Origin of the sequence: Cupriavidus phytohabitans (assembly GCF_017815025.1) — a bacterium.
Taxonomy (GTDB): domain Bacteria; phylum Pseudomonadota; class Gammaproteobacteria; order Burkholderiales; family Burkholderiaceae; genus Cupriavidus.
Genome location: NZ_JAGIQB010000011.1, coordinates 55,021 through 161,892 on the forward strand (window position 1 = coordinate 55,021; position 106,872 = coordinate 161,892).

The window sequence follows — 106,872 nt, forward strand, 5'->3', positions numbered from 1 at the left end:
GGCAAACGCGGTGTGGCCGAGGTCATACACCACATCGCATTCCTGCGACATCGACAGGCCGATGCCGCCGTAGTTTTCGGGAATGGAGATGCCGAACAGGCCCATCTCCTTCATGTCCGCGACGATATCGGCGGGGACGTCGTCGATCTCTTCCAGCGTGTCCTCGGCGGGCTTCAGGCGTTCGTCGATGAAGCGCTGCACCGAGGCGCGCAGCAGGGCAAAGGATTCTTGGTCAAGGGCCATGAGGATTCTCCGGGTCAGGCGGTACTTCTGTCTGGCCGACATGGTACGCCGGCCGTGCGATTTGACAATCCACTGGAGATTGGACAGAAGCGTCAATGGAATTTGACAATCCGCCGCTGTCAGCTCCACGTCACTGCGAGCAGCCCGATCAGGCCGAGGGCCAGTGCCGCCAGCGCGTCGCCGGCGATCAGGCCGCCGCCCAGCAGCGATGCGGTGCTCATGTCCCCGGGCAGCGCCTGCCGGTCATGCCTGGCCCCCGGCTTGCGCCTGGCCATGGCGCCGCCGACACTTGCCGCCACGCCGCCAGCGGCCATCCAGCCGGCTGCTGACAGGTTGACGAAGCCGCCGAAGGACGAGGCATAGGGTGACGGCAGCAGCACCGCATCCAGCAGGAAATCCGCCACCCTGCCCGGCAGGCCAGACTGCGCGAAGCGCTGCCACGCCGGGCCGCCCAGGATGACCCTGCGCAGCACCGCCGTCGCCAGCCCCAGTGCCAGCCCGAGCGCCACCGCGGCATGCTGCGCGGCGCGCGGCTGCGCCAGCCCGTGCAGCACGCCGACGATCTTGTAGGTCATGGCCGAGGTCCAGCGCGCCGGCTGCTGGTCCGCCGGCAGCTGGGTCTGGTCCAGCGCCAGCACCGGATACGCCTGCATGAACAGCCGCGCCATCGCCACGGCAACAAGCGCGCCCACCACGATACCGGCGACCTGATAGCCGAACTGCACCATGCGGTCGCTGCCGAGGCGCCAGCCGGTGGAGCGGTCCTGCTGCATGTCGCTGGCTTCGGCGGTCGCCACCAGCAGCACGGTCGCCGCGATCAGGCCGACATGCGGCGCGCGCAAGCCGGCCGCGGCCATCAGGATCACCGTCAGCACGAAGGCGGACGAGATCGGGTTCTGGTCGACCATGCCGACCGAGATGCCGTTGACCAGCGCGAACACCAGCACCAGCAGCACCGCCATCAGCTGGAAGCCCAGCGGCTGGCCGAACCACGCCACGCCCGCGGCTACGGTGCCCACGCCCCACAGCAGCGCCCACGCGGCCACCCAGGCCATGCCGGGCCCACGCCGCGCCTGCGCCTCCCGCGAGGCCTGGCTGCGCCAGCGTCGCCACGCCTGCGCCAGCAGCAGCGCGACATCGAGCGCCGCCGCGCCCATGATCATGCCCAGCGCCACCAGGAAGGTAGCCTTGCGATACGGTTCGCCAGGCGCGAGCCACCCCACGGACACGAACCACGGCGTCAGCGCCCAGCCGGCAAGGCCACCCACCAGCGCGGCAATACCGATGCGCGCCCCGACGATCATGCCGGCGCCGAAGGTTGCCGCCGACAGGTCCAGCGCCGCCAGCCACGGCACGCGCGCGGCGCCCAGGCCGCTGGCCATCCCCAGCGCCATGCCGCCGCCCAGCCGCGCCACCGAGCGCCGCAGCAGCACCGGGTCGGTCAGCGCGCGCAGGATATTGGCAACCGCCAGTCCCGACGGGAACATCAGCTGCATGCGGTCCACCAGCAATGGCGTGTACAGCATGCCGATGCCAACGCCATACATGCCGATGCACAGCATGTAGAGCACGAGCTGCCACAGCGGCGGTGACGGCATGCCCATCCAGGCCATCGCCTGCAGCACCACGGCCATGCCACCCATTCCCGCCACCGACGCCGCCGCGGTCTGGATGTAGTTGGCACCATGCCGGCCCGGTGCGCCATAGCCCGCCGTCACCACCGAGCCAAGTATGCCGGCCAGCACCTGGCCACCGACAAAGAAGCCCAGCGAGAAATTCATGTAAGCCGCGGCTATGCCGCCGAGCGGCCCGAGCACCAGCATGCCGGCGGCGCCCAGCAGCGCGTGGTAGCGCCAGCTGCCGGCAGCTGGCAGCCAGCTGGCGCGGGGCACGGCGTCGGTGGGCAGGATTGGCATGGCGAAGGCTCGGAGGCAGCAGTAGCGGGGTGCGCTCTGCGAAGCATAGGCCACGGCACGGGGTGGGCGATGCGACTTGCCTCCCTACTTGCCTCCCTACTTGCCTCCCTTTGACGAGCGGAGCCGTTGAGCCAAGCGGGTAAACACTAGTTTCGCGCGCAACTATCTGGGATATAGTTTCGCACACAACCAATTGCACAGAACGAGACCCCGCCATGCCAGACTCCACCGTCCCCCACGCGGCCGTGCCGCCGGCACCGCCTCCCGTTACCGCGCGCCCCTGGCCGCGACACGTACCCGTGCTGATCGCCGGCGGCGGCCCGGTCGGGCTGGCGCTGGCGGCGCTGCTGGCGCGCTACGGCATCGCCACGCTGGTGGTCGAGGCCGACGACGGCTACTGCGCCGGGAGCCGCGCCATCTGCATGTCGCGCCGCTCGCTCGAGATCCTGGGCTGGGTCGGCGCGGACCGGCAAACGGTCGAAACCGGCCTGCCCTGGGTGGGCGGCCGCAGCTACTACCGCGACGCCGAGGTGCTGCACTTCCGCATGCCGAGCGAGCCTGACGAACGCTTTGCGCCGATGGTCAATATCCAGCAGTACTACCTCGAAGCGTTCGCGCACGAGGCCGCGCTGCGGGGGGCCACGCCGGCCGACGTGCGCTTCGGTGCGCGCGTGCGCGCGGTGCGGCCGCATGACGGTGGCGTCGTCGCCGAAATCGAAAGCGCCGACGGCGTGGCGCAGGTCGACGCGCAATGGCTGGTGGCCTGCGACGGCGGCCGCAGCACTGTGCGCGAGCAACTGGGCCTGCGCATGGAAGGCACGCAGTATGAAGGCCGCTACGTGATCGTCGACATCGTGCAGAAGACCCGGCGCGAGGTGGAGCGGCTGGCCTGGTTCGACCCGCCGTCGAATCCGGGCTCGACCATCCTGATGCACCGCCAGCCTGACGACGTCTGGCGCATCGACTACCAGATCCGCGACGACGAGGATCCCGAGGAAGCGGTCAAGCCGGAGAATGTGCTGCCGCGCGTGCAGAGCCACCTCGACATGATCGGCGAGACCGAACCCTGGCAGCCGCAGTGGATCTCGATCTACAACGCCAAGTGCCTGACGCTGCCGGACTATCGCCACGGCCGCGTGCTGTTCGCCGGCGACGCCGCGCACCTGGTGCCGATCTTCGGCGTGCGCGGGCTCAACTCGGGGCTGGACGACGCCGGCAACCTGGCGTGGAAGCTGGCCGCGGTAGTACGCGGCCAGGCGGCGGACAGCCTGCTCGACTCCTATTCGGTCGAGCGCGTCCACGCCACCCGGCAGAACATCGCCTACGGCGCCAAGAGCACCGAATTCATGGCGCCGCCCGACTTTGCCTTCCGCCTGATGCGCGAAGCCACGCTGCGGCTGGCACAGGGCGACAGCCCGGTGCGTTCGCTGATCAACCCGCGCCAGTCGGCACCGATCGCCTATGCCGGTTCGCCGCTGAACGGAGCCAGCGACTTCGGCGCCGACTGCCCCGGCGCCGCGCCCGGGTTGCCCGCTCCGGAGGCGCGCGTCGCCAGCGCGGAAGGCATCGGCCACCTGACGCAATGCTTCGGGCAGCGCTTCACGCTGCTGTACTTCGGCGACTCGCCGACGCTGCCCGCCCCGCTGGCCGCGCTGGCGCAGGCCCATCCGCATACGCTGCAGGCACGCGTGGTCGTCAACGGCACCACCGCCCCCGCAGAGGGCGCGCTCGCCGATGTCGCCGGCCAGGCGCAGTCGCGCTACGGCGCCCGGCCCGGCACGCTCTACGCGATCCGCCCCGACGGATACGTGCTGTCGCGCTGGCGCGCGCCCGCATGGGACGACGTCGGCGCAACCCTCGCCCCGCTGATGCAAACCCCGCAATCCCCGCAACCCCAGCAGTCCGGAGCCCGCCATGCAAGCTGATGACCTTGACCTCGCCTATACCCGCCTGTGCGAAGCCATGGGCCGCGTTGGCGAAGAACGATCCCCGCTGCTGCTGGCGATGATGTGCCTTGGGCTGATGAGCCGGCAGGAATCGCTGGCACCGGTGCTTGCATTGATCGACGAGGCGGAGGCGCGCAGCCAGCCGTAGGCACTACAATGCCGACGCCCGACCGCACATCGCCATGAAACCACTGCCACGCCTGGACCAGTTCCTGACCTACCGCCTGCACCAGGTCAACAAGCTCAGCGACAAGGACAGCGCTGCCGCCTACCTGGAGCAGTGCGGCCTGCTGCTGAGCGAAGGCCGCTGCCTGGCCGCGATCGGCGCGTTCGCGCCGCTGTCGGTCAACGCGCTGGCGCACCGCGCCAACCTGACCAAGGGCCAGGCCAGCCGCTCGGCGCAGGCGCTGGTGGAACGGGGGCTGGTCAGCAAGGAATCCAGCGCCGCCGATGGCCGCGGCGTGGTGCTGTCGCTGACCGCGCAGGGCAAGCCGCTGTACCGGCAGGCGATCGCCATGATTGCGCGGCGCAATGACGAGATCTTCGGCTGCCTGAGCGAGGATGAGCAGGCGCTGCTCGGCAGCCTGCTCGACCGGCTGGTCGCGCACGCCGCCCGGCAGGACGGCGCGGCGGGTATTGACGAAACCTAGGACGAAACCTAGCGACGAAACCTAGCGACGCAGGCCGTCTACGTCTGCGCGCGCACCGTCGCGGCGCGCGGCTTCGGCTACCTCATTGGCGACCACGGTCTGGCCGATCGGCGCCAGCGCGATGCCGGCCAGCTTCAGGTGCTGGATTGCGAACGGGATGCCGATGATGGTGACGAAGTTGGCGACCGCCGCCATCACGTGGCCGAGCGCCAGCCACACGCCGGCAAACACAAACCACAGCACATTGCCCACCAGCCCGAGGGCGCCGGTGCCGACATCGTCGCGCCCGGTCAGCTCGCGCCGGCTGATGGCCTGCTTGCCGAACGGGAAGAAGGTGAAGCTGCCGATCACGAAACAGGCCTTGCCCCACGGGATGCCGACGATCGAGAGAAAGCAGAGCAGCCCGGCCAGCCACCAGGCCAGGCCCATCACCACGCCGCCGAGGATGAACCAGAGGAAGTTGCCGATTGCGCGCATGCCAGCCTTTTGTGTGTGAGCAGGAGAGAACTCCGATGATACGCGCGGCGCCAGAGCGTACCCATTTCTGCGTGCCCGTCTGCGTAACCCCTACTGCCTGCCCGAGCGTCCGATGATGACTGCTGGGCATGGCTCGCGCGCCGCACGTCATTGCGTCGCACCAGCAAAGCGTACCCATTTCTGCGTGACTCTCGCCAGCGCTCACGCGGCCGGAAATGTGACCCTGACGCGCAGCCCCGGCCGCGCGTCCTCCAGCGCCACCCGCGCCCCGTGCGACTGCGCGATCTCCGCCACGATCGCCAGGCCCAGCCCGCTGCCGCCGGTCGGCGCCTCGGGCAGGCGGTAGAAGCGGTCGAACACACGCTCGCGCTCCCCGACCGCAATGCCGGGGCCGTTGTCGCTGACCACCAGTTCGACCGAACGCCCGTCGGCCCCGCGTGCCACCTGCACGTCGATGCGGCTGCCGGCCGGGATATAGGCCAGCGCGTTGTCCAGCAGGTTGGTCAGCAGGATGCGCAAGGCATCGGCATCACCACACACGATCGCCGGCGCCGCGTTGGCGTCGCCATCCACGCCCAGGTCGATATCGCGATCCAGCGCGGCCTGGGCCAGTTCCGCCACCACGCCGGCGGCCAGCGCGCGCAGCTCGACAGGCTCGCGCGGCGGCGTGGCGGCGCCGGGCTCCTGCCGCGCCAGAGTCAGCAGCTGCGTGACGAGGTGGGTCAGCCGCTCCAGCCCCTGGCGCAGCTTCGCCACGGCCTCGTCGCGCGCCGCGCCGTTGTCGGCACGCTCGACCAGCTGGGCCTGCAACTGCAGCGCGGCCAGCGGCGTGCGCAGCGCGTGGGCGGCGTCGGCCACGAAGGCGCGCTGCGTGTCGATGGCGTGCGAGAGCCGAGCCAGCAACTGGTTCAGCGCGACGCTGAGCGGCGCAATCTCGTCCGGCATCTGTCGCACCGCAAGCGGTTCCAGCGTGGTGGCGTCGCGCGCGCGTACTTCGGCGGCGATCTCGCGCAGCGGCCGCAGGCCGCGGCCCACCGCCATCCATACCAGCCAGCCCAGCAGCGGCAGCAGCAACAGCAGCGGCGCCACGGTACGCAGCGCCATGCGCGCGGCCAGCGTGCGGCGCGCGCTCATCGGCTGCGCGATCTGCACCACGGTGGGCCCGAGCTGCATGCTGTACAGCCGCCATTCGCCCTGCTGCGTGGTCACGTTGGAGAAGCCCAGCTCGGCACGCGCGGGCAGCGCCGGGTGCGAATGCGACAGGTACAGGCTGCGCCCGGAGCCGTCCCAGATATGGATGACGACGTCCTCGTCGGCATGCGTCAGGTCGCCGGGCGAGCCGATGAAGGGCGGCGCCACCGGGTCGGCAAAGCGGCTCGGCAGCGCCGCGGCCATCTGCTTCATCTGGTAGTCGAACAGCGCATTGGCTTCCTGGCGCGCCTGGCCGTAGATCAGCACGGTGGCAATGGCAATGCCGGCGAGCAGTCCCGCGGCCAGCCACCACAGCAGGGTTCGCTGGATCGAGCGCATCAGGCGGGCTCTCCCTCGCCATCCAGGCGCGGCACCACATAGCCCACGCCGCGGATATTGCGGATCAGCGCGGCGCCGAACTTCTTGCGCAGCGCGTGGATATAGACCTCTACGGTATTGCTGCCGACCTCGTCGTCCCAGCCGTAGAGGCGCTCCTGCAGCTGCGGCACCGACCACACCTTGCCCGGCCGCGACATCAGCGCCGACAGCAGCGCGAACTCGCGCGCCGACAGCCGTACCGGCTCGCCGCGGTGCGTGACCTCGCGCGTGGACGGGTTGAGCACGATCTCGCCATAGCTCACCAGCGGCTCGGCCCGGCCCGCGGCGCGGCGCGCGAGCGCGTGCATGCGCGCGGCCAGTTCCTGCAGGTCGAAGGGCTTGACCAGGTAGTCGTCGGCGCCGGCATTGAGGCCCGCGACTCGGTCGGCTACCGCGTCGCGCGCGGTCAGGATCAGCACCGGCGTTGGCACGCCGCGCGTGCGCAGCGTGCGCAGCACGTCAAGCCCCGGGCGGCGCGGCAGGCCGAGGTCGAGCAGCACCAGGTCGTAGCACGCTTCGCCTTCCTGCGACGACGTGGCCGCGGCCAGGCCCGCATCGCCATCGCGCACCCAGTCGACGGTGAAGCCCTCCTGCCGCAGCGCCTGCCTGACGCTGTCGCCGATCATGGCGTCGTCTTCCACCAACAGCACGCGCATGGCTAGGCGTTCCCCGCCCTACGGTCCAGGCGTTCGGCCAGCGCCCGCGCCAGCCCGGGCAGCGCCGGGTGGCGCGCGGTGATGACATGGACCGGCACGTCTTCGAGCCACCCGCGCATGCGGCCCTTGGCGACAAAGCGCTCGGTGAAGGCAGAGGCCTGCAGCGCCGGCACGAAGCGCGGCAGGATGCCGCCACCCAGGTAGACGCCGCCGCGCGCGCCCAGCACCAGCGCGATATCGGCCGCGACCGAGCCCAGCAGTCCGAAGAACACCGTCATGGTGCGCTGGCACAGCGGGTCGTTGCGCTGGAAAGCGCCGTCGGTAACCTGCTCCGGCTGCAGCGGCGCGAGCAAAAGCGTACCCGTTTCTGCGGCCAGCGCGGCATGGATCTGCGACAGCCCCGCGCCTGACAAAAGCCGTTCCGCGGACACCCGTCCGACCTGGCGATGGGCCGCGCGCCAAGCCACCCATTCATCGTCGGTAACCGGCATCAGCTCGATATGGCCACCCTCCCCGGCCAGCGCCACCACCTGCCCGCCCGGGGCCGGCACCAGCCCCGACACGCCCAGCCCCGTGCCAGGTCCCACCAGCGCCAGCGGCGCCAGCGGCGGGTTCAGGACCGCGGTGGCGGCGCGCACCCGCGCCAGGCCGTCCGCCGGCAGGTGCGGCAAGGCCAGCGCCAGCGCGGTGAAGTCGTTCAGCGCCACCAGCGTCTGCAGGCCGAGCGCGCGGCGCATGCCGTCGATCGAGAACGACCAGTTGTGGTTGGTCAGCCTGACCTGGTCGCCGGTGACCGGGTTGGCCAGCCCGATCGCAGCATGGCGCGGCAACGGCTGGCCGGTGCCGGCCAGGCCATCCAGGAACTGGCGCAACGCGGCTTCGAGCGAAGGAAAATCGGCGACCTTGAGCGCGGTCACCGGGCCGATCTGCATGGGCACAGTCTCCAGCGCGAAGCGCACGTTGGTGCCGCCGACATCGCCGAGCAGGCGTGGGAAGGTGGCGGTGGCGGTCGAGGGTATGGAGGCGGTGTCAGCCATGGCGTCGGTCACGTCCCCTTCAGTCAGAATTCAGGCCTTGAACACATCGAAACCGTGCCGGTGGCGCGACGCCACCAGGCTCACCGGCAGCGCGGGCGTCGGCCCCTGCAGCGCGCGCTGGAGCACCTGGGCCTTGGCCTCGCCGGTGACGGACAGGAAAGCGCGCTCGGCCGCCAGCAGCGCGGCCAGGTTCAGCGTGATGCGCGCATGCGGCGCGGTGCCCGGATGCGTCAGCAGGTAGGCCGGCTGCGGATCGCTCAGCGCGTCCTGCAGTTCGGGCGCGTCCGGGAACAGCGACGCGGTATGGCCATCCTCACCCATGCCGAGCACCACCACGTCAGGCTGGCGGAACGCCCGATTCGCGCGCGCCACCGCCGCGGCCGGGTCGGCCACGTCCTGTGCATCGGCCACCAGCGGGATAAAGGCGGCACTGCCGGCGGCCTCGCGCAGCAGGTGCGCGCGCACCAGCGCGGCATTGCTGTCGGGATGGTCGGGCGGCACCACGCGTTCGTCGACCAGCGTCACCGTCACCGCTTCCCAGCGCAGCGGGCGGTAGCGCAGCCGCTCGAACATCGGCACCGGCGAGCGTCCGCCGGATACCGCCAGCACCGCCCAGCCGTTGACGCGGATGGCGAGTTCGAGCGCATTGCTGATCGAGATGGCCAGGGCCTCGGCCTGGTCCGTCGGGGTGGGATGTTCGAACAGGCGCATGTCGTTTCCTCTGGTTCAGGCTTCTTCGTGCCACAAGGCGCCGTCGCGCGACATCAGCGCCGACGACGCGGCCGGGCCCCAGGTGCCGGCGGTATAGGGCTTGGGCGGGACCGTACTGGCTTCCCAGGTATCGATGATGGGCTCGACCCAGCGCCACGCCTGCACCTGCTCGTCGCGGCGCACGAACAAACCCAGCCGGCCGCGGATCACGTCCAGCAGCAGCCGCTCGTAGGCGCCGGCGCGGCGCACCTTGAACGAGTTGGCGAAGTCTAGGTCGAGCGAGGTCGGCGTCAGCTCGAGCGTGTCGCCGGGCTGCTTGACCAGGCAATACAGCCGGATGCTTTCCTCGGGCTGCAGCTGGATCACCAGCCGGTTCTGCGGCGACAGCGTCAGCGGGCGCGGGAAGATCGCGTGCGGCACGTCGCGGAAGTGGATCACGATCTCGGCCACGCGCGCCTGCATGCGCTTGCCGGTGCGCAGGTAGAACGGCACGCCCTCCCAGCGCCAGTTGGCGATCTCGGCCTTGATCGCGGCAAAGGTCTCGGTGCGGCTGTCGGGCGCAATGCCGGCCTCATCGGTGTAGCCCGGCACCGGCTTGCCGCCGATGGCGCCCGCGCGGTACTGGCCGCGCACGGTTTTTTCGGCGACGTCCTGCGGCGTGATCGGCTTGAGCGCCTTCAGGATCTTGATCTTCTCGTCGCGGATGGCGTCTTCCGAAAGGCTGGCGGGCGGCTCCATCGCCACCATGCACAGCAGCTGCAGCAGGTGGTTCTGCACCATGTCGCGCAGCGCGCCGGTCTGGTCATAGAAGTCGCCGCGCGTCTCCACGCCGAGCTCTTCGGCGATGGTGATCTGCACGTCCTGCACCCACTCGCGCCGCCACAGCGGCTCGAACAGGGCATTGCCGAAGCGGATCGCCATCAGGTTCTGCACCGACTCCTTGCCGAGGTAATGGTCGATGCGGTAGATCTGCTCTTCGGCGAAGAAATTCGCCACCGCCGAGTTGATCGCCTCGTTCGATTCGAGGTCGTGGCCCAGCGGTTTTTCCAGCACGATCCGTACGTTGGGCACGTTGGGCACGTTGGGCACGTTGGGCGCCGTGCGCGTATTGAGGCCCGTGCGCGCAAGCTGTTCACAGATCGACACGAACAGGTGCGGCGCCGTGGCGAGATAGCACACCACCACTTCCGGCTTGCGCGACAGCACCTTGTCGGCCAGCGCGTCGAAATGCGCGGGCACGCGTGCGTCGGCCTGCACGTAGCTGATGCGCGCGCAGAATTTTTCCCATGACTCCGGCGGCGCATGGGCCAGCGTGGGCCGCACGGTCTGCTCCAGCGATGCGAGGTAGTCGCCGGTCGACAACGGCTGGCTGCCGGTGGCGAGGATGCGCGCGGCGGGATGCAGCAGGCCGGCGTGGTGCGCGTCGAACAGGGAAGGCAGCAGCTTGCGCCGCGCCAGGTCGCCGGTGCCGCCGAACAGCACCATGTCGAAATCAGGCATGCTCACCCTGCGCTCCTTGAGGATTCGAGTTGTCGCGGCCAGCGCCCGATGGCGGGCCGTGTTGCGGCCAGTTTACGTGAGTCGCTACGGCTTGGCGAGGCAAGCGTACCCATTTCTGCGTGGTTCGCGTGGGCCACGGGCAGGCCTCCGGCGTGCAGCGTCCGGCAAAGTGCGCTAGGCTGAAAGCTCCCCCGCAGGAGAACCCCATGCCACGTCATCCAGTGCTCGAGCGGGTCACCGCCCGCATCGTCTCCCGCAGTGCCGCCACGCGCCAGGCCTACCTGGACCGCACCCGCGCCATGGCCGGGCAGAAAGTGGAACGCGCCCAGCTCTCTTGTACCAACCTGGCCCACGCGGTGGCCGCAATGCCTGACGAAGCCAAGATCCGCCTGAAGGCCGACCAGCGGCCCAACCTGGCGATCGTCTCCGCCTACAACGACATGCTGTCGGCGCACCAGCCGCTGGCGGCCTATCCGCAGTGGATCAAGGAGGCGGCGCTGGAGGCCGGTGGCACTGCGCAGTTCGCGGGCGGCACGCCGGCGATGTGCGATGGCGTGACGCAGGGCCAGGACGGCATGGACCTGTCGCTGTTTTCGCGTGACGTGATCGCGCTGGCCTCCGCAGTAGCGCTGTCGCACCAGATGTTCGACGCCGCGCTGTACCTGGGCGTGTGCGACAAGATCGTGCCGGGGCTGGTGATGGGCGCGCTGTCGTTCGGCCACCTGCCGGCGGTGTTCGTGCCGGGCGGGCCGATGACCACCGGCATCAGCAACGACGAGAAGGCGCGCACGCGCCAGCTCTATGCCGAAGGCAAGATCGGGAGGGAAGCACTGCTCGAAGCCGAGACCCGCTCCTACCACGGCCCCGGCACCTGCACCTTCTACGGCACCGCCAATTCCAACCAGATGTTGATGGAAATAATGGGGCTGCACCTGCCGGGCACCGCCTTCGTCAACCCCGGCACGCCGCTGCGCGAGGCGCTGACGCGCGAGGCCGCGCGCCAGGCGCTCAAGCTGGTGCATGGCGGCGAGCGCTACACGCCAGTGGCCGAGGTGCTGGACGAACGCGCCTTCGTCAACGGCATCGTCGGGCTGCTCGCCACTGGCGGCTCGACCAACCACACGCTGCACCTGATTGCGATGGCGCGCGTGGGCGGCATCATGCTGGGGTGGGACGACTTTGACGAACTGTCCGCGGTAGTGCCGCTGCTGGCGCGCGTGTACCCCAACGGCAAGGCCGACGTGAACCAGTTCCAGGCCGCCGGCGGGCTGCCTGTGGTGATCCGCGGCCTGCTGTCGCTGGGGCTGCTGCACGACGATGTGACCACCATCTTCGGCCGCGGGCTGGAGGACTACACACGCGAGCCCGTGCTGCGCGACGGTAAGCTGGGCTGGATCGACGGCCCCGCGGCGCCGCTCGACGACAGCATCGTGCGCAGTGCCGGCCAGCCGTTCTTGCCGGACGGCGGCATCAAGGTGCTGGACGGCAAGCTGGGCCGCGCGGTGATCAAGACCTCGGCGGTCAAGCCGGAGCACCAGGTGGTGCAGGCGCCGGCAATCGTGTTCGAGCATCAGGACGACGTGCTGCATGCGTTCAAGCGTGGCGAGCTGGAACGCGACTTTGTCGCGGTGCTGCCGTGGCAGGGCCCGGCCGCGTGCGGGATGCCCGAGCTGCACAAGCTGACGCCGACGCTGACGGTGCTGCAGGACCGCGGCTTCCATGTGGCGCTGGTGACTGACGGGCGCATGTCGGGGGCTTCGGGCAAGGTGCCGGCCGCGATCCACGTCTGTCCGGAAGCGCTGCGCGGCGGCGCGCTCGCACGCGTGCGCACCGGCGACCTGATGCGCGTGGATGCGCCCGCGGGCGTGCTCGAGGTACTGGTGCCGGACGACGAATGGCGCGCGCGAGAGGCCGCCCACCCCGATCTCAGTGCCAACCGGCACGGCGTCGGCCGCGACCTGTTCGCGGCGTTCCGCAACAATGTGAGCACGGCCGAAAGCGGCGCCTGCACGCTGTTTGCCGACGAAGGCAGCGCCGCCGCCTAGCCGAGCCGCTGCACGGGCTGTCGCGGCGCGGCGCCGGCGGTGCGCGCAGGCGCCGCGCAGTCGGACACCTTCACGGCGCCCGGGACCGAGCCCGCGCCTGGCACGTGCAGTTCCTGGATCGGCACCGCCAGCTTGCTGCCCGCTTGCTCCAGCACCTGCTTGATGCGCTCGTAGAAGGCGAAGCGCACGTTCCAGTAGTCGTCGTTCGAAGCCCAGTAGCGCACGTTCAGCGTGATGCCCTGCTGCGTGTAGTTGACCACCATGGCCTCAGGGCGCGGCTCGGACAGCAGGCGCGGCTCGCTCGCCAGCATCCCGCGCAGCGCTTCGAGGCTGCGCTGCACATCGCTGTCGAAGGTCACGGTGGCCTCGATATCGGCGCGACGCGTGGCATTCTCGCTGTAGTTGGTGATCGCGCTGCCCCACAGCTTGCCGTTGGGCACGCGCAGGCAGACGCCGTCGAACGTGGTGAGCTCGGTCATGAACAGGCCTGTCTCGCGCACCGTTCCCGCCACGCCCTGCGCATCGATGTACTGGCCCACGCGGAATGGCCGCAGCAGCACCAGCATGATGCCAGCGGCGATGTTCTGCAGCGTGCCTTGCAACGCCAGGCCGATGGCCAGGCCCGCGGCACCGAGCATTGCGATGATGCTGGCGGTCTGCACGCCGAACTGCGACAGCACCAGCACGATGGTCAGCACGCGCACCATCCACTGCAGCGCATTGGCCAGCAGCGGCCGCATGGTCTCGTCCACGTGGGTGCGGCCCAGCGCGCGCCGGGCCGCGCTGGCCACGCGTGCGGACAGCCACCAGCCGGCGAGCAGTATCAGGATCGCGGCCAGGCAGTTCATCCCCTGGTTGATGGCGAACTGGACCAGGTAGGCCCAGCCCGCCTCCAGCTTGTTGGCATCGAGGAAGTTCAGGTCCATGAGGGCGACTCCGTTTGGGGTTGTTGATTTGCGGCGGCGCGGGTGGGGCGTACCCGTTTCTGCGTGCGGTCACGGGAATGCGGTGCCTCGTCGATAACCGATGATCCGCCAAAACTTCCCAAGAATTGGCGTCTTTTGATGCAGGATGTCAGACGATCACCGACAAAGACTAGGCACACGCCACAGTACAGGTGACAACCCAGGCGCCAATTGGTTTCCCGCGCAATCTGGAAAGGCCCCCGCGCAGCCGCGCCAACCCGTGCCCGGCAGGGGCCTGCGGCGATTCACACGGAGGACGACAACCCCGCCCGCCAGGTGCCGGGCGTGACCCCGAACGCGGCACGGAAGCGGTGGCTGAGGTGGCTGGCCGAGGCAAACCCCGCCCGCGCGGCCACTTCGTGCAGGCCAGGCCGCGTCTCGGCCAGCAGCTGGCGGGCACGCTCGAGCCGCGCCCGCAGGATCCAGGCATGGGGCGGCATGCCGAACGAAACCCGGAACATGCGCGCGAAGTGGAATTCCGACAGGCCCGCCAGCGCGGCCAGTTCACCCAGGGTCGGGTTGTGCGCGGGATGGCTCTCGATCCAGTCGCGCACCGTGCGCCTCGCCTGCACCGACAGTCCGCCACGCCAGTCCATCGGCGCAGCGCGCCCGGCGTGGTGCAGCACCAGGTGGCTGACGGCCTCATGCGCCAGCGCGTTGCCGGCCATGCGCGCCTCGGGCTGGCGCCAGTCGAGCGCCGCCAGCCGCTGGCTCAATGCGTACAAGAACGGATCGTCGGCAAAGGTCAGGTCGCGCAGCGCCACCGAACGCGGCTCGCGGTCGAGCAGGCGCACGCAGTGCCAGGCCAGCATCTCCGGCCTGAAATACAGGTGAACGAATCGCTGTGGGCCACCCACGTGCCAGCGCGAGTCATGGTCCGCCGGCAACAGGCAGAGCCGTCCGGGCGCGCCTTTGTTGCTGGGCTGGTCGCGCCGGTAGGTGCCAAGGCCGCCTTCGAGGTAGACCGAAATAGTGTGATGGCCGGGACGGGCGTAGGCGGTATCGTCGTCCCGGTTGCGCCACAGCGCCAGGCCCAGCCCATCACCCAGCACGGCCGCGCGCTCGAGCGACGCGCGCGAGCCGGTGAGCGCGGCAAAGACCGCGTGGCGCTGGAGCGGGTCGGACGGGGTGGCCATGTGGCGGGGCGGATCGGCAGTGAGGCGTTTCGGGACGGAGCGTGGCGGCAACTTTCAGCGACGAAAGTTGGCCGGAAGTCCGCGGCGCAACGCTCGACTATACCGCCAGCCGCGCGGCCGGGGTTACGCAGAAATGGGTACGCTTTTCGGGCGGCCGCGACATCGGAGCGGCTGTGGCGGCTGATTTCACGGCGGGCGGCCCGCCGAATTTCAGACGACGTGTTCGTGCAGCCGGTCACGCGAGGCCAGCGCCGGGAACAGCCGCATCCACACTGCCACCACCAGCACCGTGCCGACCCCACCAAGGATCACCGCGCCTACCGGGCCGAACAGCGCCGCGGTCACGCCGGATTCAAACTCGCCCAGCTGGTTGGAGGCGCCGATGAATACTGAGTTGACCGCGCCGACCCGCCCGCGCATGTCGTCGGGCGTATCGAGCTGGACCAGCGTCGAGCGCACCACCACGCTGATCATGTCCGAGGCCCCCAGCACTACCAGCGCCACCATCGACAGCGGCAGCCACGTCGATACCCCGAACACCACCGTGGCGACGCCGAACAGCGCGACCGCGCCGAACATGATGCGCCCGGCGCGTCGGTTCAGCGGGTGGCGCGCCAGCCATAGCGCCATGACCAGCGCACCGACCGCCGGCGACGAACGCAGCAGTCCCAGGCCCCACGGCCCGGTATGCAGGATGTCGCGTGCGTAGATCGGCAGCAGCGCCACCGCGCCGCCCAGCAGCACCGCGAACAGGTCCAGCGAGATCGCACCCAGCAGTACCGGCCGGCTGCGGATATAGGCAAAGCCGGCAAACACCGTGCTGACACTGACCGGCGCGGTCAGCCGCTGAGCGGCCTGGCGCAGAGTCATGCCGCTGACCAGCACCGCGGCGATGATGAACAGCGTCGCGCTCAGCGCATATACCACGCCGGGGCCCGCCACGTAGGCAAAGCCGCCGATGGCCGGGCCAATGATGATCGCGGTCTGCCCCGCGGAGCTGGCCAGCGCCACCGCGCGCGGCAGCTGGCGCGGCGTCACCACGCTGGGCAGCAGCGCCTGCAGCGTGGGGTTCTCGAACGCGCGCGTCGCGCCGATCAGCGCAACGAAGACAAAGATGTGGTGGCTGTCGATCCAGCCGGTGAGGCTGGCCACAGCCATGCCGGCGGCCAGCAGCGCCTCGATCGACTGGCAGGTGCGCACGATGCGGCGCCGGTCGAAGCGGTCGGCAACGTGGCCGGACATCAGGATCAGCACCACCGAGGGCAGGAACTGCACCAGCCCGACCATCCCCAGCATCAGCGGGTCGCGTGTCAGGTCATACATCTGCCAGCCCACCGCCACGGTAAAGATCTGGTAGCCGATGGTGGTGCACAGGCGTGCGAACCAGTAGCGGCGGAACACGGCGTCGCCGAAGACGCTATCCGGCTCGGCGGCCGGGACGGTGGCAGGGGAAGACATGGATGCGGGAGGGCGGGGTCAGACAGCGAGGGGGCGGCCATGGAGGCGCCACAGCGATACCGGCGCGGCAATCGCCGCGGCAAGGCGACGGCACAAAGCCAGGATTTTACGGTGACTGCTGAATTAGTGCATACACATGCATGCGACGTGATTCGCTGGTCATTTTATGTGGCTTTTTTGCCATATTTTGTGCTCCCAATGTATCAACATTGATGCATGGATGCCACAAACGTCCCCGGTTTGATCTGGCTAATCGCATCTGAGAATCACTCGCACTTATAATCCGGCCCCATTCGGCGCATCCGCCAGTGGACTGCGCTGCCCTTTCCAGGATCCTCATCTTGCAGCCCGCTTTCCGTCTCACCGGCGGTGCCATCGGCGCCGCCCTGCTGTTCGCCCTCCCCGTCCACGCCCAGACTGCCGCCACGGCCACCGCCGCCGGCGGCGCCAGCGCGGAAACCACCCTCAATGCCGTCACCGTGGTCGGCAACTGGCTCGAAGACGCCGATGAAGCCAAGGTGCTGGAGCATCCCGGCGCCCGCACCATCGTCGACCGCGAGACCTTCCAGGAAGCCGGCGCCAACAACGTCCGCGAGGTGCTGCGCCGCGTCCCGGGCGTGCAGGTGCAGGAGAACAACGGCACCGGCGGCAGCGATGTGTCGCTCAACGTGGGCGTGCGCGGCCTGACCGCGCGCCTGTCGCCGCGCTCGACCATCCTGATGGACGGCGTGCCGCTGGCGGTGGCGCCCTATGGCCAGCCGCAGCTGTCGATGGCACCGCTGTCGCTGGGCAACCTGGAAAGCATCGACGTGGTGCGCGGCGCGGGTTCGGTGCGCTACGGCCCGCAGAACGTGGGCGGCATCATCAACTTCGCGACGCGGTCGATCCCGAAGACCTTCGCGGCCGATGCCTCGGTCTCGACCGACATCTACAGCCACGGCGGCAGCGTCAAGACCAACCCGACTGCGTTCATCGGCGGCACCAACGACAACGGGCTGGGCGGCGCGCTGCTGTACTCGGGCCTCCATGGCAACGGCTATCGCGAGAGCAACGACCACGTCAATATCGACGACCTGATGCTCAAGGGCAACTACCGGATCTCGAAGACCGACGAACTGAGCGCGGCCTTCCACTACTACGAGGGCCGGGCCGGCATGCCCGGCGGCCTCACGCCAGCACAGTACGCGGCCGATCCTTTCCAGTCGGTTCGGCCCTACGACAATTTCGACGGCCGCCGCAACGACTTCAGCCTGAAGTACAGCCACAACGACAACAACCGCAAGTTCGAGGTGCTGACGTACTACACCGACAGCTTCCGCGGCAGCAATATCGAGCAGCAAGGCACGGGCGCAAATGCCAACCTGCGCCGCCTGACCTCGGCGCCGCGCAACTACCATACGTTTGCGATCGAGCCGCGCTATTCGCAGCTGTTCCGCGGCGAGAACATGAGCCACGAGGTCAGCGTCGGCTACCGCTTCCTGCGCGAAGCCAGCGACGAGAAGGCCTCGCGCACGGTGTTCTACACGCCGGGCACCATCGATCCCACCACGCTGCCGTCGCCGGTGTACCAGTCGCGCACGGGCGGCACCACCGCCAACGCGGTCTATGTCGACGACACCATCAACGTCGGCAGCTGGACCATCACGCCGGGCCTGCGCTACGAATTCATCCGTTCGTACGTGACCGACAACTTCACCGGCGCGCGCAACGATGTCTCGTCCGACGAGCCGTTGCCGTCGCTGGCGGTGATGTACCACGTCAGCGACCAGTGGAAGCTGTTCGCCAACGCCGGCGTCTCGTTCGGGCCGCTGCAGTACTTCCAGATCGCGCAGACCACCAACGGCCTGACGCCCGAGAAGGCGAAGACGTACGAGATCGGCACGCACTTCAACAGCAACGGCTGGGGCGGCGAGCTGACGCTGTTCAATATCGACTTTGACGACGAGCTGCAGCTGCGCGGCGGCACCGGCGGCGCGCCGGATGCGTGGACCAACCTCGGCGCCACCACCCACCGTGGCGTGGAATCGTCGCTGCGCTATGACTTCGGCGCGCTCGACAAGTCGCTGGCCGGCCTGTCGGCGTACGCGACCTACACCTTCACCGAAGCCACCTACAACCAGGGCAACTTCGCCGGGCGCGACCTGCCGTTCTATTCTCGCCATGTGGCCACCGTGGGCATGCGCTATGCGCGCAACCGCTGGGCCTTCAATATCGACGGCTACGCGCAGTCCAAGCAGCATTCGCCGGGCGACCCGAGCACGTCGACCACGTACCAGACCGCGGAGAGCGCCAATGGCGCGCTGGGCGATATTCCGGGCTACGCGCTGCTGAACATGCGGCTGGGCTACCATTTCGGCAAGTCGGCGCAGAACCTGAAGGTGGCCGTGGGCGTGAAGAATTTGTTCGACAAGCGCTATTTCACACGCTCCACCGATAACAATGCGGGCAAGTACGTGGGGATGCCGCGGACGTTCTATATCCAGGCGTCGCTGGCGTACTGAGCAGACTTCCGGACAAGAAAACGGCTCGCCAAGGCGAGCCGTTTTTTTAGCTTCGGTACGCGCTCAGACGATCTCGCGCGTCTCCAGGAACTGCAGCTCCGGGAACCGTTCCTGCGTCAGCCGCAGGTTCACCATGCTCGGCGCCAGGTAAACATGGTCGCCCGCGCCGTCCAGCGCCACGTTATGCCCGGCCTTGGCGATCAGCTTCTCGATCTCCGCCGGCGAACCCTTGAGCCAGCGCGCCGTGGCGCACTCGTGCGACTCGAAGATGGCATCGACGCCGTACTCGTGCTCGAGCCGGTGCGCCACCACGTCGAACTGCAGGATACCCACCGCGCCCAGCACCAGGTCGTTGGAGACGAGCGGACGGAACATCTGCGTCGCGCCCTCTTCCGCCAGCTGCTGCAGGCCCTTCTGCAGCTGCTTGACCTTGAGCGGGTTGTTCAGGCGCGCGCGGCGGAAGAATTCCGGCGCGAACGACGGGATGCCGGTGAACTTGAGCGGCTCGCCTTCGGTGAAGACATCGCCCAGGCGGATGGTGCCGTGGTTGGGCACGCCGATGATGTCGCCGGCGTAGGCCTCTTCCGTCGTGTTGCGGTCCTGCGCCATGAAGGTGATGGCGTTGTTGATCGCCACGGTCTTGCCGGCGGAGACGTGCAGCAGCTTCATGCCGCGCTCGAAGCGGCCCGAGCACACGCGCACGAAGGCAATGCGGTCGCGGTGGCGCGGGTCCATGTTGGCCTGGATCTTGAAGACGAAGCCGGTGAACTTGCCTTCGTTCGGCTCGACCACGCGCGTGTCGGTGTTGCGCGCCAGCGGCGGCGGCGAGAGCTCGCACAGCGCGTCCAGCAGCGACTGCACACCAAAGTTGTTGATCGCCGAGCCGAAGTAGACCGGGGTCTGCTTGCCGGCGAGGAACGCCTCCTTGTCGAAGGTGTGTGACGCGCCGCGCACCAGTTCGATCTCGACGCGCAGCTCGTCGGCCTGGCTGCCGAGGATGCGGTCGAGTTCCGGGTTGTCCAGGCCGTCCAGGATCGCCGCGGTGCCCTTGTCGCCTTTCGGGTCGAACAGCTGCACCTTGTCGTCGATCAGGTGGTACACGCCGCGGAACTGCTTGCCCATGCCGATCGGCCAGGTCATCGGCGCGCACTGGATCTGCAGCACGTCTTCGATTTCATCGAGCAGCTCGATCGGCGAGCGGCCCTCGCGGTCGAGCTTGTTGATGAAAGTGAGGATGGGCGTGTCGCGCAGGCGGCAGACGTTGAGCAGCTTGATGGTCTGCGCTTCCACACCGTTGACCGAGTCGATCACCATCACGGCCGAATCGACCGCCGTCAGCGTGCGGTAGGTGTCTTCCGAGAAGTCCTCGTGGCCCGGCGTGTCGAGCAGGTTGACGATATTCTCCTGCGCGTTGCCGGCCGCGCTGTTGCTGCCATGCCCGCGGCCATACGGAAACTGCATCACCGACGAGGTCACCGAGATGCCGCGCTGCTTTTCCAGCTCCATCCAGTCGGAAGTGGCATGTCGGTCGGCCTTGCGCGCACGCACCTCGCCCGCGACCTGGATGGCGCCGCCGAACCACAAGAGCTTTTCGGTCAGGGTCGTCTTGCCCGCGTCGGGGTGGGAGATGATGGCAAAGGTGCGTCGACGCGCAATTTCGGATACGAGCGAGCTCACGGAATCTGGCTGGGAATAGGTAGAGGGAGTAGAGGATGCGGCATGAGCCGGCACCCCGACCGGCGCCGCCGCAGGCGGCACTGCGCCGGGCCATGCGGGACTTACGGAAGGAATGGGGCGCTATTTTACCGGTTCGCGGGCCAGGCCGGGGTTTTGCCTTCGCGCTTGCCATCCCCCTCCCCTCCCATGCCTGGCACGCCGCGCAGGCTGCCGAACTGCAGCGCGTACTGGCGCGTCAGCTCGGCGCCGAAGAAGAAGATCTGCGCCGAATAGTAGATCCACAGCATCAGCGCCACCACCGAGCCCGCCGCGCCGTATGAGGAGGCCACCGCACTATTTCCCAGATAGAGGCCGATCAGCCGCTTTCCCACCGAGAACAGCAGCGCGGTGATGATGGCGCCCATGGTCACGTCGCGCCAGGCGATGCGCGCGTTGGGCAGCATCTTGAAGATCACGGCGAACAGCGCGGTCACGACCGCAAAGGAAAACGCCGTCGAAATCACGTCTGCCACCGGGGCGAACCAGGATTGCGTCCACAGCTGGCCCCAGATGCGTTCGACCACCGCCAGCGCGGCGTTGACGATCAGCGACACCAGCAGCATGAAGGCCAGAACCAGCACCAGGCTGAACGACAGCAGCCGCGCGCGCAGCAGCGTCTGCCAGCCGGCGGTCTTGGGCACCGGCACATGCCAGATGTCGTCGAGGCTGCTCTTGAGTTCGGCAAAGGCGCTGGTGGCGCCGACAAACAGGATGCCCATGGCGATCAGCGCGGCCATGCCGCTGCCGCCGGCGCGGTGCGTGGCGGCCAGGATCTGCTGGATCGCCGTGGCGCCCTGTTCGCCGACCAGCCCTTCGATCTGGGTGAAGATCTCGCCGCGCGCCGCCTCGGCGCCGAAGAACAGCCCGGCTATCGAGATCACCAGCACCAGGATCGGCGCCAGCGAGAACAGCATGTAGAAGGACAGCGCAGCGCCCTTGCTGGCGGCGCGGTGGTCAAACCACGAGGCGACCGCCGCGGTGACCACGCGCAGCGTGCGCGCGCCGGTGTGGCGGTCCGGCAGCCAGTGCGGTCGATGGAGTCGAGGCTGCGGGGCACCGCTGCCGGGGGACGATGCGGGTCGATGTTCGGTGCGATGTTCGGTGTTGTCGGTCACGGCCTTTGGTATGCCCCGGTTCGGGAGCCCTGGTACGCAGGAACGGGTAACCGGAACGCCTGGCGAGCGGCCGCGGGACGCTCCGGCAGCGAGGGTGCTTGCGTTCATCATACTGCGCATCGCGCGGCTTGCCCAAGCGGCACCCCTGAGGCGACCTGCTACAGTAAGACCAGGCACACCTGCCGGCGCATCCCGTGCCAGCGCGCCGGCGCAAGGAGGCATCCGTGACCCGTTTCCTCTCCGCACGACCGGTGGCCGCCATGCTTGTGGTCGGGATGCTGGGCGTTGCCGGCTGCGAGCGCAGCCAGCCCGGCCCCAAACCCATCTCGGGCACTGCCACGACCTCATCCTCCGCTGACACTCCCACCATGCCGCCGGCACCCACTCCGCCGGGACAGGCTCGCTGACGATCGCGGCAGCCGCTGCCGCCGCTGCGTACCCGTTTCTGCGTGCTGCGCCGTGCGCTGCCCCCGGCGCCGCGCGGGCAGCGCGCTGGCTCGTCGGTGTTCCCCGTGTTACGCGAATGCAAGGCTGATGTAACTCCGGTTTCAAAGATGCAACCCGGTGCAGTGCGGGGAATGCGCCGCTGCCTGGGCGCGCTATCCCGCACCCGGCGTGCGTGTCAGGCGGCCACGCGCGCACATGCGCAGGCGCGGCCAGCGGTGGCGCTCGCCGCACGCGTTGCAGTAGCGAAACCGAATGGCCCGGCGCCGCCGCCGCGGCCGCGTACGGCGCCCCCGGGCGGGCCGCAAACCCGCATGGCACAAGCCTTTGCGGCCATTGGCACACTTGTCGCTCAGCATCCGCAGGGGACGCCGCGCGCGTCCGGATCATCGAGCTACCACTGCGGAGAGAGACCAGCCATGCGTCAACCGCCTTCACGCATGACGGCGCGCCGGCGCTCATACCGGTTGGCGGGCCCGCCGCCTACGGTGACGGACCTGCTTTCGCCGCCACTGCTGCCCTATCCGCGCGCGCGGGTCGAGCCGGCACAACTAGACACGGCCAGCGCACCATGCCCCGGCGGAGCGCGGGGGGCCAGCGGTCCGGCCTGCACGCGCGCGGCCTGCAGGCGCCCGGCCGGAAAGCGGCGCGCCTGACCGGAGCCGGCGCGGAATCAAGAGGGGCAGCCAGCCGGCATGCCCGCGCGGATTTGTGCTCCGTCCCCCGGCGGGCACTTTTTTCCACAAGGAGGAGACGCCATGAAAGCCGCAATTCCTGTCGCAGGCATGCTGGCCGCCTTGGCGGTCTTCCCGGCCCCTGCCATGGCAGCCAGCTATGCCTGGTTCGATCGTCCCGACGACGCCAGCGCCAACAGCCACGCGGCGGTCAGCAATGATGTGTATGTACGCGGCTTCGGCTGGGCCTGGGGCGAACTGCGTATGCAGCAGGACACCTCGCCGGGCACGGCCGCACCTGCGGCGCCGCAAGGCGGCCGGCAGGCGCGCGACTACCCGGATCGGCGCGACGCGCCGCCGTGGCTGCAACGGGATGACAACGGCCCGCCGCGCACGCCGCGCGGCAAGATCAGCATGAATCTCGCGGCCGTCCCGGCGGATGGGGCCGTTGGGGGAGGCGGGGCCGGCCAGCCCCGCGCGCTTGTGCGCTGACGTGCCAGCGGGCACGGGGAAAGGCGGAACCGGCGAGCGGACGTCGGCGGTTCCCCTTTCCTGTGGCGCGCTGCCTGGTGCCCGACAGCGTGGCGCTCCGCTCAAGAGCGGCGCGGCGGCGACCGTCGCTTGCGAAGCGTCGTTGCCGCTTACTCGCCCGCGGCGGGCTGGCTTTCCACGCGGATATTGTGCTTGTGCATCAGCCGGTACAGGGTTACGCGCGACACGTTGAGCTCGCGCGCGGCCGGCACCACGTGGAAGCCATGGCTGGCCATCACGTTGCGGATCGCCTCGCGCTCGGCCTCCTCGCGGATCGCGTCGAGGGTCTTGCGCGGCAGTTCGGCGCCGCCGTGCAGCTGCAGGTCCTCGGCCGTGATCTTGCGGTTGTCGGTCATGACGATGGCGCGGCGCACGCGGTTGATCAGCTCGCGCACGTTGCCCGGCCACGCGTACTGCATCATGGCCTGGGTCGCGCATGCCGAGAAGCCGCGGATGCGCCGGTGCGCCTCGTGCCCGTGCTCGGCCAGCACGGCGTTGGCCAGCTGGAGGATGTCCTCGCCGCGCTCGCGCAGTGGCGGAATGCTCAGTGTCAGCACGCACAGCCGGTGGAACAGGTCGGAGCGGAAGCGCCCGTCGCCCTGCGCCGCCACCAGGTCCACGTGCGTGGCCGAGATGATGCGCAAGTTCAGGGGGATCGACTGGTGCCCGCCCAGGCGCGTAATGGTGCCCTGCTGCAGGAAACGCAGCAGCGCTACCTGGCTTTCCAGCGGCAGGTCGCCGATCTCGTCGAGAAACAGCGTGCCGCCCTGCGCCTGCTCGATCCAGCCGATCTTGCGCTGGTTGGCGCCGGTGAACGCGCCCTTCTCGTAGCCGAACAGTTCCGACTGCACCAGGTGCGAGGGAATGGCACCGCAATTGATGGCGATGAACGGCCCCTTGCGCCGGCTCGAGGCATCGTGGATCGCCTGTGCGGCCAGTTCCTTGCCGGTACCGGATTCGCCGGAGATGAATACCGGCGCCTCGTTGTGCGCCACCTTGGCCAGCGAGCGGAACATGGCTCGCATGGCCGCGCACTCGCCGATCATGGTGCCGCGCGACGCCGTCGTCTCCTGCGGGCGCGCGCCATGCAGCGACGCCATGCCATGCGCGTGCTTGAGCGTGTAGATCAGCTCCTGCACCGAGAACGGCGTGCGCACGTAGTCCACGCAGTAGTCGCGGATCAGCCGGCGCACGCGCTCGTCGGCGAGCATCGCGTCGCAGGTGATGGCCACCCAGGTGACATGCAGATGCTGTAGCGCGAGTTCGAGCTGGCCGAGCTCGGCATCGCTGTATTCGTCCTGCAGGTCGATCACGCCCGCGCTCGGCGGGCTCGCGCGTACCACGCGTTCGACGTCGCGCATCTGCTGCACGCGGCGCAGTTCCCATCCCGGGCCGAAGCTGGACGGGTCAAACCCAAAATCTTCATGACGCGACACGACCACGATCTGCGCAGTGCGTGACGCCTTGCACAGTCGGTCCATCACGATCTCCCGGACGTTTGGCTTGTTCTTGGTTCCGGCACCTGTGGACCGCGCGGGGGCCGGTGGCCGTGGCGCGGACTGGGGCTGGACTGGCTGCGGGTTGGCGCCCGCGAGCAACGTCGGTATCACGAGGTGGACAGACTGCGGGCCGGCTCCTCGGGCGCGGCGAGATAGCTGCCGCACTGGAGCTGTTCGCGGATGCGTCGCCGCACCGCCTCCTTCTCACGCATCAGCTCTACGCGGGGTGCCTCGGGGGTCTGTCCGGAGTACTGGTAGTAGAGCGACTTGTAGGTGAGCTGGCTCAGGATCCATTCCTGCAGCATGGCGCGCTGGCGCGCCAGTTCACCCTCCAGCAGGCGGTGGCGGCGCAGCAGGTTTTCCACCGCGGCACGCGCGCTGTCGCTGAGCGCACTGTCGTCAGCCAGCAGGGCCGCCACGTCGGCAGCGGCGCCGTCACGGCTGGCGCGGTTTGCGGGCGTTTCACCTGCGGCTTCCCCCAGAGCAGCCCAGGCGTGGTGAATGGATCGGCTAGTGGATCGGCTTATTGACTCCCTGACTGGCCCGATTGCGGGTCGCCGGATCTCTCCTGCGGTCATGATTATCCCCGTTGAACAACATCCCCCGGCACTACACGTCTGCGGATACCACTTGTCAGTCTTGGAATTATTAATGTCTGCGTGGCGCACGTGTTTTTCCCGCACGCTCCCTGGTCGTGGCCTTGCCGCCTTGTCTGGCGATCTCATCCGAGCTGCCCCCTTTACTGGCGGACGGCGCCAACGCGCGCTCGGTGTGCTCCGGCAATCCAGCCGCATGCACCGGAGTGAAGAAGGGGCGCCTTGCCGCGCCCCTCTTTGCCACGCCTATAGTTCAGTGCATTTGGGGCGGTTTGTCCAGCCCTGAGTGGGTGAGTTACACCCAATCTCATACTTTGGTATGAGCCGGCCTGCACACCGCCAATCGGCGCGTCGGAAGCCGTTTGCCGGCTTGATTTGTGACAGATTTGGGCCGAATTTCGCGCCAAATTTCGGACCGAATTTCGGACTAAATTTCGAATGGGATTGCGACCCCTCTGTCGTGCCGCCGGCCCGCCGTTTCCTCGCCGGCATGGTACGCAGAAACGGGTACGCTTTCGCACCCCGAACGGGTGATGCCAGCGCTCTCGGCAGCCAGCCTGGCCGGTGCGAGGCGGTATGGTTCGCGCCAAGGCCATCGAATTGCAGCACGCAGAAACAGGTACGCTGCGAACGCTCGTGCGGTTGGGGACCGCCCGCAGAATTGGGTACGCTTTGCGCGCCTTGCGGCATTCCGGCCTTCCTGCGATGGAACAAGGGGCCTGCGCGATAAAGAATGGGCGGCCAGTGCCGCCCACGTCTGCTCTTGCCGCCAGAAATGCTTAGTGGCCGGGCAAGTAATAGAACTTGAACACAAAGACCGCGGCGATGATCCAGACCATCACCGGCACGCTGCGCGCGCGCCCGGTCAGCAGCTTCAGTGCCGCGTAGCTGATGAAACCGAACGCCACCCCGTTCGCGACCGAGTACGTGAAGGGCATGCCCAGCGCGGTCATGACCGCCGGCACGACTTCGGTGACGTCGTTCCAGTCGATCTCCAGCAGTTCGCGCAACATCAGGCAGGACACATACAGCAGCGCCGGCGCGGTGGCATAGGCAGGAACCGTACCCGCCAGCGGCGCGATGAACAGCGCCGCCAGGAACAACACCGCCACTGTCACCGCGGTCAGCCCCGTGCGCCCGCCGGCCTGCACGCCGGAAGCGCTTTCGATGTACGCAGTCGTCGACGACGTACCAAGGAACGAGCCGGCCATGATGGCGGTGCTGTCAGCCATCAACGCCTTGTTCAGCCGGTCCATGCGGCCGGCCTTGAGCAGGCCGGCGCGATTGGCCACGCCCATCAGCGTGCCGGTGGCATCGAACAGCTCGACCAGGAAGAACACCAGCACGACATTGATGATGCCGATCGACAGCGCCGCCGAGATATCGAGCTTCAGCAGCGTCGGGCTCAGCGAAGGAGGTGCCGAAAACACGCCGTGGAAGGTGTTGCCGGCAAAAGCGAAGCTCAGCAACGTGGTCAGCAGGATACCGATCAGGATCGCACCCTTCACGCGCAGGTGGTCCAGCGCGACGATCACGAAGAAGCCGACAATGGCCAGCACCGCCGGCGGCTGGTGCAGGTCGCCGAGGGTGACCAGCGTCGCCGGGCTCGCGGCCACGATGCCGGCATTCTTCAGCGCGACGATCGCCAGGAACAGGCCGATACCCGCGGTGATCGCCACGCGGATCGAATGCGGGATGCCGTTGACGATCATTTCGCGCACGCGGAACAGCGTCACCAGCAGGAACAGGCAGCCCGAGATGAAGACCGCGCCCAGCGCCGCCTCCCACGGAAAGCCCATGCCCTTCACCACGGTGTACGCAAAGTACGCGTTCAGGCCCATGCCGGGTGCCAGCGCAATCGGGTAATTGGCATAGAACCCCATGATCAGCGTACCGATCGCCGCGGCCACGCAGGTCGCGACGAAGACCGCGTCCTTGGGCATGCCGGCGTCGCCCAGGATCGACGGGTTGACGAAGATGATGTACGCCATCGTCAGGAAAGTGGTGATGCCGGCGAGGATCTCGGTGCGGACATCAGTCTGGTGCTCGCGCAGCTTGAACAGGCGCTCGAGCAGCGTCGGCTGGCCGCGCGAGGGGTTAACGGAAGGCGTACCCGGCTTGGAAGCGGGTTCCGGCATCGACATGACTGAGTCTCCTGGTATCGTTATCGTGTCCGCGGCAGGCATGCCGGCGCGGCCGTGGCCGGGTGGCGCGCCACCATGCGGCAAGCGTACTCTGGCCCAGCATGGGCCGGGTCCGCCACGGCGCAAACGGATAAGCGATATGCAAAAGGCGTGATGATCCCACAGCGGATCCCACAGCGGATTCCAGGGCGGATATTGGGCGGATATTGGGCGCACAGAGGCTGGGCGCGGCGCCGGCGCGCCCGGGCATGGCGGGTTCGGGGCTGCCCCAACTTGACGCTGGCCTCAATCCCCCGTATAAACGCGGCTAGATTCAAGCGACGAGGCAACAGTTCATTCGTTAGCCACCGTCTGGTACTTCGGTTGTCCATGGTGTCCTTTCCTTGAGTTCCCCTGTCGGATGGCGCGTGCGCCATGCGACGTTTAATATCCTTTTTCTGGAAAGCAAATCATGCAAACCGGTATCGTCAAGTGGTTCAACGACGCCAAGGGTTTTGGCTTCATCAAGCCGGACGCAGGTGGTGACGACCTCTTCGCCCACTTCTCGGAAATCCGCGCCGACGGCTTCAAGTCGCTGCAGGAAAACCAGCGTGTGCAGTTCGAAGTCAAGAACGGTCCGAAGGGCCTGCAGGCAGCGAACATCACCCCGCTGTAAGCGTTGCCCAAGGCGCGCCACGTGCGCGCCACGCAACTGAAAAACCCCGCCTCGGCGGGGTTTTTTGTTTTCCGGCGGCTTGTGCTGCCTGCCCGCGGCACCAGGTTCACCGGTCAGCCGCCCTCCGCTTCTCCCTCCCGTTCCGCCGGTCCTGCGCACACCTTCCTTCCACACGCCCGCGTCCGCAGAAACAGGTACGCCTTGCTGCGCAGGAATCCGGGAATGGTCGTGGTCGACTTACGCAGAAACGGGTACGCCACGCCTCCATAGAGCCTCGTCACACCCCGGCGGGGACGCAGAATCGGGTACGCCCGGGTCTGGGCCCCACCCCGTGTGTCCTCGCGCCCTTCGCAGAAACAGGTACGCCTGGCATCGCCACGTTTCCGGGCCCGCCAGATCAATGGTGCGCCAGTGACGGCCCGGCGCTGAGATATCCACACAAACAGGCTTCGGATGCTACGCAGAAACGGGTACGCCTCCTATTGCAGCGCACAAGACCCGATCCCTCAAAGGTCTGAAACGAGCCGCCGCAGAAACAGGTACGCCTCGTTCGTTTTTGCACGCCACGTTCACACGCAGAAACGGGTACGGGGTACGGGGTTTCCCAGGGGCGTCGGCCTGGCTGGGGCGAAGCTTAGCCGGGGTTCCCCGCAGAAATGGGTACGCCCACTCAAAAGGCGGTATCTCGGCGTATACGTTGAGTGTGAGCGCTAGCTTTTTATGATTGGCCGATATATAATGGAAACTTGCCGGTGCGTCTATTCGCAGACCCCTTTCATCAACGCAGAAATGGGTACGGATGGATCCATGCCGCCCTGGGGTCGGGCACGCAGAAACGGGTACGCAGACCGAATCCGGCGTACGGGCGGCTCTGACGCAGAAACGGGTACGCCGCAGAAACAGGTACGCCGAGCCGGAGGCAAGGTGTTTTTTCTTCGCGGCGCAGAAACGGGGACGGATTAGGGTCATCCGTCGCAGAAATGGGTACGCTGCCAGCATCAGGCGGATGAACGCGGCCCCAGGGTCGAACCTTTTTCTGCGTGGATAACCCGGGCCGCCGGCCTCCCGGCCGTGCAATCCAGCGGTAAATCCGGTGTAAACGGCGTATACCGCCTGGGGCGCCGCAGAAACGGGTACGCTCTGCAATGCTGCCGTTGTGGAAAAGCCTGTGGAAACACGGGGTTATCCCCGCAGAAACCAGTACGCGCGGTTCGCAGATACAGGTTCGGGGCGTCGCAGATTCGGGTTCGGCCCTTCGCAGAATCGAGTACGTTTGTCCGCAGAATCGGGTTCGCAGGGGTGGTTTTTCCCCTTATGAATCAAGGCGCTGAACTTCACGTATACGGTTTACAAGTAGTTAACCCGTATTGGTATCGTTTACTGGTAGTCACAGGGTTGCGGACGGTGGACAACCCTTGCGGGTTGCCCACCGTCCGCCCCCCAGCTGCCAGTCATGAGAGTCCCCGGATAACAAAACCCCGGCAACCAGGACAGCGCCTCAGCGTACCTGTTTCTGCGTGACAACCTTTGCGGCTTCGAGTACAAAGGCGGGTAATCCGAAGCACGCCAATATGCCCATCAAACGCTCCCCGGCCGCCACGGGGGATCGAAGTGTCCTCGACATGGACGCCGAACCCTCCCGCATCATTGTTCCCGGCAACGAGAACAGCCTGGTTCCGTCCGAGAAATTCCAGCGCCTGTTTGACGAGGCGCAAGCCATGGAACGCGAGGACGCCTGGCAAAGCGGCGAAGTTGGCTTCCTCAGCCGCGCCAGCGTCCAGGTCACGCTGCCATATCGGGCGCCCAAGGGCGCGCCGCCGGTATGGACGCGCACCAGCGGCAATATCTCGCTGATGATCCAGCCGGGCTACTTCACGCAGCAACGCTCCGAGCGCGCGGCCAATGGCCGCCAGAAGCTGGTGTCGGAGACGGTCTCGCTGGGCTATCCCTATGGCTCCTATCCGCGCTTGATGCTTGCCTGGATCGGCAAGGAGATCATGGCGAAGAAGAAGCGGGGCGAGTTCACCGGGACGGTGGAAGACCGGCGCATCTCGCTGGGCAATTCGTTGTCCGAGTTCATGTACAACCTCGGTATCCCGATGGCTACCGGCGGCAAGCGCGGCACCATGACGCTGGTGCGCCAGCAGATGATCCGGCTGTTTTCCGCGACCATTGCGATCGTGCAGAACAAGTCCACGCCGAGCCAGAACCAGAACCCGAACCACGAGCCGTTATCGATCGACCGCGTCGGCTACCTGCTGGCCGACCAATTGTCCACTTGGTGGGACCCGATGCAGCCGGGGCAGGGCTCGATGTTCGAGAGTTTTGTGGTGCTGTCTGAGCCGTTTTTCAACGAACTGGTCAACCGCCCGGTACCGGTGGACATGCGCGCACTGAAGGCGCTGAAGCAGTCGCCATTCGCCCTGGACGTTTATTCGTGGCTGACCTACCGGTTCTTCACGATCCAGCGACGCACCGAGATCCCCTGGGAAGCCCTGCAAATGCAGTTTGGCACCGAAACCGAAAGCGAGCGCAAGTTCCGCGCGCTGTTCCGCAAGGCGCTGAAGGACGTGCTGGTGGTCTATCCTGGCGCAAAGGTCGATGCGGATTCGTCCAAGGCGCTGATCCTGCAGCCGTCCCGTACCAGTGTGCGCAAGCTGGGCTGAGCGCCCGGCCACAAGGGCCAGACGCAAAAAAAGGCAAGCGTTCAACGCTTGCCTTTTTGTTTGTCCGCCGTTGCAGTGTTGCCGCAGCGGGCAAATCAGCTGGATCAGGCCGGCTTGATGCCCGAAGCCTGCAGACCCTTCGGCCCCTGCTTGACTTCAAACGTCACGCGCTGCCCATCCTTCAGGGTCTTGAAGCCAGAGCCCTGGATTTCGGAAAAGTGCGCAAACAGATCTGCACCACCGTCGTCCGGGGTAATGAAGCCGAAGCCCTTGGTCTCGTTAAACCACTTGACCGTACCGGTTGCCATAAGAATTTCCTTTTCGAAGCAAGTTCTAGTACACCACGCAAACAACCGTTCAAGCACGTTGAGTTCTCGTAGATACCGAACGGAAGCCGACGAGGTTGACACGACTTGACTCGACTGTAGCGCGCATCATAACCACTTTGGATTGCGGTGTCATGTGCGGCGTAATGCGCACTACAAATACTTTAGACACAGGGGCGCCCGCATTTCAAGCAAATTTATTGTCGAAGCCCTGGAGCCTGCCAAAAAAGCCGGGTGCCTTTCTTCGTACCTCATTAAAATTTTTGTAAATTTGGAAAATGGTTGAAGCGCCACCTCCTTTTGGCTACAGTTGCGCCTTAAGAGTCAAACCGCGCTTTCAGCGCTGAAAGAGAGGTCGCAGTGGCAGCCAAAATCATCACCGTCTTCAACCAGAAAGGTGGTTGCGGAAAGACCACGGTCAGCATGCACCTGGCGGGAACGCTGGGCCTGCGGGGTGCCCGCTCCATGTTGGTTGACATGGACGAACAAGGCACCGCCACCCGCTGGGCCGCCCAGGCCAGCGATGAGCGCCCGTTCCCCGCGTCGGTGATCGGCCTGGCGCCATCGGGCGGCGCCATGCACCGAGAAGTTCGGAAGTTTGTGCACGATTACGATTACATCGTTGTCGACTGTCCGCCTGCAGTCCATTCGGCGGCGCCGTCCAGTGCGCTGCTGATCTCCGACCTTGCCATCATCCCGGTGGTGCCATCGCCTCCGGACCTCTGGGCGGCGGTCGCAGCAAAAACGCTGGCACAACATGCGCAAGTCCAGAATGAAACCTTGCTGATCCGGGTGATGGCCAATATGGTGCAGCGGCGCGTGTCGATCGCGCGGCAGGCGATCGAGATCCTGGGAGACGATGGCGAGGTGCCGCTTCTGAATTCGATGATTGGATCGCGCTCGGCCTTCCGCGAATGCCAGGCGATCGGCTGTACTGTCCATGGCGTTGCCGGGGCGCGTGAGGCGGTACAGGAGGTCGACATGATGGTCGACGAAGTGTTGTCTTTGATTGAGCAATAAGGCATGGCTACAAAACTGAAAAGCCTCAAGGCCGGCATGCTCGCCGGCATGGTGGCAGAGAAGCACCGCAGCGACACGCTGGACCGGTTTGCCCGGGCCGAGGCAGCGATTTCGCAGCATCCGAATGGGCTGCTGCAGGGCAGGACCAACGATGCCGCTGCCGCTGCCGCTGCCGCTGCCGCTGCCGCTGCCGCTTTCAGCGCTGAAAGTGCTGGCGAGATGGCGACTGGCCGGCAGCTGGTGCGGATTCCGCTGGCGGAGCTTCATGACAATCCGCTGAATGCCCGCCGGATCTATGATCCCGCCATCGTGCAGGAGCGTGCGGCGTCGATCGCCACGCATGGACAGAAGACCCCCGGCCTCGCTGCCCCGGACACGTCGCGTCCCGGCCACTACATCCTGATCGACGGCCACTACCGCAAACGAGCGCTGGCGTCAGCCGGCAAGCTCGAGATGGAGTGCTTTGTCGAGGACGACCTGAGCGACCTGGACTTCTACCGGCTGTCGTTCATGCTCAACGAGCAGCGCTCGGACCAGTCGGCACTGGACAATGCGATCGCCTGGCGCCAGCTGCTCGATGAAGGCAAGGTCCAGAAGGAAGAAGAAATCTGCGAACTGACCGGGATGTCCGCCGGCACGGTCAACAAGACGCTGGCGCTGTTGCGCCTGCCCGAGTCCGTGCTTGGCGTGATGCGCGAGCGGCCGAGCGCGATCGGCATCGCCGCCGGGTACGAGCTGACTTTGTACTGCAAGTTGGCGGGGGAGGAGCGGACCCGCGAGCTGGCTGCGCGGATCATCAACGATGGCCTGTCAAGCCGCGAAGTCGAGGCGATCCGCAAGCATGCCCAGGAGGGCAAGGCGCGCAAGATCAAGGAAATCAGCCGGCAATACAAGATCCGGACCGACGGCGGCCAGTTGCTCGGGACCATCAAGGAGTGGGATTCGGGGCGAGTCGTCCTCGATGTCCAGCTGGGCGACCGTAGTGCCCGGGAGGATCTGGTCGAGCTGCTCAAGGCTCGCTTCGGACTGGACAAGACCTTGCTCTGAGTGAGGACGAGGTAGAACCGGGGAGGCGGGATCATTGCACACCACCGTCCCCGGGGCATCCAGGTCTCCAGCTGTGGCAGGATCGCTCGGCAAGATCCTGTAGCGTACCCAGTTCTTCGGTGGTAACGCCGCCACCCATCCTGTTCCGCACCGCCAGTCCCTACGGCAACTCTCCCCCCGTACCAACTTCTTCGACCGACGCCGACGCTGTCCGGCAACGCTGCCCCTCGCGAATGAGGTCACGTGGCGACCGGGCCGGAAAGGCGGCATCCAGCCTCCGATAGCGGGTAATCGCAGCCGACAGCAGCGCATGCAGCCCGCGCACCGAATAGGGCGGATGGGCCGTGCTGGCGAGCTTGCGCTGCGCCCGCCGGGTGGGCGGCGCGGCGGGCGGGCCGAGCAGGGGCACATCCGCCGCGGCGGGCGCGTCCAGGTCCAATCCCCGGTCTTGCCAGTGACGCCGTAGCGCGGCCAGCGCCGTGTCGGTGAGCGCAAGCCGGTCGTCGTCCGGCGCTTCCTCCGTCCTCGTTCCGGACACCCGGTGGAGGATCCGCAGGTCTTTCCAGCGCAGCGCCACAAGCCCGGCAAAGCGCGGCCGGCATTCCCGCAGCAGCGCGACCGCCGCGGCCGCGGCCCGGTAGCGCACGCCGTCCGGCCGGCTGCCTTCGTTCTCCAGCCAGGCTGTGAAGCGCACCAGCGCCATGTCGTCGACAGCTTCCCGGCAGGCAGCGCTCCCGGTGTCCAGTCCGGATGCCGCATCTCCGGCCGCGGCCGCCATGCCCATATCCGCCGCCGCACCCCGTGCCGGTCCCCCTATTGGCAGCCACCGGGCGGCCGAGTCGTACCCATTGCGCGCCATCCACGCCCACAAGGCGCCCAGGACACGCATGCTATGGCGCCGGCTGGCCTCGCCCAGCGGCCCGGTAAATGGCCGCCAGGATCCGACTTGCCGGGGTGCCCGCGGTCCGCACCAGCGCGCCGCCGGCTGTGGGTCGGCAAGAAAGGCCAGGTATGCCTGGCGGTCCTGCTCGTCCAACGCGGCGAGATCCTTGCGGCGCTCGATTGCCGCCCACAGCAACAGCCGTTCGGCCTCCTTCCGGTACGCGGCATGCGTGGCGCCGGCAGGGGGAGTGCTGGCGTACAGCCATTTGCGCACCATGCCGACGCCGCTGGCAAAGGGACAGGCGGGCGGCGCCTCCGCATCGCTGGCGAGAAATTCCAGCGGCAGCAGGCGTGGCATGTCTGGTGCCAGCGCCCCGCGCACCAGTGGCGTGCGGTTACCCACATGCGCGGCCAGCATGGGCTGGCCCTGGGGCGTGCGGACCAGTTCACGATGCTCTGCCAGCCAGCGGTTGATGGCTTGGCCGGCGAGGGCTCCAATACGTGGCACGCGCCGCCACCATGCCGTGCCGCGGACGTTGGTCAGCCCAATAAGTGCTTTAATGTTAACAATTTTGGCATGGCGCAGGCGCCGCGCCAGTGACGGCCCGAACCACAATTCCACGCCATGCTCCGCCCGTGGTGCCGCTGTACCGAGCCGTTCCAGTTCCGCCAGCGCGTCCACCCGGCGATCCATGCCGCGGTTGGAACGGCCCGGACCGGCCACCAGCAGCTCGGCCAGATCGGCGCGGCCATGGAGATGCGCCAGCTGGACCATGCGGTCGCGCAGGCTCAGCAGCGTGCGCAGGGCCGATTCACCGGCGTCGTCGTCATCGCCGTCGTCGGCCAGATAGCGGCCGACGACCATGGCTGCCGGCATGCCTTGCACATAGGCGCGGACGGCGGCGAATTCGCTGCGGGTCAGGCTGACGGAATGTGATCCTGGCAACATGGGCAACGGCGCGGGGCGGTCAGTGGGGGAGGGCACATGGCTCGCCTAACTCCTTGATTTATAAAACACTTAAGCTGAGCCCGAATCCATCCACCCGGAAATGCACAGCAAAGAGCAATGCCGATAATTTTATGCGGGATAAGCGCCATTCCGCCAGTACCTTGCCGCCCGAACATCTGTCTGCCCGGTTAAGCTGCGCTGGAAGGGTCGCAGTGGGTTGCCGGAGGTGGGGCTCCGGTACGTAGGGAAGATAGCCCTCGGGGAATACCCCGCTGCAATGCACAGAGGCTTGCTTTCGACGCCCCTGTTTCATAAGCTGAAGATCAGAATTAGATTCTGTTAAATCTGGTTGGAAAGTTACTAAAGCGTCAGTCATGAGCTGCGCGGCCCGGCATCAGCCGGCCAGTCACGGCTCGAACGGCGCAAACGGGGCGATTCGGCACTCCAAGGGAAGGGACGGGCACGGCAACCGACGGGACGCCGTACCAGGCCAGGAACAAGCCGGATCGTATGGATCTGCGAGCCGCAGCATAGCGGAAGCTGGTCCAACAGCAAGAACGGGTTTGTCGCAGGGCCTGGGCTTGCCGCAATAAGAAGGAGAGCGGCCATGGCCAGCATCCTCTTGATCGAGCAACATCCACTGTTGCGCCTGGGTCTTCGCCACCTCCTGGCCCAAGCGCATCTCCCGGGCGACCTCACCGATATCGATCCGCTCGCGCCGATCGAACCCGACCTCTGGCTGATAGAAGCCGACTTGCTGGTCTACGGGCTACCGTCCGACGCCGCGGCAGGCTGGGCGCAACTCGACGACCTGTGCGAGCGCCTGCGGCCCCGGCGCGTGCTGCTGCTGACCGAGCAACCCGCCGCGGCACTGTCACGGCCGGCGCTGCCGGAGCCCGTACGCGGCTGCCTGCACAAGGCCGCCAGCGCCGAAGCGCTCGACGCCGCGGTGCGGCTCGTGCTGGCCGGCGGGGAGTGCTTCCCGTCGCTGCTGCTGTCCGAGCCGGCCAGCGGACGCGGCGACGAAGCCGGCACGCCGCCCATGCTCGCTCCGACCGAGCCGACCAGTCACGCCGCCGGCCCGGTGGTGGTGCCGCTGCATGCGTTGCGCGGCGAAGCGCCGGTTGCGCATGCGAGCGAGACGCCGTCGAGCGGCGCGCATCTGCTCAATATCACCGAACGGCAGTACGAGGTGCTGGCCTTGCTAGCGCGCGGCTATCCAATCAAGACCGTCAGCCGGATGCTCAATATCTCCGTGGCCACGGCCAAGACCCATGCCTGCACGCTGTACCAGCGGCTCCATGTCCGCAACAAGGGCGAGGCCGTCTACGTGGCGCTGCAGCGCGGCGCCACGCTGGACTGGGCCGGCCCGCCGGCGGTGCGGCCGCTCGGCGCGTGCCAGGCCGCCTGACGTCCCTGCATGACCGTTCTGGGGTGCATCGCTTGCAGCCATGCCGGCGCCGGTCGGATCCGGTGCCGCGGCCATCCCCGCGGGTCATCCTTTTGACGTGGTGGCGTCCACCAAAAGCATGAGGCGGTGGCGGGGAGCGCTTGCTACGTTGACAGGGAGGCGTTCGCCGCCGCCTGCCGCACGCCATTGCGTCAGGCGCCCAACGGCAGGGCGCGCTCGCCGCGAGGCGCGCCATGTTCGCCACGGCGGGCCGTCCGGCCACATGACCTTCTGACCCTGGACCCATCGCGCCGCAGCGGCCATGGGCGCCATTGCCGAATCGATGCCGACCTACCTGATTGCCAGCAACGAAATGATGTGCCGCACCCTGGTGCGTCGCCTGGAAGCGCTGGGCCTGCCGCGCCCGATCCGGTGGCGCGCGCCGCAATGGCTGCAGGAGTGCGCTGCCGGCCGGCAGCGTCATCCCGATGCGGACGAGCCCGGCAGCGAGCCGCCCGATATCGCGCTGATCGATTGCAGCGGACTGGACGGTGACCCGCGCAAGCTGCTCGACCAGATGCATGCCCGGCTCGCCCCGCGCCGCTGGCTGGTGTTGTCAGACCGGCTCGACGCGGCGCTGATCGTCCACGCCGCGCTGCTGGGCGCCAGCGGTTGCCTGGCGGTGCCGGCGCCTGCCGAGCTCGTCTGCGCCGCGACCGCGCTGGTGTGGGCTGGCGGCCAGTGTTTCCCGCGCATGGCGCTTTCGCTGATGCAGGCAATGCCGCAGGACAGCGTTGGCGCCGACTGAGTCTGCCGGCCCCTCACGCGCCCTCACGCGCTTCCCTCTTTCGGCCACCACGGGATTACAGCCTGCGGATGAGGGCGCTCTATGCGCGCAAGCACTATGCTTCAAATGCCCGGCGTGCGAGCGGCCCCGCTCCAAGAGGCATGCCGCACCGGGATGCTAGGGGGTCGTATGGAAGGCGGGATGGATTACCTGGTCGTGCATGGCTTCGCCGTGCGCGAGGGCCGGGGCAAATGGGCTTGCTGCTTCGAAATCCGGCTGGCTGGTGCCGGCGAGCAGGCGCTGCTGTATCGCGGTGAACTGCATGGTCGCCGCTTCGATTGCGAGCATGCCGCAGCGCAGGCAGCGCGTGAAGCAGGACAGCGTGAAGCGGTGTTGCGCGTGGAAAGCTTCCGCGCACTGATCCTGGCGCAGCATCGTCTGCGCCTGCCGGCAGCTACGCTACCCTGAGCCGGGGCGCTGCGGCGCCTTGCTGTATTGCGCATGCCTTGCCCGCGCCAGCGCGAGGGCGAGGCACGCGATCACTGCTGCCGTCATCCTGCAGCAGGTCTGCCCGTTTCCCCATTCTCCCCATTCTCCCCATTCTCCCCATTCTCCCCATTCTCCCCATTCTCCCCATTCCGCTCGCCAACCATTGCCGTGCAGCCACAGGCCATGCACATGACTGCCGGCGTCGCCCGCGCTGGCGCACGCCGTCGCGCCCATGCCATGCCACAAAAAAAGAAGCCCGCCGACCGGGGGACCATGCGGGCTTTGAAGGCGTGCGGGCAATACTGCCGCCCACACGTCCTCTTGACGATATCCAATCGGCACGCGCGACTGTATCAACCAGAAGCAGCATGCGTGTCACGCATGCGTGCTCAATGCCACTCAACCGGCTCAACCGGCTCAACCGGAACTCAACCTCTGCGCCGACAAGCGCAGGCGCGCATCCGTCGGCACGCGCAGCCATGCGCAACGCATCGACGGCCGGACCTCGGGACCTGTGCAAAGTTTGTGCGCCGTCCAACAGACTGTCCTGAACCGCGCGCGCCAAGATCGCCATCAAGACCGATGGCGCAAGCATTTGGCTCGGTGCAGGGAGAAGGCGGGCATGACAACAGAATGTCAGTGCACGGCAGCCGGAACGCGAGCGCGAGGGCACGCATCCGGCGCGCGCCACGCACACCCGCAATTGGATCGGCATGGCAGGCGCGGAGGTCTCTAGTGTACGGCGACACCAAGATGCGTGGACGTGGCGGGCCCGGGTTGCGCGGCGGCAATCCGGTGTGGTCGCACGTCAACTGCCATATCGACCTGTGGATCGAGTTGCTGCACGGACTCGAACTGCCACCGGTCGCCGCGCTGCCGTGCGCAGTGCGGCAGGATTTCGAGGCCGACCATTTCACGCAGTGCCGCTTTCCGGTGGCGGACCTCGAGCGGCTCTACGGGTTGACCGCCCATGCGATGACGCTGTACGACTCGCTCGAGTCGCACGTGGCGGCGCAGACCGCGCGCGGACATCTCGTCGTGATCGAGCTCGACAGCAGCCAGCTGCCGCCACCGCCCGGCGCCGGCTACCAGCGCCACCGCACGCCGACCTGCATCGCCGTCGACGTGCTGATCCCCGAGGCGGGCGCCGTCGGCTATTACCATACCGACGGCTACCACACCGCCAGCGGCGAGGACTACGCCGCGATCTTCCAGCTGGCGCCGGGAGCGCGCAGCGCCGAGACGCTGCCCTTCGTGCATGCCGATGTGGTGCGCCGCGATGGCCGGCTGCGCGGGCGCGAGTCGCTGCTCGACGCTTCGCTGGCGCTGCTGCGCACGCACCTGGGCAACCGGCCGCAGCAGAATCCCGTGACACAGTTCCGCGCCGCGTTTCCCGCGCACCTGGAGCGGCTGATGGCGCGCGGCGAGCCGGGTTTCCACCACTACGCCTCGGGCGTGCTGCGCCAGCTCGGCGCCAACTTCGAGCTGCTCGCGCGCTACCTGCGCTGGCTGGTGATGCAGGGACAGGAGGTTCCCGAGAAGGCGGCCGAAGCGTGCTACACGATGGCGTCGGAAGCAATGGTGATGCAGTTCCGGCTGATGCGCGCCGTGATCAGCCGCAAACCGGATCGCTGCGACGATTGCCTGGACCAGCTCGAGGCCTCCTACCAGGCCAGCGTGCCGGCGCTGGCCCGGCATTTCGGCGAGTATGCGCCATGACTTCTCCCGATGCCGCGGCCACGGGCCGGCCGGCCGCTGCCCTCGTCCCACTGCCCGGCGCCACACCCGTCACCGCCTTCGTCACCGCCTTCACCAACATAGCGTCGCGCGCGCCTTGCGGTCCGTGGCGATGGTTGCAGACGCTGCCCGGCGCGGCCCCGTCGCCGGCGGTGCTCGACGACGGCGCGTGCTGGCTGCCGGCACCGGTGCCCGGTTCGGTCGCGATGGCCATGGGGGCAGCGGGCCGCTTGCGCGAAGGCGCTCCGGTGCCGCTGCACTGCCACGACTACTGGTACCGGCTGTGCATTGCCGGACACGGGCCACGGCTGCTGCGCCTGCGCGGCCTGGCGCGCGGCACCGAAGCGTGGGTCAACGGGCGCCTGGCGATTGCCGTGGATGATGCGACCGGCCGCGACGCCGGGCTGCACCAGTTGCACGATCTGCACGAGGCCGCGATCGAACTGTCGGGCATGAACACGATCCACCTGTGCTTCCGCGCGCCACGCGTGCTGCACCCCGCGGCGGCGGCAGTGCATGGCTGGCGCTGCACCGTGGTGGCCGCCGCCGGCCACCTGGCCGGCTTTCTTCCACGCGCCATGCCGCTGGATGAGGTCGGGCCATGCCAGCTTGTCGAATTGCTCGCGCCCCTTCCGTCCCTTCCGTCCCTTCCGGCACTGGCCGTCTCCGCCGGCCGCCCCGCGCTTGCTCCCATCTCCGACTTTTGCAGGAGGGCCCGGCGCCTGCCTGCGCCGCTGCCGCGCGCTGCACGCTGAATGCGCCACGGCCGGGCATCCCGCTCGGCTTTCCGGCCAACCTCCCGATGGATGAGCGCTCCCCAACCATTCGCCTACTGTCGCAGCGTCTTTCCATGACGCTAAATAGAGTCACTGGCTTGCAGTCAGCGCCGCAGCAGGGTCAACGGCGCAGCCAGGCAGTCGGATACCAGTCATGCCGGCCATGCTGGCGCTGAACGGGAACCGGCAAGGCTGAAGCCCGTTTTTCCCGAGTGGCGTTCGCCGAGCCGGCAGGACGTTGTTCCGCAAACGGGTTTGGACAGGGGGTACGAAAAAATGATCACGCATCGGTCGGAACTGCATGTCAATCACCTGCTCAGCGCGTTGCCGCGTGGCGAGTGGGAAACACTGGCCCAGCATTTCGAGCTGGTCCGGCTGCGCGCCGGGGAGCTGCTCACCGATTCCGGCCAGCGCATCGTCCACGTCTACTTCCCAACCACGGCGGTGGTTTCGCTGCTGTCGCTGCTCGAAGACGGCGCGACCGTCGAGATCGCCGCGGTCGGCCATGAAGGGCTGGTCGGCATCCCGGTAGTCACCGGCGGCGACACCATGCCCAGCCGCGTCGAAGTGCGCAGCCCCGGCCTTGCCTACCGTATCCCCGCACGCATGCTGCGCGCCGAGCTGCCGCGCCTGCCCACGCTGCAGCGCGTGACGCTGCTGTACGTGCAGGCGATGCTGACGCAGATCGCACAGACCGCCGCGTGCAACCGCCACCACTCGCTGAACAAGCAGCTGTGCCGCTGGCTGCTGCTGGCGATCGACCGGCTCAGTTCCAACGAGCTGGTGATCACGCAGCAGGTCATTGCCAACATGCTCGGCGTGCGTCGCGAAGGCGTGACCGAGGCCGCGGGCAAGCTGGAGGACCTTGGACTGATCCACCACAGCCGCGGCCATATCACGGTACTGGACCGCTGCGGCCTGGAGAAGCATTCCTGCGAATGCTACAAGCTGGTCAAGCGCGAATATGACCGGCTGCTGCCCGCGCTGGCCAACGCCTGAACGGCGCTGCCGGCTGCCCCTGGCGGCATGCGGCTGACCACGCGCGGCGCAGGACGCCGCGCTGATCCCATTTGAGGAGCGGTACCCGTGAGCAGACTGTCATATGCCGGCGCACCGGCGGAAGGTGCGGCCCCCCGGCGCGAAGCTCAGCCCGCCGGCACGCGCCAGGCGCGCGCACTGATGGACCACATGGGCTGGATCGTTGCCGCGGGCGTTGCCGGCGCCGGCGTCGGCGCGCTGGTGGCGCTGTCCGAGCCGCCGCAATACCGCGCGCAGGCGCTGGTGCAGGTGGAGGGGCGCGACGGCGGCGTGCGCAGCGTCGCGCAGACGCAGGGCGCTGCCGGCTTCGACGCGGGGCTGCTCAAGAGCCGCGCCGTGGTGGGGCCAGTGGTGGAGCGCCTGCGCCTGGATATCACCGCGCAGCCGTTGCGCGCGCCGCTGGTGGGCGCGCTGCTGGACCGCTTCTCCACGCCCGGCCACGTGCGCGGGACCTGGCCCGCAAGCCAGGGCTATGCCTGGGGCGGCGAACGCCTGGTGGTCGACACCATGAGCGTGCCCGAAGACCTGGTGGACCATCCCCTGCTGTTCGAGGCACGCCGCGACGGCGCTTACCGGCTCTTCGATCAGGACGTGCTGCTGCTCGAGGGCCGTGTCGGCGAGACCGCCAGCGGCAACGGCATTACGCTGCGCGTGGACCGCATCGAGGCCGCGCCTGGCACGCGCTTCGTGCTGACACGTCACGATCTCGCGCGCACCGCCGAGGCCGTGCGCAGGGGCCTGCAGGTTGAGAGCGAAGGCGCGCAGATGTCCGCGAGTCCCGGCGGCGCACCGGCGCAGCCGGGCGGCACGGTGCGCGTGGGCTGGCAGTATGCGGACCGGCAGCTTGCCGCCGAGCTGGTCAACGGCGTCACGCGCGCCTATATCGACGGACAGACCACCAAGCGCCGCGAGGACGCCGCCGGCACGCTGGCCTTCCTGTCCAACGAACTTCCGCGCGTGCAGGCCGAGCTCACGCGCGCGGAAGAGGCGCTGACGCGTTACCGCGCGCGCACCGGCTCGCTGGCGCCCAGCCGCGATGCGCAATCGTTCCTGAACAACAGCATGGAGTACCAGCGCCAGATCGCCGCGCTGCGGCTGGAGCGCACGCGGCTGCTGCAGCGCTTCACCACCGAGGCCAATGAAGTGCGCACGGTCGACAGCCAGATCCAGCAGATGACGCGCGAGCGTGCCGAGATCGATGCGCGCATGCAAAGCCTGTCGGCCTCCGAGCGCGAATCGGTGGCGCTGACGCGCGACGTCAAGGTGGCCGAGGACATGTACATGACCCTGCGCACCAAGGTCGAGCAGCTGTCGCTGATGCTGTCCGACAGCTCCAGCCAGCTGCGCGTGATCGACGCGGCGATCGCGCCGGTGACGCCGGTCGGGATCGGCACGTGGCCGTTCGCTTCCGTGGGCGCGCTGCTCGGGCTGTGCCTGGGCGTGGCTGGCGTCAACCTGCGCCAGCGCCTGCGCCCGTCGGTGGCCAGCGCCGCCGATGCCGAAGAGCGGCTTGGCATGGCCATGCTCGGCGACATCGCCTTCAGCAACGAGCAGTCCGAGCTCGAGCGCCAGATCGAAACCAAGCGCCGCCTGGGCATCGCCGCGGGCTTCGCGCTGCCGACCGAGGCGCGCCTGGGCTGGCCCGAGCCGGGCACAGAGGTGATCGATGCCGCCACCGCGGCCGCGCCGGAGGACGAGCACGCGCGCGCCGAACGGCTGCTGCGCCAGGGCTTGCACGACCAGTACCTGCTGGCGCGGCGCGCGCCGCATTCTCTGGCGGTGGAGGGGCTGCGCACCTTGCGCGCGGCGCTGCACTTCGCGCTGCGCGATGCGCCCAATTGCGTGGTGGCGGTCACCAGCCCGGCCAGCAGCGCGGGCAAGACCTTTACCGCGGTCAACCTCGCGGTGCTGTTTGCCGAGGCCGGCCAGCGCGTGCTGCTGATCGACGCCGACCTGCGCCGCGGCCGCGTGGCGGACTGGTTCGACCAGCCGGTCGAGCCGGGCCTGGCCGAAGTGCTGGCCGGGCGCGCCGCGATCGCCGATGCAGTCAGGCCGAGCGTGGTCAGCGGCCTGTTCCTGCTCAACCGCGGCGCGGCGCCGGCGAATCCGTCCGAACTGTTGATGCTGCCGGCGCTGGCGGAAACGCTGCGGCTGTGCGCGGGCCGCTTCGACCTGGTGCTGGTCGACACGCCGCCGGTGCTGGCCGTGGCCGATGCCACGCTGGTGGCGAACCTGGCGGGCTCCACGCTGGTGGTGGTGCGCGCGGACGTGACGGCGGCGGGCCAGGTCGACGACACCCTCAAGCGCCTGGCGCATGCCAATGCGCGGCTGGCGGGCGGGATCCTGAACGGGGTCATGCCACGGCGCAGCAACCGGTCGGACTTCAATACCATCAATCCCTATCTGGGCATGCCCTTGCCCAAGGCGGAAGCGAAGCGCCCGGCATTGACCAGGCAAGTCATCAATGGAGCGGAGAAAGCCTGAAGCCGGCGCTCCGATCGCGGGACGTGCCAATTTTCTGCGCAACAAACGCACGAGCGCATGCAGTGATGCGGGGAAAGCGTTACGCAGAAACGGGTACGCCCGCACGCGTGACGGCGCTCGATCGGTGCCGCCTACGGGCGGAGCTGCCCCCTTGGACAGGGCGCATCGCCTCGTCTGGTAGCGCTGTTGCAAGAAGACCTGACAGGGCCCTCGCCCCCGGGCCTGGATGTCGCGTCGTGCTTTCCCGCGCGAAGACCACGCATTGCCCTGGCAACGCCAGGTGGGGCTTCTCCGCCCGGAACGCGCCGTGCCAGGGCCTTGCAGGCGTCCCGGCACTCGCAGCCCATTCGTACGGAAGCGTACCGATTCGAGCCCGAAGTCCGGGCTAAATAGCCCAACACCATGCTTTTCCTAAATCTGGAGCCCCAGCATGAGAGCAGCCATACGTACCATTCTGTCGGAAGTGGCTCGTCTGAACGTGCCAGTTGAATCTCTGGATGACCACGCCGATCTGTATGAAGCGGGACTGTCATCGCTGGCGACCGTGCATGTCATGATCGCGATCGAGAACGCCTTCGGCATCGAAATCCCCGATCGCATGCTGACCCGCCAGCTGTTCCGCAGCATCGGCGCACTGGCTACGGCAGCCGAGCAACTCAAGAATGAGCAGGAGGCTGCGTGAGTCCCGCCCTTGCCAGCGTTGAGCTGACACATCCGCGCGCCGGGATTGCAGATGCTGCGCACTGGATGGCGGCGGCGAGGCTGGTCGCCGCAGAAGCCGCACGGCATGCAGACCAGATCGACCGGGATGCAAGCTTTCCCTGTCAGGCCTTCACGGTATTGCGCGAGCACAAACTGCTGGGTGCGATGGTACCGATTGACCTTGGCGGTGGTGGCGCGCCGCTCGAGGCGATCGCGGCAGTTTGCCGCGTGCTCGGCGCTGCCTGCGCTTCGACGGGCATGATATACGCCATGCACCAGATCCAGGTAGCATGCCTGGTCAACCATGCCGGCAACAGTGCATGGCACGCGCAACTGCTGCAACGGCTTGGCGGCGAACAGTTGCTGCTCGCATCGGCCACCTCCGAAGAGGCTATTGGCGGTGCCTTGCGCAACAGCGGATGCGCGGTCAACGTCGACAACGACAACCTGCATTTGCTGAAGATGGCGCCAACCATCTCCTATGGTGCCCACGCTGACGGAATTCTCGTGACGGCACGTCGGCACCCCGATGCCGCGCCCACGGACCAGGTCATGGTGAGCGTTCTGAAGCCGGACTACACGCTGGAAAACCTCTCCGCATGGGACACCCTGGGCATGCGGGGCACGTGCAGCAACGGCTTCCGGCTCGAAGCGCGCGGCCATACCGATCAGATCCTGCCGGTGCCGTTTGGCGAGATTGCCGACGTTACGATGACCCCCGTGTCGCATATCCTGTGGTCTGCCGTGTGGACAGGCATCGCGGCGGACGCGGTCCAGCGTGCCAAGGCACTGTTCCAGGGCCAGGCCCGTGCCCGACCCGGCACGCTGCCGCCATCGGCTACGCGCGTGGCTGAGGCCGTGGCCATCATCCAGATGCTTGATGGCCGCCTGGAGCTGGCGCTGAGCCACCAGCGCCAGCGGCACGCAAGGCAGGGCGTGTCGGCGATGTTCAGCCTGGCGGCGGAAATGAATGGTCTCAAGACCAGCGTGTCGGCGCTGGCGCTCGAGGCAGTCCAGATCGCGATGCTGGTGTGCGGCATGGCGGGCTACAAGCATGGCACGCCGTTCAGCCTGGGACGCCACCTTCGGGATCTGTGGTCAGCGCCCCTAATGATCAACAACGATCGCATCCTGACCAACACCGCCAACCTGCTGCTGGCGGACCGGACTGCCTGAGGATCCGAACATGGACGACACCAGCCACACTTGCACAGCCGACGAAAACGCATCTCCTGTCGCGGATGATCATTTTCTCCACGCCGTACCGGTGAAGGATCCGGACCTCGGCCGTCGTGCCTACCGGCAGGCGCTCATCGATGCCCGTGTGCTCTTCCCGACCAAGGTCGATGGCATTTATGGCCGCAGCGCGCTGTTCGAAGGCATCGCCGATGGATTGAACCTCGCCATCAGCAAGCTCGGAGCCGACCAGCATGCGGAAGTGATGCGATTTCCTCCCGCGATGCCGCGCGAGGATTTCGAGGCGAGCGAATACCTCAAGAGTTTTCCGCAACTGGCGGGGACGGTGCATTGCTTCTGTGGCGGCGAACGGGAACATCACCGTCTGCTCGCCCGTGTGGAACACGGTGAGGAGTGGGCCGAGCAGCAGCGACCGACCGAAGTGGTGCTGGCACCCGCGGCGTGCTATCCGGTCTATCCGGTAGTGGCCGACCGCGGGCCGATGCCCCGTGGCGGCCTCGTGGTCGACGTGCTGACGTATTGCTTCCGCCATGAGCCTTCCATCGATCCCGCACGCATGCAGATGTTCCGCCAGCGCGAGTACGTGCGGCTCGGGACTGCCGAGCAGATTGTCGAATTCCGCCAGATATGGATGGAGCGTGGCCAGAATCTGGCCAGCATGCTCGGGTTGCCGCACGAAGTGGATATTGCAAACGATCCGTTCTTCGGTCGTGGTGGCAAGATCGTCGCGGACAGTCAGCGTGAACTCAAACTGAAGTTTGAACTGCTGGTGCCGATCAACGATGGCGCGCCACCGACCGCTTGCATGAGTTTCAACTACCACATGGATCATTTCGCCCATGCGTGGCCGCTGCGCACTGATGACGGGGCGCTGGCGCATACCGGCTGCGTGGGCTTCGGCATCGAGCGCCTGACGCTGGCTTTGCTGCGCCATCACGGCTTCGAACTGGCGCGCTGGCCGCAACGCGTGCGCGACGTGCTCGGAGGCATCTAGTCTGACGCCGCGAGGATCCAATCGGAACCGCGCAGCATGCTGCCGGCCGATGCCGCTGGAGCCATTCTGTGAGGCAGTCGGCTGTGCTCCGCCAGGCTGGCATTTCGGCCCTGGCGGGTTACGAGATGAAGGCAGTCCATGAAGTCCCAAGGCTACCCGGACACAAACGCTTCGATGCCCGATCTGGAGTCATTTCCTGACGTCCGATCGGGCATCCCCATTGGCAATGCCGCGCTCGGTGGCGAGTGGACGTGGATACAGACGGACGCCGGTGCAGCCGACAGTCCGGCGGGCCTGGATGGCACGGCGGGCTGGCTGCCAGCCCCGGTTCCTGGCACGGTGGCCAGCGCGCTGCGCGCCGCCGGGCGCTGGGACGATTCCGCGCCGCCGCCACTGCACCTGCATGACCATTGGTATCGAGTGAGCTTTGCCGGCCGGGGCAGGCAGGTGCTGCGCTTTAACGGACTCGCCACAGTGGCCGAAGCCTGGCTCAACGGAAAACTCGTGCTGAGTGTTCAGCATATGTTCGCCGCGCACGAGGTCGAGGTCGACCTGGACGGAGACAACCTGCTGTATCTCTGTTTTCGGGCGCTGCATCCATGGTTGCGCAAGCGGCGTGGCGCCGTGCGCTGGAAGCCCAGAATGATCGCGCCCCCGACCCTGCGTACGGTCCGCACGACCCTGCTTGGCCATATGCCGGGCTGGTGCCCGCCGGTGCATGCGGTGGGGCCCTGGCGTTCCGTAGAGTTGCTCGATCCGGCAAGCGACGACATTCTCCACGGCGTGCGTGCTGACGTGTCGGCGGAAATGCCGGAAGGACACGGCGTCGTCTCGCTGCGCCTGCATTCCCCGGGGGCAGCGCCGGCCTCGGGGTCGTTCGAGGCAACAGACGGTGAGGGTTGCAGCTATCCCGGCACGCTGTCGCGCATTGACAGGCACACCCTTGCGGGCACGCTACGGGTCGAACGTCCGAAGGTATGGTGGCCTCATACGCACGGCGAGCCACACCTCTACCGTGTCGATGCAACCGTCGACGGGCGCGCCATCGAATGCGGTCGGGTCGGTTTTCGCACGGTATCGCTCGACGGTGCGAGCGCATCGGACTCGTCCGGGTCTTCCAGGTTGTCGGAGCCGTTTGCGCTGTGCATCAATGGCGAGCGGCTGTTTTGCCGCGGGGCCTGCATTTCCAGCATCGATTTGCCTGGCCTCGCAGACACTGATGAAGCATCCCGGTATTGGCTGACGCTTGCGCGCGACGGCGGCATGAACATGGTGCGCATCAGCGGTGTCACGTGCTATCCGGGTGAAGCCTTTTATCGGGTTTGCGACGAACTGGGCCTGCTGGTCTGGCAGGATTTCATGTTCGCCAACTTCGACTATGGCAGCATCGGACCCGGCGTTGGCCTTACCGATGACTTCAAGCGCGAAGTCACCGGGTGGCTGACTTCGACCCGGGCGCATCCAAGCATTGCAGTGCTTTGCGGCGGTAGCGAGGCGGAGCAGCAGGCGGCAATGCTGGGTACCTCGCGTGGCGAATGGAAGCAACCGCTGTTCGAGGAGTTGATCCCGGGCCTGGTTGCCGCGTATCGCCCGGACGTGGTCTATGTCAGCAATTCGCCAACCGGAGGTGCCTGGCCGTTCCAGCCGGACAGCGGTGTCTGCCACTATTACGGTGTGGGGGCCTACGAACGCCCGTTGACGGATGCGCGGCTGGCGCAGGTCCGCTTCGCCTCCGAATGCCTGGCCTTTGCCAATGTTCCCGGTGATCGGACGCTGACAGAGCACGGACTGTCGCTGCCGCTGCATTCCCCGCGCTGGAAAGCCACGGTGCCGCGCGACGCGGGGGCACCGTGGGATTTCGAAGATGTCCGCGATCACTATTTGCGCGCCTTGTACGAGGTGGATCCGCCGCGCTTGCGGTATGAGCAGCCCCAACGCTACCTGATGCTGTCGCGGGCGGTGACGGCGGAGGTGATGACCGAAGTCTTCAGCGAATGGCGACGAGTGGGTTCGGGTTGTTCCGGCGGCCTGATCTGGCAGCTGCAAGACCTGACGCCTGGCGCAGGCTGGGGTATTGTCGATGCCTGCGGGCGCCCCAAGTCGGCATGGCATGCGCTACGCCAGGTCTGGCAACCAGTGCAGGTGCTGATTACCGATGAGGGGCTCAACGGACTGCACCTGCACGTGCTGAACGAAATGCCGCAACCACGCTCGCTGCTGCTGGTCCTGCGCTGCCTGCGTGACGGCGCGATGGTGGTGGCTGAAGCCCGGCACAGCCTGTGGCTGCCGGCGCGCGGATCGGAGCGTATCGAGGCGTCCGCACTGCTGGATCGCTTCTTTGACTTCACATATGCCTATCGCTTCGGCCCGCCGACGCATGACGTGGTACTGGCGACGTTGCTTGCCGGCGACAGCGGCGAGCCACTGAGCCAGGCCGTGTACCTGCCCGACCGCCGTGCCGCCGCGCTCAAGGAGCCTGGGTTGCGGGCGCAGCTTGAGCAGGTTGGCGACGAGTGGTGGCTGACGGTGTCAGCAGAGCGCTTCGCGCGCTGGGTGCACATCGAAGACGTTGCCTACCAGGCTTCGGAGAACTGGTTCCACCTTGCGCCGGCAAGCAGCCGGCGAGTTCGGCTCGTGCACCAGGGCAAGGGCGCGGCGCATGCTGTTCCCGTTCCCTCAGGCGAAATCTACGCTGTGAATGCAGACCATCCGCTTGGCTATGATGGTTAGCGTCGTCTGCCGATCACGTCCTGGTGTCGGCTCGGACGCGCACCGCGGGGTACTCCGGTGGCCCGGTGCCGCCCGCAAGCGGTTGTAAGCGCCGTTCCTGGGGCGGCCCGCGTGCTGGCTCAACCGAAAGCCGATAGCAGTCCCGCCATGGCCTTGTCATGGCAGGACTCCAGGCTATCCAGGCAGTCGGCGCAGAGGTCGGCGCGCCGGCGTGCCACCGCCCGCGCCAGTCGGAACTGCAATACCTTGCTCTCGGTTGCGATGGTGTGTGCGTCGTCCGCGACGGCCAGGGGCGTTTCGTGCCCATGCTCGCTTAGCCAGTACAACCAGTGATGCAGCATCTCGAAGTTGGCGCCCAGCTGGCGCGGGAAGTTGAAGGTGTACAGGTGAAAATAGGCTTCTTCCCGCGCCAGCAAGGCGTCCATGTGCTTGCCAAACACCTGTCGCCAGCGACCTACCGGATTGCCTGCAGGGCGTCTGGCGAGGTGGTATCGCATCAGTGCCACCGAAGCATCGACCAACGCGGACGACTCGAGCGGAGGCCGCACCCGTTTTGCATATTCAGCATAGGGGAACAGGATATTTGCGTTGCCTGCGAGCTCGGGCAAGAGCCGCATCAGGCCGCGATAGTCCTCGCCCTGCGCGCTGTGGTAGCCCAGGCTGTGGTAGTACCAGACGCGCTCGGCCTGGTTGTCGATACGGTTGATTGCAATCGTGGTCTTGACGTGCTCGCGCCGGTAGGCGGTGGCATGCGTGTCGGGCAGGTAAAAGCTGTCGACTTCGACCAGTGCGGTGTGACCGCGTTCGACCTGCGCCGTGACGTGTGCCTGCAGCGTGTCATAAACGGCCATTTCCTGCACGCTGATCCCATACAGCGTTTCCAGATCCATCTGAGGGTACTTGAAGAAGGTGAAGTGATCGCCTTCAAAGTCTTGTGCAACGGTGAACGCGAGTCCTGCGCGCGGTTCGAGCCCCCAGCCATGCAGCAATTCCACCCACAGGTCGATATAGCAATTGGTTTCCTGCCAGATGGCTTCGGAACCATGCAGAGCGTGGGGATGCGCGGTCGCCGACAGGGTGGTTCCCAGCCCGCCCCCACCTTCGCCGCTTGTCGTCGAGGCTTTCATGTCGGTCCTCTTCACCTTTCATTGTGCTGGCTTGCGTATGGACTTCCGATTCTGGCGAGACGACATCCGCCATTCGGTGCGCTCTCAAACAGACTCGAAGAACTGGTAGAGCAAGCTGAGGAAAAATGGTTGCGGGAGTGCTCCCTGGCGCCGTGGCAGAGCCGGCAGCTGAAGTGTGAGGTAGCCAACGGTGCGAAGGGGCACCGCGGGGCATAGTCACTGCAGGTAATCCTCCGAACTGAGTGCCCGTGGATGGATCGTGGGCCATGGGCAAGGCACCCGAACCAAGAGCATGAAGCAAGAGCTGTCTGCAGTGCGGTCGCTGCGTGCCATCGCGGCGATGGGCGGTGGTCGCCTGTCATTCCGCGGCAATGATCAGGAATTTTTCAATGCTCACCCTTTCCTGGCCGCAGACCGGCCATTCCAGCAGGGGATTCTGCCTGTCAGCGGCGCTCCCTCTGCGCCATGCCCAAACAGGGGCGGTTTCTCGGAGCCATTGTGATGAAGCGCATCTTTGATGTTGTCCTGGCCTTGCTGGGCATGCTGCTGCTTGCCATTCCGCTTCTGCTCCTGATTTGCGTAGTGCGCGTACGTCTGGGCAAACCGGTTTTTTTCCGGCAGGTCCGGCCGGGACTTCATGGCGAACCATTCCACATTCTCAAGTTTCGTACCATGACGGATGCTCGCGGACCGGACGGCGAACTGCTGCCTGATCCGGAACGGCTGACCAAACTTGGGGCGTTTCTTCGCTCCACCAGCCTCGATGAGCTGCCGGAGCTCTGGAATGTACTCAAGGGTGATATGAGTCTGGTTGGGCCGCGGCCGCTATTGATGGAGTACCTGCCGCGCTACTCTCCAGAGCAGATGCGCCGCCACATGGTCCGTCCCGGCATTACCGGACTCGCACAGATCAGTGGACGCAACACGATCAGCTGGGAAGAGAAATTCCGGCTGGACGTCTGGTACGTCGATCATGTTTCGGTGTGGCTGGACATCGTGATCTTGTGGAAGACCGTCATCAAGGTAGTAGCGCGCGAGGGGATCAGCGCCGCGGGAGAGTTCTCTGCCCCTCGCTTCATGGGAAGCAAACGGAGCGCCTCGGATGGCGATATCGCATGATGAACTGGAAGCCGCTGGAGAAATACGCCGGGACGCACGGGTAAGCGACCATTCGACAAGTTGAGGCTCCTGATGCAGCTATCCTGGATGCTGATTGTCCATAGTGGCGGCGCGTCACTGGCGATCCCCCTGGCGGGCCTTGTTGCGCTCCGTCTGGCCTACCTGGGATTGTGGAAGCGCGCGTCTTACTGGCTTGTGTCGCTGGTTGGCGGCGCAGCCGTCATTCTTGCAGGGAAGCTGGCGTTCGAATTCAATGGATGGTCAATGCCATCGGTGAACGTGTACAGCGTAAGCGGGCACGCCATGCTCACTGCATCGGTCTACCCGATGCTGGGCGCGATACTGGGATCGGCATGGGGCAGGCGAACGGCCAGGATCGGCCTGTCTGCCGGTGTACTCGTGGCGGTACTGGTCGCAGTTGCCCTGATCGTCGGACACTATCACACGCTTGCTGAAACCCTGATCGGCATGACTGTCGGACTTGCCGTGGCGTGGATCAATTTGCATCCTTTTTGTCGGCCCGCTCGTCGGCCCGCTCGTCGGCCCGCTCGCCAGCCTGTGCTCCCCGGTCGGACGCCGATGCTTGCGAGGGTGGCGCTTTGCGGGTTCCTGTTGGTCTTTGCGCTGGCAGCGACACGTCCCGTCAAAGGCCGATTGTGGTCACATGGAATGGATTGGTTCGGCGTCACCGAGCGCTATTCAAGGTACATCGATACCGATCCGGTTTCCGGCCAGATCGTGGTGACTGTCGTGAAATGCCGGGTGCCGTCGTACCGCGTATGTTCTGAAACTTTCTGAGCTGGAGCCCCGAGCTGTTCATCACTGATCGCGAATCAGGCGTGAGGTCATCTGGAAACTGCCGCTGGTGATGAACTGCCGGTCCTTGGCGCTGGTCGAAACGCAGGTGTGAGAATCGACAACGCATTCCGCGCCGATGCTCACGCCCGGGAAGAGCGTCGCACGTGTCCCCAGGAAGCACCGCGGTCCGATGGCGGCGTTGCCGTTGAGGACCGCGTGAGGGGAAAGCACGGAGCACGCACCCACCCGGGCACCATGCCCAATTCCGCTGTAGACATTGGCCACCGCTCCGTCCTCCACCACCGCGCCCCGGCTGATGACCGTGAACGGAAAAATCAATGCGCCGACGCCCAGGTGGGAGGAGGGCGAGACGAGGGCCGTACCATGGACATAGATCGGAACCTCGATCCCGATATGCAAGAGCCATGACAGCACGTCTTGCCGTGCCAGGGTGGCACCAATCGCTACCAGCACTGCCTGGCGCGGCGTTGGGCGGAACTGGCGAATCGACCCCAGATGTGGCAGGTCTATGCCCTCCGGAACCTTGTCTGGCGTGTCATCGATGAAGCCCGCTACCGCAGGTCCGCCGCACCGCGCTTCTGCCTGCAGGTAGTCATAGAGTTCCAGCCCAAGTCCGCCTGCGCCGGCGATGACCACGGACGAGACGGTATCCGCATGAACGAGTGGCATGACTTGTTTGCCCTCAGGCGAAGCGGAGTTCGAGTTCAGCGGCCGACGGCTGGACGGAAACTACACCAGCCGCCGCCGTGGTCCCGGCTAAGCCCGCTTGGTCTGTCCATTGCCGTAATCGGCGAGATAGCGATACTTGCCAAAGTAGCTGTGGGCCCGGTACCAGCGGCCCTCGATCAGAAGCCCGTTGAACAGCACGCCCTTGACATCGGCGCCGGCCTGCCGGATCGCGCGTTGCGCCGCAACCAGTTCGCCGGTCGTGGTCTTCTCGGCGCGCGCCACCAGAAACACGGCGCCAGCCTTGCCTGCCAGGATGCCCGCGTCGGCAGCCACAAGCACTGGCGGCGTATCGATCAGCACCAGGTCATAGCGCGCTTTGAGCTGCTCAAGCAGGGAGTCCATGGCGGGGCTCAGCAGCAGATCGATCGCGTGTGGTGGTTGCGAGCCGGTCGGTATGAAGTCCAGGCCGGGCGCCACTTGCCGCTGCAATACCTGCTCCAGCGGCGCGCCCATCAGCAGTTCGGTCAAGCCAGGGCCGCGCTTGACATCAAAGGAACTCTGCAGGCTACCGCGGCGCAGGTCGGCATCGATGAGCACCACGCGGCTTCCGGTGGCGGCAATTGCGGCAAAGTTAGCACAGACAAAGGATTTGCCTACGCCTGGGGCAGGCCCGGTGATCACCACCGTCGGGCTGTTGCTCCCGGCCATGGCGAAACGCAATGCGGTACGGAAGCTGCGCAGACTCTCCACGGTAGGGTCGTCCGGCTGCTGGAGTGCCAGAAGGCCGGCGCCCGGTGACAACTGTGACTGTTGTTTGCTGAAGGGGATGGTCGAGTAGACAGTCATCCCTGTCTGCCGCTCGATCTCGTCCGGGTCGGCCACGCCGCCTTCGAGCGTATGGCGCACGAAGACCACCAGCAGGCCAGCAACCAGGCCCAGGGCGAGCGATAGCCCGGCAATCAGCGCCCGGTCCGGCCGGACCGGCCTGAGCGGCACCTCCGCCGGGTCGACAATCCGCGCCGTTCCTACCTTGCTCGCCTTGATCAGCTTCAGCTGCTGGACCTCGTTCAGCAGGGACTGCAGCAGCTCGGTGCTGACCTTGACGTCGCGCATCAGCCGCACCACGTTCTGTTCCACGTCCGGCAGCTTCTGGATCCGCCCGGACACCCCGTTCAGTTGGGCGGTCAGGCCGGAGATCTGGCTGTCGACGAGTGCGATGGCCGGATGCGTTGAAGTAAAGCGTGCAGCCAGTTCCTGGCGCTTTTGCTGCAACTCTTGCAGCTTGGTCTGGATCTGCACCGACTGACCCAGGATCAGCTTGGACTCCTCGCCGAGGTCGATCGTGCCGCGTTGATTGCGCATCGCGTTATATCGGGTCTCGGCCGTGTCGACCTGCTGCCTGAGCAGCGGCAGCTGTTGCTCGAGAAATGCGAGTGACTTTTCGGCTTCGGCGGCTTTGCGGCGGATGTTCTGGTCAACATAGGCATTGCCGATTTCGTTGAGGATAGCCGCCGTCATGTCAGGCGAGACACCTTCCAGAGACACGCCGATCACGCCGCTATCCTTGCCGCGCTCGCTGATCGTCAGCTTCTCCTGCAAGCGCGCGATGCCCGCAGTGCGCGCCAGCCGACGCAGCACGAACTGGGTACCGGGGCGCCCGTCCAACTGGCTTACCAGCATGGTGACCGCGCCGTTGGCAGTGGTGATCGTCAATGGCGATCCCACTTTGCCGGTAGCCTCGGCATCGTCGCTGGCAAACCGCACCCTGTACTCGTTGTTACCCAGCGCGGTCAGCCGGATCTTGCGTTCCTCCATGGACGCAGGAACGTCGAGCTGGGACACGGTAATCGATTCATGGCCCCACGCAAAGCCACCCCATCCAAACAGCCCAGGGTGCGACAGTTCAGGATTGAAGCTGGCGATTGCCGGGCCGATCAGCGGGAAATAGCGCGGTGCGGCTTCGATATACAGACGCAGGTTGTCGACAGCCTTTCCGACCACCATCCGCGAGCGCAGGAGTTCAATCTCCGCAGAAGCGGCGGGCTTGACATCGGGACCCGGTGAGATAGAGGCTATGAGCTTGCTGACGTGGTTACCACCCGATTCCTCCACTTGCACCGTCAGGTTCGTGCGGTAGACTGGCTTGGCCAGGAAGGCATAGACGAGGCCGACCACGATGACCACTCCGACGACGGACAGGAAGGTCTTTCGATAGCGGGCCAGCAAATCGAGATAGGCGGTGAAGTCCACTGCCGACTGCTGCTCGTCCACGCCAGCGGGGGTTTGATCCCGGGTACTGACCGTTCTCATGATACTTCTCCTTGACCCTCAGTTGGTGCAACCTCTACCAGCCGTGCAGACCACGAAGCAATGCCCTGCTTGATCAGTTCCAGAACGATATAAAACATGCTTGGCGAGCATCCATACGGATCCGGCACATCCGTGGACGTAGATTCGCAAATCCGGTGGGTTTTCCCGCGTGCCAGCGGGAAAACCCGTTCAAGCTCGTCGCGTTGCTCGCTGTCCATCACGAGGATCAGGTCTGCAGCTGCCACAAGTGCGTCATTCACGGCGCGGGCGCGGTGACTGGCAATATCGAGACCCTCGCGCGCAAGCAGCCTGACAGCGCTTGGATCCGCGGGTGCGCCGACCGGCGGAGCGAGTCCGGCCGAAGCTACCTCGCATGCGGGCAGAAGTTGGCTCAGCAGGCAGGCCGCCATGGGGCTGCGACAGACGTTGCCGATGCAAATCACCAGGATCGAGCGAGTCATGTTTCGCATCCCGCTATTTGATTGCCGTGGCAGTACTGAACACAGGCTGGGTGCTCGGCAACAGCTGGTTGATCACGCGGCTCCAGCGGACGACCTCACGTGCGTCCACATAGACCACATCTTTCGGTTCCAGCTCGAAGCCCTCGGCGATAGCCAGCGCCGCCGGAGAGTTGCTGTTCAGATGGTAGATGTTGGGCTCGCCATCGGCCGCCTTGCGGATAACGTAGATCTGCTCCGCATTGGCCGAACTCGGATTGACACCGCCGGCATCGCCAAGTGCCTCGTTCAGTGTCATCCGTCCATTGCGCATGAGCAGGGAGGCGGGGCGCACCACTTCGCCGGTCACGAAGATCTTGTTGTCCTCGCGCTGTTCCACGCGGACGATGTCGCCCGAGCGCAGCAGAATGCGGGACGGATCAATACCCCTGGCAAGCAGGGCGGGAATGTTGACATACCAGCTGCGCTCGCCGCGGGTAACGCGGATGCGGCTGTTGTCACCGGTCAGATTCAGCACACCGCCGGCGCGATTGAGCGCTTCCACCAGCGTCATGGGCGCGTCATCGATGGCCTGCATGCCAGGCGTCTTGACTTCTCCGTCAACGTAGACACGCTGGCTACGGAAGCCGAGCACCCGCACCGTCATCTGGGGGTCCCTGACCACTCGCGACAGAACCCGCGCCATCTGGTCGCGAACCTGGTTTGCCGTCTTCCCACCCACCTTCATGACGCCGGCGTAGGGGAACTGAATATCGCCCTGTGCGCTGACCACATAACCCGGCACGTTGGAGCCGCCGCTGGACTGCGGGATTTCGAAGGCGGCGCCGATGCTGTAGGTCTGCGTGGGAAACACCAGTTCCGGATGGTCCCATACCACGACCGAGATGATGTCGCCAGGGCCGATCTGATAAGGCCGCGGCGTGGCGAACAGTTCTTCGACCCGCTCATTGTCTGTACGAGCCTTGCTGCGTTGGGCTTTCACCAGATCGAGGGTGATCGGTGTCACCTTGGGTACGACATCGGGACCGATTGCGCTCACCACCGCATTGGTGCCGAAGTACATGCCCGGCGATGCAGAGCACGCTGCTAGCAGGCCGGTGGCGACAAGTATCGACAGACTGGAAGCGATGTTGTGGCGAGAGGTAGCCAGGATGATCCGGGAATGCTTGCGCCAATTGACTGGTCTCACGGCGGTCTCCTTACTGATGGCAGCGGACAACGCGTCGCATATGCCATGCCCTGATGCTTTGCATCGTAGGAGGGGCGGCTCCATGCTTCGGTGCGTTGTCGCACGTTGAATGTTCGGACGAGAAGGCTGTACTACCGCGAGCGCCAGGCTTTGCCCCAGCGGACCCAGCCGTTCGCTGCATCTCGTATCCTGCCGCGAGGGCGCAAAGGCCGGGCACCGGTCTTCCGACCCGTGTGCAATGCGGAGCCTCGATATCAACCAGGTCAAGACACCGGGTTGGCCTGAGCTCTGCATGCTTCGTCCAGCACCCCAGCCAGGCGCTGCGCCAGCAGCTGGAAGCTGTGGTTGCGCTCGACATACTCGCGGCCGGCGCGCCCCATACGCAGGCGAGCCTCGAGCGGCGCTGCTGCGATGCTGATGATGGCGTCGGCAAGCGCCTCCGGCTGCTCCGCGGCCACCGTCAGTCCCGCCGTCGAGTCGGCCACCGGATTATTGGAGGCATTGGAGGCAATGACGATGGGCCGGCCCGCGGCCAGGTAGTCAAACAGCTTGTTCATGCTGATGCCGTACCGGTACAACTGCGGCAGGTCGCGCACGGCGATGACAAAGGCATCGGCCTCCATTGCCACAGCCGGAACTCGGGTCTTCGGTACGGGGGGCTCAAAGATGACATTGCGCAAGCCGAGTTGCTGTGCCTGCGCCATCAGCGCAGGCTTGAGGCCGCCATCTCCGACCATGCGCAGGATGATGTGCCGCCCCTCTGGCCGCTGCTGCACAAGCTTCATTGCCTGCAGCACATTGTCCAGGCCGTTGGCTTGTCCGTGGGCGCCGAAATACATCAGCGTAAAACGCTCGGACGGCGCGACGGTGCGTGCAGGCGTGGGCGGTGGGAACAGCGACAGGTCCACGCCGTTGGGTATCCAGGTTATGCGCTCTTTCGGAATGCCCAGCGGCGCGATGTACTCCCACGCGTGCGGCAGCAGCACGACGATGCGAGTGGCACGCCGATACAGCCAAAGCTCGAGCTTGCGCAGCGCCCAGGTCAGGAAATCTCCTTCGCGCAGGCGACCCATGTCCACGAGCGTCTGCGGCCACAAGTCACGCACCTCGAACACGAACGGGACCTTGAAGCGGTGCGCCAGCAGGGCGCCCGCCGCCGCGGCGAAGGGGTGCACGCTGGAGCCGATCACCACGTCGGGACGCGGCAGGCCACGCGTGGTCCGCCGCCGCAAGGCGCGCCAACTGTAGGCCAGCATGTTGAGGATGCGGCCGGCGCCATTGCCTTCGTATGTGGGCGTACGTACCCAGAGGAAAGACACATCGCGAATACTGTCAAGGCGCGACAACCTGCCCCCCTCCAGCTGCCGTTCCCTTGCGCCGACCGTGTTGGCCGCGATAACGGTTGCCTGCCAGCCGGACGAGCTCAGGTGCTCTGCCAGGTGGAAGTGTCTCGTGCCGCCGTGGTCACTGCCGGGTTCCAGGGCATAGTGATTGAGAATCCAGACGTGCTTCATGGAGGGACCGGATCGTGGGATGCTGGCGCGCATGTCATTGGCGGGCTTCTCCCGGCTGGCCGACCCGGCCCGCCGGGTCGGCCAACAGAGCAGACGCGGGCCTGACAATAGCGGATCCTGCCGCGACCGCATGCGGACGCACAGGGCCATGGTCAGGGCCGGATGATCAAATACCTTGCCGTTGTGGCAGCGTACTTTTCCATCCGCCCGAATACATCTAATCAGAGTCCGGCGCTTCGTGAAAGCGCATAGCGTGGCCCAGACCACACTGCCCGGCACGGCACCGCGGCAGCCTCGCGGGTGCGGCAGGAAAGCGCACGCACCTTGCGTTCGGCGTCACACCCAGCTTCATTGCCGGCACGGTAGCGAGTCCCGATAATCTTCTCTGTCAGCGCAATCGGCTGTGGCTCGGCCATTCGGTTTGCCATGTACTGTCCATGCCCTGCTCAAGCCGTGCACAGCCATCGTTCAATCAGAACGCTGGCATTCTCACTCTGGAATTCCCTATGAGGCACATGACTGAGGAAACCCTCTCCTGGCTGCAGCGGATTCTCGCGGAGCGGTTTGGCCATGGTTTTCAGTTGCAAGGCACCGACGCGGGCTTTGTCCGCTTGAGCCTTGCCGGATCCGGCGAGGGATCGATCGAGATTGCCGCTGACCCCGTCACCTTCAAGCGCGCGGACTCGGCGCTCGCCTTTACAACCTGGGATGCGCTTGCCGAGGGCTGGCAGCCGGCCCTGCGCGGACCTTTGCCGGCGCCAGGCCTTGCGCGCGCTCCGTCGCCGCTGATCGAGGCGACGCCGGCTGGCTATCGAATCCACTATGACATTCTCGGTCTTTGCTACTGGATGCTGTCGCGCCAGGAGGAGGTTGGCCGCACCGACCTGGACAACTACAGACGCTTCCCGGCCAGCCACTCGCATGCCCACAGGCATGGCTATCTGGAGCGACCGGTGGTGGATGAGTGGTTGCATATCCTTGGGCAGGTGATCAGGCGGCAGTGGCCAGAACTGCAGCTACGGCAGCTTCGGCCCGGCATGAAGGTGTCGCATGACGTGGATGTGCCCAGTCGTTATGGCTTTGGCTCCGCGGCGCGAATGGTCCGCCGCATGGCCGGCGACATTCTGATTCGCCGGGACGTACGGAGCGTGCTGCAGGCCCCGGTCATCAGGATGAAGACGCGCACCGCGCTGCATCCCAGCGATCGGGTCAATACCTTTGACTGGATCATGGATGTTTCCGAGCGCCATGGACTGGTCAGCGCCTTCTACTTCATCTGCGGGCGCACCGACCCCGGCATGGATGCCGACTACGAGCCGGAGCATCCTGCGATACGCGGATTGATGCAGCGTATCCATGCCCGTGGCCATGAAATCGGCCTGCATCCGAGCTTCAATACCTATCAGGCGCCCGGCGCGGTGCAGGCGGAGGCAAACCGGCTGCGGCGGCTATGCGAGCAAGAGAAGATCGAGCAGGAGGTTTGGGGCGGACGCATGCACTATCTGCGCTGGGAGCACCCGACCACGATGCTCGGTTGGGAGCAGGCGGGCATGACCTACGACAGCACGCTCAGCTATGCCGACCACGCCGGATTCCGCTGCGGCACCTGCTTCGAATATCCGGCCTTCGATCCGGTCGCAGGCAAGGCCCTGAGCTTGCGCATCCGCCCGTTGATCGCCATGGAAGGCACCGTCATGGGTTATATGAAGCTTGGAACCGGCGATGCAGCATGGAGAAAGTTCCGGGAACTGAAGGATACCTGCAAGGCGGTGAATGGCTGTTTTACCATGCTGTGGCATAACTCGTCGCTCAGCAACGCCGAGGAGCGCGAGCTGTACCAGGCTGTCGTCGCCTACTGACAGGCTGTCGCGTCAGCGAGCCACGGTCGCCCCACCGCCCGGCCGCGCGTGATGGAAACGAGCGCGGCGGCTGGCTCGTCCCTTCAGCGCGCGCCGCCGCGGCGCACCAGCGTAGGCCAGAACATCATCTCGGCAAGCATGCGCTCGCTGTCGCCGGGCCGCCTCGCGAAGCCGGGGTAATGGGCTGCAACGAAGTCCCGGTCTTCCTTGCGCGACGACTGGGTAATGTCGTACAAGCGCACACCCAGCGCGTGCATCGCTGGCCAGGTTGCATAGCCACCGGTGGGGAATGACTCAGCCAGGCCATACGGTGGATAGCCCTCCGCGCAACTGCCTGTGCCGTTGTCGTAATTCACCCGATACCAGCCGTTGGCGCCGCTGAAATAGTTGGCGAACAGCGGGCGGGCCCGATCCTGATTCCAGACGTGAAGACTGAACTGGCGGGCAAAGGCAGCCATGGTGTCTTGCGAGGGCAAACTCGCCGGGTCAATGCCGTAGACCTGGACCAAGGCCGCACGATTGCGCTCGATGGCATCAAAAAAATGCACCAGCCGGCGTGCGTGGCTGATGTCCCAGCCGATGTTGGCGACCGGCGCGAAGCGCTCGGCTGGGATAAGCGTCTGCGCCGTGACCAGTTCTGGTCTGGCCGGATCGCGCTTGCATACAACAGGCTTGTCCCGCCCGGTGTAGGCGGCATACCGGTTTGTGTCATAAAGCCGCCAGAATCCCGCATCAAGATCGGCCACCCTGATGCTCTTGCCAGTCTTGCCCTCCGGGTCGGGAAGCGCCTGTACAGTAGTGCGAGCCGCAACCAGGCGCAGCAACAAGTCCAGGTGCGCTTTCATGGTGGCAATACTGCCGTCATCCAGGCCCGCCGCCTGGGCAAGCCGAGGTCGCGCGGCCAGCATGCCGGCCAGATCCGCGTAGATGGCAATCTGCCAAAGATCCTTGTCGGTCAGGAACAGTTCCGACGAGGTATTCTTGACATCCTCCGGCCTCGCGGCGATCCGTTTGCGCAACGCGTCCTGCGCCGCAGGCGTTCTCCAGCGTTCCAGGTGCTCGCGCGCGATGCGTGCCGTCTGCTCGACGAAGTCGTTGGGAGCCGCCGTCCGAACCTCGCGGCTCATGCCGTTGGCAAGGCTGCTCGCGAAGGCCAGGAACTGGGTGCTGTTGAGCAACACCTCGGTGTTGCGCAGCCGGATGCTGTGGCTGCACTCGGGACCACCGCGGCATATCCAGGCCCGCCCTGGCTGGTCGCCGGGCGCGGGTTCGAGCTGTGCATAAGTCTTGGCAACCAGGCCGGCCAACTGGGCCTGCCGGGCGCTGCGCTGGCAACGTTGTGCCATGGCCAGCAAGTTGTGAAAGAAGATCTCTATGTGGTATAGCGCATAGGTGTCGCCTTGCTTCACCAGCCGTTCCGCGATCAGTTGCTGTTGCACGAAGACGAACCCGCCTTCGTCCCAGCGGCGCCAGACCAGGCCTTCGACAGGGCCACCGCATTCCAGCGCGGCAGGCATCACGCCGCCAGGCTGCGCCTGCGCCGCTGGCACGGTACAGACCAGCAGTACAGCCAGGCTACCGGCGCGCAGCAGCGCGCGCGCAAGAGGTCGACGGGCGCATGCGTTGTGCTTGCTCATGCCAGCATCTCCTTGTAAAAGCGCGGGCGCCTTGCTTTCCCGGCGGCACCGCTATCGGGAACGCATGAGCTGATACAGCGAGAGCGCCCTGGATGGTGTCTTCGTAATGAGGAAATACGGTCTCTGAACAGCACCGAAGCCTCGGAAGAAGCGTTCCACCGATTCCAGCATGGAGCCAGAGAAGTCATAGGCCTTGGTTACCGTCGAGGCGAACCTGATGGTTTCCCAAATGCAGTAGCTGCCGGCTCCGGTATTGGGTGGCATGTCCCGGTTTGCGCCTCCCATCAGGCCGTACGCGCTCTGCTCGTCCCACACGAGATAGGCGCTGTAGTGAGGCCGTCCCTGCTCATCCTCGACGATGAAGATCCTGCGTTTGCCACGCTCCTTGCACGCAGCGTCGATTCGCCTCGCGACGTCATCGGAATAGCCTCGTCGCCATTTCGGGTCAATGCCAACATTGCGGTTCAGAGGCAGGAACTCATCAATGTTGTCGGTGTGGCGCACGCGAAGATTGAAGCGGTCGTTCGCTTTCCGGATGTCCTGTTTCACCGTGGGTTGCATGGCGCTCCAAAGCGACGCCTCGTCACTGAGGTCCGGAAGAATGTAGGTATATCTCGTGGTCTGCCGATAGCCTTTCCAGAAGAAGGGCAGCCAGTTGGTATTGTTGTAGTCCCAGGCCTGCGCGAAATGGTCGAACCTCGGTAGTTGTTCGATCAGGTTCGTCATCAACTCCTTCTGTTGGCTCAGCAGTTTTGTCGGCTTTGCATCCTTGCACGCGAGCCATGGTCCCAATCCGTGTCCGGCGGGAGGCTGGGTAAGGATGACAAAGCCGTACCTCGTCTTCTTGACGTAGGGCATGGCTGCGATCACCTTTCCTGCTCGCTCCACCAGGGCCACGCTCCAGCGGTCGGCCCCAACCGTCGCGTCAAGCCACCAGGCCTGGCTGGACAGCCGGATTGAACGTTCGCTCTCGCAGAGCTCTCTGTACTTGTCCTGATTGATGTCCATATGCCTCAATCATCGATGAATGTCAGTCGTCGCGGTACAGGCCATGCCTGATGAGCGGACTGGCGGATACCTGTCAGGATCGCGCAGCTTGCCGACCTGCGCACTGCGCAAGCGCGGGCCGGCTGCCCGCCCGCTCGCGCTTGCGCAGTGCGCAGGCCATCGCGCCCCATGCCAGGGCGAAAATCGGGTCGTTGACGGATTTGGCGGTGGCCGCCAAGGTCACCGTATAGACGCTGAATGCCAGCGCGAGCGCAACCTCCGGATGCGCGGCGTAGCCCTTCCTGGCCAGCCTGGCTGATTGCACCAATGCATAGCCAAGCAGGAGGACGAAGCCCAGGAAGCCCACCAGCCCGAAGCTGACCCACGCGGAGAGCGCGTTGTGCGCGTAGCTCCCGATATCGCCGAGGTACAACTGGGAAGCGTAGCTGCCGAGCAGCGGATGCTCTGCGATTGTCCTGACCGCGTACTGCTGCAATTCGTTTCTTGCCTGATAGGAAGTCGATTCCCTGATCTCCAGGAGCTGGAGGATGCGCGAGCTGCCCTCGAAGACCTGGAAGCTGACAGCCAGATAGGCGAGGCCGGCAATGCCAAGCGGAACCCAGACCAGCGTGGTCCGCGAAGCGCCATCCCGAAGCCCGAAGAGAACCGCGGCTACGACGAGGAATGCCATGAACTCGCTCCTCGCCCCGAGCAGGAACAACAGCGGTACGGCAATCACTACCACCAGCGCGGCACGCAATCCGCGATGCAACGCGAGCGCTGCCAGGGCGACAATGGCGGCAGAACGGGCCAATCCCTGATAGCCGGAAACCCGCACGGCATCACCGGCAATCTTCTCTGTATCGTAGAACTGGCCATTCGAGCTCCACGCGGCGATGGCCAGAAATACGGGCACTGAAAAAGATAGTATCCAACGCACCCACTTCTCGTTCAGATCGAGGTTTCTTACCGACATGTAGACCACCAGCCACATGAATATCGTGCTGAGGTTATACATATAGAAGTCGAGGGACTCTTGCACGCCTGTACCAAGCAGGTAGTGCAGGCTTGACCATGCCAGGACAAAGAGCGCATACAGAACGAAAGCCCGATCGATAAACAGTATCGGCTCGCGCCCGCGTACCAGTGCACCGAAACCGAATATCACCAGCGGGATGCCGAGGACTACCGACATGGGGCCGAAGAAGCCACCCAGCACCGGCGGAAAAGAGGCGCTGGCCACCGCGGTGTGATAGTAGAAAAAGCCCGGAAAGAGCGTGAGGAAAACTAAGCTGCCAAAGAGCGAGAGGTTGCTGCGCTTCATGATCGCCCTGCCGCCTCCCCTGTTGGTCGTTCATTGCGGGTTCCGGATTGCCGTCCCCTTGCAGTCCATCAGCCAGTGAAAGTCTGCCCCCGGGCAAGCGGTGGATCTGGCCTTTCCGGATGCAAGGCTCAGCCACGGATATCCGCTCGCGCTCCATCCATCTAATCAAATCTGCCGCGACTTTGGTAGCGCAGTGCGTGAGCCAGCCCACACCGGACATTGCGCAAGCCCGAAGCCAATGCCATGCCTCGGCCGAGCCGATGAAGCGGTGAACCGGTCACGCACTCACGCCAGGATCCGCTCGTAGAAATGAAACAGCTTGTCCTGTTCGTTCGCCCAGTTGTATTTCCTGGTCACGGTGCGGCGTCCGTTCTCGCCCATGCGGCGCGCCTCGTCAGGGTGCGTCACCAGATAGTCGACGGCATTGGCGATTGCCTTCGGATCCAGCGGGTCCACGCACAGGCCGCTTTCGCTTTCCTCGACGATTTCGCGCCAGAGCGGGAAGTTGGAGGCAATGGGGGGGATCCCGGCCGCCATGTACTCGAACATCTTCACCGGCAGTGCATCGAGAAAATTGATGAGCGGGTGCAGCGTCACCAGGCCGGCCACCGACCGCGCCAGCACGCCCCGCACCCCGGCCCGGTCCAGATACCCGAGCTCGTTGACGCGGGACCAGCCGCTGGCCGCCCTCACCTCCGATTCCAGTGCCTGGTCGCCGAACCGGCCAGCCAGATTCAGGCGCGCCGCGGATTGCACCTGCTCGAGCGCCATGACAGTCTCGCGGATACCGCGAGTTGAGCTGATGCCGCCGACATAGCAGATTTCTGCTCGCTTGGCTTCCCACTGCACCGGGCCGCCAAGTTCGCCGAGAATCGGGTAATTGTTGATGTCGACGGTGCGAGGATTGATCGGCAGGAACTTGTCCCTGATAAAGGGAGTGGCCGCTACGATGCCGTCGAATTCGCGACAGGCACGTCTCTCGTACAGGGCAAAAGCACCCGCCAGCGCGCGCAACCGCCTCGGCCCAAGGTAGGGTTTGCTGAGCAACTGCCGGGGCACGTCCTCATGCGAATCATAGATGACGCGTTTGCCCATCTTCTTCAGCTTCAAGCCAACGGGAATCAACTCGGGGTCGTGCAGGTGGTAGATGTCGGCATTCAGCATGAGCGCCCGGCGCAGCACGCGTGTCGTGGTCCGGAAGACGCGGTTCAAGCGCCCCGCCGAGCCGCCGACATCGGTGATGAAAACCCCGTCCCGGCTTTCATCCCCTTCGCCGTCGGCCACCACCAGCGAGACCCGATAGCCGTTGGCCGCCAGGCTACGGCAATGCTTGAGGAAGATGCGGTCATCGTAGCGCGGATGAACCGAGGTAAGGTGGGCGACGTTAGGAACTTGCACTTGAAACTCCGTCTACAACGCCACGACGTGCATCCGGCACAGAGATGTCTGGTCCGCTTGCGGATCGAGGCTACCATCGTTCATCGTCAGTCTGCGTCGGGCGCAGCGTACGCCGCATCCAGAACGCAGACAGGGCCAGGAAGTAAGCGGCGGAAACCAGGGACCGCCAGCCGGATTCGCCGCTGAACAGCAGTATCGAAGGCAGTGCCCAGGCGCAGAAGATCAGTATGCGCCCCGCATCGTGCGTCACCATTGTTCTGAGCCTCACTCCCACTCGCGACATGAACAGGGTAAGCATCCCGAGATAGGCAACGGCGCTCACTGCGGAGAAAACGGCAATGCTGGGGTCCGCCGCAACGCTGAATCCGTAACACATTGCCAGCGTGGCAAGACGAACCGCAAAGGTGCTGAACTGCGCGATCAGTTCCATCTTTTGCAGTTCCATCACATCAGGGAGGCAGGAGAGCGGCGAGAACTGGAACTGGAAATAGATCCAGGGTGCCATCCAGCGCGCATAGTGGCCGGCCATGCGCCACCGTTCGCCGAACACGGCCGCGAACAGGTCCGGCCCGGCGCAAACAAGCAGCACCAGTGCCGGGATGCCGGCATTGGCCAGCTTCCGGCGCAGCGCCTCGGCCGCCTCGGGCAGGCGACCGGCCCGCATGGCGGCCGGGGCCTGGGAAAAAAAGACACTGCCGATCGCCGCGCCGATCAGTGAGATCGGCGCCGATATCATGCGCAGCGCGAAGGCAAAGTGGCCGACTACGGCAGCGCCGAACAATGCCGAGAAGATCAGCGGCACCAGGTGCACGCCCGCCACATTGAATATGGCTGTCCAGGTGGAGTACAGCGGAAAGTCCTTGTAGCGGCGCGCAAGGGCCACGATGCGGACCAGCTTCACGTCGCCGCCCCGCCTGCGACGGATTTCCCTGATCGCGTAGAACAGTCCGCCGGTGCCATGCCCGATCACCGTTCCGCCCATCAAGGCCAGGACGCCGAAACCATAGCCGCCCAGCTGCACCAGGTTTGCAATCACGGACCGCAGCAGCCTGGTCTGCGCCAGCTGGCCAAAATACTGCATCCGGACCATCCATCGCTCAATCACAGTGTAGAGGCCGGCCGAAGCCACGCCGAAGGGGAGCAGCCAGAGAGCGGTCGCGTCGATTGACCAGTTCAGGGTCAGGATCAGCGATTCGCCGAAGAAAAGCACGCCGAGGGCGCAAAGCGCGCTGGTTGCCGCCACGCACAGCAGGCACAAGGCCACCAGGTTCTCGGCATCGCGATCGCGGGCGGGCAGGGCGATCGACAAGTCATAGCGCAGGCAGGCGACAACGCCGAAGAACGCAAGCAGGCCCGCGAAGACCGCCACGGCGCCAAAATCCTGCGGAGAATAGAGGCGCGTCAGGATGGGCGAAACCGCCAGCGTAAGTATCTGCGCGGCGGCCTGCCCGCTGACCAGCACGCCAATGCTTCTGCCGACACGGGGCTTCTCCGCCGTGCCAGGGTCCACGGCGAGCGCCTGCTTGCTCAAGGCACGACTCGCTCTGGCTGGCACACGGCATGCCGGAGAATCACTGAACAGATAGCCTGCTGGCTTGCCATGTCGAGGTACGGATGCATCGGCAGGCTCAGCACCTCTCGCGCCAGCGCGTCGCCGACCGGCAGGCGGGCCTGGCAGGCGGCTACTGCGGGCTGCCGGTTCAGCGGTAACGGATAGTGCACGACAGTGGGGATTCCGGCGGCCTTCAGCACATCCTGCAAGGAATCGCGATCCGGGACACGGATGGTGTACTGTGCCCATACGCTGAGGTTGTGGGGTTCGACATGCGGCGTGGCCTCGAACCCCCCGTGGCGCAACAGTTCTCCGTACCGCGCCGCCACTTGCTGGCGTAGCTCGACTTCCTCATCGAAGATCGTCAGCTTTGCCAGCAGGATGGCCGCCTGCAACGTATCCAGGCGGCTGTTCACGCCAACGCGGACATGGTGGTAGCGCCGGTCCTGGCCATGGCGGGCGATCTGGCGCATCGCCTTGGCCAGATCTTCGTCGTTGGTGAAGATCGCTCCACCGTCCCCGTAGCAGCCCAGTGGCTTGCTGGGAAAGAAGCTGGTACAGGCGATCGTGGACAGATTGCAGCTGCTGCGGCCCTTGTAGGTGGCACCGAAGCTCTGCGCAGCGTCCTCGATGACCGGCAAGCCGTGGCGCGCGGCAATGGCATTGATGACATCGAAATCGGCGCACTGTCCATACAGGCTGACCGGGATGATGGCCCTTGTGTGCTCGGTGATCGCCGCTTCGAGCGCCGCCGGATCCAGGTTGCAGGTGCGCGGATCCACGTCCGCATAGACCGGCTTTGCCCCCAGCAAGGCGACGGTCTCAGCGGTGGCAATATAGGTAAAGCCGGGCATGACGACCTCGTCGCCGGGCCCGATGCCCAGCGCCATCAGGGCGATCTGCAGCGCGTCCGTGCCGTTCGCGCAACTGATGCAGTACCCGGCGCCGGTATCGTGCGCAAGCCGCTGCTCCAGCTCCTCGACCTCCGGCCCGAGAATATATTGGCCGTGCGCCAGCACGCGCTGGATGCCGGTGTCAATCCTGTGCTTGATGCGGGCTTGCTGTGCTTTGAGGTCGATGAACTCGATCATGGCTGGATTTCCTGTGCAGACGGCATGCGGAGGGGATTTTTCACTGCCTCAGGCTGCGGCCTTGCGCAGTGTTGCGCCGTCCAGGATGTAGCGCTGCCCGCTATTCCGGCAGACGGCCTCGCCCTCGCCGCGCACTGGCAGGTCAAGCTGCTCGCCGAATTCGCTCATCCAGCCGACCTGCCGTGCAGGAACGCCGACCATCAGCGCATAGGCAGGTACGTCCTTGTTGACAACGGCGCCTGCGCCGACGAAGGCATATTCGCCGATAACGACGCCGCAGACGATGGTGCAATTGGCGCCCAGGGTCGCGCCCCGCTTCACCAGCGTGTCGCGGTACTCGTTCTTGCGTTCGATCAGCGAGCGAGGGTTGTAGACATTGGTGAACACCATGCTGGGGCCGCAGAAAACGCCGTCCTCCAGCGTGACGTTATCGTAGACGGAGACGTTGTTCTGCACCTTGACGTGGTCCCCGATGACGACGCGGTTGCCGACGAACACGTTCTGGCCGAGCGAGCAATGCCTGCCGATGCGCGCGCCGGCACAGACATGCACAAAATGCCAGACGCGCGATCCTTCGCCGATCTGGGCTCCCTCGTCGACGATGGCCGATGGATGTACCTGGTCCGTCATCACAGCCTCAGGCAAGAAGTTGCTGCAGGAAAGGATGGCCTTCGTTGTCGCAGGGCGCCGTGGCGCGTGCGGAACGGATGGTGCTGACCGTCTCTACGCAGTGACGCGCGTCGTCCAGGCCGTAGCCCCGGCCCGCGAGTATCTCCCGGTAGCTGGTGGTGTGCAGGTCGGTGAAGCCTTCCGAAAACTCGATCTCGGCACCGTCCACGGTGATCGAGCGATAGGTCGCCTTTTTTCCCTTCACTGTGGCAGGCAGGTCATTGGCATCGATCGATAGAAACCAGCGCACGCGTGCATTCTCGTATTCGAGGTAGCCCGCAGCCTTGTTGTCCGTGCCATAGTGCACCACATTGCGTTGCAGGCTGCCAAAGATGAAGTGCAACATGTCATAGAAGTGCACGCCAATGTTCGTGGCCACGCCGAAGGATTTGCGCGTGTCGCCTTTCCAGCTTTCCAGATACCACTTTCCGCGCGAGGTGATGTAGGTCAGGTCGACCTCGTGCTTGTGCCCGTTGCGCTCGCTCGTAACCTTCTCCTTGAGCGCGAGGATCGCCTGGTGATGGCGCAACTGCAGGATATTGAACACGCGCCTGCCGGTCTCGCGTTCGACGAGCGCCAGCTCATCGAGCAATGCGGGTGTCGGGACCAGCGGCTTCTCGCAGATCACGTCGCATCCGAGGCGCAGGCCGGCAGAGATATGCGACTGGTGCAGGTAGTTCGGCGAACAGACGGAGATGTAGTCCAGCGCTGCGCCCGGCTGGCGCCGCAGGCGCCAGGCATGGTCATAGAAGCGCTCGAATTCGGTGAAGAATTCGCTCTGTGGCGAAATGCTGTCGAGGATGCCGACTGAATCGTTGATGTCGTACGCCGACACCAGCTCATTGCCCGAATCCTTGATTGCGGTCATGTGGCGTGGCGCAATGTAGCCGGCCGCTCCGATCAGTGCGAATCGTTTCACGCTAGCGCTCCCTTGTATTCAGGCCTTGACAACATTCGCGTACGACGCGCGATACTTTCCGCGGCTGTCGACGAGGAGCTTCGCATGCTGGCGGATCAGAAGATAGTCGAAGGCGTCGTGATCCGTGGCCAGCACCACGGCGTCGAAGCCGCAGAGCGATTCGCCGTCGAGCGGCACGCTCGACAGCTCGAAATGGTGCTCGCGCATTCTCGGAAACACCGGGACGTGTGGATCGCTGTATGCGACCGTCGCGCCCCGTGCGCGAATCTGTTCCATGATCTCGACAGAGGGCGATTCGCGCATGTCATCGACGTTCTTCTTGTAGGCAATGCCCAGCACCAGCACCCGGCAGCCTTTGAGTGCCTTGCCCTGCTGGTTCAGTCCTTCCACCAGCCGGCTGACCACGTACTCCGGCATGGCCTTGTTGACTTCGCCGGACAATTCGATGAAGCGGGTGTGCAAGCCGTACTCGCGCGCCTTCCAGGTAAGGTAGAAGGGATCGATGGGGATGCAGTGCCCGCCCAGGCCCGGCCCGGGATAGTAAGGGGTGAAACCGAATGGCTTGGTTGAAGCGGCGTCGACCACTTCGAAGATATCGATGCCCATCCGCGTGGCCACAATCTTCATTTCGTTGACCAGGCCGATGTTCACGGCACGATGGATGTTCTCGAGCAGCTTGGTCATCTCGGCGGCCTTGGTCGAGCTGACCGGCACCACGCGGTCGATCGCCACTTCGTACAGCGCCATACCGACCTCGCGGCAGACTGGCGTCTGGCCACCGACGATCTTGGGAATGCTGCGCGTTTCGAATTTGCCATTGCCCGGGTCTTCGCGCTCCGGCGAATAGACCAGGAAGATGTCGCCGCCCACCTCCAGCCCCCCCTCCTGCATGCGAGGCAGCAGTTCCTCCTCCGTCGTGCCGGGGTAGGTAGTGCTTTCCAGCGACACCACCTGCCCGGCGCGCAGGTACTTCTTGATGGCGTCCGCGGTGCTGATGACAAAGCTCATGTCGGGTTCGCGATGCTTGTTGAGCGGCGTCGGCACGCACAGGATGATGGCATCGCACTCTCCGGCACGCTCGAAATCCGTGGTGGCCTCGAACCCGGTCTCGCGGGCACGGGCGATGCTGCGTGCGGGAATATGCTCGATATAGCTCAGGCCGGCGTTGAGCCTGGCAACCTTGCTCTCGTCGATGTCGATACCCAACACACGGAACCCGATTGCGCAGTAGCGCAACATCAAGGGCAGCCCGACATAGCCCAGGCCGACGATGCCGATAATGGACTCCCTGTTCTTGATCCGTTCGATGAGATCTTTGGCGATTGGGCTCGACATGATGGAATCAGAAGGTTTGTGGTTGAAGCCGATCGAGTCGGACTGACTTGCGAGGTGACAGCGCTGAACCGATGAACCGTGCTCCGATTGTAGAAATTCCCCGACCTCCAGATATGTGGGCATTGTTGTCACCCACACACATTGCTGCACATACACCTGCGATCTGCCGGGAGGGCGGGTTCCCGGCCGCTACTCGTCGCGGCGTGCCGGGGAGTCATCAGACTAGCGAGTGGCAACTGAAGGAAACATCGTTCCAACGGGTATCGTCCATTCGACTGAGGCCGTACCACCATCGCGCATGCGGTGCGCGACAGGCCAGCAATGTGCGAAACCGCACGGATGCTGGCAAGGTGGCATTCCCGGAATGCGAGCAATGGGGGATCGGAGCTGCCGCGAAGCCACGCGCAACCGCCACGAATCGGCGCGACCTGAAAGCAACGCGCGTCGGCGCAATAGGCACTGCCACGACAAGCAATAGCAATACCTCAGGGATTGCGGAGCGAACGCAGGAACAGGTATGTCAGGAGGATGCGCGAGGGGGTCTTCTGAATAAAGAAATAAGGCTGCTGCCTGGCGCCGAATGCCCTGAAAAAGCGCTCGACCGGCTCCAGCATCGACCCTTCGAAGTCAAACGTGCGCGCCACGCCCGAGGAGAAGCGGATTGCTTCCCACATGCACAAGCTGGCCGCCCCACTGGTCCGGAGCACCGGATCTGAGCCTCCCATCAGGTAATAGGCGACTCGCCCGTCCCAGACCAGATAGACGCCGGCATGACGACGGCCTTCCTTATCCACGGCAATGAAGATCCTGCGTGCCCCTCGCGCCGCACACGCGGCGTCAAGGCGGCGCACGTAGTCGTCCGTGTAGGGTAGCGCCATGCCTTGCCGGGAGAAGACCTGCCTGTTCAGCTTGATGAACTCCTCGATACCAAGGTCGTCGCGCACCTGAAGACCATGGCGGGAGCCCGCCTTGCGGATTTCGGCCCGGATGTTGGGCTGCATGCCATTCCAGAGCGCTTCCGGATCCGACAGGTCATCGAGGACGTAGGTGTACTTGGTGGTCTGGCGGAACCCCTTCCAGGCAAAGGGCAGCCAATTGGTCTGGTCGGGATCCCAGTGCTGCTGGAAATGGTCAAACCGCGGCAGCTGCCCGATCAGATCGTCCATCAACTCCTTCTGCTGGCCCAGCACTCTCGGCGGCTTGCCATCCATCGGGGCCAGCCACGGTCCGGACATCTTGGCCAGTGCCGGCTGGGCAATGACTGAAAATCCATACATGCGCCGGGGGGCGTAGGGCAGGCTTGCCACTATCTGACCGCCGCGCTCGACCAGCGCTGCGCTCCAGTTCCCGGGGCCGGCGGTGGCGTCCAGCCACCACGCCTGACTAAATAGCGGAATATTCGCAGCAGTATTGCAGAGCTGGCGGTAGCGGACTTGTGCCGCGTCATCCGTAATTTCCGTGTCAGCAATCTGCCTGACGGGAGCAGTGGCTCCGCTCGCCGCTGGAGCATGGTCAGCGTCCCCTTGACGGCTGGAGTCGGAAGTCGGCTGGACCAGGTCCGTCGCGGCACTGGCAATCACATTCGCGCTGTTCATCGATTCCTTCCATGCCGTTAGCCGGCTGATGCTTCCATGGCAACATGCTGCTCCGCCAGTTCGCCGACTCTGGCCAGGTAGGCGCACTTGAACAGTTCGATGCCGGCCTGGTAGTGGACTTTCTGGCCGTGCTGCCCGCGCACGCAATTCAGCAGCACTCTTACCAGATTGGCTCCCGCCAGATGGGTAAAGGGGTAGCCGCCTCCAAATCTTGGATTCAGCTCCAGGAGATACTGGCGTCCTTCGCGCTCGATCACATCGCAGTCGACATTGCCGATATGCCCCAATTCATGGCCGATGCGCGTGGCGATGTCGTCGAAAGGCTCGCTTTCGACAGTGATCGCGCGATCGGTCTCTCCCGCGCGCATCGACAGCTTCTTGCGCACGGCAAATCCGACCGGCCTCGCTTCAAGGTCGTTGAAGATATCGAGTCCGTACTCCTGGCCCGAGATCAATTCCTGGACCAGCACCGCCGCATCTGGCTGTCCCAGCCTCGCAAAAGCCGATTTCCGGCACATCCGCAGGCAGTAGGCATAGGCGAAGCGAAGCTCGTCCAGGTTCTCCACGAACAATATGCCAAAACCTGCGCTGCCCCAGCGGGGTTTGACCACCAGCGGGAAAATTTCCGTTCCCGCAGAAATTGCATCTTCGGCACTCTCCAGCGTGGCATAGCTGCGCGGCGTGGATACTCCGATTGATTCGGCAAACTGCGCGGTCAGGAACTTGTCCGCGCACAGATTCACCACCTCTGTCGACGAGATCACCGGTATCGTTCCGATCTCGCGAAACCGTTGTGCGTTCGCTGCAAGGAGCGGAAGTTCCAGGTCATTCAGGGACAGGATGGCGGAGACCCGATGCTCGCTGCACAGGTTGAGCAGGAAGTCGATGTAGTTATCCGCATAAAGCCCGGGCGCCAGAAAAAACCTGTCGCACGCGCTCGCAGCCGGCGCGCCGCCATTCATGTCCACTCCAAGCACCAGACCGGTCCCATTCAGCTCCGACTTGAAATACTCCGCCAGGTAGCGTCTTCTACCTATGCACGTCAGCAGAACGTTCATGTTCACCCCAATGCCATTCCAGTCACATTGACCCTGTCGTAGCCCGGCAGGCCACGTCATGCAGGCCTTCGGCCGTTTTCGTTGGATTAGTGCCGGGACACCGGCACTTGTTTTCTACTGCCTTGAGTCACGGGCTTGCCGACCGCGCGGAAGCCTTCTGCGCACGATGCCCGCGCTCAATGTCTGACATATGCCATCTAATCAGAATGGCCTGCCCGAAAGCAGCGTGATATGTGCGCAAATTCACGAAGTGGTGACACGCCTCTCGTACCGCGGGCGGGAATGTGACATTCAGCACGAGACGAGTCGTCATGCGATGTGAATCGGAACGTCTTCGTTCGCAGCGGGCCGGGGCACGCTCGCCGCATGCTGAACACCGGGACTGCCTGTGAACGTCGGTACCTCGAGGTCGCCTGCTGCGTTGATGCCCTGGTGGCCAACAACGGTGCCTACCGTGCGCAACAGGATCTTCAGATCCAGCCAGAAAGAGTGGTGGTCTACGTACCAGGTGTCCAGGCGAAATTTCTCTTCCCAGGTCAGGGTGTTCCGCCCGTTCACCTGTGCCCACCCGGATATGCCGGGACGGACCAGAAGACGGCGAGCCTGGTCGGGTGAGTAACACGGCAAATACTTCATTGGCAGCGGGCGTGGGCCAATGACACTCATGTCCCCCAGCAGAACGCACCAGAACTGGGGTAGCTCATCGAGGCTGGCGCGGCGCAGAAATCTGCCGAACGGCGTGAGCCTGTCGTTGTCCGGCAGGAGATTGCCGTCAGGGCCTCGCTCATCCGTCATGGTGCGGAACTTCACGACTTGAAATGGTCTGCCGTCCAGGCCCGCGCGCGTCGGGCGAAACAGCACCGGGCTGCCTAGCTTCCAGCGCACGGCACCTGCCAGGAGCAGCAGCGGTATTGCCAGCACAAGCAATGCCATGGAGGCGAACACTATGTCAAACAAGCGCTTCATGATCGATCCGTCCAGTCTGTCACGCAGAGGAGTCCATTGCCGCCGTCCGACGGATTCCGAATTTCCGCTCTGGATCCCTATCTCACCAAAATCGGGTCGTTGTGTGAAGCAGCAAATGTGGTTGAGGCCACGTTCTGCTGCAACATGCCCAAGCCGGGGCGCCGCTGTGATCGAAAAGGAGTGTGCGGGGCCGTACCGATGCCGCTTAAGGCAGGTTTCAGACTGCCTTTAATCTGACTGGACGCGTGACCGATGTAACCGACGACGGCTGGCATGGCGCGCCACGCTGTTCCGGACGGCGCGCCTTCGCAGGCGCCAGGAAAACTCAAAGGGAAGAGCAATAATGATCTCGTCCACGGATACGGTTATTGTCGGGGCCGGCCCCTATGGTCTGTCGGTTTCGGCCTATCTGAGCAAGGCCGGCGTGCCCAATCAGATTCTCGGGGAACCAATGCATGCCTGGAGAAATTTCATGCCGCCGGGGATGCTCTTGCGCTCTGAACCGTTTGCCTCGAACCTCTACGCGCCGTGGAAAGGCTATACGCTGGAAGAATATTGCCGTCGTAACCGCGTCCCGTACCGACAGGTTGGAATGCGCGTGCCGCTGGAACTCTTCGTGGACTATGGGCTGTGGTTCCAGTCGCGACTGGTCAGTCATGTGCGTCCGGTGGACGTTATTGACATGCACCGCAAGGAGGGGCTCTACCGGCTGCTTCTGAGCGATGGCAGCGCCATGGCGGCGCGGCGCGTGGTCGTTGCCCTGGGCCTGAAAGGATTCGCGCAGGTGCCCGCGGCACTGCAGGCCATGCCGAAGCCTTACGTGGTCCACTCCGGCGAAATCGGAAGCCTGGCATGGGCGAAAGGCAAGCGTATCGTTGTTGTCGGGGGGGGGCAGTCGGCAATCGGGCTTGCCGCGCTTTTTGGCGAACTCGGAGCTCGGGTTCGGCTGCTTGTGCGCGGCGAGGTCAACTGGAGCAGGGAGTCGCGTAGCTCCCACGGTGGTGTCAGAAGGCTGCTCCGAGGGCGGATCGGCTTGGGACGTGGTTGGGATTCCAACAGTCCAAGTGCGCTTTTGATGTCCTTCCTGTTGTCCGAGCACCCCGCTTTCTTCCACATGCTGGATCTCCAGCGCCGCCAGAGGTTGCTCGACACGGGTTGGGCACCGTCTGGCGCGTCGTGGCTGCGCGATCGCGTGGAGGGCAAGATCGATATCCGGACCCAGACCGAAATCAGGGATGCCGAACTCAGGGACGGTCAGGTAGTCCTGCAGGTCTCGACTGCGAATAAAGTGTCCCGAATTAGTGCCGATCATGTTGTTCTGGCCACAGGGTTCAAGATTGATTTGACCAGGCATTCCTTCCTCTCCCAGGAACTTCAGGACTCGCTCTCACTCGTTTGTGGCGCGCCAAGCCTGACGCGCAATTTCGAAACCAATCTACGCGACCTGTACGTGGTTGGACCCGCGGCTGCGCTGAGCTTCGGGCCGGCACTGCGTTTCGTCTATGGCGCGAAGTATGCGGCACCACACCTGGCACGGCACATTCTCGGACGCTTCAAACAGGACGCGGATCATCATGTCCAACCACCGGCTGTCGGGCCGGAACCGGACAAGGAAAACAGTGGAAGCCGTTTGCATGGGCAAACCATGCTTCAAGTCTCCGGCAACAAGGCGAAATAGCGTCGGAAATCCCTGGCTTTTTCCATCGGGCGCCGTACCGGATCTTTCGACAGGTGCGGCGAACAGCGTCGTGGCGGCATGACGGATGATGTCTGGCGCGTCGCAGGCCGGCGATGTCGAGTGCGTTCTCCACTAAGCACGGATAGCCGCGGGCGGACTTGACGGCCGGCGCGTGCGCCTTGCATGCCAGACCCGCGAAGCACCGCCCTGCCTGGCCCTCGGAACGCTCGGAACGCTCGGAAATGCCCTGATCCTCGGGCCAGGCGTGCGCTCAGCTGTGCCGAGCCACACGGCGTCGTGCAGGACATCGCTCGGCAATCGGGTTACTGCGTCGTCGTCACGGGCACGTGGCCGGCCGCCTTCAGCTGGCCTCGCCCGGATTGGACAATGTTGCCGGCGGCAGGTCCACGCCGATTTCCGGGGACGAGGGCCGGCGCGATGCAACGCCGCGCAATGGCGGCGGTGTGGGTGCCGGCACCTTGCGGGCGGGCGAATCCAGAGAGCTGTAGGGGGTGTACTCGGAAACCAGGCTCTGTACGGCGATCTGGATCTCCAACTCGTCGCGGGTGTCGCAGGCTACGAACAGGCGCTGGATCTTCGCATTCAGCTCTGCGGCTTCGAGGAACGGTTCGTTCGAGCACATGATGCGCTCGTGCCCACTGGCCGTCACCTCGCCACCGATCAGGAGCTCTTCAAAAAGCTTCTCGCCCGGGCGCAGCCCTACGACTTTGATCTCGATGTCGCCGGCAGGGTTCTTGCGCGTCCTTTCCACCAGTCCGGACATTTCGATCATCGTGCGGGCAAGGTCGATGATGCGGACCGGCTTGCCCATGTCGAGCACGAATACTTCGCCACCCTTGGCCATCGCGCCAGCCTGTATTACCAGCTGCGCCGCTTCGGGAATCAGCATGAAGAAGCGAATGACATCCGGATGCGTAATTGTGATGGGCCCGCCCGCGCGGATCTGCTTGCGGAACAGCGGCACCACCGACCCGGATGAGCCCAATACATTGCCAAAGCGCACCATCGAGAACGTAGTTCTCGTATTGGGGCGGGCGGCGGCAGCCTGGAAAACGAGTTCTGCAATCCGTTTGCTTGCGCCCATGACATTGGTAGGCCGGACCGCCTTGTCGGTGGAAATCAGCACGCAGGTCTGAACGCCGAAATGATCCGCCAGGTCGGCGACCGTCTGGGAACCCAACACATTGTTGCGAATGCCCTCCGGCATGTTCACTTCGACCAGAGGCACATGCTTGTAAGCCGCGGCGTGATAGAGGGTGTCGACCTGCTGGCCGCGCAGTGCCGCGGACACTGCGGTGGAATCGCAGACGGAGCCGATCCGGGCATCGATCTGCAGTTCAGGATAGCGCTGCCGCAACTCCTCTGCGATCGCGTAGAGGGCATATTCGGAGTGGTCGAACAGGATCAGTCGCTGCGGTCCCTGTGTGGCGATCTGACGGCATAGCTCCCTGCCGATGGAACCACCCGCGCCGGTGACCATTACCGTCTTGCGTAGCGTGCATTTGGCGAACAGGTCTTCACGCGGGGGGACGATGTCGCGGCCCAGCAAGTCTTCCACGCTGATGTCACGGATGGACTGCACTGTGATCTGTCGGTCGACCAGTTCGAGCAGGGTGGGCACTGTGCGCACGCTGACCGCATAGTGGTGCAATTTCTCCACAATCTGGCGGCGGCGCGCCATGGGCAGGGTCGGCACGGCCAGCACGACTTCATTGATCGCGTACTTCTGGATCTGCGAGCGCATCTGGTTGCTGTGATGGACGGGGAGGTCGGCAAAGATCTTTCCCTCGAGCGCGAAGTCGTCATCAAAGAAGCAGACAGCCTTGTGACGCAGGCTGGATCGCATGGCGATGGCGAGTTGGAAGCCGGCCTCGCCGGCGCCAAATATTGCCACGCGCAGAGGCGCTGGCTCGTTCTGCACCTGCCGGGACTGGAGCGAGCGCGTCAGCAATGCACGCGCGACAAAGCGGGAGATGACGACATAGGAGAAAGCGATGAACCAGTAGATCAGCAGACCGGTGCGAGGCAGCCGGTCGAGGTGCACGAGGAACGACAGCGCATAGGTGATCCCGATGATGCAGGCCAGGCTGGTGCCAGTCGTCCAAAGTACTTTCAGGTCGAAATACCTCACGACGGTCCGATACAGGCCGCTGAGCGAGAACACGGGAATCGTGCAGGCCGCAATGATCAGCGGCGGTGTGATGCCGTACTGAGCCAGCAACTCGAGATTGCCGACGCGCAGGAACAATGCGAAAGCAAAGCACATCGGCAGCGCAAGCAGGTCAGCCGATACCATGAGCGCGACCTTGCGGCGTCGGGGCAGCGCAAGCAGCCAGCGCGAAAGTAGTCTGGTCATTTGCCGGAACCTCCATGCACCGCAGGGTGCAGGGACCTGGTGGCGACCAGGCTGCGACAAGGATGCCCTACTGGCGGAGCGGACAGGAATGGCTGCACACGGTTCTGCATTGTCTTGAGGCTTCTTCTGTCAATGGCTTTCGATTTGCCGTTGGCCCGTTAGCCCGTCAGCCCGTCAGCATGACTGGGTGCTCCGGCACCATTCCAGACTGATGCAATTATTGTTGCTGGCGCGTCTCTTGCAACATCGCAACGTGGGCTTGCGTACGCAATGGACGCCGGCGCGCGCCTGCACCATGGCGCCTCATCTGACTGTCCTAGTCCACATGGTGGCCTTCACGTGCCGATGCAAGTCTGGTTAGATGATTGCATTCCATCGGGTGCTCAGGTGACGCCTGGCTTGCGCGGCAGCACCCGCTCCGACTTCCATTGCTGAGGTGGACGACCATGCTGGATTCCAGCTTTTCTCCCTGGCCAAGCTTCACTGCCGACGAGGCGGCTGCCGTGCAGAAGGTGCTGTTGTCGAATCGTGTGAACTACTGGACAGGCGACGAATGCCGGAAGTTCGAGGAGGAGTTTGCCGCTTGGGTGGGGACGCCGCATGCGATTGCGCTGGGAAACGGGACGCTTGCGCTCGACGTCGCGTTGAAGGCGCTAGGCATCGGCCCAGGCGACGAGGTCGTGGTCACGCCACGAACGTTTATCGCCAGCATTTCATGCGTGGTGAATGCGGGAGCAACGCCAGTCTTTGCCGATGTCGAGCTTGCTAGTGGCAATCTGTCCGCGGCGACGATCGGCAAGGTGCTGACGCCAAGGACACGAGCCATCATCTGCGTGCACCTGGCCGGCATACCCTGCGACATGGACCCGATCATGGCGTTGGCGCGCGAGCACGGCATCAAGGTGATCGAGGATTGCGCGCAGGCGCACGGCGCGCGCTACAAAGGGCGCTCGGTTGGCGCAATTGGAGATGTGGGCGCCTGGTCCTTCTGCCAGGACAAGATCATGACCACTGGCGGCGAGGGCGGGATGGTGACGACCAGCGCAAGAGACCTCTGGCTCCGCATGTGGTCGTACAAGGATCATGGCAAGAACTGGGACGCGGTATATGGGCGCCAGCATGCCCCGGGATTCCGGTGGTTGCATGAATCCTTCGGTACTAACTGGCGCATGCTGGAAATGCAGGCGGTGATCGGGCGCATACAGCTTGCGCGCATGACGCAATGGACGGCGCAGCGCACTGCCAATGCAGAGGTCATTGCCGGCGCGCTTCGGCAATGCGCTGCAGTCTGGCTGCCCGCCTGCCCGCCTGATGCCCGACCCGCATGGTACAAGTTTTATGCATTCGTCCGCCCGGAGTTGCTCAGGGAAGGCTGGAGCCGTGACCGCATCGTGGCCGAGATCCAGGCAGCTGGGGTGCCCTGCTATGTGGGCGGCTGCTCGGAGGCTTATCTAGAGAAGGCGTTCGATGGCACTGGCTGGCGTCCACCGTGCCGGTTGCCCAATGCCCGATTGCTGGGTGAATGCAGCCTGATGCTGCTGGTACATCCCACCCTGACCGAGGCCGAGATCGACCTGGCTGCGCGGGTGGTGCGCGAGGTAGTCCTTCGGGCAACCCTGCCGACGGGAGCAGGGCAGGACGTGGAAGGCGTGGTGATGCGCGATCCGGCTCGGGATTGCGCAGGCGCCATGCAGCGATGATGCATTGTCCAACGCTGATCCGGCTGGACACCGTGGGGGCTGTTGCCCCTCGCGCTGGTGCCGTCCGCGGGCGATGCGTCGCGCGGTGCGCTGCGATGGCTTGTGTCGTTAGGCCCTGTCGCTGCTCTGTTGCGTGCGGCTGCCAGGTTCGGCATTTTTTTCGCGTGGGAGGGCAAACTGTGCGGACAGCCAGACAGCCTGAACCGCAACCTGTGACGTCATGAAGATCCGGCTGCTCGCTCCATCTGACCCAGCCTGGGGTGAGGCGCTGCGGCGCCGCTGTCACGACTGCTACCACATGCCCGGCTGGGCGCGTGCGGCGGAGTTCGGCGACCGTGGCAGCGCAAGGGCGCTGTATGCCCGCGACGGTGATGCCGAGTTGCTGCTGCCGCTGGTAAGGCGCGCCATTAGCTGTGGGGAGTGGGATGCCGTCTCGCCCTATGGCTACGGCGGGCCGCTCCTGAGCGCGGGCGCCGGCCAGGACTTTGCTGATGCGGCACTGCGCGAGGCTATTGCCATGTTGCGCGCCGATGGCTGCGTGTCCTGGTTTATCCGCTTGCATCCACTCCTCAATTCAAGCTGGAACAGCGCCGTCGGCGAGGTGGTGGATCAAGGCCCCACGGTCACGATTGATCTGACCAAGAGCGAGGCCGCGCACTGGCGCGACACCGCGCATGGTCACCGCAGTGATATCAACAGGGCCATGCGCGCCGGCGTCACCGTGCGCATCGACGAGTCCTTTGGCGCGCTGGGCAGCTTCCTCGCCATGTACAACGCATCAATGCGGCGGCTGGGGGCGCCGGCATTCTATTACTTTGACGAGCGCTACTACCACACACTGCGCCGTGAACTCGGAGCCCTGCTGAAGCTGTTCGTCGCCGAGGAGGCTGGCGTGCCCATCGCCGCAGCGCTGCTTACCGTGGCGCCGTCGTCGGGCATCTTGCAGGGGCACCTGTATGGCGCCGACGATCGCAGCCTGAATCGCCAGCCGCTGAAACTGCTTATCCACGCGCAACGGCAATGGGGCCGCGAGCACGGATATCGCGTGCTGAACCTGGGCGGGGGGCGTGGGAGCAACGGGGAGCAGGATTCGTTGCTTCGCTTCAAGCGAGGCTTCTCGCCTGACACCCGGATGTTCCGCACCCAGCGCCTGATTGTCGATCCCAAGCGCTACGCCGCGTTGTGCGGCGGTGGCAAGGCCGGCGAGCAGGAGTTGGCGGACCTGCGCGGATACTTTCCGGCGTACCGGCGCTAGTTTGATCCTGGAGCAGGGCGCAGAAACGGGTACGCTGGCCGCCCTTGCGGGGCGCCACTCAGGCCATGGATCCCGGCAGGCTCGTGCCGGCTGCTGCGCCGCGCGCCTGCGGCTGCCGGTCGGCGCGCAGCAGCGCCCACAATTTCCGTGTCGTGTCCCATGCCGGCGTCGTGCCATGCCAGCCTGCGTGGCGCACATTGCGCGCCAGCATATGTGGCAGCGCCACCGCCAGGAACAGCGCCGCCCTGACCGGGCGGTGCTGGCTGCGCCCGTAGCGGCGATAGGTCACGTACAGGCGCGAGGCTGCGCTGGCCGGCTCGGTGTCATCGTCATGGCCGACGGAGACCGTGTACTGATTGACCGCGCTTGGTACCAGCGCGATGCGGTGGCCGAACTCGTACACCGCGCGGCCGACTAACTCGCAGTCCTCGTAGCCCGCCGCGAGCTGCTCGCAGAAGCGGACATGGTCGAACAACGCGCGCGGGAACACGGTGCTGTGGAGCACCACTGAGCACAGCCGCTCGCCATGGCTGTAGTCCAGAGACGGGTAGCCCAGAAAGGCTGCCTTGCGCGGCTTGCCGCGCTGTCCCTGGCACATGTCCGTGCCCGTCACGATCAGCGGTGTGGCGCAGCCCGATGCAGTGCGGTGCATGTAGTCGTCGGCCAGGCAGTCGGCCATCTGCTGCAGGAAGGTTGGTCCCAGCCGTGTGCGGTCGTCCAGGAACAGCACGTGCGAACCGGTGGCAACGGGCAATATACGGTTGCGGTTTGCGGCCCTGGTGCGGCGCGGACCTTCCAGATAGGTGATGTCCGGATAGTCGTGGCGCATCATTTCGCGCGTGTCGTAGCCGTGACTGTCGTCCGTGACGATCAGCTGATGCGGCGGCATGGTGGAATCGGCTACGGATTGCAGCGTGTGCCGCAGGCTTTCAGGTTGGTCGCACGTGGCGACACACACCGAAAAGGTCGGCAGGAAAGTGCGTGCCGGCATGTTTGACCCCCCTGGTGATTCTCAGATCCAGGCACTGCGCCGGCCCGTCTAGCGCGGGTACGGCGCAGAGTCTGGCGCTACAGCGCCGTGCTGGTGGCCTGGAATGCGGCGTCGCCACCGCGGGATGCGACTAGCGGGCGCGCGCTGCTGTCGCGCGAAAAACGTTCGTCGCCGCTGACCCACTCCAGCGTCGCGCCGCGCTGCAGGGCGGCGTAGACCGCTTCGCCCTTGTTGCGCACCTTGAGCCGCTGGTACAGCGTGCAGGCGTGGCTCTTCACCGTGGCCACCGAGATATTCAGCATGCGGCTGACCGTCTTGATCGGGTAGCCGCGTGCCAGCAGCACCAGCACTTCGTACTGGCGCGGCGTGATCTTGAGCATTTCCGCTTCGCCATAGCTCGGCTCTTCCTCGGCGATCGGCACGGGGCTGGCGGCAGCTGGCGCGGGCAACGGCTGGCCCGGCCTCAGGTCGGTCAGGTCGCGCACCGCCACGCTAGCGCGCGGCGTGCTGCGCTGCGCGCTGGCGCATGAGGCGAGCGAGAGCGAGTCGGTGGGCATGGCCGCCGGCAAAGGCAGCGGCGCGGCAGAGGCAAGCGACTGCACCGCCGGAAAGGCCGAGCGCGAGGCGGAAGGCGTGGTCCCGGTCTCGGCCGAGAACAGCAGGCCCTGCACCCCAGATATGGCCAGGCGGATGGCCGCCTCGATCACCGCCAGCGAAGCTGTTTTCGGCAGGCAGCCGCACACGCCGCGAGCGCTTTCCGGATTGGGCACGTGCAAGGGCAGTACGTCGGCCAGGATCAGCACGCGCTGCGGCTGCAGCACGGCCTGGGCCTGTTCGAGTTGTACCCAGCCCGGGCCGGATTCGGCGGGCATGCCGAACACGAGCAGGTCTGCATGGTGGTGCCGGCTATCCAGCCTGGCGATATCCGCTGGCGCAATGGCTGCCACCTGGGCGGATTCCTGGATGTTCTCGAGCATCTGCAACAGCCCGAGCCGGAGCAGCGGATGCTCCTCGATCAGCAACGCGTTCATTGACTTCACTCCCCGTTACTCGGGAGCGGACTGCGGGGCGCTTTGCGTATGGAGGGCAGTGCAGGACCTCAGCCACCATGGTGTCTGAGCGCGTGTGTGACCCCCATGCTTCCATGCCCCGGCAGTCCCGTTCTTCTGGATGGAACTTGTCGATGGCTGGATGGTTGACCCGAACCCGAACCCGAAAGATTCTCGCTCCTAAATCGGCTTAAATTCATCTTATGGGCTGGTTGGGTGGATTGCAAGCGAGCTGAATTGGAACGAGACAGGGTTGGAATGACAGGCTCGTCATAATCCTTTAAGAATTCACCCGAATGCGCCATCCCAGGTTCCGCAAACGCCGCCCCGGCTCTGGGTTTCAGCAGTTTCAACGATGTGACACCCGGATTTAATATGGTTGCAACGCTGAAACAGATCGCATTTTCCGAAGCCCTTATGAGAGCGGTTGCTAACCCTATAGTGGGGTGTACGGAATATATGGCGCATGCAGGTGGCGCAATTATGAAACGGCAACTGGATACCGCGTTTCGTAATATATCTGCGCGATTTATTACGCGCTCGGGCGCATGGACTAGTGCTTCTGGATGAGCCGTGACTACACCCTAGGCATGAGACCTGGGAAGGCCACCGCGCAGGTCTGCACCCGGCTTGCCACCGACTGCTTCCGGCAGGGTGGCAAGCCGGTATCGGGACCCAGTCCGTCAGCGGCTCCAGTGGCCGGGACGCATGACCCAGCCCTGCGGTCCGCGCACCCAGCGGTCGGGCACGAAGCGGTAGCCCGGGCGCTGCGCCTGCCAGTAGCCGGGGCGCCAGTCGTAGCGGCCGCGCGCGCCGACCCAGTGGCCGGGCACCCAGACCTGGCCACGGCGCGCGGCGGGATGCGGCTCGTAGCGCGGCGGCGGCGGATGGCCATAGCCGTGGGCCACGGCGGTGGGATGGGCTTCGGCGGGGGCGATGAGTCCGAAGGCGCCGCCCGTGGCGAGGACGGCTGCGGCAAGCATGAGCTGGCGTTTCATGGGATGACTCCTTGTGGGCGGTCGTTGTCAGGCAATCAATCATCAATCCGGGGATCAACCCAAGGATCAATACCGGTCGTAGTGATGGTGGTGGCGGGGCGGCGGGCCGCCGCGCGGCGGCACGACGATGCAGGCGGAAAGCAGCGCGGCCGTGGTGGACAGCAGCACGACCAGGGAAAGGGCTCGTTGCATTTCTGGGCTCCTGGCGGGATCGCGTTGGACACGGCTTCAATGTAGCGACCGGCCTCCTCGCTGCGTGCTTGCACTTGTAAGGCTGTCTCACATGGCGCTGAACCGCGCGGGATCGGGCGCACGGTGCCTGGCGATGGCTGCGGAGCCTTGCGCGGCAAGGCGTGCCGGACGCGGGAGCGGCACTGGCGAAGGGTGCAGCAATCCCACGGATGGCGTAATGTGACGTTACATCGGAAATAGATCTCGCAAGCAAACGTGGGCGCCGAGGGGCCGCCAGCGTTCCGTTCTGGCGGCGGGTGCATTGCCGCGGTGACGCAGAAACGGGTACGGCCGGTGGCAATGCTGAGTCCTTGCTGAGTCCTTGCCGAGTCGTTGCAAGAGGGGCCGAGCCGGTGCAGCATGCGTCAGCATGGCTCGCGCTGCGTGCCGGGCGGGCTTCGTACGGTGCGTGCGGGATGCCAGTAGTACGGCCACCCACGGGTACTGCGCCAATGGCATGAAGCTTGCACCTCGCGGAGTGCCAGACGGTCGTGCCGGGAAGCGGAATCTGTCACGTGTGCTTGAAGGAGGCGCCATGCCAATCATGCTCATCGTGCTTGCCTTGCAGTTTTTGCAGGGGCTGTCGCCGCCCGCCGCGGCGCTGTTCGCGCTGCCCCAGGAGCTGGAGGCGCCGGATGCCACGGCCACGGTCGAAACCGCGCTGAGTCGCTGACCTGCCGCCAGGGCGGCGGCATCGCGAGCGCGATCGATTTCCGCATGGAGTTCAGCGCGAAGCCGATCCCCATGGGAAGCGGGTGCGCAGCGAGATGTTGGGCAGGTTGCTGCCCGACAACATATCTACCGGGGCTCGACGGACGCTGCGGCATAGGTCGCGCTGTAGGTCGCGCTATAGGCCGAGCAGTAGCCGGCCGGGTTCAGGCGCAGCGTCAGCACGCCCACCAGCGCGGCGCAGCCGAGGTGGTACCACCAGCCCGCGGCAAAGCCGCCGGTATTGGCTTGCAGCATCGCAGTCAGCCACGGCGCCAGTGCCGCCAGCAGGAAGCCGCCGCCCTGCATCAGCGCGCTCAGTGCGCCGGCGCTGTTCGGGTCGGGCAGGTGGTCCAGCGCCACCACCAGGTACAGCGCGAAGCAGCCGCCCAGCCCGGCGCCACCGATCGCGGCCCATGCATACGGCGCCGCGTCGGGCCACAGCGCGAGCCCGGCAAAGCCGGTCGCCTGCATCGCCAGCGCCAGCACCATCCACGCGCGCCGGTCGACGCGGCGGGCCGCCAGCGCCGGCAGCAGCAGCGCAGCGCCGGCCTGCGCCACCGCCATCAGCGCCACCAGCGCGCCGCTCGCAGGTGCGCTCCAGCCATGGCCCTGGTAGAACGGCGCCAGCCACGCCACCAGCGAGGCATAGCCGCCATTCATCACGCCGAAGCATCCCATCAGCAGCCATGTGCGCGGCCGCCGTAGCAGGGTGCGCGCCGCGCCCGCGGGCTGGCTGCGTGACGCTGCGTGGTCCGGCAGCCGGTTGTTGCGATGCGCGCGCGGCAGTGCCACCCAGGCCAGCGCCAGCGCGGCCAGCGCCGGCAGTGCCCACAGCGCCAGCGCCTCGCGCCAGCTGCCGGACAGCGCCGTCACGTAGGGCGAGAGTTGCGCGCCCAGCGCGCCGCCACCCATCAGCGCGGCCGAGTACAGCCCCATTACCGGGGCCACGCGGCCGGGAAATTCCTGCTTGACCAGTCCGGGGCAGGCCGCCTGCACCACCGCCACGCCCAGCCCGCACAGCGCCGCCGAGCCGATCAGCCAGCCACCGTCGGTCACGCCGAGGCGCAGCGCGCAGCCCGCGCCCAGCAGCACCAGCGCACCCAGCACCGCGTTGCGCGCGCCCAGGCGGGCGCACAGCGCGGGACCGAAGAACGCGCCCACGCCCATCAGCAGCATCGGCAGCAAGGTCAGCCAGGCCATGCCCTGGTACGTAAGCCCGGTGCCGGCGCGGATCGTCGGCGCGAGCGGCCCCACCGCCGTCAGGAACGGCCGCAGGTTCAGGCCGATGCCTGCCACGGCGGCCAGCACCAGCCAGCGCGCCGGTGCCCTGCTGCTGCGCGTGCATGCCGCGGCGCCGGCGAGGTCGGGCGCCCGTGCCATGTCCGCCATGTCAGCCTCGCGGGGTATGCGGGGCGCGGGGGCCGTAGAGCTGGGCGGCGGACAGGTCTGCCGGCACGCGCGTCAGCGGCAGCGGCGGCGGATCCAGCGGCAGGCGCAGCGCCTGGTAGGCGGCTTCGCTGGACAAGCCGTAGGGCGCGGCGTCGTTGTTGTCGAAGGCGTAGTAGACCGCCTGGACCCCCGCCATGGTCATCGCGGCCAGGCACATCGGGCACGGGTGGCCGCTGGCGTAGACCACGCTGCCCCGCAGGTCCGGACGACCGAGCTTGCGCGCCGCGGCCCGCACCGCTTCCATTTCGGCGTGGGTGGTCGGGTCGTGGCTGTGCACGATGTCGTTGACGCCGGTGGCCACGGCCTGGCCGTCGATGGCCAATATGGCACCGAAGGGACGCCCGCCGCGGTCGCGGTTGGCCGCGGCAAGGCGCACCGCCTCTCGCATGAATTCCTGGTGAGTGGTCATGTTCTGTACAGGGATTTTTTATAAGTGAGTCCACGCTCGCAAGACTTGCGGCATGGCAACTGGCAGGGTGCCCACTGTACGCGGGGGCTTGGTGATTGGGAAATTAAATGATGAAATCACCGGCAGTGGAAAATCCAATGGAAGGCCGGCCATGCAGGACCCCCGACTCGATCCCGTGCTGTTGCAGAGTTTTGTCGCCGTGGCGGAAAGCGGCAGCTTTACCCGCGCAGCGCAGCGCGTGCACCTGACCCAGTCAACCGTCAGCCAGCAGGTGCGGCGGCTTGAAGACCAGCTTGGCTGCGTGCTGCTGGACCGTGGCGGGCGATACGTGGTGACGACGCCGGAGGGTGAGCGCCTGCTGGGCTATGCGCGCCGCCTGCAGCAGCTGATGGCCGAGGCGGTCGGGCAGCTGCGCCAGAGCGCCGGGCAGGGCGAGATTCGCATCGGTGTGCCAGAGGATTTTGCCGCGCGGCCGCTGACGCCGGTGCTGGCCGGGTTTGCCGACGACTGGCCCGGGGTGCGCCTGGAAGTGACCAGCGGTATGAGCCACGAGCTGTGGCAGCGTTTCCAGGACCGCGAGCTCGACCTGGTGCTGGTCAAGCAGCGCGTGGCGCAAGCGCCGGGCATGGCCAGCTGGCCCGAGCCGCTGTGCTGGATCGACAGCCGCAGCCGACCGGCGGTGGCGCGCGATCCGGTGCCATTGGTGGCATTTCCCGCCGGCGGGCTGTACCGCGGCGAGATGACGCACGCGCTCGACGCCGGCGGGCGGCGCTGGCGCATCGCCTTCGTCAGCGCGAGCCTGGCCAGCATCCTGGCCGCGGTGGCGGACGGGCTCGGCATCACGCTGCTGCCACGGCGCCTGGCCACGGCGCATCACCAGGTGCTGGACGGCGGCGGCTGGCCGGCGGCGGTGCCGGACGTCGAGCTGAGCCTGCACGCGCAGCCGGACCTGCCGGCCCCGGCGCGCGACATGGCCGCGCGCCTGGCCGCACTGTGCGAGCGTGTCATGAGTTCCGGCGCGGCGGCGCCGGACGCCGGCTAGCGGCGCGTCAGCCGAAGTATTCGTTGTAGTAGCGGGTGCAGGTGCCGGACGGCCGGAAGGTGTATGGCAGTTCGGCAAGCGCCGCGGCTTCGAGCGAGCCGAAGGGGATGTCGGGCGCGTTCAGGCTGGCGGCTTCCGTGGCGTCGGAGGGATGGGCGGGATGGTGGGCAGGATGCTGGGCGTGGGCTTGCGAAGTCATTTTGCGGTACGTCGAGGCCGGCCGGGCCGGCGATTGGCAACGCAACCATCCTAATGCGCCGGCGCGCCGGGATCAGCCCCCCTGCGTTGAACACACTGTTGCGCAATCGTGTCCAATCGCGACGGTTTGCGTGACGTTGACCGCGGATGAAGGCGACGCGCCGGTTGCGCGGACGCCTTCCGCGGCAAGGTCTATATTGGCCGGAGGGCTACCATTCGGTGCCCCGGCCGGAACCTGCCGGCCAGCCAAACCGGGAGCGCGCCATGCCAGTCCCACCGTGCTTTGCCGATCGCCGCGAAGCCGGCCATTACCTCGGCCGCCGCCTGGCGGAACTGGGCTTCGGCGCCGACAAGCTCGGCCAGCCGGCGCTGGTGCTGGCGCTGCCGCGCGGCGGCGTGCCGGTCGCCTTCGAGGTGGCGCGCGCGCTCGGTGCGCAGCTCGACGTGCTGCTGGTGCGCAAGATCGGCGCCACCGGCTACCCGGAGCTGGCGCTGGGCGCCGTGGTCGAGGGCGATGCCGGCGGCGGCGGGCCGCATACGGTGGTGAATGACGATCCCTGGGCGCGCCGCGCGGTGGAAAGCGGCAGCTTCGATGCCGAACGCGGGCGCCAGCTCGATGAGATCGCCCGGCGCCAGCAGCGCTACCGCGGCGGCGCGCCGTTGCCGGCGCGGGCCGGGCGTACCGTGATCGTGGTCGATGACGGCGTCGCCACCGGCGCGACCATGCGCGCCGCGCTGGAAGGCGTGCGCATGGCCGGCGCCGCACGGGTGATCGCGGCCACGCCGGTCGGCGCGCAGGAAGGGCTGGCCACCCTGGAGCCGGCGGCCGACGAAGTGATCTGCCTGAATACGCCGCCCAACTTCGGCGCGGTCGGCTCCTTCTACCTGGATTTCACCCAGACCAGCGACGACGAGGCGCTCGGGCTGCTGCGCCAGGCGGCCACCACGCGCGCGGGCTGACGCGCCAGCGGCAGCGTCAGCGTAAGCGTAAGCGTCAGGCCCGGGCGGCCAGGCGCCGCTTCAGATGCGGCACCAGCCCGCCCGCGCCGAGGATCTCGCGCAGGAAATCGGGGATCGGCTCGCACGCCACCGTGCTGCCGTCGTCCAGGCGCAGCAGCGCCGTTTCCAGGTCCAGCGCCGCCCGCGCGCCGTCGGCCAGCCGGCCGGCCTCCGCGCACACCAGCACCGGCAGTCCCAGGTTGATCGCGTTGCGGTAGAACAGCCCGCCGAACGACAGCGCCACCACGGCACCCACGCCGAGCTCGCGCAGCGCCTGGGGCGCCTGTTCGCGCGAGGAGCCGATGCCGAAGTTGGCGCCTGCTACCACCATATCGCCCGGCTGCACGCTGCCCGGAAACTCCGGGCGCAGCGATGCCAGGCAGTGCCGCGCCAGCACGGGCAGCGGCGATTTCATCAGCACGGCGGGGGCCATGGCATCGGTGTCGACGTTGTCGCCGAAACGCCAGATGCGGCCGGCCGGGGTGGGGGCCGGCGTATGGGTCGGCGTATGGGCCGGTGTATGGGCCGGATTGGGGGCGGCAGGAGCAGTCATGCAAGAGGTCAGGCCCGCCGGCGCAGGCGCGCGGTCAGGCCGGGTCGTTATGGTTTTATGCCAGCAAGGTGCGCGGGTCGGTAATGCGGCCGGTGACGGCGCTGGCGGCCACGGTCATCGGCGAGCCCAGCCACACCGCGCTGCCGGCATCGCCCATGCGGCCGGAAAAGTTGCGGGCGGTCGAGGCGATGGCGCTGCTGCCGGCGGGAAAGCGCGCGGCGCCATAGCCGGCGCAGGCGCCGCAGGCGTTGGGCAGCAGGCTGGCGCCGGCCTCGGCCAGGATCGCGAGCGTGCCTTCGCGTTCGGCCTGCTGCTGGTCGCGGCGCGAGGCGGCGGCCACCTGCAGCGTGACGCCCGGCGCGACCCGGCGTCCGCGCAATACACGCGCGGCCATGCGCAGGTCTTCCAGCTTGGCGCCGGTGCAGGCGCCGAGGTAGGCGATCTGCACCGGCTCGCCGGCGGCCTGGTCGACCGGCGCACTGTTGGCCGGCGAATGCGGCGCGGCCACCTGCGGCGCCAGCGCCGCGGCATCGAAGCGGTGGTGCGCCAGCACCGGCGCCTGCGCGTCGGTGCGCCAGTGCGACAGGTCGATCTGTGCCAGCACCTGCGCCGCCACGCCGGCCTGTGCCAGCCAGTCCAGCGTGACCGCATCGGGGGCAACCAGGCCGGTCTGCGCGCCCAGTTCAGCGCTCATGTTGGCCAGCGTCATGCGCTCCTGCATCGGCAGCGCGGCAACGGCGCTGCCGGTGTACTCGAGCGCTTCATAGCGTCCGCCGCCCAGGCCGAGCGTGGCGCACAGGAACAGGTTGATGTCCTTGGCGCAGACCCCGGTTGCGAGTACGCCGTCCCATTCCAGCCGGATCGTGTGCGGTACGCGCAGCCAGATCTGGCCGGTGGCGAGCACGCCGGCCATCTCGGTGGCGCCCACGCCAAACATGTAGGCGCCGAACGCACCGCCGGTCGGACTGTGGCTGTCGCCGCCGACGATCAGGCGGCCCGGCAGCACGTGCCCGCGTTCGGGCAGCACCACGTGGCAGATGCCTTCGGCATCGATCAGCTCGGCGCCGGCCTGGCGCGTCCAGTCGCGGGTGAAGCGCAGGATCGATTCGGCCTGGGCGTCGCCGCCCGGCACGAAGTGATCGGTCACCACGACGTAGCGCGACGGATCCCACACGCCTACGCCGAGCTCCTGCAACAGCGGCGCGACGCGCCGCGGGCCGCTGGAATCGTGCGACATCGCCAGGTCGACCTGGCACATCGCCACCGTGCCGATCTCGGCATAGTCCAGGCCGGCCGCGCGGGCGACCAGCTTCTGGGCCAGCGTCGCCGGCCTGGCCGTTGCATCAGGGCAAGGCGAGTCCGCAGGCACGCTCATTCCGGCGATGCCCCCGAATACTTGACCACCGAGGCCCAGCGCTTCACGTCTTGCTTGACGAAGGCAGCAAACGCCTCGGGCGCCATGCCCACCGGCTGCGCACCGTCATTTTCCAGGCGCTTGCGCACCCCGGGTGACTCCAGCCCCTTGCGCGCCGCCTGGTAGAGCGCCTGCGTGACCTCCGCGGGCATGCCGGCCGGCCCGAACAGGCCGAACCACGCGCTCGACTCGAAGCCCTTGACGGTCGCGCCGATCGGCGCCGCGCCCGGGAACTGCGACATCGGCGCGGGGCTGGTCACGCCCAGCACCTTGAGCTTGCCGGCGCGCACGTGTGGCAGCACGTTGATCGTGCTGGCGAACATCAGCTCGCACTGGCCGGCCAGCACGTCAGTGAGCGCCGGCGCGGTGCCCTTGTATGGAATGTTGACGATATAGGTGCCGGTCATCATCTTGAACATGTCGCCGGCCATGTGCAGCGACGAGCCGACCGAGCCGATGGCGAAATTCAGCTTGCCCGGCTCCGCGCGCGCCAGCCGGATCAGCTCGGGCACGTTACTCGCAGGCAGCTTCGGCGTGGCCACCAGCACGCTGGGCACGGTGGCGACCAGCGTGACCGGCGTGAAATCCTGCACCGGGTCGAAGGGCAGTTTCTTGTACAGCGTGGCGTTGATGGTGTGGCTGGTGAAGCTCATCAGCAGCGTGCTGCCGTCCGGCGCGCTCCTGGCGACCAGCTCGGCGGCAATATTGCCGCCCGCGCCGGGCCGGTTCTCGACCACCACGGACTGCTCCAGCAGTTGCGACATCTCCTGGGCGATGGTGCGCGCCAGCGTGTCGGTAGTGCCGCCGGCGGGCGCGCCCACCAGGATCCGGATCGGCTTGCCGCCGGCGACCTGGTTCTGGCCTTGGCCCTGCGCCTGCGCCGCGGCGGCAAGTGGCAGGATCAGCCCGCAGGCGGCCATGGCGGCAACCCGTCGCAGCGTGGTGCGGCGAGCCGGCACAGGCGGAGACTGACGGATCGGGCTGGATGAAACCGGGCGGAACACAGGCATGACGATTCCTCGCTTGATGTGATCGGGAGTGCGCAGTATCGCCCGACTCGGGTGTCCCCGCATCCCTCGCCTCGCGGCGCACGGACGGGATCAGTCGCGCAGGCCGGGACGGGTCTCGCTTTCCACCCAGACATTGGCGCTGTCCACGCCGGCGGGCGACAGCTCCATGCGGTACTCGTAGCGGTCGGGGCGGTACTGGCCGAGCAGCAACTGCACCGGGCGCCCGCCTTGATCCTTCACTACGCGGCGCACCGCCAGCAGCGCGCCGCCCACCGGTACGTCCAGCAGCGGCGCCACCACCACGTCCGCCAGGCGCGCCGACAGCACCTGGCTGGCACGGCCCAGCTTGACGCCACCGGCTTCGAGCAGGCGCAGCACGGGGGTTTCCTCCAGCGCCTTGCGCGAGATCGGGCGGCCCAGGTCCGCCGGCAGGTAGACGGTGATATGCGACAGCGGCCGGTTGCGGTAGTGGCGCACGCGCACGATCTTGACCACGGGATCCCCCGGCTGGATCCCCAGCGACTCGGCCACGTCGGGCGTGGCGTGGACTTCGTCGATCGAGATCACCTTCACCGACGTCTTCTGGCCCATGTCGATGATGTTGTCGAGCAGGCTGGTGCCGCGTTCCTCGGTAGCCGACGCGGGACGCACGGGGTGCGGGTTGACGAAGGTGCCGAGCCCGCGATGGCGCCGCACCAGGCCTTCCTGCACCAGCCGGTCGAACACGCGTCGCATGGTCACGCGCGAGGCGTGGAACTGCTTGGCCAGGTCGATCTCTCCCGGCAGGGGACCCTGGCCGAAGCGTCCTTCGACGATCTGCTGGCGCAGTACCACGTAAATCTGGTGATACAGGGGAACGACGGCTTCACTCATGGTTTCCCTTGTGGAGAGAGATGACAAGTCTGTAATGCCTCTAATGTACTTTAAATCAGACATAGAGCCTAGCATGGATAGCGGCTGAGCCGCTTCGGATACAACGTCCGCGCGCGCCGCTTCACCATGACCTCCGCATTGCGCCAAGCCGGTGGCCGGTCATACGGCGGCGTCATGCGCGTGCCGGTGGCACTGCGCGGGAGCGGGGGTGGCACGCCACCTGGTGAACGTGCGGATGACCGGAAGCAGGCGGCGAAAAGCGGACATCCCCCCTATGTGGGGCAGCGCACACGGGAGACGGAGGCGGCACCCCGGAAATCGTGTTTCAGGCCCGATACGTGGCATGGCGCATCGGGCAACTCCCAGCGTTATCAGTAAGCCTTTGAAATCCAATGGATTTTTTTAGAACCCCGGCGTAGCCCCTGAGCCGCTTGGGGGGGCGCTGTCACAGCGGTGTGACATGTCGTTTGACGTGCACAGCGAGCGGGGTCGCATTGATGGCGCAAGCGGCCAGAAAGTTCCCCGGCTGCCACCGGCGAGGCCTTGTATTACAAGGGTTTGCCGCCTCACGTGGCGAGGCTGGCACCGATTATGCGCTAGGGGTGGTCGGTTTGGCAGTTGCCGGACCTGAACCTCCAGCCGTCGTTCCGGACTTGAGCGCCGGCCGGAGGCTGAGCCGCAGTGACACTGTGAATACTCCTGGGAGCTAGGAATGAAAAAGACCTTACTGGCGTCGGCGATTGCCATGGCATTTGCGGGTTCCGCATGGGCAAATCCGACCACCAACAATGACGGCGTAGGGGGTGGTGGCGACAACAACCAGACCGCCACAGCCAACTCGACGCAAAGCGGCAGTGGCGCAGCGGCGAACGAGTACTCGAAGGCCATCCAGAAGAACGACAACAGCACCGACAGCAGCACTGACACCCGGACCACCACGGTCACGAAGTCGAAGACGAGTACGAAGACCAAGACCAATTCCGACAACCGCCTGAAGGCCTCGGCTGACGGCATCGGGACTGCGGCGGCTGTTGGTGGCGCCGCATCGTCCAGCATCGCCAGCTCCTTCAACAAGACCACGGCAATTGCGGTCAGCAAGCTGAATGGCACCGTGAGCGGCAACAACATCTATGGCATTGGCAACGTTGCCACGAACACCGGTAGTGCCAACGGCGGCACCGGCTACGGTGGCAAGGGCGGCACGGGCGGCGCCGGTGGCACTGGCCAAGGTGGTTCGGGCGGCAACGGCGCGGTCGGCGCCGCGGGCGGTAGCGCCAGCGCTACCAATGGCAGCGCCACGGCTGGTTGGGCCAAGGCCGGCACGGCCATCGCAGGCGACGGCGGCGACGGCGGGCGTGCCTCCAACTGGGGTGCCAATGGCGGCGACGGCTATGGCAAGGGCGGCAGCGCGCTTAGCGCGGCAGGTGCTGCGGGAGCCAGCGGTGGCGACGGCTTTGGCAAGGGTGGCGGTGCTCTGAGCGCTTCGCTCGGTGCAGGCGGCCGGGGCGGCAGCGCCGGTGCGATCGGCGGTGATGCCCTGGGTGCCAGCGGTGCCCTTGGCGGTCTGGCCGGTGCGGTCGGTGGCTCGGGCGGCTCGGGCGGTTCGGGCGGCAGCGCCAACGGTCAAGGTGCCGACACGGGCGGTGCGGGTGGTGCGGGCGGTGCCGGTGCCGGCGCAGGCGGCGCGACCGGTACCAACACGGCTGGTGCAGGCAGTGGCACGGGCGGTGCGGCGACCGCTGGCGGCGGCGCAGGCGGCGCCGGAACCTCTACCGCAACGGCGACCGGTGGTGCGGGCAGCGGCTCCGGCGGTGCCGGCGGCACGAACACCGCTGGCTCGTCGTCAACTGGCGGCGCTGGCACCGGCACTGGTGGTGCGGGTGGCACGCAGACTGCTTCCGGCGGCGGCGGTGGCGCTGGCGGCGCGGCAACTGCAGGCACTGCCAGCACCTCGGCCTCGAACGGCAGCGCTACCACGGGTAGCGGCGGCGCCGGCGGTGCAGGTGGCGCTGGCGGTGCGGGCACCGGCGGTACCGGTGGCGTTGGCGGTGTCGGCAACGGCGGCGCCGGCGGCGCTGGCGGCGCTGGCGGATACGTCGTCGTCACCACAGGCGACTTCAACATGTCCAACCTGATGACCAGCGTCGGTCAGTCCGCGGCGGGCATCATGATGGCGAGCCAGAACAGCGGCGCCGCCTCGCTGACGCAGATGAGCGTGAACGTGCAGGCCAACGTCAACGCTGGCCCCTGATACGCGCAGACTCGGCCCTGCCTGAGCTTCTTGCGAGGGCGGGCCGGCACTTCGCGATGCCATGTCGGCAGGACCGGCGCCCGCATCCTGTGTGCGGGCGCGCGGATCCTGTCACGTCCACGCAAGCCTATATGCCTTAGTGCCGCCCGGGACAGGGTACGTGCACGAGGCCTGGGGAGGATGACACCATGCAATCGGTCCGCATTGCCGTCAGTGCGTTTGCGACGGTCCTACTTGCCTGTCCTGCACTGCAGGCAAGTGCAGAGCCGCCAGGGCTGGATCAGGCCATGGCAGCCGCACGCAGTGTTGCAAGCGTCCCGCAGGAGACTGTTGCTCACACGCAACCTTCAGCCGCAGCCGACACCACATTGTTCGGCGGGGTGGCGAAAGCTGTACCTGTGACTAAACTAGATGATATCCGCGGTGGTTCGGAAGTTACTGTCAACGACATGCGCTTGCACGGCACCGTGGCCGAGAACGCGGCGGTCAACGTGTTGTCCGGTGCGAACAATATTGCGGATGGCGCGTTCGCGAGCGCCTCTGGAATTCCTACGGCAATCCAGAATTCCGGCTCCAACGTGCTGATCCAGAACGCCACGATCCTCAACGTCCAGTTCAAATAATGAAGCTGCTGCGAAAACTGTTGGCGTCTGTAACGTTCGCTCTGGTCGCGGGGGCCACCCCCTGTGCCCACGCCGCAGACACGCTTTTCTACGGTCCGTCAGGCGAACCCTACAACGTCAGGGTCACCAGCGTTCGCGAAGCGCGCTTCAAATCCACGATCCGGCAGCAATACGACTTCAGCTGCGGCTCGGCCGCGGTGGCCACGCTGCTGACCTACCAGTACGGCCATCCGATGAACGAAGCCACGGTGTTCCAGAGCATGTATCTCAACGGCGACCAGGCCAAGATCCGCGCCGAAGGGTTCTCGCTGCTGGACATGAAGCGCTTCCTGGCCGCGTTGGGCTATGAAGCAGACGGCTATGAATTGCCGCTTTCCAAGCTGGAAGAAACGCAGGTGCCGGCCATTGTGCTGATCGCCGAGAATGGCTACCACCATTTCGTGGTGATCAAGGGTGTGAAGGGCAACCGCGTGCTGGTCGGTGATCCGGCCCGCGGAACACGTGCCATGTCACGCGAGCACTTCGAAAAAGTATGGGAAAGCCAGCTGTTGTTCGTGATCCACAACCGCACGGACAACGCGCGCTTCAACCTGGCCGCGGACTGGCGCCTGGCGCCCAGCGGCCCTTACTGGATGGGAGTCAACCGGGATAGCCTGTTTTTCACTGTCATGCCCAAGCATGGCGTTGGCGATTTCTGAGGAATGCATCATGTTGCAGACTTCCCTCCCGACCCCTGCAGCGCCTCGCACCGCCACGGCGGCGGCCGCGATGCTGCTTGGTGCGGGTCTGGCCTGTGCCGGCGTGGCACATGCCAGTTCGCTTGACCAGCCCGACCGGCTCGACCCGTCGGCGCTGCCATCGCAGGCAGCCGCTTCGGCCCGCGATACTGACACACCCGTGGCTGCCGCGCGCGGCAGCATGGCCGGCTGGAAACCGGTCGCACATGAAAAGCTTGACGAGATGCGGGGCGGATTCGAGATGCCGAACCTGCAAGTTTCGTTCGGTATCGAACGCGCGGTGTATATCAACGGGGCCCTGGTCGTCGCAACCAGCATTAACATCCCGGACGTCGGACGCATCACCGCAGAACAGGCGGCGCGCCTGGCGACGACACTGGGTCCCGCCATTGTGGCTTCCACGAACGCCGCGGTCGATAGCGCGCTAGCGGGTCTCACGGGCGGTGCTCAGGGAAGCGCGAACGGGTCGGCCGGCAGCGCGAGCGCCGGCGCTGCGGCGTCGACCAGCGGTGCGGCCGGTGCTGCCGCGTCTGCGTCCGCGTCGGCCAGCGGCAGCAGTGCCAGCAGTGCCGGCGCTGCCGGCCCGCCCATGACGGTGGTCGGGACCAGCACTGGCCAGGTGGCGACCAACGGCTTGTTGAACGTGATCCAGAACGGCCCTGGCAATTCGGCCGCGGTAGGGTCGCTGGCGGGTACGCCCACGACGGTGATCCAGAACAGTCTGAACAACCAGAGCATCCGGAGCCTGATGACAATCGACGCAAGCGTGAATACGCTGCAGGCTTTCCGGTCGCAATTGGCCAACACGACGCTGCAGGATGCGTTGATGCGGGCCGCCAGCATGAGGTAATCGTAGCGAAGCAGCAGGCAGTACAGGTTGCGGGCTCCTGACAATAGCCCGCCCGTCCCGGGGGAGGAAGACGTGATGAAGAAGCGGTCGATGCAGGGCATCCGGAGCGCCGGATGCTCGACGTTGCTGTTGCTCGGTGGCCTGGCGCAGGCCCAGACCCCGGATGCGGGCGGACCCGCGGCGGGCCTGGAAATGCTGCAAAGGGAACTCGCCGAACAGGCCACCCAGCTCGACGCCATGAAGCGGGCACTGGCCGAACAAGAGGCAGTCATCCGCGAGCTGCGCAGCGTCATCAGCAATGAAGTGCTGGCCACCAAGCGCGGCGGCCAGGGTGTCGGCGGCGGCGTGTCGCCGTCCAACAACGCCACCAATGCCGCCACCGCTGCGGCGGCGGCCAGCGCGGCGCAAAGCGCGCCCAACGCGGTCAACAACCCGCAGCAGATCACGCTGCAGCCGCCTCAGGATGTCGCGCAGGGCCCGCAGGCGGGCGAGTCCGCCAACCCGCAGACCGTGGCCGTGGAAGAACCCGTGGGCCGCCCGCCCGAGCGCGAAACCCGGCCGCCCGAGATCGCGCCGATCATCGACCAGCCCGGCGTGCTGACCGCGCAGGGCAAGCTGGTGGTCGAGCCTGGCTTCCAGTACGGCTACTCGTCCAACAACCGCGTGGCGCTGGTGGGCTACACGGTGATCCCCGCGATCCTGATCGGCCTGCTCGATGTGCGCGAGGTCAAGACCTCGACCTACATCCCGTCGATCGCGCTGCGCTATGGCGTGACCAAGCGGCTGGAAGTCGAGGCCAAGGTGCCTTACGTGAAGACCTCGGGCTCGACCATCAGCCGTGAAGTCTTCACCGGCACCGCCGTCGACAACGTATTCAATGCCAGCGGCGCCGGCCTCGGCGACGTCGAGGCGACGGTGCGCTACCAGCTCAACTACGGCAACGAGAAGATGCCGTACTTCGTCGGCTGGCTGCGCTACAAGTCGGCCACCGGCACGGATCCGTTCGAAGTGGTGACCGATTGCGTGACGCGCTGCGTGGGCAACACCACCGGCACCGGCCTGCCGCTCGGGCTGCCGACCGGCACCGGCTTCCAGGCCATCCAGCCGGGTATCACCTGGCTGCTGCCGACCGACCCCGCGGTGTTCTTCGGTACCTTCAGCTACCTGCACAACTTTGCTCGCGACAACGTCAGCCGCACGGTGCTCAACGGCCAGACGGAGAACCTGGGCAAGATCGCCCCGGGCGATATCTTCGAGTTCAGCTTCGGCATGGGCCTGTCGCTCAACGAGAAGGCCTCGTTCAGTATCGGCTATGACCAGGCCATCATCTGGCCGACCAAGCAGAACGGACAGACCGTGCCGGGCTCGGTGCGCATCACGCAAGGCACGCTGCTGGTGGGCTACTCGTACCGCTTCAACGACCGCTACACGCTGAACCTGTCGGTGGGTGCGGGCCTGACGCGGGACACGCCCGACCTGCAGGTGAACCTGCGCCTGCCGATCACTTTCTGAAGCGGCTTTCGCCGCGCTTTTCCAGGCGTTTCTTACCCACGTGACGCGTGCCTTGCACCAGCAGGGCACGCGTGCGCTTCACATGCGCGTGCGCGCGCGAAGCGACCCGGCGGTTGCCTTGCGCTTGCCACCCGAACGGCGTACAACGAAATAACCCCGCGCCGTCAGCGGTACTTTCTCACCTGGTCTACCCACACCAACGGCGCGGCCTGAACAAGGAGAGAGACATGCGCAAACGCATCTTCTGGTTGTTGCCCGACGTGGCAAGCGCCCGGCGCACCATGGACGACCTGCTGCTCGCCCGCGTCGAAAACCGCCGCATCCACTTCGTGGCGCGCGACGGCGAAGACATGACGGGCCTGCACGAAGCCAACCTGTTCCAGACGTCCGACATCGTCCATGCCGCGGAAATGGGCCTGATGGTCGGCGGCGGCGTGGGCGTGGTGGCTGGCGTGGTGGTGGCCATGTTCCCGATCGTCGGCGATACGCCGCAGTGGGGCCTGGTCGGGGTGCTGGCGGTGCTCGGCGCGGTGTTCGGCGCATGGGCCGCGAGCATGATCGGCAGTTCTGCGCCCAACAGCCGCCTGCGCGCGTTCGAGAAGGACATCGAGGCGGGCAAGATCCTGCTGATGGTCGACGTGCCGCGCGGCCGCGTCGAGGAAATCGAAACGCTGCTGCAGAACGCGCATCCGGAAGCCCGTTTCGCCGGTCTCGATCCGGCCGTGCCGGCCTTCCCCTGATCCGTCCGCAGCAGGCCTTGCCGTCGTGAGGGCAAAGGCCATCCGCAGTCTCTCGCGCGCCCCCGCGTGGCGCGCCTTGACGCGCATCTCTTAGCGCGTGGCTGGCCACACCGGAACCGCCATCCGGTTCCGGTGTGATGCCGCTGCAACACCCCTCCACCTCCTGTTTGCCCTGGCCTGACGCATGCGGTAATTTTCGCAACGGCGCATGGCTATTGCCGTGCGCAGCGCGCGCAATCGTGCAACAGAAGAACGACATACCAGAGGGGACAACGATGAAGGCGAAATGGATCGCGTGCGGCGTGCTGGCCGCCACGCTGGGATGGGCCGCCCAAACGGCGCAGGCGGAACCGGGCGTGACCCGCAACACCATCCGCATCGGCCAGTCGGCCGGCATCACCGGCCCGGTCGCCGGTTCGGTCAAGGAGCAGATCGCCGGCGCGCAGGTGTACCTGCGCTCGGTCAACGCCAGTGGCGGCGTGGCGGGACGGCGCATCGAGCTGGTCACCTACGACGATGGCTTCGATGCCAAGCGCACGCCGGACAATGTGCGCAAGCTGCTCGACGAAGACAAGGTGTTCGCGCTGTTCATGGTGCGCGGCACGCCGCAGAACGAGAGCATCCTGCCGCTGGTGGCCGAGCACAAGGTGCCGCTGGTGGCGCCGCTGACCGGTGCGATCACGCTGCACCGGCCGGTGAACCGCTACGTGTTCAACGTGCGCGCCAAGTACCAGGATGAAGTCGCGCGCGCGATCAACCACCTGGCCACCACCGGCATGAGCCGGATCGGCATCTTCCACACCACCGACGGCTTCGGCCAGGACGTGCTCGAAGGCTATACCACCGCGCTGCAGGCGCGCGGCGTGCAGCCCGCGGCGGCCGTCAGCTTCGCGCGGCCGATGGGCGACATCAGCCAGGGCGTTGCCACCATGAACAAGGCCAACCCGCAGGCGGTGCTGGTGATCGGCTCGGGCTCGGAAGCCGCGCGCATCATCCGCGAGCTGCGCCGCGCCGGCAGCCAGGCGCAGTTCGTCACGCTGTCGAACAACGCCGCCGACTCCTTTATCCGCGAGCTGGGCGACGATGCGCGCGGGCTGATCATCACGCAGGTGGTGCCGGGGACCAACTCCAGCCAGATGACGCTCGCCAGCGAGTACCGCAACCAGGCCCGGCAGCAGGGCGTGGAGCCGTCCAACGCCGGCATGGAGGGCTTCATGTCGGCGAAGGTGCTGGTGGAAGGCCTGCGCCGCGCCGGGCCCGAGCCGACGCGCGAGCGCCTGGTCAGCGCGCTCGAAGGCCTGCGCGACTATGACCTCGGCGGCATCCTGATCAGCTACAGCGCCGCGCGCCATACCGGCTCGTCCTTTGTCGAGATGTCGATCGTCTCTTCCACCGGCAAGCTGATCCGCTGAGCGAGCGGGCGGACAGGCCTGCGGGGCAGGCTGGCTGCGCGCAACGTGGGCCGGCCTGCTGCGGTATATTCGCCCGCATGGCTACTCCTATCTCATCCCCCGACGCCGCTGCGCGTACCCCGTTTTCACTGCATGGGCGCGTCGCGCTGGTGACCGGCGGCGCGCAGGGCCTGGGCCTGGCGATTGCCGCCGGGCTGGCCGATGCCGGTGCGCATGTGCTGGTGGCGGCGCGCAGCGAGGCGCGCGTGCACGACGCGGTCGCCACCCTGGCCGCGCGCGGCGGCAGCGCCGAGGCGCTGGTGCTCGACATCACCGATGAAGCGGCGGTCGAGGCAGCGTTCGCGCGGATCGATGCCGCCCATGGCCGGCTCGATGTCCTGGTCAACAACGCCGGCGCGCGCAACCGCAGCTCGATGGCGCATCTCGATGCCGGCGACCTGCGCGAAATGCTCGAGACCAACCTGGTCGCGCCCTATACGCTGTGCCGCCACGCCGCGCAACGGATGCAGCGCGGCCGGTACGGCCGCATCGTCAACGTCAGCTCGATCGCGGGCCAGGTCGCGCGCGCGGGCGACGTGCTATATCCCGCCACCAAAGGCGGGCTGGATGCGCTGACGCGCGCGCTGGCCGCGGACCTGGGCCGCTTCGGCGTCACCGTCAACGCGATCGCGCCCGGCTACTTCGCCACCGAACCGAACCAGCCGATGGTCGACGACGAAAGCGTGGCCGAGTGGCTGCGCCAGCGTACCTCGCTGGGCCGCTGGGGCCGGCCGGATGAGATCGCGGGCGCGGCGGTATTCCTGGCATCGCCGGCGGCGTCGTATATCACCGGGCACGTGCTGGCGGTCGACGGCGGCTACCTCGGCCACTTCTGACCAGCCGCAAACGGCAAAGCGTACCCAATTCTGCGTGCCAGTCCGCGAGGGTGATGGGGGCGGGTCAGCGCCGCGCCGGAGCCTTGCCGCCGCGGTAGAACGCCTGCAGGCTTTCGATCATTGCCGCGGCGGCCGCGGAGTCGCCGCGGTCCTTCATCCGCACCAGGCAGATATCGCGCACCAGTGACGGCAGCTGCAGCGGCCGGATCGCCAGGCCCTCGCGCCGGAACTGGAACAGCGCCAGCGACGGCACCGCGCTGATGCCGAGTCCGGCCTGCACCAGCGCCGCCACGGTCGCCAGGTGCTCCACCTCCATCACGCTGTGTACCCGCAACGGGTGCAGTGCAGCGTCGAGATGCTGGCGCACGCTGGTCGTGCGCGACAGCTGGATAAACGGCTCGCCCGCCAGGGCTTGCGGCGCGATGCGGCGCTTGCGCGCCAGCGGATGGCCGGCCGGGCATACCAGGTGGAAGGTGTCGCGCACCAGCGGCTCGACGCGCAGGTCGTCGTCCTGCGCCGGCGCGGGTGCCAGCGCGAAGTCGGCGCGGCCCTGCCGGACCAGTTCGATGCAGCCATCGGCCAACTGGTCGAACAGTTCCAGCACGATGCCTGGGTAGCGTGCGCGGAACTGTGCCAGCAGCGGCGGCAGGTCGCCGCCCGCCAGCGACGGCAGCGCGGCGATCGACACGCGGCCCTTGCGCCGCTCGGCGTGCGCGCGCAGGTCCTCAAACGCCGCTTCGAAATCCGCCAGCAGCCGCCGCGCGGTCTGCTCGAAGCGCACGCCATCAGTGCTCAGCTCAACGTGGCGCGTGGTGCGCTCGAACAGGCGGCTGCCGGCCTGCTCCTCCAGCGTCTGCACCAGTGCGCTGAAGGCCGACTGCGACAGGTGGCAGGCGCGCGCCGCGCGGGTGAAGTTGCGGTAGGTCGCCAGCGCCACGAAGGCGCGCAGGTGCTTGACCGACAGGTTCATCGAGGATTCGTACTTATCCAATAAGACGATAGATTAATCCAAATAATCCGTTTTTTGGCTGGACGGGTGCGGCCTAGAATGGCTTCGACCCAGCCAACAACCTTGCCCCGACCATGACTGCTCCCTTGCTGATCGGCTCCGGCGCCGGCTTCTCCGGCGACCGCACCGACGCCGCATTGCCGGTGGTGCGCACGCTGATCGCCGCCGGCCAGCCCGCGGCGCTGATCTTCGAGACGCTGGCCGAACGCACGCTGGCGCTGGCGCAGCTGGCGCGGCGCAACGATCCCGCGCACGGCTACGAACCGCTGCTCGATGCGCTGCTGGCGCCGGTGCTCGGCCTGTGCCTGCAACATGGCATTCCCATCATCGGCAATTTCGGCGCGGCCAATCCGCAAGCGGCGGCGCGGCGCGTGCTGCAGCTGGCGGCCGAACTCGGCCTGCCGGTGCCGCGCGTGGCGGTAGTGGAGGGCGACGATCTCTCGCACGACGCCGGGCGCGCGCTGCTCCAGGGCATCCTTGGCGACGCCTTCGACGCCGAGCGCTTTGTCTGCGCCAACGCCTATATCGGCGCACAAGGCATCGCCGCGGCGCTGGCCGGCGGCGCGCAGGTCGTGGTGTGCGGCCGCGTCGCCGACCCGGCGCTGGCGGTGGGTCCGGCGATGGCGCATCACGGCTGGTCGTGGCACGACTGGGACCGGCTCGCCGCCGCCACCATGGCCGGCCACCTGCTCGAGTGCGGGGCCCAGGTCACAGGCGGCTACTTTGCCGATCCCGGCATGAAGGACGTGCCCGATGTCCACGCGCTTGGTTTTCCGATCGCGCAGCTCGCCAGCGACGGCGGCATCGAGATCTTCAAGGCAGCCGATACCGGCGGCTGCGTCGACCTGCGCACGGTCAAGGAGCAATTGCTGTACGAAGTCCACGATCCGGCCGCGTACCTGACCCCTGACGTAGTCGCCGACATTGGCGCCGTCATCGTCACGCAGATTGGCCCGGACCGCGTGGCGGTGCGCAACGTGCGCGGCCACGCCCGCCCGGCGCAGCTCAAGGCCAATGTGTTCAGCCACGGCGGCTGGCTGGCCGAAGGCGAGATCTCCTATGCCGGCCCGAACGCCGCTGCCCGCGCGCGCCTGGCGGCCGACATCCTGCGCCGGCGCATGCAGATGCTTGGCCACGACGTGCCCATCCGCTTCGACCTGATCGGCGTGCTCAGCGTATTCGCCGACGACGCCGGCGCGATGCTCGCCCGGCGCCAGCCGTCCGAAGCCGAAGCGCAGGACGTGCGCCTGCGCGCGGCGCTGGCGCATGACGATGCCGCAGTGGCGCAGGCGCTGCTGCGCGAGGTCAACGCGCTCTACACCTGCGGCCCCGCCGGCGGCGGCGGCGTGCGCACGGCGCAACGCGCGCGTCTTAACGCCGTGTCGTGCCTGGTGCCGCGCGAAGCCGTCACCGCCACGCATCGCTTCATCGCCTGAGGACGACGCCATGACCACGATCGATACTGCCACCGCCGCGCTCTACCAGTTCGCCCACGGCCGCACCGGCGACAAGGGCGACCGTTCCAACATCAGCGTGATCGCCTACGACGCGCGCGACTACGAGCACCTGGTTGCCCAGGTCACCGAGGACGCCGTGCGCGCGCTGTTCAGCGAGCGCCGGCCCAGCGCCGTCACGCGCTACCTGGTGCCGTCGCTGCACGCCATGAACTTCGTCATCGACGGCGTGCTCGACGGCGGCGTCAATGACGCGCTCAACCTCGACACCCACGGCAAGGCGCTGTCATTCCGCCTGCTGCAGCTGCAGATCCCGCTGCCGCCGCGGCTGGCGCCGGCCGCACCCTGAATCCGCACCAACAACGATTTCTACAGGAGACAACGATGCACCGATTCCTCAAGCCACTGGCCGCCGTCGCGCTGTGCGCACTGGTCCTGCCCGCCGGACAGGCGTGGGCCGAATTCCCCGACAAGCCGATCCGCTTCGTGGTGCCATTCGCCGCCGGCAGCGCCACCGACCAGCTCGCGCGGGCCATCGGCCAGGCCATCACGGTGGACAGCAAGGTCACCGTGGTGGTCGACAACAAGCCCGGCGCCAACGGCTTTATCGCGGCGTCTGACGTCGCCAAGGCCGCGCCCGACGGCTACACCGTGCTGATCAGCACCAACACCACGCATGCCGCCAACGAGCACCTGTTCAGGAAGCTGCCATACGACCCGGTCAAGGACTATGCGCCGGTGACCGCGCTCGGCCGCGGCGGCCAGATCATGGTGGTCAACCCCCAGGTGCCGGCCAAGACCGTGGGCGAGTTCATCGCGCTGGCAAAGAAGCAACCGGGCAAGCTCAGCTTCGGCAGCGGCAGCTCGTCGTCGCGCATCGCCGGCGAGCTGTTCCAGCAGATGGCGCACGTCGAGCTGCTGCATGTGCCGTACAAGAGCAACCCGCTGGCGATCACCGACCTGCTCGGCAACCAGATCCAGATGATGATCACCGACACCGCCACGGGCCTGCCGCAGGTCAAGAGCGGCAAGCTGCGCGCGTTGGGCGTTTCGGGCAAGGCACGCTCGCCGCTGGCGCCCGACGTGCCGACCATCGACGAGGCCGGCGTCAAGGGCTATGAGATGAGCTATTGGTTCGCGGCGTATGCGCCGGCCGGAACGCCGCAGCCCGTGGTGACCAGGCTCAACGCGCTGATGGTGAAGGCCGCGCGCAGCGACACCGCGGCCAGCTTCTACCAGTCGACAGGCACCGAAGTGTTTACCAGCACGCCCGCCGAGCTCGCGAAATTCCAGGCGCAGGAGTCCGGCAAGTGGGGTCGCATCATCAAGGCGGCGAATATCCAGCCCGAGTGACGACGAGCCGTTGCAAGTTCGCATGAATGGAAAACGGGGCCGCGTGGCCTAATGGCGTTCAGTTAAGGTCCTTTCTGAGGTACCGGACGGTGTAGCGCTTAGGCAGGGCTTTGACCACACGGGGGC

At 66.2% G+C, this 106,872-nt stretch carries 90 protein-coding genes (1 of these 90 only partly in view); 41 read left to right on the top strand and 49 right to left on the bottom strand.

The genetic code is table 11. The features are described 5' to 3' along the window. A protein-coding gene (locus J8I34_RS09890) for an acyl-CoA dehydrogenase family protein (protein WP_029045160.1) crosses the window boundary here: on the bottom strand, positions 1–243 show its 5' portion. Its footprint begins 915 nt before the window's first position; only the first 243 of its 1,158 coding nucleotides appear in the window; its start codon is at positions 241–243; its stop codon lies off the left edge, out of view. 119 nt (positions 244–362) lie between these two features. Beyond that, a complete protein-coding gene (locus J8I34_RS09895; RefSeq protein WP_209805942.1) occupies positions 363–2,159 on the bottom strand; it encodes an OPT/YSL family transporter in 1,797 nt (598 codons plus the stop codon). Between the two features lie 215 nt (positions 2,160–2,374). Between J8I34_RS09895 and J8I34_RS09900 the strand changes: the two genes are divergently transcribed. Genes J8I34_RS09900 through J8I34_RS09910 form a run of 3 tightly spaced genes read left to right on the top strand, consistent with a single transcriptional unit; the run spans position 2,375 to position 4,755 of the window. Continuing rightward, positions 2,375–4,084, top strand: coding sequence for an FAD-dependent oxidoreductase (locus J8I34_RS09900; RefSeq protein WP_209805943.1), 1,710 nt, complete (start codon positions 2,375–2,377; stop codon positions 4,082–4,084). Further along, positions 4,074–4,253, top strand: a complete 180-nt coding sequence (locus J8I34_RS09905) for a hypothetical protein (protein ID WP_029045157.1) — start codon at positions 4,074–4,076, stop codon at positions 4,251–4,253. Before J8I34_RS09900 ends, J8I34_RS09905 begins: the two co-directional genes overlap by 11 nt. A gap of 34 nt (positions 4,254–4,287) precedes the next feature. Continuing rightward, positions 4,288–4,755, top strand: a complete 468-nt coding sequence (locus J8I34_RS09910) for a MarR family winged helix-turn-helix transcriptional regulator (RefSeq protein ID WP_029045156.1) — start codon at positions 4,288–4,290, stop codon at positions 4,753–4,755. A 21-nt stretch (positions 4,756–4,776) separates the two neighbouring features. On the opposite strand, the gene J8I34_RS09915 is transcribed toward J8I34_RS09910, so the two are convergent. The 6 genes from J8I34_RS09915 to zwf form a co-directional block, all read right to left on the bottom strand. Next, positions 4,777–5,232 (bottom strand): YccF domain-containing protein, encoded by a 456-nt coding sequence (locus tag J8I34_RS09915; RefSeq protein WP_209805944.1) that lies wholly within the window; start codon positions 5,230–5,232, stop codon positions 4,777–4,779. A 201-nt stretch (positions 5,233–5,433) separates the two neighbouring features. Then, positions 5,434–6,762, bottom strand: a complete 1,329-nt coding sequence (locus J8I34_RS09920; protein WP_209805945.1) for a sensor histidine kinase — start codon at positions 6,760–6,762, stop codon at positions 5,434–5,436. Then, entirely contained in the window at positions 6,762–7,457 is a 696-nt protein-coding gene (locus J8I34_RS09925) for a response regulator (RefSeq protein WP_029045153.1), read from the bottom strand. The genes J8I34_RS09920 and J8I34_RS09925 overlap by 1 nt, the downstream gene beginning before the upstream one ends. A gap of 2 nt (positions 7,458–7,459) precedes the next feature. Beyond that, a complete protein-coding gene (gene glk, locus J8I34_RS09930; protein WP_209805946.1) occupies positions 7,460–8,494 on the bottom strand; it encodes a glucokinase in 1,035 nt (344 codons plus the stop codon). 30 nt (positions 8,495–8,524) lie between these two features. Beyond that, a complete protein-coding gene (gene pgl / locus J8I34_RS09935) occupies positions 8,525–9,205 on the bottom strand; it encodes a 6-phosphogluconolactonase (protein WP_029045151.1) in 681 nt (226 codons plus the stop codon). A gap of 15 nt (positions 9,206–9,220) precedes the next feature. Further along, positions 9,221–10,705, bottom strand: coding sequence for a glucose-6-phosphate dehydrogenase (zwf, locus tag J8I34_RS09940; RefSeq protein ID WP_209805947.1), 1,485 nt, complete (start codon positions 10,703–10,705; stop codon positions 9,221–9,223). A gap of 206 nt (positions 10,706–10,911) precedes the next feature. On the opposite strand from zwf, the gene edd reads away from it, so the two are divergent. Continuing rightward, positions 10,912–12,750 carry a phosphogluconate dehydratase gene (gene edd / locus J8I34_RS09945; protein WP_209805948.1) on the top strand — a complete coding sequence of 613 codons (1,839 nt, stop codon included), beginning with the start codon at positions 10,912–10,914 and terminating at the stop codon, positions 12,748–12,750. Here edd and J8I34_RS09950 read toward each other — a convergent pair. The 3 genes from J8I34_RS09950 to J8I34_RS09960 all read right to left on the bottom strand — a co-directional run bounded on the left by J8I34_RS09950 (position 12,747) and on the right by J8I34_RS09960 (position 16,309). Next, positions 12,747–13,676 (bottom strand): mechanosensitive ion channel family protein, encoded by a 930-nt coding sequence (locus J8I34_RS09950; protein WP_209772845.1) that lies wholly within the window; start codon positions 13,674–13,676, stop codon positions 12,747–12,749. The genes edd and J8I34_RS09950 overlap by 4 nt on opposite strands. Before the next feature lie 284 nt (positions 13,677–13,960). Further along, complete coding sequence (locus J8I34_RS09955; RefSeq protein ID WP_029045147.1) at positions 13,961–14,851, bottom strand: helix-turn-helix domain-containing protein; 891 nt, start codon at positions 14,849–14,851, stop codon at positions 13,961–13,963. A gap of 210 nt (positions 14,852–15,061) precedes the next feature. Continuing rightward, on the bottom strand, positions 15,062–16,309 hold the full coding sequence (locus J8I34_RS09960; RefSeq protein ID WP_029045146.1) for an MFS transporter: 1,248 nt from the start codon (positions 16,307–16,309) through the stop codon (positions 15,062–15,064). A 341-nt stretch (positions 16,310–16,650) separates the two neighbouring features. Between J8I34_RS09960 and J8I34_RS09965 the strand changes: the two genes are divergently transcribed. Continuing rightward, positions 16,651–18,810 carry a TonB-dependent receptor family protein gene (locus J8I34_RS09965; RefSeq protein WP_209772833.1) on the top strand — a complete coding sequence of 720 codons (2,160 nt, stop codon included), beginning with the start codon at positions 16,651–16,653 and terminating at the stop codon, positions 18,808–18,810. A gap of 63 nt (positions 18,811–18,873) precedes the next feature. Here the strand turns inward: J8I34_RS09965 and J8I34_RS09970 are convergent, their stop codons facing one another. After that, the gene (locus J8I34_RS09970; RefSeq protein WP_029045144.1) at positions 18,874–20,487 is read right to left on the bottom strand and encodes a peptide chain release factor 3; all 1,614 of its coding nucleotides are present in this window, start codon (positions 20,485–20,487) and stop codon (positions 18,874–18,876) included. A 125-nt stretch (positions 20,488–20,612) separates the two neighbouring features. After that, positions 20,613–21,761 carry a YihY/virulence factor BrkB family protein gene (locus tag J8I34_RS09975; protein ID WP_371748059.1) on the bottom strand — a complete coding sequence of 383 codons (1,149 nt, stop codon included), beginning with the start codon at positions 21,759–21,761 and terminating at the stop codon, positions 20,613–20,615. A 1,082-nt stretch (positions 21,762–22,843) separates the two neighbouring features. On the opposite strand from J8I34_RS09975, the gene J8I34_RS09980 reads away from it, so the two are divergent. Next, complete coding sequence (locus J8I34_RS09980; RefSeq protein ID WP_029045143.1) at positions 22,844–23,251, top strand: hypothetical protein; 408 nt, start codon at positions 22,844–22,846, stop codon at positions 23,249–23,251. 149 nt (positions 23,252–23,400) lie between these two features. Here J8I34_RS09980 and J8I34_RS09985 read toward each other — a convergent pair whose 3' ends face one another. The 3 genes from J8I34_RS09985 to J8I34_RS09995 all read right to left on the bottom strand — a co-directional run bounded on the left by J8I34_RS09985 (position 23,401) and on the right by J8I34_RS09995 (position 27,529). Then, positions 23,401–24,771 (bottom strand): sigma-54 dependent transcriptional regulator, encoded by a 1,371-nt coding sequence (locus tag J8I34_RS09985; RefSeq protein ID WP_029045142.1) that lies wholly within the window; start codon positions 24,769–24,771, stop codon positions 23,401–23,403. Positions 24,772–24,896: 125 nt separating this feature from the next. After that, complete coding sequence (locus tag J8I34_RS09990; RefSeq protein ID WP_369796391.1) at positions 24,897–25,208, bottom strand: hypothetical protein; 312 nt, start codon at positions 25,206–25,208, stop codon at positions 24,897–24,899. Positions 25,209–26,164: 956 nt separating this feature from the next. Continuing rightward, positions 26,165–27,529: an NCS2 family permease gene (locus J8I34_RS09995; protein WP_029045140.1), complete on the bottom strand. Its 1,365-nt coding sequence runs from the start codon at positions 27,527–27,529 to the stop codon at positions 26,165–26,167. A 451-nt stretch (positions 27,530–27,980) separates the two neighbouring features. Here J8I34_RS09995 and J8I34_RS10000 point away from each other — a divergent pair, with 451 nt between their 5' ends. Beyond that, a complete protein-coding gene (locus tag J8I34_RS10000) occupies positions 27,981–28,184 on the top strand; it encodes a cold-shock protein (RefSeq protein ID WP_010811149.1) in 204 nt (67 codons plus the stop codon). A gap of 1,571 nt (positions 28,185–29,755) precedes the next feature. Beyond that, the gene (locus J8I34_RS10005) at positions 29,756–30,850 is read left to right on the top strand and encodes a replication protein RepA (protein WP_029045139.1); all 1,095 of its coding nucleotides are present in this window, start codon (positions 29,756–29,758) and stop codon (positions 30,848–30,850) included. A 104-nt stretch (positions 30,851–30,954) separates the two neighbouring features. On the opposite strand, the gene J8I34_RS10010 is transcribed toward J8I34_RS10005, so the two are convergent. After that, positions 30,955–31,158, bottom strand: a complete 204-nt coding sequence (locus J8I34_RS10010) for a cold-shock protein (RefSeq protein WP_029045138.1) — start codon at positions 31,156–31,158, stop codon at positions 30,955–30,957. 378 nt (positions 31,159–31,536) lie between these two features. On the opposite strand from J8I34_RS10010, the gene J8I34_RS10015 reads away from it, so the two are divergent. Then, positions 31,537–32,196 carry an AAA family ATPase gene (locus tag J8I34_RS10015; RefSeq protein ID WP_029045137.1) on the top strand — a complete coding sequence of 220 codons (660 nt, stop codon included), beginning with the start codon at positions 31,537–31,539 and terminating at the stop codon, positions 32,194–32,196. A gap of 3 nt (positions 32,197–32,199) precedes the next feature. Next, positions 32,200–33,243 carry a ParB/RepB/Spo0J family partition protein gene (locus tag J8I34_RS10020; protein ID WP_209805949.1) on the top strand — a complete coding sequence of 348 codons (1,044 nt, stop codon included), beginning with the start codon at positions 32,200–32,202 and terminating at the stop codon, positions 33,241–33,243. A gap of 160 nt (positions 33,244–33,403) precedes the next feature. Here J8I34_RS10020 and J8I34_RS10025 read toward each other — a convergent pair whose 3' ends face one another. Then, positions 33,404–35,074 (bottom strand): phage integrase family protein, encoded by a 1,671-nt coding sequence (locus J8I34_RS10025; RefSeq protein ID WP_209772819.1) that lies wholly within the window; start codon positions 35,072–35,074, stop codon positions 33,404–33,406. A gap of 607 nt (positions 35,075–35,681) precedes the next feature. Here J8I34_RS10025 and J8I34_RS10030 point away from each other — a divergent pair. The 11 genes from J8I34_RS10030 (at position 35,682) to J8I34_RS10080 (ending at position 49,398) form a co-directional block, all read left to right on the top strand. Next, a complete protein-coding gene (locus J8I34_RS10030) occupies positions 35,682–36,485 on the top strand; it encodes a helix-turn-helix transcriptional regulator (protein ID WP_029045135.1) in 804 nt (267 codons plus the stop codon). A gap of 322 nt (positions 36,486–36,807) precedes the next feature. After that, entirely contained in the window at positions 36,808–37,272 is a 465-nt protein-coding gene (locus tag J8I34_RS10035; RefSeq protein ID WP_035876752.1) for a response regulator transcription factor, read from the top strand. Between the two features lie 168 nt (positions 37,273–37,440). Then, a complete protein-coding gene (locus J8I34_RS10040; protein ID WP_209772817.1) occupies positions 37,441–37,719 on the top strand; it encodes a hypothetical protein in 279 nt (92 codons plus the stop codon). Positions 37,720–38,475: 756 nt separating this feature from the next. Beyond that, positions 38,476–39,459 carry a DUF1839 family protein gene (locus J8I34_RS10045; RefSeq protein ID WP_029045133.1) on the top strand — a complete coding sequence of 328 codons (984 nt, stop codon included), beginning with the start codon at positions 38,476–38,478 and terminating at the stop codon, positions 39,457–39,459. After that, positions 39,456–40,232 carry a hypothetical protein gene (locus J8I34_RS10050; protein ID WP_209772808.1) on the top strand — a complete coding sequence of 259 codons (777 nt, stop codon included), beginning with the start codon at positions 39,456–39,458 and terminating at the stop codon, positions 40,230–40,232. The genes J8I34_RS10045 and J8I34_RS10050 overlap by 4 nt, the downstream gene beginning before the upstream one ends. A gap of 297 nt (positions 40,233–40,529) precedes the next feature. Then, on the top strand, positions 40,530–41,252 hold the full coding sequence (locus tag J8I34_RS10055; protein ID WP_029045131.1) for a Crp/Fnr family transcriptional regulator: 723 nt from the start codon (positions 40,530–40,532) through the stop codon (positions 41,250–41,252). Positions 41,253–41,339: 87 nt separating this feature from the next. Continuing rightward, a complete protein-coding gene (locus tag J8I34_RS10060; RefSeq protein ID WP_029045130.1) occupies positions 41,340–43,775 on the top strand; it encodes a polysaccharide biosynthesis tyrosine autokinase in 2,436 nt (811 codons plus the stop codon). A 430-nt stretch (positions 43,776–44,205) separates the two neighbouring features. Further along, positions 44,206–44,457 carry an acyl carrier protein gene (locus J8I34_RS10065; RefSeq protein WP_029045129.1) on the top strand — a complete coding sequence of 84 codons (252 nt, stop codon included), beginning with the start codon at positions 44,206–44,208 and terminating at the stop codon, positions 44,455–44,457. After that, positions 44,454–45,653, top strand: coding sequence for an acyl-CoA dehydrogenase family protein (locus tag J8I34_RS10070; RefSeq protein WP_029045128.1), 1,200 nt, complete (start codon positions 44,454–44,456; stop codon positions 45,651–45,653). Before J8I34_RS10065 ends, J8I34_RS10070 begins: the two co-directional genes overlap by 4 nt. 10 nt (positions 45,654–45,663) lie before the next feature. Beyond that, entirely contained in the window at positions 45,664–46,668 is a 1,005-nt protein-coding gene (locus tag J8I34_RS10075) for an amino acid--[acyl-carrier-protein] ligase (RefSeq protein WP_209805950.1), read from the top strand. 138 nt (positions 46,669–46,806) lie between these two features. Further along, entirely contained in the window at positions 46,807–49,398 is a 2,592-nt protein-coding gene (locus J8I34_RS10080; RefSeq protein WP_209805951.1) for a beta-mannosidase, read from the top strand. 119 nt (positions 49,399–49,517) lie between these two features. On the opposite strand, the gene J8I34_RS10085 is transcribed toward J8I34_RS10080, so the two are convergent. Continuing rightward, entirely contained in the window at positions 49,518–50,525 is a 1,008-nt protein-coding gene (locus tag J8I34_RS10085; RefSeq protein WP_209805952.1) for a DUF1839 family protein, read from the bottom strand. Positions 50,526–51,026: 501 nt separating this feature from the next. Between J8I34_RS10085 and J8I34_RS10090 the strand changes: the two genes are divergently transcribed. Together J8I34_RS10090 and J8I34_RS10095 are read left to right on the top strand one after the other, a co-directional pair. Then, positions 51,027–51,644, top strand: coding sequence for a sugar transferase (locus tag J8I34_RS10090; protein ID WP_209772785.1), 618 nt, complete (start codon positions 51,027–51,029; stop codon positions 51,642–51,644). A 72-nt stretch (positions 51,645–51,716) separates the two neighbouring features. Beyond that, on the top strand, positions 51,717–52,442 hold the full coding sequence (locus tag J8I34_RS10095; protein WP_209805953.1) for a hypothetical protein: 726 nt from the start codon (positions 51,717–51,719) through the stop codon (positions 52,440–52,442). 21 nt (positions 52,443–52,463) lie between these two features. On the opposite strand, the gene J8I34_RS10100 is transcribed toward J8I34_RS10095, so the two are convergent. From J8I34_RS10100 to J8I34_RS10120, 5 genes are all read right to left on the bottom strand, one after another. Beyond that, positions 52,464–53,132: an acetyltransferase gene (locus J8I34_RS10100; RefSeq protein WP_029045122.1), complete on the bottom strand. Its 669-nt coding sequence runs from the start codon at positions 53,130–53,132 to the stop codon at positions 52,464–52,466. Between the two features lie 87 nt (positions 53,133–53,219). Continuing rightward, the gene (locus J8I34_RS10105) at positions 53,220–55,442 is read right to left on the bottom strand and encodes a polysaccharide biosynthesis tyrosine autokinase (protein WP_209772772.1); all 2,223 of its coding nucleotides are present in this window, start codon (positions 55,440–55,442) and stop codon (positions 53,220–53,222) included. Beyond that, entirely contained in the window at positions 55,439–55,903 is a 465-nt protein-coding gene (locus J8I34_RS10110) for a low molecular weight protein-tyrosine-phosphatase (protein WP_035876751.1), read from the bottom strand. The genes J8I34_RS10105 and J8I34_RS10110 overlap by 4 nt, the downstream gene beginning before the upstream one ends. A 13-nt stretch (positions 55,904–55,916) precedes the next feature. Then, positions 55,917–57,050: a polysaccharide biosynthesis/export family protein gene (locus tag J8I34_RS10115; RefSeq protein ID WP_500784424.1), complete on the bottom strand. Its 1,134-nt coding sequence runs from the start codon at positions 57,048–57,050 to the stop codon at positions 55,917–55,919. 302 nt (positions 57,051–57,352) lie between these two features. Further along, positions 57,353–58,603 (bottom strand): glycosyltransferase family 4 protein, encoded by a 1,251-nt coding sequence (locus J8I34_RS10120; protein WP_209772770.1) that lies wholly within the window; start codon positions 58,601–58,603, stop codon positions 57,353–57,355. 515 nt (positions 58,604–59,118) lie between these two features. Between J8I34_RS10120 and J8I34_RS10125 the strand changes: the two genes are divergently transcribed. Then, a complete protein-coding gene (locus tag J8I34_RS10125; protein ID WP_209772768.1) occupies positions 59,119–60,462 on the top strand; it encodes a polysaccharide deacetylase family protein in 1,344 nt (447 codons plus the stop codon). A gap of 83 nt (positions 60,463–60,545) precedes the next feature. On the opposite strand, the gene J8I34_RS10130 is transcribed toward J8I34_RS10125, so the two are convergent. The 12 genes from J8I34_RS10130 to J8I34_RS10185 all read right to left on the bottom strand — a co-directional run bounded on the left by J8I34_RS10130 (position 60,546) and on the right by J8I34_RS10185 (position 74,993). Further along, positions 60,546–62,099, bottom strand: a complete 1,554-nt coding sequence (locus tag J8I34_RS10130; protein WP_209805954.1) for a hypothetical protein — start codon at positions 62,097–62,099, stop codon at positions 60,546–60,548. Between the two features lie 51 nt (positions 62,100–62,150). Then, positions 62,151–63,107 (bottom strand): GNAT family N-acetyltransferase, encoded by a 957-nt coding sequence (locus J8I34_RS10135; protein ID WP_029045115.1) that lies wholly within the window; start codon positions 63,105–63,107, stop codon positions 62,151–62,153. 73 nt (positions 63,108–63,180) lie between these two features. After that, positions 63,181–64,410, bottom strand: a complete 1,230-nt coding sequence (locus tag J8I34_RS10140) for an O-antigen ligase family protein (protein WP_209772764.1) — start codon at positions 64,408–64,410, stop codon at positions 63,181–63,183. A 285-nt stretch (positions 64,411–64,695) separates the two neighbouring features. Then, entirely contained in the window at positions 64,696–65,808 is a 1,113-nt protein-coding gene (locus J8I34_RS10145) for a glycosyltransferase family 4 protein (protein WP_209772761.1), read from the bottom strand. A 70-nt stretch (positions 65,809–65,878) separates the two neighbouring features. Next, positions 65,879–67,339: a lipopolysaccharide biosynthesis protein gene (locus J8I34_RS10150; protein WP_209805955.1), complete on the bottom strand. Its 1,461-nt coding sequence runs from the start codon at positions 67,337–67,339 to the stop codon at positions 65,879–65,881. Then, complete coding sequence (locus tag J8I34_RS10155) at positions 67,336–68,451, bottom strand: DegT/DnrJ/EryC1/StrS family aminotransferase (RefSeq protein WP_209805956.1); 1,116 nt, start codon at positions 68,449–68,451, stop codon at positions 67,336–67,338. The genes J8I34_RS10150 and J8I34_RS10155 overlap by 4 nt, the downstream gene beginning before the upstream one ends. A 48-nt stretch (positions 68,452–68,499) precedes the next feature. Further along, positions 68,500–69,081 (bottom strand): UDP-2-acetamido-3-amino-2,3-dideoxy-D-glucuronate N-acetyltransferase, encoded by a 582-nt coding sequence (gene wbpD / locus J8I34_RS10160; RefSeq protein ID WP_029045111.1) that lies wholly within the window; start codon positions 69,079–69,081, stop codon positions 68,500–68,502. 7 nt (positions 69,082–69,088) lie between these two features. After that, positions 69,089–70,039 (bottom strand): Gfo/Idh/MocA family protein, encoded by a 951-nt coding sequence (locus J8I34_RS10165; protein ID WP_029045110.1) that lies wholly within the window; start codon positions 70,037–70,039, stop codon positions 69,089–69,091. Between the two features lie 18 nt (positions 70,040–70,057). Continuing rightward, positions 70,058–71,374 (bottom strand): nucleotide sugar dehydrogenase, encoded by a 1,317-nt coding sequence (gene wbpA / locus J8I34_RS10170; protein WP_209773101.1) that lies wholly within the window; start codon positions 71,372–71,374, stop codon positions 70,058–70,060. Positions 71,375–71,859: 485 nt separating this feature from the next. Then, complete coding sequence (locus tag J8I34_RS10175; protein WP_209805957.1) at positions 71,860–72,969, bottom strand: GNAT family N-acetyltransferase; 1,110 nt, start codon at positions 72,967–72,969, stop codon at positions 71,860–71,862. A gap of 17 nt (positions 72,970–72,986) precedes the next feature. Then, entirely contained in the window at positions 72,987–74,027 is a 1,041-nt protein-coding gene (locus J8I34_RS10180; protein ID WP_209805958.1) for an ATP-grasp domain-containing protein, read from the bottom strand. A 309-nt stretch (positions 74,028–74,336) separates the two neighbouring features. Next, on the bottom strand, positions 74,337–74,993 hold the full coding sequence (locus J8I34_RS10185) for a sugar transferase (protein WP_029045107.1): 657 nt from the start codon (positions 74,991–74,993) through the stop codon (positions 74,337–74,339). Between the two features lie 343 nt (positions 74,994–75,336). Between J8I34_RS10185 and J8I34_RS10190 the strand changes: the two genes are divergently transcribed. Continuing rightward, positions 75,337–76,671, top strand: a complete 1,335-nt coding sequence (locus J8I34_RS10190; RefSeq protein WP_029045106.1) for an NAD(P)-binding domain-containing protein — start codon at positions 75,337–75,339, stop codon at positions 76,669–76,671. 361 nt (positions 76,672–77,032) lie between these two features. Here the strand turns inward: J8I34_RS10190 and J8I34_RS10195 are convergent, their stop codons facing one another. Further along, a complete protein-coding gene (locus tag J8I34_RS10195) occupies positions 77,033–79,048 on the bottom strand; it encodes a polysaccharide biosynthesis protein (protein ID WP_029045105.1) in 2,016 nt (671 codons plus the stop codon). Between the two features lie 446 nt (positions 79,049–79,494). Here J8I34_RS10195 and J8I34_RS10200 point away from each other — a divergent pair, with 446 nt between their 5' ends. Both J8I34_RS10200 and J8I34_RS10205 read left to right on the top strand, forming a co-directional pair. After that, positions 79,495–80,748: a DegT/DnrJ/EryC1/StrS family aminotransferase gene (locus J8I34_RS10200; RefSeq protein ID WP_209805959.1), complete on the top strand. Its 1,254-nt coding sequence runs from the start codon at positions 79,495–79,497 to the stop codon at positions 80,746–80,748. Between the two features lie 220 nt (positions 80,749–80,968). After that, the gene (locus J8I34_RS10205) at positions 80,969–82,003 is read left to right on the top strand and encodes a GNAT family N-acetyltransferase (protein WP_029045103.1); all 1,035 of its coding nucleotides are present in this window, start codon (positions 80,969–80,971) and stop codon (positions 82,001–82,003) included. A gap of 58 nt (positions 82,004–82,061) precedes the next feature. On the opposite strand, the gene J8I34_RS10210 is transcribed toward J8I34_RS10205, so the two are convergent. The 4 genes from J8I34_RS10210 to J8I34_RS35240 all read right to left on the bottom strand — a co-directional run bounded on the left by J8I34_RS10210 (position 82,062) and on the right by J8I34_RS35240 (position 85,233). After that, on the bottom strand, positions 82,062–82,994 hold the full coding sequence (locus J8I34_RS10210) for a glycosyltransferase family 2 protein (RefSeq protein WP_029045102.1): 933 nt from the start codon (positions 82,992–82,994) through the stop codon (positions 82,062–82,064). Positions 82,995–83,071: 77 nt separating this feature from the next. Then, entirely contained in the window at positions 83,072–84,025 is a 954-nt protein-coding gene (locus tag J8I34_RS10215; RefSeq protein ID WP_029045101.1) for a helix-turn-helix transcriptional regulator, read from the bottom strand. Positions 84,026–84,726: 701 nt separating this feature from the next. Beyond that, positions 84,727–85,041 (bottom strand): YXWGXW repeat-containing protein, encoded by a 315-nt coding sequence (locus J8I34_RS10220; RefSeq protein WP_029045100.1) that lies wholly within the window; start codon positions 85,039–85,041, stop codon positions 84,727–84,729. 66 nt (positions 85,042–85,107) lie between these two features. Further along, positions 85,108–85,233, bottom strand: a complete 126-nt coding sequence (locus J8I34_RS35240) for a hypothetical protein (protein ID WP_029045099.1) — start codon at positions 85,231–85,233, stop codon at positions 85,108–85,110. A gap of 574 nt (positions 85,234–85,807) precedes the next feature. Here J8I34_RS35240 and J8I34_RS10225 point away from each other — a divergent pair. Then, complete coding sequence (locus tag J8I34_RS10225) at positions 85,808–85,945, top strand: hypothetical protein (protein ID WP_198030780.1); 138 nt, start codon at positions 85,808–85,810, stop codon at positions 85,943–85,945. Positions 85,946–86,070: 125 nt separating this feature from the next. Here J8I34_RS10225 and J8I34_RS10230 read toward each other — a convergent pair whose 3' ends face one another. Both J8I34_RS10230 and J8I34_RS10235 read right to left on the bottom strand, forming a co-directional pair. Then, complete coding sequence (locus J8I34_RS10230; protein ID WP_209805969.1) at positions 86,071–87,363, bottom strand: cyanate transporter; 1,293 nt, start codon at positions 87,361–87,363, stop codon at positions 86,071–86,073. A 10-nt stretch (positions 87,364–87,373) separates the two neighbouring features. Continuing rightward, positions 87,374–87,841: a nucleoside deaminase gene (locus J8I34_RS10235; protein ID WP_209772720.1), complete on the bottom strand. Its 468-nt coding sequence runs from the start codon at positions 87,839–87,841 to the stop codon at positions 87,374–87,376. A gap of 151 nt (positions 87,842–87,992) precedes the next feature. Here J8I34_RS10235 and J8I34_RS10240 point away from each other — a divergent pair, with 151 nt between their 5' ends. Beyond that, entirely contained in the window at positions 87,993–88,883 is an 891-nt protein-coding gene (locus J8I34_RS10240; protein ID WP_029045097.1) for a LysR family transcriptional regulator, read from the top strand. Between the two features lie 7 nt (positions 88,884–88,890). On the opposite strand, the gene J8I34_RS10245 is transcribed toward J8I34_RS10240, so the two are convergent. Beyond that, positions 88,891–89,082, bottom strand: coding sequence for a hypothetical protein (locus tag J8I34_RS10245; RefSeq protein ID WP_029045096.1), 192 nt, complete (start codon positions 89,080–89,082; stop codon positions 88,891–88,893). 263 nt (positions 89,083–89,345) lie between these two features. Between J8I34_RS10245 and J8I34_RS10250 the strand changes: the two genes are divergently transcribed. Continuing rightward, entirely contained in the window at positions 89,346–90,041 is a 696-nt protein-coding gene (locus J8I34_RS10250; RefSeq protein WP_029045095.1) for a phosphoribosyltransferase, read from the top strand. Positions 90,042–90,075: 34 nt separating this feature from the next. Here the strand turns inward: J8I34_RS10250 and J8I34_RS10255 are convergent, their stop codons facing one another. The 4 genes from J8I34_RS10255 to J8I34_RS10270 all read right to left on the bottom strand — a co-directional run bounded on the left by J8I34_RS10255 (position 90,076) and on the right by J8I34_RS10270 (position 93,930). Continuing rightward, positions 90,076–90,633 carry a LeuD/DmdB family oxidoreductase small subunit gene (locus tag J8I34_RS10255; RefSeq protein ID WP_209805960.1) on the bottom strand — a complete coding sequence of 186 codons (558 nt, stop codon included), beginning with the start codon at positions 90,631–90,633 and terminating at the stop codon, positions 90,076–90,078. A gap of 55 nt (positions 90,634–90,688) precedes the next feature. Continuing rightward, positions 90,689–92,008 carry an aconitase/3-isopropylmalate dehydratase large subunit family protein gene (locus J8I34_RS10260; protein WP_209805961.1) on the bottom strand — a complete coding sequence of 440 codons (1,320 nt, stop codon included), beginning with the start codon at positions 92,006–92,008 and terminating at the stop codon, positions 90,689–90,691. After that, the gene (locus J8I34_RS10265) at positions 92,005–93,057 is read right to left on the bottom strand and encodes a tripartite tricarboxylate transporter substrate binding protein (protein ID WP_209805962.1); all 1,053 of its coding nucleotides are present in this window, start codon (positions 93,055–93,057) and stop codon (positions 92,005–92,007) included. The genes J8I34_RS10260 and J8I34_RS10265 overlap by 4 nt, the downstream gene beginning before the upstream one ends. Positions 93,058–93,147: 90 nt before the next feature. Next, positions 93,148–93,930: a GntR family transcriptional regulator gene (locus J8I34_RS10270; RefSeq protein WP_029045092.1), complete on the bottom strand. Its 783-nt coding sequence runs from the start codon at positions 93,928–93,930 to the stop codon at positions 93,148–93,150. A 712-nt stretch (positions 93,931–94,642) separates the two neighbouring features. Here J8I34_RS10270 and J8I34_RS10275 point away from each other — a divergent pair. The 8 genes from J8I34_RS10275 to J8I34_RS10310 all read left to right on the top strand — a co-directional run bounded on the left by J8I34_RS10275 (position 94,643) and on the right by J8I34_RS10310 (position 102,930). Then, positions 94,643–96,181, top strand: a complete 1,539-nt coding sequence (locus J8I34_RS10275) for a hypothetical protein (protein WP_209805963.1) — start codon at positions 94,643–94,645, stop codon at positions 96,179–96,181. Positions 96,182–96,369: 188 nt separating this feature from the next. Next, complete coding sequence (locus J8I34_RS10280) at positions 96,370–96,804, top strand: hypothetical protein (RefSeq protein ID WP_029045090.1); 435 nt, start codon at positions 96,370–96,372, stop codon at positions 96,802–96,804. Beyond that, positions 96,804–97,502, top strand: a complete 699-nt coding sequence (locus J8I34_RS10285; RefSeq protein ID WP_029045089.1) for a C39 family peptidase — start codon at positions 96,804–96,806, stop codon at positions 97,500–97,502. The genes J8I34_RS10280 and J8I34_RS10285 overlap by 1 nt, the downstream gene beginning before the upstream one ends. A gap of 10 nt (positions 97,503–97,512) precedes the next feature. Further along, on the top strand, positions 97,513–98,391 hold the full coding sequence (locus J8I34_RS10290; RefSeq protein ID WP_029045088.1) for a hypothetical protein: 879 nt from the start codon (positions 97,513–97,515) through the stop codon (positions 98,389–98,391). 75 nt (positions 98,392–98,466) lie between these two features. Next, positions 98,467–99,903: an acetate kinase gene (locus J8I34_RS10295; protein ID WP_209805964.1), complete on the top strand. Its 1,437-nt coding sequence runs from the start codon at positions 98,467–98,469 to the stop codon at positions 99,901–99,903. Positions 99,904–100,130: 227 nt separating this feature from the next. Further along, complete coding sequence (locus tag J8I34_RS10300; RefSeq protein WP_029045086.1) at positions 100,131–100,643, top strand: hypothetical protein; 513 nt, start codon at positions 100,131–100,133, stop codon at positions 100,641–100,643. 275 nt (positions 100,644–100,918) lie between these two features. Then, entirely contained in the window at positions 100,919–102,055 is a 1,137-nt protein-coding gene (locus tag J8I34_RS10305; RefSeq protein WP_029045085.1) for an ABC transporter substrate-binding protein, read from the top strand. A gap of 77 nt (positions 102,056–102,132) precedes the next feature. Continuing rightward, positions 102,133–102,930 carry an SDR family oxidoreductase gene (locus tag J8I34_RS10310; RefSeq protein ID WP_209805965.1) on the top strand — a complete coding sequence of 266 codons (798 nt, stop codon included), beginning with the start codon at positions 102,133–102,135 and terminating at the stop codon, positions 102,928–102,930. A 64-nt stretch (positions 102,931–102,994) separates the two neighbouring features. Here J8I34_RS10310 and J8I34_RS10315 read toward each other — a convergent pair whose 3' ends face one another. Then, a complete protein-coding gene (locus J8I34_RS10315; protein WP_029045083.1) occupies positions 102,995–103,900 on the bottom strand; it encodes a LysR family transcriptional regulator in 906 nt (301 codons plus the stop codon). 113 nt (positions 103,901–104,013) lie between these two features. Here J8I34_RS10315 and J8I34_RS10320 point away from each other — a divergent pair, with 113 nt between their 5' ends. The 3 genes from J8I34_RS10320 to J8I34_RS10330 are packed head-to-tail and all read left to right on the top strand — an operon-like array spanning position 104,014 to position 106,746. Further along, the gene (locus J8I34_RS10320) at positions 104,014–105,375 is read left to right on the top strand and encodes an acyclic terpene utilization AtuA family protein (RefSeq protein WP_209772689.1); all 1,362 of its coding nucleotides are present in this window, start codon (positions 104,014–104,016) and stop codon (positions 105,373–105,375) included. Between the two features lie 10 nt (positions 105,376–105,385). Then, positions 105,386–105,742, top strand: coding sequence for an AtuA-related protein (locus tag J8I34_RS10325; protein ID WP_209772686.1), 357 nt, complete (start codon positions 105,386–105,388; stop codon positions 105,740–105,742). Positions 105,743–105,777: 35 nt separating this feature from the next. After that, positions 105,778–106,746, top strand: coding sequence for a Bug family tripartite tricarboxylate transporter substrate binding protein (locus J8I34_RS10330; protein WP_029045080.1), 969 nt, complete (start codon positions 105,778–105,780; stop codon positions 106,744–106,746). The last annotated feature ends 126 nt before the right edge of the window (positions 106,747–106,872 follow it).

What these genes read in the sequence shown, in the direction of transcription:
- J8I34_RS10195 (WP_029045105.1), bottom strand. Translation starts at nt 79,048, where the DNA reads ATGACCAGACTACTTTCGCGCTGGCTGCTTGCGCTGCCCCGACGCCGC.
- J8I34_RS10105 (WP_209772772.1), bottom strand. Translation starts at nt 55,442, where the DNA reads ATGAGAACGGTCAGTACCCGGGATCAAACCCCCGCTGGCGTGGACGAG.
- J8I34_RS10270 (WP_029045092.1), bottom strand. Translation starts at nt 93,930, where the DNA reads ATGAGTGAAGCCGTCGTTCCCCTGTATCACCAGATTTACGTGGTACTG.
- J8I34_RS09915 (WP_209805944.1), bottom strand. Translation starts at nt 5,232, where the DNA reads ATGCGCGCAATCGGCAACTTCCTCTGGTTCATCCTCGGCGGCGTGGTG.
- J8I34_RS10265 (WP_209805962.1), bottom strand. Translation starts at nt 93,057, where the DNA reads ATGCCTGTGTTCCGCCCGGTTTCATCCAGCCCGATCCGTCAGTCTCCG.
- J8I34_RS10245 (WP_029045096.1), bottom strand. Translation starts at nt 89,082, where the DNA reads ATGACTTCGCAAGCCCACGCCCAGCATCCTGCCCACCATCCCGCCCAT.
- J8I34_RS09985 (WP_029045142.1), bottom strand. Translation starts at nt 24,771, where the DNA reads ATGGACCGACTGTGCAAGGCGTCACGCACTGCGCAGATCGTGGTCGTG.
- J8I34_RS10135 (WP_029045115.1), bottom strand. Translation starts at nt 63,107, where the DNA reads ATGGACATCAATCAGGACAAGTACAGAGAGCTCTGCGAGAGCGAACGT.
- J8I34_RS10230 (WP_209805969.1), bottom strand. Translation starts at nt 87,363, where the DNA reads ATGGCACGGGCGCCCGACCTCGCCGGCGCCGCGGCATGCACGCGCAGC.
- J8I34_RS10235 (WP_209772720.1), bottom strand. Translation starts at nt 87,841, where the DNA reads ATGACCACTCACCAGGAATTCATGCGAGAGGCGGTGCGCCTTGCCGCG.
- J8I34_RS10215 (WP_029045101.1), bottom strand. Translation starts at nt 84,025, where the DNA reads ATGAACGCGTTGCTGATCGAGGAGCATCCGCTGCTCCGGCTCGGGCTG.
- J8I34_RS10125 (WP_209772768.1), top strand. Translation starts at nt 59,119, where the DNA reads ATGACTGAGGAAACCCTCTCCTGGCTGCAGCGGATTCTCGCGGAGCGG.
- J8I34_RS10120 (WP_209772770.1), bottom strand. Translation starts at nt 58,603, where the DNA reads ATGAAGCACGTCTGGATTCTCAATCACTATGCCCTGGAACCCGGCAGT.
- J8I34_RS09975 (WP_371748059.1), bottom strand. Translation starts at nt 21,761, where the DNA reads ATGCGCAGTATGATGAACGCAAGCACCCTCGCTGCCGGAGCGTCCCGC.
- J8I34_RS09910 (WP_029045156.1), top strand. Translation starts at nt 4,288, where the DNA reads ATGAAACCACTGCCACGCCTGGACCAGTTCCTGACCTACCGCCTGCAC.
- J8I34_RS10080 (WP_209805951.1), top strand. Translation starts at nt 46,807, where the DNA reads ATGAAGTCCCAAGGCTACCCGGACACAAACGCTTCGATGCCCGATCTG.
- J8I34_RS10090 (WP_209772785.1), top strand. Translation starts at nt 51,027, where the DNA reads ATGAAGCGCATCTTTGATGTTGTCCTGGCCTTGCTGGGCATGCTGCTG.
- J8I34_RS09955 (WP_029045147.1), bottom strand. Translation starts at nt 14,851, where the DNA reads ATGGCCACCCCGTCCGACCCGCTCCAGCGCCACGCGGTCTTTGCCGCG.
- J8I34_RS10005 (WP_029045139.1), top strand. Translation starts at nt 29,756, where the DNA reads ATGCCCATCAAACGCTCCCCGGCCGCCACGGGGGATCGAAGTGTCCTC.
- J8I34_RS10260 (WP_209805961.1), bottom strand. Translation starts at nt 92,008, where the DNA reads ATGAGCGTGCCTGCGGACTCGCCTTGCCCTGATGCAACGGCCAGGCCG.
- J8I34_RS10140 (WP_209772764.1), bottom strand. Translation starts at nt 64,410, where the DNA reads ATGAAGCGCAGCAACCTCTCGCTCTTTGGCAGCTTAGTTTTCCTCACG.
- J8I34_RS09895 (WP_209805942.1), bottom strand. Translation starts at nt 2,159, where the DNA reads ATGCCAATCCTGCCCACCGACGCCGTGCCCCGCGCCAGCTGGCTGCCA.
- J8I34_RS10000 (WP_010811149.1), top strand. Translation starts at nt 27,981, where the DNA reads ATGCAAACCGGTATCGTCAAGTGGTTCAACGACGCCAAGGGTTTTGGC.
- J8I34_RS10100 (WP_029045122.1), bottom strand. Translation starts at nt 53,132, where the DNA reads ATGCCACTCGTTCATGCGGATACCGTCTCGTCCGTGGTCATCGCCGGC.
- wbpA (WP_209773101.1), bottom strand. Translation starts at nt 71,374, where the DNA reads ATGTCGAGCCCAATCGCCAAAGATCTCATCGAACGGATCAAGAACAGG.
- J8I34_RS10305 (WP_029045085.1), top strand. Translation starts at nt 100,919, where the DNA reads ATGAAGGCGAAATGGATCGCGTGCGGCGTGCTGGCCGCCACGCTGGGA.
- J8I34_RS10065 (WP_029045129.1), top strand. Translation starts at nt 44,206, where the DNA reads ATGAGAGCAGCCATACGTACCATTCTGTCGGAAGTGGCTCGTCTGAAC.
- J8I34_RS10190 (WP_029045106.1), top strand. Translation starts at nt 75,337, where the DNA reads ATGATCTCGTCCACGGATACGGTTATTGTCGGGGCCGGCCCCTATGGT.
- J8I34_RS10205 (WP_029045103.1), top strand. Translation starts at nt 80,969, where the DNA reads ATGAAGATCCGGCTGCTCGCTCCATCTGACCCAGCCTGGGGTGAGGCG.
- J8I34_RS10315 (WP_029045083.1), bottom strand. Translation starts at nt 103,900, where the DNA reads ATGAACCTGTCGGTCAAGCACCTGCGCGCCTTCGTGGCGCTGGCGACC.
- J8I34_RS10325 (WP_209772686.1), top strand. Translation starts at nt 105,386, where the DNA reads ATGACCACGATCGATACTGCCACCGCCGCGCTCTACCAGTTCGCCCAC.
- J8I34_RS09960 (WP_029045146.1), bottom strand. Translation starts at nt 16,309, where the DNA reads ATGTCTTCCCCTGCCACCGTCCCGGCCGCCGAGCCGGATAGCGTCTTC.
- J8I34_RS10225 (WP_198030780.1), top strand. Translation starts at nt 85,808, where the DNA reads ATGCCAATCATGCTCATCGTGCTTGCCTTGCAGTTTTTGCAGGGGCTG.
- J8I34_RS10130 (WP_209805954.1), bottom strand. Translation starts at nt 62,099, where the DNA reads ATGAGCAAGCACAACGCATGCGCCCGTCGACCTCTTGCGCGCGCGCTG.
- J8I34_RS10250 (WP_029045095.1), top strand. Translation starts at nt 89,346, where the DNA reads ATGCCAGTCCCACCGTGCTTTGCCGATCGCCGCGAAGCCGGCCATTAC.
- J8I34_RS10010 (WP_029045138.1), bottom strand. Translation starts at nt 31,158, where the DNA reads ATGGCAACCGGTACGGTCAAGTGGTTTAACGAGACCAAGGGCTTCGGC.
- J8I34_RS10030 (WP_029045135.1), top strand. Translation starts at nt 35,682, where the DNA reads ATGGCCAGCATCCTCTTGATCGAGCAACATCCACTGTTGCGCCTGGGT.
- J8I34_RS10275 (WP_209805963.1), top strand. Translation starts at nt 94,643, where the DNA reads ATGAAAAAGACCTTACTGGCGTCGGCGATTGCCATGGCATTTGCGGGT.
- J8I34_RS10110 (WP_035876751.1), bottom strand. Translation starts at nt 55,903, where the DNA reads ATGACTCGCTCGATCCTGGTGATTTGCATCGGCAACGTCTGTCGCAGC.
- J8I34_RS10210 (WP_029045102.1), bottom strand. Translation starts at nt 82,994, where the DNA reads ATGCCGGCACGCACTTTCCTGCCGACCTTTTCGGTGTGTGTCGCCACG.
- J8I34_RS10075 (WP_209805950.1), top strand. Translation starts at nt 45,664, where the DNA reads ATGGACGACACCAGCCACACTTGCACAGCCGACGAAAACGCATCTCCT.
- J8I34_RS10330 (WP_029045080.1), top strand. Translation starts at nt 105,778, where the DNA reads ATGCACCGATTCCTCAAGCCACTGGCCGCCGTCGCGCTGTGCGCACTG.
- J8I34_RS10310 (WP_209805965.1), top strand. Translation starts at nt 102,133, where the DNA reads ATGGCTACTCCTATCTCATCCCCCGACGCCGCTGCGCGTACCCCGTTT.
- J8I34_RS10220 (WP_029045100.1), bottom strand. Translation starts at nt 85,041, where the DNA reads ATGAAACGCCAGCTCATGCTTGCCGCAGCCGTCCTCGCCACGGGCGGC.
- glk (WP_209805946.1), bottom strand. Translation starts at nt 8,494, where the DNA reads ATGGCTGACACCGCCTCCATACCCTCGACCGCCACCGCCACCTTCCCA.
- J8I34_RS10050 (WP_209772808.1), top strand. Translation starts at nt 39,456, where the DNA reads ATGACTTCTCCCGATGCCGCGGCCACGGGCCGGCCGGCCGCTGCCCTC.
- J8I34_RS09920 (WP_209805945.1), bottom strand. Translation starts at nt 6,762, where the DNA reads ATGCGCTCGATCCAGCGAACCCTGCTGTGGTGGCTGGCCGCGGGACTG.
- J8I34_RS09980 (WP_029045143.1), top strand. Translation starts at nt 22,844, where the DNA reads ATGAAAGCCGCAATTCCTGTCGCAGGCATGCTGGCCGCCTTGGCGGTC.
- J8I34_RS09900 (WP_209805943.1), top strand. Translation starts at nt 2,375, where the DNA reads ATGCCAGACTCCACCGTCCCCCACGCGGCCGTGCCGCCGGCACCGCCT.
- J8I34_RS10185 (WP_029045107.1), bottom strand. Translation starts at nt 74,993, where the DNA reads ATGAAGCGCTTGTTTGACATAGTGTTCGCCTCCATGGCATTGCTTGTG.
- J8I34_RS10040 (WP_209772817.1), top strand. Translation starts at nt 37,441, where the DNA reads ATGGAAGGCGGGATGGATTACCTGGTCGTGCATGGCTTCGCCGTGCGC.
- J8I34_RS10025 (WP_209772819.1), bottom strand. Translation starts at nt 35,074, where the DNA reads ATGTTGCCAGGATCACATTCCGTCAGCCTGACCCGCAGCGAATTCGCC.
- J8I34_RS10295 (WP_209805964.1), top strand. Translation starts at nt 98,467, where the DNA reads ATGAAGAAGCGGTCGATGCAGGGCATCCGGAGCGCCGGATGCTCGACG.
- zwf (WP_209805947.1), bottom strand. Translation starts at nt 10,705, where the DNA reads ATGCCTGATTTCGACATGGTGCTGTTCGGCGGCACCGGCGACCTGGCG.
- J8I34_RS10020 (WP_209805949.1), top strand. Translation starts at nt 32,200, where the DNA reads ATGGCTACAAAACTGAAAAGCCTCAAGGCCGGCATGCTCGCCGGCATG.
- pgl (WP_029045151.1), bottom strand. Translation starts at nt 9,205, where the DNA reads ATGCGCCTGTTCGAACATCCCACCCCGACGGACCAGGCCGAGGCCCTG.
- J8I34_RS10300 (WP_029045086.1), top strand. Translation starts at nt 100,131, where the DNA reads ATGCGCAAACGCATCTTCTGGTTGTTGCCCGACGTGGCAAGCGCCCGG.
- J8I34_RS10240 (WP_029045097.1), top strand. Translation starts at nt 87,993, where the DNA reads ATGCAGGACCCCCGACTCGATCCCGTGCTGTTGCAGAGTTTTGTCGCC.
- J8I34_RS09905 (WP_029045157.1), top strand. Translation starts at nt 4,074, where the DNA reads ATGCAAGCTGATGACCTTGACCTCGCCTATACCCGCCTGTGCGAAGCC.
- J8I34_RS10285 (WP_029045089.1), top strand. Translation starts at nt 96,804, where the DNA reads ATGAAGCTGCTGCGAAAACTGTTGGCGTCTGTAACGTTCGCTCTGGTC.
- J8I34_RS10175 (WP_209805957.1), bottom strand. Translation starts at nt 72,969, where the DNA reads ATGAACAGCGCGAATGTGATTGCCAGTGCCGCGACGGACCTGGTCCAG.
- J8I34_RS10200 (WP_209805959.1), top strand. Translation starts at nt 79,495, where the DNA reads ATGCTGGATTCCAGCTTTTCTCCCTGGCCAAGCTTCACTGCCGACGAG.
- J8I34_RS10320 (WP_209772689.1), top strand. Translation starts at nt 104,014, where the DNA reads ATGACTGCTCCCTTGCTGATCGGCTCCGGCGCCGGCTTCTCCGGCGAC.
- J8I34_RS09925 (WP_029045153.1), bottom strand. Translation starts at nt 7,457, where the DNA reads ATGCGCGTGCTGTTGGTGGAAGACGACGCCATGATCGGCGACAGCGTC.
- J8I34_RS10055 (WP_029045131.1), top strand. Translation starts at nt 40,530, where the DNA reads ATGATCACGCATCGGTCGGAACTGCATGTCAATCACCTGCTCAGCGCG.
- J8I34_RS09950 (WP_209772845.1), bottom strand. Translation starts at nt 13,676, where the DNA reads ATGGACCTGAACTTCCTCGATGCCAACAAGCTGGAGGCGGGCTGGGCC.
- edd (WP_209805948.1), top strand. Translation starts at nt 10,912, where the DNA reads ATGCCACGTCATCCAGTGCTCGAGCGGGTCACCGCCCGCATCGTCTCC.
- J8I34_RS10290 (WP_029045088.1), top strand. Translation starts at nt 97,513, where the DNA reads ATGTTGCAGACTTCCCTCCCGACCCCTGCAGCGCCTCGCACCGCCACG.
- J8I34_RS10255 (WP_209805960.1), bottom strand. Translation starts at nt 90,633, where the DNA reads ATGACTGCTCCTGCCGCCCCCAATCCGGCCCATACACCGGCCCATACG.
- J8I34_RS10085 (WP_209805952.1), bottom strand. Translation starts at nt 50,525, where the DNA reads ATGAAAGCCTCGACGACAAGCGGCGAAGGTGGGGGCGGGCTGGGAACC.
- J8I34_RS35240 (WP_029045099.1), bottom strand. Translation starts at nt 85,233, where the DNA reads ATGCAACGAGCCCTTTCCCTGGTCGTGCTGCTGTCCACCACGGCCGCG.
- J8I34_RS10280 (WP_029045090.1), top strand. Translation starts at nt 96,370, where the DNA reads ATGCAATCGGTCCGCATTGCCGTCAGTGCGTTTGCGACGGTCCTACTT.
- wbpD (WP_029045111.1), bottom strand. Translation starts at nt 69,081, where the DNA reads ATGACGGACCAGGTACATCCATCGGCCATCGTCGACGAGGGAGCCCAG.
- J8I34_RS10035 (WP_035876752.1), top strand. Translation starts at nt 36,808, where the DNA reads ATGCCGACCTACCTGATTGCCAGCAACGAAATGATGTGCCGCACCCTG.
- J8I34_RS10155 (WP_209805956.1), bottom strand. Translation starts at nt 68,451, where the DNA reads ATGATCGAGTTCATCGACCTCAAAGCACAGCAAGCCCGCATCAAGCAC.
- J8I34_RS10095 (WP_209805953.1), top strand. Translation starts at nt 51,717, where the DNA reads ATGCAGCTATCCTGGATGCTGATTGTCCATAGTGGCGGCGCGTCACTG.
- J8I34_RS09995 (WP_029045140.1), bottom strand. Translation starts at nt 27,529, where the DNA reads ATGTCGATGCCGGAACCCGCTTCCAAGCCGGGTACGCCTTCCGTTAAC.
- J8I34_RS10180 (WP_209805958.1), bottom strand. Translation starts at nt 74,027, where the DNA reads ATGAACGTTCTGCTGACGTGCATAGGTAGAAGACGCTACCTGGCGGAG.